The 101,639-nt window shown below is 48.9% G+C and carries 82 protein-coding genes, 2 tRNA genes and 1 pseudogene; 52 read left to right on the plus strand and 33 right to left on the minus strand.

Annotated features, from left to right (window positions below):
• The first annotated feature begins 116 nt into the window (after positions 1-116).
• The 4 genes from BGX12_RS05915 to BGX12_RS05930 are packed head-to-tail and all read left to right on the plus strand — an operon-like array spanning position 117 to position 4,207.
• Positions 117-1,997, plus strand: coding sequence for a secretin and TonB N-terminal domain-containing protein (locus BGX12_RS05915; protein ID WP_109735170.1), 1,881 nt, complete (start codon positions 117-119; stop codon positions 1,995-1,997).
• Entirely contained in the window at positions 1,997-3,196 is a 1,200-nt protein-coding gene (locus BGX12_RS05920) for a PilN domain-containing protein (protein ID WP_109735171.1), read from the plus strand. The genes BGX12_RS05915 and BGX12_RS05920 overlap by 1 nt, the downstream gene beginning before the upstream one ends.
• Entirely contained in the window at positions 3,193-3,729 is a 537-nt protein-coding gene (gene pilO, locus BGX12_RS05925) for a type 4a pilus biogenesis protein PilO (protein ID WP_109735172.1), read from the plus strand. The genes BGX12_RS05920 and pilO overlap by 4 nt, the downstream gene beginning before the upstream one ends.
• Positions 3,722-4,207, plus strand: a complete 486-nt coding sequence (locus BGX12_RS05930; protein ID WP_109735173.1) for a hypothetical protein — start codon at positions 3,722-3,724, stop codon at positions 4,205-4,207. Before pilO ends, BGX12_RS05930 begins: the two co-directional genes overlap by 8 nt.
• Here the strand turns inward: BGX12_RS05930 and BGX12_RS05935 are convergent.
• Both BGX12_RS05935 and BGX12_RS16020 read right to left on the minus strand, forming a co-directional pair.
• Complete coding sequence (locus BGX12_RS05935; RefSeq protein ID WP_109735174.1) at positions 4,188-5,348, minus strand: tRNA-dihydrouridine synthase family protein; 1,161 nt, start codon at positions 5,346-5,348, stop codon at positions 4,188-4,190. The two genes, BGX12_RS05930 and BGX12_RS05935, sit on opposite strands and share 20 nt — an antisense overlap.
• An 11-nt stretch (positions 5,349-5,359) precedes the next feature.
• Complete coding sequence (locus tag BGX12_RS16020) at positions 5,360-6,340, minus strand: peptidoglycan DD-metalloendopeptidase family protein (RefSeq protein WP_109735175.1); 981 nt, start codon at positions 6,338-6,340, stop codon at positions 5,360-5,362.
• A gap of 204 nt (positions 6,341-6,544) precedes the next feature.
• Here BGX12_RS16020 and BGX12_RS05950 point away from each other — a divergent pair, with 204 nt between their 5' ends.
• The 16 genes from BGX12_RS05950 to BGX12_RS06025 all read left to right on the plus strand — a co-directional run bounded on the left by BGX12_RS05950 (position 6,545) and on the right by BGX12_RS06025 (position 26,571).
• Complete coding sequence (locus tag BGX12_RS05950; RefSeq protein ID WP_073284325.1) at positions 6,545-7,957, plus strand: glycine--tRNA ligase; 1,413 nt, start codon at positions 6,545-6,547, stop codon at positions 7,955-7,957.
• Positions 7,958-8,363: 406 nt separating this feature from the next.
• A complete protein-coding gene (locus BGX12_RS05955; protein WP_109735177.1) occupies positions 8,364-8,642 on the plus strand; it encodes a DUF2614 family zinc ribbon-containing protein in 279 nt (92 codons plus the stop codon).
• A 98-nt stretch (positions 8,643-8,740) separates the two neighbouring features.
• Positions 8,741-9,217 carry a C25 family cysteine peptidase gene (locus tag BGX12_RS05960; protein ID WP_158278179.1) on the plus strand — a complete coding sequence of 159 codons (477 nt, stop codon included), beginning with the start codon at positions 8,741-8,743 and terminating at the stop codon, positions 9,215-9,217.
• Positions 9,218-9,224: 7 nt separating this feature from the next.
• Positions 9,225-10,472 (plus strand): PA14 domain-containing protein, encoded by a 1,248-nt coding sequence (locus tag BGX12_RS05965; protein ID WP_158278180.1) that lies wholly within the window; start codon positions 9,225-9,227, stop codon positions 10,470-10,472.
• Between the two features lie 71 nt (positions 10,473-10,543).
• Positions 10,544-10,918: a PAS domain-containing protein gene (locus tag BGX12_RS05970; protein ID WP_109735180.1), complete on the plus strand. Its 375-nt coding sequence runs from the start codon at positions 10,544-10,546 to the stop codon at positions 10,916-10,918.
• A gap of 73 nt (positions 10,919-10,991) precedes the next feature.
• Positions 10,992-12,497: a lysine--tRNA ligase gene (lysS, locus tag BGX12_RS05975; RefSeq protein ID WP_109735181.1), complete on the plus strand. Its 1,506-nt coding sequence runs from the start codon at positions 10,992-10,994 to the stop codon at positions 12,495-12,497.
• A 67-nt stretch (positions 12,498-12,564) separates the two neighbouring features.
• On the plus strand, positions 12,565-12,981 hold the full coding sequence (locus tag BGX12_RS05980) for a four helix bundle protein (RefSeq protein WP_109735182.1): 417 nt from the start codon (positions 12,565-12,567) through the stop codon (positions 12,979-12,981).
• Positions 12,982-13,009: 28 nt separating this feature from the next.
• Positions 13,010-14,257, plus strand: coding sequence for an ABC transporter permease (locus BGX12_RS05985; protein ID WP_109735183.1), 1,248 nt, complete (start codon positions 13,010-13,012; stop codon positions 14,255-14,257).
• Entirely contained in the window at positions 14,250-14,933 is a 684-nt protein-coding gene (locus BGX12_RS05990; RefSeq protein ID WP_109735184.1) for an ABC transporter ATP-binding protein, read from the plus strand. Before BGX12_RS05985 ends, BGX12_RS05990 begins: the two co-directional genes overlap by 8 nt.
• A gap of 53 nt (positions 14,934-14,986) precedes the next feature.
• The gene (locus tag BGX12_RS05995) at positions 14,987-17,521 is read left to right on the plus strand and encodes an ATP-dependent Clp protease ATP-binding subunit (RefSeq protein ID WP_109735185.1); all 2,535 of its coding nucleotides are present in this window, start codon (positions 14,987-14,989) and stop codon (positions 17,519-17,521) included.
• A gap of 116 nt (positions 17,522-17,637) precedes the next feature.
• Positions 17,638-18,288, plus strand: a complete 651-nt coding sequence (locus tag BGX12_RS06000; RefSeq protein WP_109735186.1) for a nucleoside monophosphate kinase — start codon at positions 17,638-17,640, stop codon at positions 18,286-18,288.
• Positions 18,289-18,440: 152 nt separating this feature from the next.
• Positions 18,441-20,606, plus strand: a complete 2,166-nt coding sequence (locus tag BGX12_RS06005) for a polysaccharide biosynthesis tyrosine autokinase (protein ID WP_109735187.1) — start codon at positions 18,441-18,443, stop codon at positions 20,604-20,606.
• Between the two features lie 397 nt (positions 20,607-21,003).
• The gene (cimA, locus tag BGX12_RS06010) at positions 21,004-22,578 is read left to right on the plus strand and encodes a citramalate synthase (RefSeq protein WP_109735188.1); all 1,575 of its coding nucleotides are present in this window, start codon (positions 21,004-21,006) and stop codon (positions 22,576-22,578) included.
• A complete protein-coding gene (gene hisD, locus BGX12_RS06015; RefSeq protein ID WP_109735189.1) occupies positions 22,569-23,858 on the plus strand; it encodes a histidinol dehydrogenase in 1,290 nt (429 codons plus the stop codon). The genes cimA and hisD overlap by 10 nt, the downstream gene beginning before the upstream one ends.
• A gap of 161 nt (positions 23,859-24,019) precedes the next feature.
• The gene (locus BGX12_RS06020) at positions 24,020-25,318 is read left to right on the plus strand and encodes a hypothetical protein (protein ID WP_109735190.1); all 1,299 of its coding nucleotides are present in this window, start codon (positions 24,020-24,022) and stop codon (positions 25,316-25,318) included.
• A gap of 8 nt (positions 25,319-25,326) precedes the next feature.
• Positions 25,327-26,571, plus strand: a complete 1,245-nt coding sequence (locus BGX12_RS06025) for a VWA-like domain-containing protein (protein ID WP_109735191.1) — start codon at positions 25,327-25,329, stop codon at positions 26,569-26,571.
• Here the strand turns inward: BGX12_RS06025 and BGX12_RS06030 are convergent.
• On the minus strand, positions 26,568-27,563 hold the full coding sequence (locus tag BGX12_RS06030) for a GGDEF domain-containing protein (protein WP_109735192.1): 996 nt from the start codon (positions 27,561-27,563) through the stop codon (positions 26,568-26,570). The genes BGX12_RS06025 and BGX12_RS06030 overlap by 4 nt on opposite strands.
• A 104-nt stretch (positions 27,564-27,667) precedes the next feature.
• Here BGX12_RS06030 and BGX12_RS06040 point away from each other — a divergent pair, with 104 nt between their 5' ends.
• A complete protein-coding gene (locus tag BGX12_RS06040; protein ID WP_233246281.1) occupies positions 27,668-28,912 on the plus strand; it encodes an amidohydrolase in 1,245 nt (414 codons plus the stop codon).
• Positions 28,913-28,977: 65 nt separating this feature from the next.
• Here the strand turns inward: BGX12_RS06040 and BGX12_RS06045 are convergent, their stop codons facing one another.
• The 3 genes from BGX12_RS06045 to nadB are packed head-to-tail and all read right to left on the minus strand — an operon-like array spanning position 28,978 to position 32,362.
• Entirely contained in the window at positions 28,978-29,667 is a 690-nt protein-coding gene (locus BGX12_RS06045; RefSeq protein WP_109735195.1) for a CvpA family protein, read from the minus strand.
• Positions 29,668-29,677: 10 nt separating this feature from the next.
• Complete coding sequence (locus BGX12_RS06050; RefSeq protein WP_109735196.1) at positions 29,678-30,739, minus strand: serine/threonine-protein kinase; 1,062 nt, start codon at positions 30,737-30,739, stop codon at positions 29,678-29,680.
• Positions 30,740-30,778: 39 nt separating this feature from the next.
• Positions 30,779-32,362 (minus strand): L-aspartate oxidase, encoded by a 1,584-nt coding sequence (gene nadB / locus BGX12_RS06055; protein WP_109735197.1) that lies wholly within the window; start codon positions 32,360-32,362, stop codon positions 30,779-30,781.
• A gap of 146 nt (positions 32,363-32,508) precedes the next feature.
• On the opposite strand from nadB, the gene BGX12_RS06060 reads away from it, so the two are divergent.
• From BGX12_RS06060 to BGX12_RS06070, 3 genes are all read left to right on the plus strand, one after another.
• The gene (locus BGX12_RS06060; protein WP_109735198.1) at positions 32,509-34,434 is read left to right on the plus strand and encodes a peptidylprolyl isomerase; all 1,926 of its coding nucleotides are present in this window, start codon (positions 32,509-32,511) and stop codon (positions 34,432-34,434) included.
• Between the two features lie 55 nt (positions 34,435-34,489).
• Positions 34,490-34,562: transfer RNA gene (locus BGX12_RS06065), tRNA-Glu, on the plus strand.
• 121 nt (positions 34,563-34,683) lie between these two features.
• Complete coding sequence (locus BGX12_RS06070; RefSeq protein WP_109735199.1) at positions 34,684-36,657, plus strand: bifunctional diguanylate cyclase/phosphodiesterase; 1,974 nt, start codon at positions 34,684-34,686, stop codon at positions 36,655-36,657.
• A 176-nt stretch (positions 36,658-36,833) separates the two neighbouring features.
• On the opposite strand, the gene BGX12_RS06075 is transcribed toward BGX12_RS06070, so the two are convergent.
• On the minus strand, positions 36,834-37,712 hold the full coding sequence (locus tag BGX12_RS06075; RefSeq protein ID WP_109735200.1) for a TatD family hydrolase: 879 nt from the start codon (positions 37,710-37,712) through the stop codon (positions 36,834-36,836).
• A gap of 212 nt (positions 37,713-37,924) precedes the next feature.
• The gene (gene greA, locus BGX12_RS06080; protein WP_109735201.1) at positions 37,925-38,392 is read right to left on the minus strand and encodes a transcription elongation factor GreA; all 468 of its coding nucleotides are present in this window, start codon (positions 38,390-38,392) and stop codon (positions 37,925-37,927) included.
• 112 nt (positions 38,393-38,504) lie between these two features.
• On the opposite strand from greA, the gene BGX12_RS06085 reads away from it, so the two are divergent.
• On the plus strand, positions 38,505-40,301 hold the full coding sequence (locus BGX12_RS06085; RefSeq protein WP_233246282.1) for a DUF1015 family protein: 1,797 nt from the start codon (positions 38,505-38,507) through the stop codon (positions 40,299-40,301).
• Positions 40,302-40,436: 135 nt separating this feature from the next.
• On the opposite strand, the gene BGX12_RS06090 is transcribed toward BGX12_RS06085, so the two are convergent.
• On the minus strand, positions 40,437-41,621 hold the full coding sequence (locus tag BGX12_RS06090) for a S26 family signal peptidase (protein ID WP_109735203.1): 1,185 nt from the start codon (positions 41,619-41,621) through the stop codon (positions 40,437-40,439).
• A 32-nt stretch (positions 41,622-41,653) separates the two neighbouring features.
• Entirely contained in the window at positions 41,654-43,477 is a 1,824-nt protein-coding gene (lepA, locus tag BGX12_RS06095; protein WP_109735204.1) for a translation elongation factor 4, read from the minus strand.
• A gap of 157 nt (positions 43,478-43,634) precedes the next feature.
• Between lepA and BGX12_RS06100 the strand changes: the two genes are divergently transcribed.
• Together BGX12_RS06100 and BGX12_RS06105 are read left to right on the plus strand one after the other, a co-directional pair.
• Positions 43,635-44,168, plus strand: a complete 534-nt coding sequence (locus BGX12_RS06100) for a peptidylprolyl isomerase (RefSeq protein WP_109735205.1) — start codon at positions 43,635-43,637, stop codon at positions 44,166-44,168.
• A gap of 3 nt (positions 44,169-44,171) precedes the next feature.
• Entirely contained in the window at positions 44,172-45,314 is a 1,143-nt protein-coding gene (locus tag BGX12_RS06105) for a hypothetical protein (protein WP_109735206.1), read from the plus strand.
• A 259-nt stretch (positions 45,315-45,573) separates the two neighbouring features.
• On the opposite strand, the gene lexA is transcribed toward BGX12_RS06105, so the two are convergent.
• A complete protein-coding gene (gene lexA, locus BGX12_RS06110) occupies positions 45,574-46,284 on the minus strand; it encodes a transcriptional repressor LexA (RefSeq protein ID WP_109735207.1) in 711 nt (236 codons plus the stop codon).
• Between the two features lie 135 nt (positions 46,285-46,419).
• Here lexA and mfd point away from each other — a divergent pair, with 135 nt between their 5' ends.
• Positions 46,420-49,812: a transcription-repair coupling factor gene (gene mfd, locus BGX12_RS06115; RefSeq protein ID WP_109735208.1), complete on the plus strand. Its 3,393-nt coding sequence runs from the start codon at positions 46,420-46,422 to the stop codon at positions 49,810-49,812.
• Positions 49,813-49,884: 72 nt separating this feature from the next.
• Here mfd and BGX12_RS06120 read toward each other — a convergent pair whose 3' ends face one another.
• Positions 49,885-50,604 (minus strand): TatD family hydrolase, encoded by a 720-nt coding sequence (locus tag BGX12_RS06120; RefSeq protein ID WP_109735209.1) that lies wholly within the window; start codon positions 50,602-50,604, stop codon positions 49,885-49,887.
• A gap of 127 nt (positions 50,605-50,731) precedes the next feature.
• Between BGX12_RS06120 and BGX12_RS06125 the strand changes: the two genes are divergently transcribed.
• Positions 50,732-50,929, plus strand: a complete 198-nt coding sequence (locus BGX12_RS06125; protein WP_109735210.1) for a hypothetical protein — start codon at positions 50,732-50,734, stop codon at positions 50,927-50,929.
• 262 nt (positions 50,930-51,191) lie between these two features.
• Here BGX12_RS06125 and BGX12_RS15625 read toward each other — a convergent pair whose 3' ends face one another.
• The gene (locus tag BGX12_RS15625; protein ID WP_199220734.1) at positions 51,192-52,562 is read right to left on the minus strand and encodes a hypothetical protein; all 1,371 of its coding nucleotides are present in this window, start codon (positions 52,560-52,562) and stop codon (positions 51,192-51,194) included.
• A 109-nt stretch (positions 52,563-52,671) separates the two neighbouring features.
• Here BGX12_RS15625 and BGX12_RS06135 point away from each other — a divergent pair, with 109 nt between their 5' ends.
• The 5 genes from BGX12_RS06135 (at position 52,672) to BGX12_RS06155 (ending at position 56,980) form a co-directional block, all read left to right on the plus strand.
• Positions 52,672-53,748 carry a hypothetical protein gene (locus BGX12_RS06135; RefSeq protein WP_109735247.1) on the plus strand — a complete coding sequence of 359 codons (1,077 nt, stop codon included), beginning with the start codon at positions 52,672-52,674 and terminating at the stop codon, positions 53,746-53,748.
• Between the two features lie 31 nt (positions 53,749-53,779).
• Positions 53,780-54,229, plus strand: coding sequence for a PIN domain-containing protein (locus BGX12_RS06140; RefSeq protein WP_109735211.1), 450 nt, complete (start codon positions 53,780-53,782; stop codon positions 54,227-54,229).
• A gap of 43 nt (positions 54,230-54,272) precedes the next feature.
• The gene (gene gatB, locus BGX12_RS06145) at positions 54,273-55,727 is read left to right on the plus strand and encodes an Asp-tRNA(Asn)/Glu-tRNA(Gln) amidotransferase subunit GatB (protein ID WP_109735212.1); all 1,455 of its coding nucleotides are present in this window, start codon (positions 54,273-54,275) and stop codon (positions 55,725-55,727) included.
• 98 nt (positions 55,728-55,825) lie between these two features.
• Positions 55,826-56,089: a hypothetical protein gene (locus tag BGX12_RS06150; protein WP_233246283.1), complete on the plus strand. Its 264-nt coding sequence runs from the start codon at positions 55,826-55,828 to the stop codon at positions 56,087-56,089.
• 156 nt (positions 56,090-56,245) lie between these two features.
• Complete coding sequence (locus BGX12_RS06155; RefSeq protein WP_109735213.1) at positions 56,246-56,980, plus strand: IMP cyclohydrolase; 735 nt, start codon at positions 56,246-56,248, stop codon at positions 56,978-56,980.
• 467 nt (positions 56,981-57,447) lie between these two features.
• Here BGX12_RS06155 and BGX12_RS06165 read toward each other — a convergent pair whose 3' ends face one another.
• From BGX12_RS06165 to BGX12_RS06175, 3 genes are all read right to left on the minus strand, one after another.
• The gene (locus tag BGX12_RS06165; RefSeq protein ID WP_109735215.1) at positions 57,448-58,809 is read right to left on the minus strand and encodes a GntR family transcriptional regulator; all 1,362 of its coding nucleotides are present in this window, start codon (positions 58,807-58,809) and stop codon (positions 57,448-57,450) included.
• A gap of 92 nt (positions 58,810-58,901) precedes the next feature.
• Positions 58,902-59,966: a family 16 glycosylhydrolase gene (locus BGX12_RS06170; RefSeq protein ID WP_109735216.1), complete on the minus strand. Its 1,065-nt coding sequence runs from the start codon at positions 59,964-59,966 to the stop codon at positions 58,902-58,904.
• A 251-nt stretch (positions 59,967-60,217) separates the two neighbouring features.
• A complete protein-coding gene (locus BGX12_RS06175) occupies positions 60,218-61,276 on the minus strand; it encodes a LuxR C-terminal-related transcriptional regulator (RefSeq protein WP_109735217.1) in 1,059 nt (352 codons plus the stop codon).
• A 164-nt stretch (positions 61,277-61,440) separates the two neighbouring features.
• On the opposite strand from BGX12_RS06175, the gene BGX12_RS06180 reads away from it, so the two are divergent.
• The 6 genes from BGX12_RS06180 to BGX12_RS06205 all read left to right on the plus strand — a co-directional run bounded on the left by BGX12_RS06180 (position 61,441) and on the right by BGX12_RS06205 (position 68,332).
• Positions 61,441-62,700, plus strand: a complete 1,260-nt coding sequence (locus BGX12_RS06180; RefSeq protein WP_109735218.1) for a putative DNA modification/repair radical SAM protein — start codon at positions 61,441-61,443, stop codon at positions 62,698-62,700.
• A gap of 2 nt (positions 62,701-62,702) precedes the next feature.
• The gene (locus BGX12_RS06185) at positions 62,703-63,572 is read left to right on the plus strand and encodes a TIGR03915 family putative DNA repair protein (protein WP_233246284.1); all 870 of its coding nucleotides are present in this window, start codon (positions 62,703-62,705) and stop codon (positions 63,570-63,572) included.
• A gap of 122 nt (positions 63,573-63,694) precedes the next feature.
• Entirely contained in the window at positions 63,695-65,305 is a 1,611-nt protein-coding gene (locus BGX12_RS06190) for a cellulase family glycosylhydrolase (protein ID WP_233246285.1), read from the plus strand.
• A 306-nt stretch (positions 65,306-65,611) separates the two neighbouring features.
• Positions 65,612-66,451 (plus strand): TIGR02147 family protein, encoded by an 840-nt coding sequence (locus BGX12_RS06195; protein WP_109735221.1) that lies wholly within the window; start codon positions 65,612-65,614, stop codon positions 66,449-66,451.
• Positions 66,444-67,838 (plus strand): LamG-like jellyroll fold domain-containing protein, encoded by a 1,395-nt coding sequence (locus tag BGX12_RS06200; RefSeq protein ID WP_158278182.1) that lies wholly within the window; start codon positions 66,444-66,446, stop codon positions 67,836-67,838. Before BGX12_RS06195 ends, BGX12_RS06200 begins: the two co-directional genes overlap by 8 nt.
• The gene (locus BGX12_RS06205) at positions 67,835-68,332 is read left to right on the plus strand and encodes a PAS domain-containing protein (RefSeq protein ID WP_109735223.1); all 498 of its coding nucleotides are present in this window, start codon (positions 67,835-67,837) and stop codon (positions 68,330-68,332) included. The genes BGX12_RS06200 and BGX12_RS06205 overlap by 4 nt, the downstream gene beginning before the upstream one ends.
• A 155-nt stretch (positions 68,333-68,487) precedes the next feature.
• On the opposite strand, the gene BGX12_RS06210 is transcribed toward BGX12_RS06205, so the two are convergent.
• From BGX12_RS06210 to BGX12_RS06230, 5 genes are all read right to left on the minus strand, one after another.
• The gene (locus BGX12_RS06210; RefSeq protein WP_109735224.1) at positions 68,488-68,802 is read right to left on the minus strand and encodes a hypothetical protein; all 315 of its coding nucleotides are present in this window, start codon (positions 68,800-68,802) and stop codon (positions 68,488-68,490) included.
• Positions 68,803-68,886: 84 nt separating this feature from the next.
• Positions 68,887-68,971 (minus strand) — tRNA-Ser (locus BGX12_RS06215).
• A gap of 115 nt (positions 68,972-69,086) precedes the next feature.
• Entirely contained in the window at positions 69,087-70,775 is a 1,689-nt protein-coding gene (locus BGX12_RS06220; protein WP_109735225.1) for a M3 family oligoendopeptidase, read from the minus strand.
• Positions 70,776-70,808: 33 nt separating this feature from the next.
• The gene (locus tag BGX12_RS06225; protein WP_109735226.1) at positions 70,809-71,486 is read right to left on the minus strand and encodes a hypothetical protein; all 678 of its coding nucleotides are present in this window, start codon (positions 71,484-71,486) and stop codon (positions 70,809-70,811) included.
• A gap of 146 nt (positions 71,487-71,632) precedes the next feature.
• Positions 71,633-73,093 (minus strand): amidophosphoribosyltransferase, encoded by a 1,461-nt coding sequence (locus BGX12_RS06230; RefSeq protein WP_109735227.1) that lies wholly within the window; start codon positions 73,091-73,093, stop codon positions 71,633-71,635.
• Positions 73,094-73,384: 291 nt separating this feature from the next.
• On the opposite strand from BGX12_RS06230, the gene BGX12_RS06235 reads away from it, so the two are divergent.
• A complete protein-coding gene (locus tag BGX12_RS06235) occupies positions 73,385-74,692 on the plus strand; it encodes an ATP-binding protein (RefSeq protein ID WP_199220735.1) in 1,308 nt (435 codons plus the stop codon).
• A gap of 13 nt (positions 74,693-74,705) precedes the next feature.
• On the opposite strand, the gene BGX12_RS06240 is transcribed toward BGX12_RS06235, so the two are convergent.
• A complete protein-coding gene (locus BGX12_RS06240) occupies positions 74,706-75,638 on the minus strand; it encodes an alpha/beta hydrolase (RefSeq protein ID WP_109735229.1) in 933 nt (310 codons plus the stop codon).
• Between the two features lie 578 nt (positions 75,639-76,216).
• Here BGX12_RS06240 and grpE point away from each other — a divergent pair.
• The 8 genes and pseudogenes from grpE to BGX12_RS06275 all read left to right on the plus strand — a co-directional run bounded on the left by grpE (position 76,217) and on the right by BGX12_RS06275 (position 85,172).
• Positions 76,217-76,861, plus strand: a complete 645-nt coding sequence (gene grpE / locus BGX12_RS06245; protein WP_109735230.1) for a nucleotide exchange factor GrpE — start codon at positions 76,217-76,219, stop codon at positions 76,859-76,861.
• A gap of 228 nt (positions 76,862-77,089) precedes the next feature.
• Positions 77,090-78,394 (plus strand): annotated as a pseudogene (locus BGX12_RS16085) (glycoside hydrolase family 43 protein); the annotation flags it as partial.
• A 165-nt stretch (positions 78,395-78,559) separates the two neighbouring features.
• A complete protein-coding gene (locus BGX12_RS16090) occupies positions 78,560-79,204 on the plus strand; it encodes a carbohydrate-binding protein (protein ID WP_370245490.1) in 645 nt (214 codons plus the stop codon).
• Between the two features lie 213 nt (positions 79,205-79,417).
• Positions 79,418-81,319, plus strand: a complete 1,902-nt coding sequence (dnaK, locus tag BGX12_RS06255; protein ID WP_109735232.1) for a molecular chaperone DnaK — start codon at positions 79,418-79,420, stop codon at positions 81,317-81,319.
• Positions 81,320-81,510: 191 nt separating this feature from the next.
• The gene (gene dnaJ / locus BGX12_RS06260; RefSeq protein ID WP_109735233.1) at positions 81,511-82,656 is read left to right on the plus strand and encodes a molecular chaperone DnaJ; all 1,146 of its coding nucleotides are present in this window, start codon (positions 81,511-81,513) and stop codon (positions 82,654-82,656) included.
• Between the two features lie 240 nt (positions 82,657-82,896).
• Positions 82,897-83,451 (plus strand): hypothetical protein, encoded by a 555-nt coding sequence (locus BGX12_RS06265; protein ID WP_109735234.1) that lies wholly within the window; start codon positions 82,897-82,899, stop codon positions 83,449-83,451.
• Entirely contained in the window at positions 83,448-84,551 is a 1,104-nt protein-coding gene (locus BGX12_RS06270; protein ID WP_109735235.1) for a radical SAM protein, read from the plus strand. The genes BGX12_RS06265 and BGX12_RS06270 overlap by 4 nt, the downstream gene beginning before the upstream one ends.
• 48 nt (positions 84,552-84,599) lie before the next feature.
• Positions 84,600-85,172: a flavodoxin family protein gene (locus BGX12_RS06275; protein ID WP_109735236.1), complete on the plus strand. Its 573-nt coding sequence runs from the start codon at positions 84,600-84,602 to the stop codon at positions 85,170-85,172.
• On the opposite strand, the gene BGX12_RS06280 is transcribed toward BGX12_RS06275, so the two are convergent.
• The gene (locus BGX12_RS06280) at positions 85,155-87,200 is read right to left on the minus strand and encodes a glycoside hydrolase (protein ID WP_233246286.1); all 2,046 of its coding nucleotides are present in this window, start codon (positions 87,198-87,200) and stop codon (positions 85,155-85,157) included. The genes BGX12_RS06275 and BGX12_RS06280 overlap by 18 nt on opposite strands.
• 196 nt (positions 87,201-87,396) lie before the next feature.
• Here BGX12_RS06280 and BGX12_RS06285 point away from each other — a divergent pair, with 196 nt between their 5' ends.
• Complete coding sequence (locus BGX12_RS06285) at positions 87,397-89,298, plus strand: glycoside hydrolase family 43 protein (RefSeq protein ID WP_233246287.1); 1,902 nt, start codon at positions 87,397-87,399, stop codon at positions 89,296-89,298.
• Between the two features lie 75 nt (positions 89,299-89,373).
• On the opposite strand, the gene BGX12_RS15490 is transcribed toward BGX12_RS06285, so the two are convergent.
• Entirely contained in the window at positions 89,374-89,544 is a 171-nt protein-coding gene (locus tag BGX12_RS15490; RefSeq protein ID WP_158278183.1) for a hypothetical protein, read from the minus strand.
• A gap of 163 nt (positions 89,545-89,707) precedes the next feature.
• On the opposite strand from BGX12_RS15490, the gene BGX12_RS06290 reads away from it, so the two are divergent.
• Entirely contained in the window at positions 89,708-89,983 is a 276-nt protein-coding gene (locus BGX12_RS06290) for a zinc ribbon domain-containing protein (protein WP_109735238.1), read from the plus strand.
• Between the two features lie 17 nt (positions 89,984-90,000).
• On the opposite strand, the gene tgt is transcribed toward BGX12_RS06290, so the two are convergent.
• From tgt to BGX12_RS06325, 7 genes are all read right to left on the minus strand, one after another.
• Entirely contained in the window at positions 90,001-91,140 is a 1,140-nt protein-coding gene (gene tgt, locus BGX12_RS06295) for a tRNA guanosine(34) transglycosylase Tgt (protein ID WP_109735239.1), read from the minus strand.
• Positions 91,141-91,161: 21 nt separating this feature from the next.
• On the minus strand, positions 91,162-91,539 hold the full coding sequence (locus BGX12_RS15760) for a DUF6169 family protein (RefSeq protein ID WP_109735240.1): 378 nt from the start codon (positions 91,537-91,539) through the stop codon (positions 91,162-91,164).
• Between the two features lie 358 nt (positions 91,540-91,897).
• Entirely contained in the window at positions 91,898-93,571 is a 1,674-nt protein-coding gene (locus BGX12_RS06305) for a right-handed parallel beta-helix repeat-containing protein (RefSeq protein WP_109735241.1), read from the minus strand.
• 118 nt (positions 93,572-93,689) lie between these two features.
• The gene (locus tag BGX12_RS06310) at positions 93,690-93,896 is read right to left on the minus strand and encodes a hypothetical protein (RefSeq protein WP_109735242.1); all 207 of its coding nucleotides are present in this window, start codon (positions 93,894-93,896) and stop codon (positions 93,690-93,692) included.
• Positions 93,889-94,242, minus strand: a complete 354-nt coding sequence (locus BGX12_RS06315) for a hypothetical protein (RefSeq protein WP_109735243.1) — start codon at positions 94,240-94,242, stop codon at positions 93,889-93,891. The genes BGX12_RS06310 and BGX12_RS06315 overlap by 8 nt, the downstream gene beginning before the upstream one ends.
• Positions 94,243-94,352: 110 nt before the next feature.
• Positions 94,353-95,174: a DNA damage-inducible protein D gene (gene dinD, locus BGX12_RS06320; protein ID WP_109735249.1), complete on the minus strand. Its 822-nt coding sequence runs from the start codon at positions 95,172-95,174 to the stop codon at positions 94,353-94,355.
• Positions 95,175-95,539: 365 nt separating this feature from the next.
• Positions 95,540-96,427 carry a PDDEXK nuclease domain-containing protein gene (locus BGX12_RS06325; protein WP_109735244.1) on the minus strand — a complete coding sequence of 296 codons (888 nt, stop codon included), beginning with the start codon at positions 96,425-96,427 and terminating at the stop codon, positions 95,540-95,542.
• Positions 96,428-97,014: 587 nt separating this feature from the next.
• Between BGX12_RS06325 and BGX12_RS06330 the strand changes: the two genes are divergently transcribed.
• On the plus strand, positions 97,015-97,257 hold the full coding sequence (locus tag BGX12_RS06330; protein WP_109735250.1) for a hypothetical protein: 243 nt from the start codon (positions 97,015-97,017) through the stop codon (positions 97,255-97,257).
• 123 nt (positions 97,258-97,380) lie between these two features.
• Here the strand turns inward: BGX12_RS06330 and BGX12_RS06335 are convergent, their stop codons facing one another.
• Both BGX12_RS06335 and BGX12_RS06340 read right to left on the minus strand, forming a co-directional pair.
• On the minus strand, positions 97,381-100,401 hold the full coding sequence (locus BGX12_RS06335; protein WP_109735245.1) for an AAA domain-containing protein: 3,021 nt from the start codon (positions 100,399-100,401) through the stop codon (positions 97,381-97,383).
• A gap of 61 nt (positions 100,402-100,462) precedes the next feature.
• Positions 100,463-101,572 (minus strand): McrC family protein, encoded by a 1,110-nt coding sequence (locus BGX12_RS06340; protein ID WP_109735246.1) that lies wholly within the window; start codon positions 101,570-101,572, stop codon positions 100,463-100,465.
• Positions 101,573-101,639: the final 67 nt, after the last annotated feature.

Here is a 101,639-nt window from a genome sequence, read left to right on the forward strand (position 1 = left end):
ATTAAATTTTAGAAAATAGCCCATTTTTTGTTTAATTTAGGCGAAAGTCAACAAAAAAGGGTGGCGAAGCCACCCACACATGTTGATGAAGAGCCAAATTATTTCTATTCGTTGTTATGATGTGCCTGTGGGCTACAGGGGCTTTTGCTCAGCTTCCGGAATTGCCCATTGCGGATTCCGTCGTAGTCAAGAAACTGAATGTGAAGAATACGGAAATCAGGGATTTGCTTCAAGGAATGGCTGTACAGTATGGCTTGAATCTGTTCCTAGCTCCGGAAGTGAATGGCCCTGTGACCGTGAACTTCAATAACCAGCCTCTGAAGGATGCCTTGCGCGTGCTGTTGACGGGCAATGGCTATGAGTACGCCTTGGAACGTGGGGTCATTTATGTGCGAAAACCTGCTCCTGTTGTCCCCGAAAAGCCGAAGGCTCCCGAAAAACGCTTTGTCGTGGAATGGAATGCAGAAAAGTTAAGTGTTGATGTGGATGCTGCCGACCTTGCAAATTTGATCCGCAAGATTACTGAGTCTACGGGTAAGAATATTTTTATCAATGATGTTGCTCCTACACAGAATGTGACTTTATTCTTTAAGGATTTGCCTTTTGAAAAGGCTATGAATTTCATTGCGGGTAAGGTGGATTTGGAATATGGGGAAGAGGATGGTGTGGCAACCTTCAAGAAGCCTACATGGAATCTTTCCGGTAATAATGCTAGCAATGGTAAGTACAAGGTTCGCTATGGTAAGGATTCTCTGCTCAGTGTAGAAGCTGTTGATGCGCCTCTCGCAAATATCGTTAGTGAAATTTTGGCTCAGACTAAGATGAACGCTATGGTTTACGGAAAACTAGATGGAAACATTACTGCCCATATCTCTAATGTTTCTTTGCAGAATGCTTTGAAATATTTATTTCAGGGAACGTCCTACACCTTCTGGGAGCGTGATGGTGTTTACTTTATCGGTCCCCATGAAATGCAGACTGCGGATAACTCCCTGTTGATTAAGTTGAAACATTTGAAGGCAGAAACTGTTATTGGACTTCTGCCCTCTAGCCTTACCAAGAGCACTCAAATTCAGGTGGTAAAATCACAGAACGCATTGATTGCGGTTGGTTCTTATGATGTTCTTGACGCAATTTCCCAGTACATTGAAAAAATGGATTTGCCGGTGGCTCAGATTCTAATTGAAGTCCTCGTGGTGGATATGGATATTGAAAAGGGACATAGCCATGGTCTGAATTTGTTTTTTGGCAAGGCTTCCAAGAACATGGGGTCCGAAGCCTTGTTCCCCAATATTGACCAGACGCTGAATGCAAAACAGACGCAGAGTATTTTCAACGGACTTGGTCTTGGAGAAATAATTTCTGTACCCAAGGATATGGTTGCAAAAATTCAGGCTATGGAACAAGAAAAGATTCTGGATGTGAAGGCTCGTTCTCAGATTGCTACCTTGAATGGCGAAACTGCTGTGCTTACCATCGGCCAAACTCAGTACTATATGCTTACCTCCGAAGTGGACTACAACCAGGGGGATGCGGTTACTAATAAGACCACTCAGCGATTTGAACAGATTGCGGCGAATTCCAACATTACGGTTACGCCTTATGTGACTGGCGAAGGTGAAATTACTTGTGAAATCGTACCGGATTTTTCTGAACCCGAAGGATCCTTTAACTCCAGTGTTCCTCCTACACTTAACAAACGATACGTGAAGTCTTCTGTTCGTTTGCGCAATGGAGAGACGATTGTCCTTGGTGGCATGGTGAAGGAAAGTATGCACGATGTGTATAACCAGGTGCCGTTCCTTGGATCCTTGCCGGTGATTGGATGGTTGTTCAAAAACGTGGAACGTGTTAAAAGTAAGAGCCAGCTCTTGATTTTTGTGACACCCCATATTTATTATGGTGCCGATGCTAGTGTGGATGTTGCTGATGAACTGGAAAAGGCTCAGGGTCCGATTATTCCTAAAAAAGACAAGAAAAAGGATGCCAAGAAGTAATGTCCTTTGGTTCTGAAATTACAGTATTTCTTGGACGTTATGTCTGGTGCCTGGAATTAGGCTATGATTTTGCCCGTATTTCAAGAGTGTTTCGCAAAAGGGGGAGAGGCCTTGTGGACATTAGCTTTGAAGGCCCTCTGGAAGAATGTCGTCAGTTTCAGCTGAAAAATGGTGGTGCTTCTGATGGCATTATATTGGTTGATGGATTAACCAATATCAAAGTTCTTGGCGAAGCGGATAGCGTTACTATTCCTGGTTATAAGGAAAGCTTTTTTGAAAATGTGGATTCCATTGATGGAATAAGTAAGATTGGTGCTTCCAGGGATTCCGTGGAAAATGCTGCTGATAAGGTCTGTAAAATCGGTTTCAGTATTCTAAAACATGTCCCTGCGGCTTTTTATGTGGCCGATTCCGTTCAAAAGGATAATCAGGGAAGTACCCTATTTTGTTTTGCAGAGAGCGACTGTGCAGACTTCTACTTTGTGCAGGACCGTTCCCTTGTTGCCTATTACCGCCTGACGGGTGGCGAGATTGAAAAGAAGGCCCAGGAGGTGGCTGGATACATCCGTGAGAATTTCCTTGTCAAGGAATTGTCCGTAGATGTTCGGGATAGGGCGTGTGTCGCCTGTGCCGCTGCTGAAGATCTCTGGCTGTTCCATACTGACAAGATGAGTGGCTTTACGTCGCCGACTTCTGGTGATGCCCTTGCCCAAATAAAGCAGTCCGCTCTTTTCCGCAGGTCACTGAAGGCATGCGCAGTCATCCTGGTAATGTCCTTGCTGATGGTTGCATTTTTCCGTTGCGGGGTGGTCTATTATGGCCGTTCCAACGAGGGCAAGATCCTGGAGTACGCCGAGATGCTTGAAAAGCGCAAGCAGCTGGCGGAGCTTGAGGCTAAACTAGAGAAGGACAGGGCCGAGACCGAGGTGTTCCTGGCGCATCGCAGCCGCTACGCCACGTCCATGAAAGATGTGGTGGCAGCCGTTCCTGCGGACCTGTGGATTACCAAATGGAGTATGCATGAGCATACCCATATAATCCAGGGGCTGGCTTCAACGTCCGGGGATGTCTCCTTGATGTTGCAGACCCTGGAACGTACGCCCGGCTTTTTCAACGCCCGCCTGAGAAGTACCGAAAAAACGACCTACCGCAGGAACCCTGTGGTCAAGTTTGAAATTCTGGTGGAGGATAACCGATGAGCCTCTTTTTCCAGAAAAATCGATTTGTGATTTATTCCATCTTGACGATCGTCATGGTTTTTGCCGTTATTGCCAAGTTCCTAGTACCCGAGGGGATAACCGCGGTGAGCGAGTTCACGGCGATTCGCGCCGAAGCTCAGAAGACCACCCTTTTGCAGGATGATGCGAAGTCTCCCGACGAATTGATTGCAGAATACAGGAAAATCAGTAGCCAGATTGAATCCAGGATCAATGTGGAGGTCTCTGCCTCTGGAATCCTCAGGAGCATCCTGGAAACCGCAGCTGCCGACAGCATTCAGCTTCTGGACCTTACGACCGCCGAGCGCCATCTCCAGGGAAACCGCGCAGAGTACCCGGTGAATTTCAAAGCCAGCGGGCGCTACCACGATTTCCACGACTTCGTGACGGATCTGGAAAACGGGATCTATTGCCTGAAGATTTCCTCCATCGACGTGCTGCCGGGAAAGGGCAACCTGGTGACTGCGTCCGTAAGGATGTCCATCCTTGGCAAGGCAGGAGGCAGCAATGAATAAGTTTATCGTCCTGCTTGTTACCGCGACCATGCTTGTTTGGGGTGTGTTCCTCTACCGCATGGCTGACAACGTAAACGGAAACAAGGGTACAGGTTCCGAGGTAGCAGAAGTCCGTACCCTGGATTTCAAGAGCCTGCTCAAAAATCTGGATGCCCAGACCAAGATAGAGCGGGGAAGTCGCGACCCATTCGCGCTTCCACAATCATACGCCCCCAAGGTCCCTGCTCCTGTAAGGGTCGTGAAGAAGGAAGATGTGGTTGTAGCTCCCGTAGAACCAGTCCGCAAGGCTCTGCCACCCTCCATCACGCTGGATGCGATCCTGCCCGGTTCCAATCCTGTCGCAATCCTTAAGTTCCGCGGCGAAAGCGCTGTTGTGAGCGTTGGTCAGGAAATCTGGGGTGTAACCGTAAAGACGATTGATGCAGCGAGTGTGACTCTCGTATACAGTGATGGCGAGTTCACTTTGATGGGAAACTGATTTCATTCACTGCGTCTAGATAATCGCTGAGTTTTCGGGCCTTGGCGATTTTCTTTATGGTGCGCTTTTCCAAAACAGCGTAGGTCCAGAAGGGGCGAATCTTGTCTAGAATTTGAGCGTCACCTTGGAGGCGCTTGCGGTAATCGGCTAGAAGGGCATCGTGGATTTTGATGAGCGCGGGAATGGGATTGCCCGTATTTTTTGAACCGTCCTGATATTGCGTCGCTAATGCGGGATTGGCCAGCAGGCCGCGGCCGATCATGATTCCCTTGAGGTTCGGGAAGCGGCAAGCGATGGCCTGAATGTCCTTAATGCTGGTGATGTCGCCGTTAAAGATTATGGGATGTTTGCATCCTTCGTAGAACTTTTCAAATGCAGTGAAGTCTAACGCACCCTTATACTGCTGGATGCCTGTTCGCGGGTGCATGGTGATGTGGGCGAGGGGCGCTTCGTTCAACAGCGGCAACAGGGCTAGACATTCGTCGGGGGAGGTGTAGCCCAGACGCATCTTGACGCTGAACCTTAAGTCATGCTGATGAACGTCCATGCTGTCATGCTGAGGACGCTCAGCATCGGATATTTTGGGACTGGATTCTGCTCCTTTGAACCTAAGAATTGTAGGGCAACAAGTTGCCGACAATTCTATATCACTACGTTCAGAATGACGTTTAACTTCCTGGAGAATTTCCTTAACGGCGTCGGTTCGCGGGAGGATGCCTGAACCGCGGCCAGATTTCGCCTGCATGGGGAAGGGGCATCCCATGTTGATGTCTATTTGCGGGAATACTTCGTCGGGGGCAAATCCGCAGTCCTGTTTCAACTTCTGGATAGCGTCTACAAGAATGCGAAACTCATGAACGTCGCGGCAGATGACCTGTGGAATGACGTTGTAAAAGTGATTGGTTTCATCATCACAGGACTGGTATCCCTGATTTTCACAATGACAGACGTTGGATTGCCTGCTTCTAATGAATTCCAGATCCTGCTGCAGATCCCGCAGTTCCTTGGCTCGGGCTTCCCCTTTTTCCACTCGGAGGAAGGGGGTGTAGTACGCGTCCACTCCGCCTACATAAGAAAAATGCGCTTGGCGGTAAGCGCATTCGGTAAAACCTTGTAAGGGAGCGAAGTAAATGGGCTTCATGTCCAGCTAATTTAGGAACATTTCAGCACTTGGCCCGGGCGGATGCTGTCGCTGCGGAGGCCATTGAGGCGCTTCAGTTTGCCCACGGTGGTTCCGTACTTGCGGGCGATTTTACCCAGGCAGTCACCGCGGCGAACCTTATAGTAGCGATGCTTGGAAAGTTCCTTCTGGTATTCGTCCTCTACAGCCTGGATTTTACTCTGTTCAATTTCTGCAGTTGCGGTAACGTAGGTGCCTTCCTGGAAATTGAAGACGGTAGTGGGGTCGATATAGACGCCATTGTATTTCATTTCGAAATGGAGGTGGGCGCCGAAGGAACGGCCTGTGTTGCCGCCAACGCCTACAGTGTCTCCGGCCTGAAGTTCGTCACCGACTTTTACCTTCCAGCTGGCCAAGTGGGCGTAGAGAGTGGTAAGGCCGTTGCCGTGGTCGATAATCACATACTTGCCGTAGCCTTTACGTCGGCCCTGATTGCGGACCAGTTTTACCTTGCCGGGGAATGCGGCCACAATGGTTCGGTCTTCGCCATGACAAAGGCCCAGGTCAACGCCGCGATGCATGCGGTAGGTTCGTAAGCCGTAGGGGCCAGCGATGCGGCGACTTTCGGTGGGAATTGCAGCCTTGGACATGTCCAGTGTTAAGGTTGTGCTTCCGCTAACGGTGGAATCGCTACCCATGGCGGCGGCCAGTTCGGCATCCGCTTCTTCCTGGGACATTTCCTTTTCGTCGTCGGCTTCCTGACTGTCCGTTGAGTCCGCGGCATTTTCTGTATCGGCTGCGGCTACTGCTGCTTCGGATTCCTTGGAATCTACGATAGCGGATGCAGGCGCATCAATATTGCCTGCGTCAGCGGAATCGATGGAGGTGTTGCCGGAAAATTCGCTTTCGGTAACTGCCACATTTTTTGCGGCTTCATTGGGCGCTGTGTTTGCGTCCTGGGCAAAAACAGCCAGAGGCAGGGCACAGAGGGTAATGATTGTCTTGAAATTCATGGTAGTGGAGGCAAAGATACCTTTTTTTTACCCGAATGTCATAATTGTAAGTATTTTAGTTGCTGAACCTATAAATTTCTGTTCTATAAATGTTCCCATTTTTACTATCTTTGCCCCCGTCAGGGCCTATCATCCAGGTAGGTTCCTAGTCCGGCCAAAGGATATGCCTGCAAAGTTCAGGTTCGGCCGAAAAAGGATATAAAAATGGCAAAGAAAGTTCAGGATGCCCTCAAAGACATCATTTCCCTCTGCAAGCGCCGCGGTTTCATTTTCCCGGGTTCCGAAATTTATGACGGCCTGGCCAACACCTGGGACTACGGTCCGTACGGTGTAGAACTGAAGCGCAACATCAAGAACCTCTGGTGGAAGAAGTTTGTGACCAGCCGTAAGGACGTGCTGGGTCTTGATAGCTCTATTCTCTTGAACCCCCGCGTTTGGAAGGCTTCTGGCCACGTGGGTAACTTCTCTGACCCCCTGGTTGACTGCCTCGCTTGCCACGAACGTTTCCGCGCCGACCATCTGCTGGAAGAAAAGCTGGGTGACGGCTGCTGCGCCGGCAAGAACTTTGACCAGATCGCCGAAATGATGGTGGAAAACAAGATCGAATGCCCGAGCTGCGGCAAGACCGAATTCACCAAGCCCCGCGCATTTAACCTCATGTTCCAGACCGAAATCGGCGTGATCGAAGGCGAAGGCAACAAGGTTTATCTTCGTCCGGAAACCGCTCAGGGTATCTTCGTTGACTTCAAGAACATTGTGGACAACGTTCGCCCCCGCATTCCGTTTGGCGTAGGTCAGATCGGTAAGTCTTTCCGTAACGAAATTACCCCGGGTAACTTCATCTTCCGTACCCGCGAATTCGAACAGATGGAACTGGAATTCTTCTGCGAACCGGGCACCGAACTTGACTGGTACAACTTCTGGCGTAAGTACTGCTTCAACTGGCTCATCAAGGACCTGGGCGTGAACGAATCCAAGCTCCGCCTCCGCGAACATGCCAAGGAAGAACTTTCCCACTACTCTAACGGTACCACCGACGTGGAATACGAATTCCCGTTCGGTTGGGGCGAACTGTGGGGTATCGCAAGCCGTACCAACTTCGACTTGACTGCTCACCAGAACGAATCCAAGGTCAAGCAGGAATACAATGACCAGGTGAACAACAAGCGCTATGTGCCTTACGTTGTGGAACCGTCCCTCGGTGTGGAACGCTTGCTCCTGGTTCTCCTCTGCGACGCTTACGAAGTCCAGAAGCTCGAAAACGACGAACGTACCGTTCTCCATTTCGACCCGAAGGTTGCTCCGGTTAAGGTTGCTGTTCTGCCTCTCGTCAAGAAGGGCCAGGTCAAGGCAAAGGCCGAAGAACTTTACGAACAGCTGCTCCAGCGCTGGAACGTGGAATACGACGAAACTCAGTCCATCGGTAAGCGTTACCGCCGTCAGGACGAACTGGGCACTCCGTTCTGCGTCACTGTCGACTTCGACACCGTTGGCGAAGGCGAATCTGATCCGGCAAAGCTTGGCTACGTCACCGTCCGTGAACGTGACTCCATGCAGCAGGAACTGGTAAAGATCGACGAACTGGAAGCATACCTGGCTGCAAAGCTGGGCTGCTAGTTTAGTGATTAGTGGTTGGTGGTTAGTGGTTAGGAATGTAATTTAACTACTGTTTACTAACCACTGTTTACTAACCACTTATTAGGTCACTCCCGATGTTTTTACGGGGTGGCCTTTTTGCTTGATTGTCGATTTTTCTACAAAAATGGACTCCAAAATGAGTAAAATACCCTATTTGGAGCCTATGTTTACGGATAAATTAATCTTTTTTGGCTGATTTTTTTTGTTTTGAAAACAACATTTGGACTCCAAATGCGGTAGAATAGCTGTTTTGGAGTCCATGAAGTCAATGATTATGACTGAAAAATTCAGTACAAAGTAGCGTTTTGGGCTCCATAACTGCAAAAAAGAAAAATTTGGAGCCCATTTTATATAATTTCCGCCACTTGATAGTATATTAAGCTCCATGAACAACCCGAAAATTAATCGCCTTATAGGCTACATCATTTTGTTCATTGGCTTTTTCCTTTTTTATAAGGGTTTTAAGCCTGTGGGTGTGTCGGACAATATTGCCGACGCGGATTTTATTCTGCTTGCTTTGGCTATCGGCTTCCTCATTGGTTCGATGGTGTGGATGATCAAGAAGGTTCGCTGCCCGCACTGCAACAAGCTTTTGCACTTGAAATTGTATAACATTGACGTTTGCCCTCATTGCGGCAAATCTACAGACCCGGATGAAAAATGACAAATCTTAATAAACTCTTTACGACTTCGGTGTCAAAACTGATTTTTGTATTTTTCTGTTGCTTTGCCTTTATTCCGTCTTTTGCGCAAATTTTGCGAGTGGGACAGAGGGTAGATATTATTGTCGATAGCGTTCTTTACGCAGATTCCCAGGTTGTTGCTGCAGTAAATCAATACGCCTCTGCAGTCCATGATTTCTATGGAATTGAAATCAACACTTACGCTTTTAAGCCTGCTGCTTATGGTTCAACAGCCCAAGAACTGAAATCCGAAATAAAAAAATCATGGGAAAATTCTGACCGAGGTCATTTGGAGGGCGTCATCCTTATGGGAGACCTTCCGCGTCCCATGATGGAATACCCCCAGTGGAACAATGACGGTTTTCGTTACCAGCGTTGGGTTACTGACTATTACTATATGGATATGGACGGCGACTGGCTAGACACTGCAAGTGGTTGGCAGTATAATGCCGGTGGCAAAATTAAGGATACCCTATTAAAATCCCCTCAGTTTAATATTAATAGCAGAGCTCCCTTTGTTGGAGCTCCTACGGATTCCTTTTTCCATTCGATTTGAGGGGTTTGTGAAAGCTTCTCAAACTGGACTTTGTTCCTTGAAAGTTGTTTCGGATAACCATCGTCGAATTTTCGTTGGCGATACTGCGGTTATAGATGCCTGGATTGACGATTACGATAAACCTTACTATGGTGCTGTTGAATTGAAGGCTGGCAAAGTATATCCTGTAAAAATTGAATATGCGGAATCGTACGGTGGAGCTAATTTCGCCTTGTATAAGAAATACGAATCTGAAACTGAATGGACTTCTGTGCATGATTCCGTATGGTTCCTTGACGAGGAATGCAAAAACAATGGAATTAAGGCAACCTATTTCGCCAACATGTTCTTGCAGGATTCTTTAGACCATGCTGGGGAAAAGGCGGGATGGAAGAGAGGTGTCCCAAATGGAGTATTTGATGGACATTATTCCAAGAAAGGGGCTGTCTCGGATTCTTTTGAAATATGGGTTTCCCGTGTAGATCCCAATACAGCAACCCTCTATGGAACTCCAAAAACATTGTTGTTGCAATGGCTGAAAAAGGCGACACAGGAACATCAGGGAAAAACTCATTCAAATAAGTCTGGCTTCTTTATTACAGAAGATGCAGACACGACCTCTGCCAGTGAAAAAAAGTTTCTCAATGGCTTGCGCTATATTTATCCCGACGAAAATCCTGAAGTCATGAAAGTGAATGGGAAAACCTACGTTGAAACAATTGCTGGAGACTATGACTGGATCACCTACGTTGGACATGGGAATGAACTTGGACTTGCCAACGGCTTTTACGTTTCCCAGTTAAAGTATCCCTATGCAGTGAAGGCGAGGGTGTTCCATTTTGCCTCTTGCAGCCCTCTGTATAATTATGATTATGTTGGCAATCATTATAGCATATCAGTAGGTAGCGCTCATGTATTTGGCACAACGGGCGGAGGACTTGCGGCAGTGGGAGCAACAAAAACAAGCGGAGATAATCAGCTTGATGACTTTATGTACTACGCTGCACGAGACAGTCTGCTAGGCGAAGCCTATCTCAGCTGGATTAATCAGCGCATTAAAAGGAACCGCTACCCAGGAAACGGCATTTATGATTGGTTCTATGTGGAATCCCTTGTAGGAGATCCATTTGTTTCAATGAGTACTGATAAAGTATCTGCTGTTGTAAGAAAGAATCTGCCTGCTGGTGAACGCCACTTTATTGAAAAACAAAATTTTGACGTAAAAGGTCGCTCCAGAATGCGGAATACGACTCCGTTTTATTACATAATTCGCTAAGGATGCATTTCTTATACAAATCTGAACAATTTTCTTTTTTTATTAACAAGTACTACAGATCCGGATGAAAAATGACAAATCTTAATCCTTTCTTCAAATCAATCCTTGACCAGGATGATACCGCTATTGTCATCTGCAATTTGAATCATGAAATCATTTATATGAACCCGAAGGCTTGCGAAGCCCAGGCGAAGCGTGGGGGAGCCGCCCTCATCGGCCGTTGTCTTCTGGATTGCCACAGTCCGGAATCCCGTGAAAAAATCCATAAAGTGATGGATTGGTTCCTGGCGGATAAATCTCACAATTGGGTTCACACGTTCTTTAATGAAAAGCAGAATAAGGACGGTTACATGATCGCCCTTAGGGATGAAAATGGGGAACTCATTGGTTACTATGAAAAACATGAGTTCCGCACCAAGGATGAGACGCCTTTCTACCAGCTCTAATTCCAAATACGTGCTAAAATTTCTATCTTGTAGCCGTTCAAAATTTAAACGTGTCTATCACGAGGTAACTTAAATGGCAATGCAAGATATGAATGACCAGGTCGTCGCTCGCCTGGCTAAGCTGGACAAGTTCAAGGAAATGGGTGTTGAGGCCTATCCTCATAAGTTTAATCGCACCCATGATTCCAAGGTCCTTAAGGAAAACAAGGACGCTCTCATCGCTTCCCAGGAAGAAGTGGCTTTTGCTGGCCGAGTTGTCCGTTTCAATCGCAAGGGCAAGATGTGCTTTATGCACCTGAAGGACCGTTTCGGCCGCCTGCAGGTGGTTTGCGCCCGCGACGAAGTGGGTGAAGAAAACTACGAAATCGTGAAGATGACCGACCTTGGCGACTTCATCGGTGTCAACGGTACTATGTTCGAAACTCAGAGTGGCGAATACTCCGTCCGCGTGAAGAAGGTGACCATGCTTTCCAAGGCTGTGCGCCCGCTCCCCGTTGCCAAGGAAAAGATTGACGAAAACGGCAACAAGGTGGTGTTCAACGAATTTGCAGACGTGGATACCCGCTACCGTCAGCGCTATATCGACATGGCTATGAACGACGATGTGAAGGAAGTCTTCATCAAGCGTTCCAAGATCATGCAGTCCATTCGTGAATACCTCATCGAAAAGGGCTTCATCGAAGTGGAAACCCCGACCTTGCAGCCCATTTACGGTGGTGCAAACGCCCGCCCGTTCACTACCCACCACAACGCTTGCGACATGACCCTCTACATGCGCGTGGCTCCGGAACTTTACCTGAAGCGCTGCATCGTGGGCGGTATGGAAAAGGTTTTCGAATTCTCCAAGAACTTCCGTAACGAAGGCATGGACCGTACCCATAGCCCGGAATTCACCGGTCTGGAATTCTACGAAGCCTACGCCGACTACAACGACATGATGGTTCATTTCGAAAACATCTACGAACGCGCCTGTATCGCTGCAAACGGCACCACCAAGATCATGACCCAGGGCAAGGAAATCGACTTCAAGGCTCCGTGGCCCCGCTACACCATGAAGGGTGCTATCGAAAAGTTCGGCGGCATCAAGGTGGACGATTTGTCTGACGACCAGATTAAGGCCAAGATTGACGAACTGGGTGGCCATCTGGATGGCGAATTCAGCCGTGGCCGTGGCATTCTGGAACTGTTCGAACTGACTGTCGAAGAACAGCTGATCCAGCCCACCTTCATCATGGACATGCCCACCGAATCTACTCCGCTTTGTAAGAAGCATCGTACTCAGGAAGGCCTCATCGAACAGTTCGAACCCTATGCCAACGGCTGGGAACTGGGTAATGCCTATACCGAATTGAACGATCCTCTGCGTCAGCGCGAACTTCTGGAAGACCAGGTCCGTCGTGGCCGCGGTGGTGAAGGCGAAACTCACCCCATGGACGAAAACTTCCTGCACGCAATCGAATCCGGCCTGCCTCCTACCGGCGGTGTGGGCTTCGGTATCGACCGTATGGTGATGCTCCTGACCAACCAGGAAACCATCCGCGACGTGCAGCTCTTCCCGCTGATGAAACCTGAGGTTTAGCAAGCGGAGCTTGCTAGGTCGCTACGCTCTCGGGTATGAGGTCGCTACGCTTTGAGGTTTGAGTAAAATGCGTGATTTTCATTCGCTTGATATTTGGAAAAAGAGCCACGAGCTGACTCTTGATGTTTATCGCGTGACGGAAACTTTTCCAAAGAACGAAATCTTTGCTCTTACCTCACAAGTCCGTAGGGCCGCGTACTCAATCCCCATGAATATTGCAGAGGGATGTGGTAGAAAGTCTGAAGCTGAATTCTGTCAGTTTCTGAATATATCTTCAGGCTCTGCATCTGAATTGGAATATCAGATGCTGTTAGCTCGCGATTTGGGATATTTAGATTCTATTGCTTTTAATCAGTTGAGTGAAAAAGTTGTGACTGTTCGAAAAATGATTTGCTCGTTTGCATCATATGCTTCTTCCCTCACAGCGCCGAAGGCGCGACCTCGTACCTCAAAGCCTGCTGAAAGCAGGCGTCCTCATACCTAAAAGTCTCGTCTATCGTCTTTTTACCTCTATGTCCAAACTTGAATTTCTCATTGCCTGGCGATACTTGGGGGCTCAGCGTAAGAGCCTCTTTGTTTCTCTTATTGGCATTTTCAGTATGCTGGGTGTGTCCATCGGTGTTTTTGCTCTGGTGGTGGCTCTTGCTGCTGTAAATGGTTTCGAAGAGGAAGTCACTGCCCAGATGATTGGCAAGGACGCCCACTTCGACATTATGTCCTACAATGGCGAAGCCATTGCTCCTTACGACAGTCTGATGAAGGAAGTCCGCTCCCGTGAACCTCGTGTGACGGGTGCATCTCCCTTCCTGGTCTACAAGGTGGGGATCAGTTCCAAGAAGGTAAACGACGGCATTGTCATTTATGGTATTGAAACTGAATCAGCCAAGACGGTGACGGATATCTACAAGTACATCAAGTGGGGAAATTATTCCGTGGACAGTCTGGAAGACTTGAGCGGAAAACTGCGACCCGGTATTATCCTGGGGTCCGGCCTTGCCAACAGGCTGCGTGTGGTGGTCGGCGATAAGCTGGTTCTCCAGACCTTCCAGAGTCCCGATGCTGTGGTTGCTGGTGGCGGTCCCAAGATGATGATGTGCGTCGTGAGCGGCATTTTTGAAACAGGTACTTACGAGTACGATGGAAACCTTGCGTACATAGGTATTCCTGAATTGCAAAAATTACTGGGCCTTGGTGACGCAGTCACTGGCGTTCAGTTCCGTTTGACCGATCACTGGATCGCAGGTGAAGTGGTGGACAGCCTTGGTTCATGGTTAGGTTATCCTTACTACGCCACGGACTGGAAAACCAAGAACTCCACATTGCTCAAGTGGATGAACTACGAAAAGTTCATTGTTGCGGCTGTGATTTGCCTGATAATCCTGGTTGCAGCCTTCAATATCATCAGTTCCCTGATTATGGTGGTCATCGATAAGACTAAGGAAATTGGTATCCTCCGCAGTATGGGCTTTAGCAAGGCGGGTATCATGCGTGTGTTCATGCTCATGGGAAGTTTCATTGGCGTGGGCGGTACCATTGTTGGTGGCTCCATCGGTTTGATTCTGTGCAAACTGCAGGAGGCTTACCACTTCATCAAACTTCCTGGGGATGTATACGTGATTCCTTATTTCCCCATTTCCGTGCACCTGATGGATGTTGTTCTCGTGTTTGTCATCGGCATTGCATTGTGTGTTGCAGCCACCATTCTGCCTGCCTGGAAAGCCAGCAGACTTGATCCTGTGGGGGCAATCCGCCATGAGTAATGTGATTTTGGAAACTCGTGATCTTCGTCGTGTATTCAGCGAAACTGGTGAAAAGCTGGAGATCCTGAAGGGTGTTAATTTTTCCATGAAGGACGGGGAACTGGTGGCTTTGACTGGTTCTTCTGGTTCCGGTAAGTCTACCTTCCTGAATCTTGTTGGAATGTTGGATACTCCGTCTTCTGGAGAAATCCTCTTTAAGGGAAAGCCTCTTTCTAAGTTCAGCAGTCTGGAAAAGGACTTGTACCATCGTGTACAGGTGGGCTTTGTGTTCCAGTTCCATCATTTGCTTAGTGAATTTACTGCCTTGGAAAATGTTTGCGTTCCTGGTCGAATTCTTGGAACTAGCGATAAGGAATGTCGCGAACGTGCGGAAATGCTTTTGGAAACGGTTGGTCTGAAGGACCGCCTGAAGCATTTGCCCAGAGAGCTTTCCGGTGGAGAACGCCAACGTATTGCCATTGCCCGCGCCTTGATGAACAAGCCGGACCTAGTTCTTGCGGATGAACCCAGTGGTAACCTGGATGAAGAAAATTCTGAAAAGTTGAACGAACTTTTCGGTGAACTGAACGAAAAATTCAATCAGGCGTTCCTCATTGTGACTCACGATGAAAAACTGGCTAGCTTTGCCAAGCGTCGAGTGGTGATGCATGGCGGTGTCATCCAATCCATCGAATAGATTTTAACTTTTTTGATTTTTGTTGCGATAAGATTGAAAAGATAAGGTAAACGATGTCCGATATTAACGGTATTTTTTCAAAGAAGGCGAAAGCTGTTTTGCAGGCGGCCCGTATGGCTGCCCGCAACTTAGGTAGCGACAGTATTAGCACGGAACATTTGCTTCTAGGGCTGGTCCGTGAAGATTCCGGTTTTGCTGCGGAAACCTTGAAGTATCTGAAGGTGAACCTGAACGATTTGGGCGAAACGGTCCAGCGTTCTCTTTCTTCCAATGGCGGCATTATGACGGTGGGGGATGCTCACGGTTCTCTCCTGTCCTTTACTGCAACTTGTAAGTCTGCGCTTTTCAATGCCGCAAAGATTGCTAAGGATGAAGACGACCAGTATATTGGTCCCGAACACCTGATGCTTGCAATTCTTCAGAAGAGCGAAACACCTGCTGCTGGGACCTTGTCTACTTTCGGTGTGACTTTTGAAAATTTCCAGCAGGCACTTGCCATGATTAAGCGCGAAGTAACCGATGAACAGGTTCCTGGTGAAGCTGGGGAAGGTGCTGAACGTATGGGAGAGGCTGCTCCCCGCATGGGTGAAACCCGCCAGCAGGCTCGAGCTCAGTCCCGTTCCAAGACTCCGATCCTGGAACATTTCGGTCGTGATTTGACTGCTATGGCTCGCCAGGGCAAGCTTGACCCGATTATCGGTCGTGAACAGGAAATTGAGCGACTCATCCAGATTCTTTGCCGACGCAAGAAGAATAATCCTGCATTGATTGGTGAACCGGGCGTGGGTAAGACCGCTATTATCGAAGGTCTTGCCCTTAAGATTGCCCAGAAGAAAATTCCCGAATTGCTGGCCAACAAGCGTGTGGTAAGTCTGGATGTGGCTGCCATGGTTGCTGGTACCAAGTATCGCGGCCAGTTTGAAGAACGTGTGAAGGGCCTCATTATGGAACTTCAGCGTGTAGATAATTCCGTAATCCTCTTTATCGATGAACTTCACACCATCGTCGGTGCTGGAGGTTCTGAAGGTAGCCTGGATGCTTCTAATATTTTTAAGCCAGCTCTTGCCCGCGGTGAGTTGCAGTGCATTGGCGCTACCACTCTGGATGAATACCGCAAGTACATCGAGAAGGATGCCGCTCTGGATCGCCGTTTCCAGACCATCGTGGTGAACCCGCCTTCTTCCGAAGAATCTATCCGCATTCTCGAAGGTTTGCGTGCCAAGTACGAACAGCACCATAAGGTACGTTATACTCCGGAAGCAATCCGCGCTTCCGTCAATTTGGCTGAACGCTACATTTCTGAACGTTTCCTCCCGGATAAGGCCATTGATGTGCTGGATGAAGCAGGCGCTCGTGTCCGACTGAATTCCATCCGTACTCCAGAAGACTTGAAGGCGATGGAAGACGAATTGGCTCAGGCCATGCAGCAGAAGGAAGAAGCTATTGCTGAACAGCAGTACGAATCCGCTGCCGCCCTTCGTGACAAGATTGAAGCTCTTACTGCACAGATTGCAGAACGACGTGAAGCCCTCAATAAGGAAGATGCCGCAGAACTTCCAGTGGTTGACGAAAATGAAATCCGTGACTGCATTAGCAAGATGACGGGTATTCCTGTGAGCCGCCTTGCGGGTGAAGAAGCCCAGAAACTTTTGAAGCTGGGTAATGAAATTAAGGAGCGTGTCATTGGACAGGACCAGGCCGTGGATGCTGTGGTGAAGGCTATTCGCCGTACCCGTGCAGGCATCCGCGATACCAAGCGTCCTATGGGTAGCTTCCTGTTCCTGGGCCCCACAGGCGTGGGTAAGACCGAACTTGCCAAGGTTTTGAGCCTCTCCCTATTTGGTAGCGAAGATTCCATGATCCGTATCGATATGAGCGAATACATGGAAAAGCATAGCATTAGCCGCCTGATCGGAGCGCCTCCGGGATACGTAGGCTTTGAAGATAGCGGTGGACAGCTTTCCGAAAAGGTCCGCAAGCGTCCCTATTGCGTGGTCCTTCTGGATGAAATCGAGAAGGCTCACCCTGACGTGTACAATCTGCTCCTGCAGATTCTGGATGACGGTATCCTTACGGATAGTTATGGCCGTAAGATCAACTTCAAGAACACCATCATTATTATGACTAGTAATGCGGGGGCTCGTGAAGTTCGCCATAGTTCCGGCATGGGCTTCACCAAGATGGGGGAGACCGACGATTACGAACGTATGGAAACTGCTATCCGTGAAGAAACCAAGCGCGTATTCTCGCCGGAATTCTTGAACCGTATTGACGAACAGATCGTGTTCCGTCCGCTGTCCAGATCTGACCTGAATTCTGTGGTGGATATCCAGCTGACCTTCCTTCAGAAGAATCTTTCTGAAAGAGGTATCCTCCTGGAAGTGTCCCAGTCTGCTAAGGAATTTGTGGTGAATCATAACTACGATTCCGCACTGGGAGCTCGTCCCATCCGCCGCTCTATCCAGCAGCTGATTGAAGATGAAATCGCTGAAGGCCTTCTTCTTGGAATATACAAGGACTTCTCTACTATTTCCCTGGACGTGGTGGATAACAAACTGAAGTTCACTTCCGAGGCATTGCCAAATTAGAGGCTAGTAGGCAGTAGACAGTAGACAGGGAACTTCCTACTTCCTACTTCCTACTATTTACTATTTACTATCTTTTGACTGCAAATAATTCAAACAATCAAACAAAGGACAATATCATGGCAAAGATTTCTGCCGTTCTTATCTTTGGTGCACCGGGTTCCGGTAAGGGCACTGTGGGCGCTAAGCTCGCTGCTACCACTTCTCTGAAGCACCTCTCCACTGGTGACATCTTCCGCGGCATCGCTCCTTCCAGCGAATCCGGCAAGCTCCTCGCTTCCTATTCCAGCAAGGGCCTCCTGGTTCCTAACGAAGCTACCGTTGAAATCTTCGGCCGCTATGTTGAAGGTCTGGTTAACACCAACAAGCTGAACCCGGAAAAGGACACCCTCCTTCTGGATGGTATTCCTCGTACTGTTGAACAGGTGAAGCTTATCGAATCCATCGTCGACGTGAAGCACATCTTCGTGTTGGACATCAAGGACGAAGCAACCATCGTTGCTCGCCTCCTGAACCGCGCTAAGATCGAAGGCCGTAAGGATGACGCTGACGAAGCTGTTATCAAGAACCGTCTCAAGGTTTACAAGGAATCTACCGCCAAGGTCCTTTCCAAGTACAACAAGAAGATCATCTCCCATATCGTTGGCGACAACACTCCGGATGAAGTGTTCTGCGACGTGCTGAAGGCTTACGTTGACTTCTGCAAGGCTTCCGCTAAGGCTGCTAAGCCCGCTAAGAAGGCTGCAAAAAAGCCGGCTAAGAAGAAGTAAAAATTAATGCGAGCAGGTTTTCCTGCCTTGTATTAGGAATGGTTGCGTTGTTTTCAACGTAACCTTCTCTTTTTTATATATGGATGTTACAAAAAACTTTTTTGAAAAATGGTTTTTGCTATCTTTTGCGCGAATGATTGTAAAGGTTGACAATGGATTTGAATTCTCAGAATAATCTTCAGAGCGTGAATCAAGTGAGCGTAGTCCCTACTAAGGATGACGAAATCGATCTTCTTGAAGTACTGGGTATTCTCCTGAAGCATAAGGTCTTTTTGATTTTATGTGTTATCGTCGGTTGCGGTATTGGATTTTTAGCTTCCAATTGGGCTCGTCCCCAATATACTAGCGATGCCCTTTTGCAAATTGACGTAAAGGGAAACAAGGCTGGCAAGGCGATGGGCGAAATGGGTGCGCTACTTGATGTGGCCAATCCTGCCGAGGCGGAAATTGAGTTGTTGAAGAGCCGCATGGTCCTGAGTTATGTGGTTCAGAAGGAAAATCTTTGTTTTAACGCCTATCCCAAGGATCCGATTAAGCGACTGACTCATACGGAAGGCCGTATGGATCTTGAAAACCTTCATATTCCCGAAATTGCCATTACTGAAAAATGGATGGCAAGGACTATTGACGATTCCACCTACGCGATTATTACTCCCGAAGAAACGGAACTTGCTCGCGGTGTGCTTGGCAAGGAATTGGTCGCTCCTTATGGGGGAGACTCTTTGGTCATCCTGGTGAAGAGGATGCGTGCTGAACCGGACCAAATGTTCGTGCTTGTTGAATCGGATCCTCTGGATGCAGTCCGCTCATTAGTCAAGCAGCTGAATGTCGCCGAAAAGGGCAAGCAGACTGGCATTATCGGAGTGTCCTTTACGCATCAGTATCCGGATCGTGCAGCTGCGATTCTGAACTCTATTGCCAATGTCTATCTGCGTCAAAATGTGGAAATGCGCAGTGCTGAAGCTGAAAAGACTTTGGAATTCCTGGAACAGCAACTTCCGGGCGTTAAGGCTAAACTAGACTCTGCTGAAAAGAACTTGGCCGATTATCGCCATAAGATTGGTTCTGTGGATATGACGGGTGAAACCCGCGCCCATCTTGAAAAGGACGCTGCCTTGCAACGTCAGATTCTGGAACTTGAACAGCAGCGCCAGGAAGCTACTCGTCTTTTCAAGGAAGAACATCCCTCCGTCCAGACCATCGTCAAACAGCAAAATCGCCTTCGTGCCGAACTTTCCAAGTTGAAGAATTCTGCAGAAAAGATGCCTTTGACTCAGCAGGAAGTACTTCGTCTCCAGGAAGAGGTTGCTGTTCAAAATGCTCAGTATACATCCATGTTGAATAATATCCAGCAGCTTCGCGTGGTTCGTGCAGGTGAAGTGGGTAATGTTCGTGTTGTTGACTATGCCCAGATTGAACGCAAACCGTCTAAGCCTAACAAGAAGATGATTTTCCTGGGTTGTGTGGCTGGCGCGTTCCTCCTTGGAGCACTGCTGATTTACTTGCTCCAGATGACCAAGCGTGGTGTCCGCAGTTCTCTTGAAATTGAACGTGCAACCGGTGTTAGCGTTTATGCCAAGATTCCTGAATCTGACAACAACATCCTGCATCATCGCAAGAAGGGGAAGAATACTTTGCCCCTGGTTGAACAGTCTCCGGACGATCCTGCAAGTGAAGCTTTCCGTTCTCTTTATACTGCAATTGACTTTAGTATTGCCAATCAGAAGGTTGTCATGGTTACCGGTATGGTGCCGGGCGTGGGTAAGTCCTTTGTTTCCAAGAACCTTGCTGCACTGTATGCTACGAACGGCAAGCGAGTCCTCCTGATTGACGCAGACATGCGTCGTGGTGTTGTTTATAGTAAGCATCGTCAGGGCTTGGGTGACGTCCTATCGGGTAAGGTTCCTTTGGACAATGTCATATCCGAAACTCTTGTCAAGAACATGTTTGCCCTTGGTGCAGGCAACTCCGAAGTTGCTCCTAGTGAACTTCTCCGTGGAGAAAACTTCAAGAGACTTCTTGAAGATGCTAAGTCACAGTTTGACATGATCGTGGTGGATACTCCTCCTCTGAATCTTGTAACTGATTCGGAACTTATTTACCCTGTGGTGGATTTCGCTCTGTTTGTTCTCCACTATGGTCGCCATTCCATGGAACAGATAAAGGAATCCATGATCAAGGTGGAACGCTGTGGAGACAAGCCTCATGCCTTTGTGATGAATCATGTGGAACATGATGGCCGTGGCTATGGGTACGGCTATGGTGGTTATGGCTACGGTAAGTACGGCTACTACAGCAATCGAAAAAAGAAGAAATAAACAAAAAAGAGAGCAAGGTTCGTCCTGCTCTTTTTTTTTACCTGAAAGAAATTAGAGACTAGAAATTAGAGATTAGGGATGTCGGGAATATTTCGTATGAAAATTTAAAGTTGTAACTATCCCGAAATCGCAAGCATATACATCTAGAAGCCCTAACCCCTAGCCCCTAGATCCTAGTAGAGATTAGAAACTAGAGACTAGAGATTAGGGATGTTGGGAATACTCCATATGAAAATTTAAAGACGAACCTATCCAGAAATCAAAAGCATATACATCTAGAAGCCCTAACCCCTAGCCCCTAGACCCTACCCCCTAAAATCCCCTAGATTCTAAATCCTAGCCCCTAAATCCTAATCACAAACCACGAATCACTAATCACTTTTCTATCTTTGCGCCCATGAAATGTTTTATCTATGACACCACGCTGCGCGACGGCAATCAAGATCGCAAGATTAGTCTCTCTCTGGCCGATAAAATCCAGATTACTCGAATTCTTGACTCTTTCGGTATTGATTACATTGAAGGCGGCTGGCCCAACCCGAGCAACCCCACCGACGAAGAATACTTCCGCGAAGTGAAGAAGCTGAAGCTGAAGCACGCCAAGATCGCTGCTTTCGGTAGCACACGCCGCCCGAAGATTCTTCCCGAGAAGGATCCGTTGCTCCAGGCATTGGTGAAGTCTGAAGCTCCAGTAAAGACCATCTTCGGTAAGAGCTGGGACCTTCACGTTACGGATGTCATTCATACCACACTGGAAGAAAACCTGGACATGATCCAGTCTTCCATCGAATTCCTGAAGGAACATTCCAAGGAAGTTATTTACGACGCTGAACATTTCTTCGACGGTTATAAGGCCAATCCTGAATATGCCATCGAAACTTTGAAGGCTGCCGCTCTCGGTGGTGCGGACTTTATCGTTCTGTGCGATACCAACGGCGGTACCATGCCTTGGGAACTGGAAGAAATTTTTGAAGCCGTCAAGGAACATGTAGACGTACCTCTGGGCATCCATGTTCACAACGACTCCGGCCTTGCTGTGGCTAACAGCATCTACGCCGTGAAGTCCGGCGCATCCATGATTCAGGGTGTCATCAACGGTTATGGTGAACGTTGCGGTAACGCAAACCTTACCACCATCATGGCTGACCTCAACTTCAAGATGGGCGTAAAGTTCTTTGCCGCCAAGAAGATGGCTGGACTCCGCAAGCTGTTCTTGAGCATTGATCAGATCGTGAACATTCCTAGCGACGTTCGCGCACCGTATGTGGGCGAGGCCGCTTTCGCTCATAAGGGCGGTGCCCATATCGATGGCGTCATGAAGGTTTCCCGCAGCTTTGAACATGTGGACCCCCACTCCGTGGGCAACGACCGCGTGTTCGTCACCAGCGATCAGGCTGGCGGTTCTCTGGTTGTAGAAAAGCTGAAGGCTATCAAGCCGGGCATCGACAAGAAGGACCCCATGGTGGCAAAGCTCCTCCTTGCCATCAAGGAAAAGGAAAACGCTGGCTGGCACTTCGACTCTGCCGAAGCCAGCTTCAAGATGCTGGTGTATCGCCAGCTGGGCATGTTCACCGCGCCCTTTGAATTCATGAACTACCGCGTCACCGAAGACAAGACCCCTCAGGGAGTCTCTGTTTCCCAGGCGAGTGTCAAGCTGAAGATTGGCGACAAGATCAGCCATCAGGTCAGCGAAGGTGACGGTCCGGTGAACGCTCTGGACGCAGCCCTCCGCAAGGCTCTGCTCCCGTTCTTCCCGTACATGGCCAAGGTCCGACTGGACGACTTTAAGGTCCGCGTTCTGGGTTCTTCCGTTGGCTCCGACGCTCTCGTTCGCGTATGGACAACCTTCGGCGATGAAAAGGAACACTGGAATGTGGCAGGCGTCAGCACCAACATCATCGAAGCCAGCTGGCTTGCCTTGATGGACGGTCTGTGCTACAAGATTTTGAAGGAAACTAAGAAATGCAAATAGTTAAGGCTACTCCCTCCTCTAAGGAGATTGAACGCATCTGCGGTCGCGAAGTCGCACCCAGCCGCGAGATTTATAACAAGGTTGTAGATATCCTTGCTGACATCAAGAAGGGCGGCTACGCAAAGGCTGTGGAATACGCCCAGAAGTTCGATGGCCTGAAGGGCAAGAACATCCGCGTTTCCGAAAAGGAAATTGCGAAGTCTGCCGCCAAGTGCCCCGCTGATTTGCAGAAGGCTCTGAAGCAGGCCATCAAGAACGTTCGCGACTTCCACCAGAATCAGATGGAAGAATCCTGGCTCATGGAAGGCAAGGATGGTGTTGTCCTTGGTCAGCGTATCCGCCCCATGAAGCGCGTGGGCCTCTACGTTCCGGGTGGTGCCGGCATTTACCCCAGCACCGTTATTATGAACGCAGTGCCCGCACTGGTTGCTGGCGTTGAAGACATCGTGGTGGTGACCCCCATCAAGGGTGAAATCAACCGCGCCGTGGCCTTCGTGCTGCAGCAGCTGGGCATTACCGAAGTCTACCACATTGGCGGCGCTCAGGCTATTGGCCTATTGGCTTACGGTGCCAAGGATGCCAAGGGCAAGACTGTCGTAGAACGCGTCGACAAGATTGTGGGCCCGGGTAACGTATTTGCCGCCGTCGCCAAGAAGGAAGTCTTCGGTGTTGTTGATATCGATATGGTGGCTGGTCCTTCCGAAGTTCTCGTCATGGCCGACAAGACCGCTGATCCTGACTTCGTTGCTGCAGACCTGCTTTCCCAGGCTGAACACGGTTCCGGTTTCGAAGCTGCCATCTGTATCACTGATGACATGCAGACCGCCCAGATGATTTCTGCCTGCGTGGATGTCCAGGTGGAAAACAGCCCCAAGAAGGAACTGCTCCAGAAGGTGCTGGACAACTTCGGCCGTATTCTCGTGGTGAAGGACTGGTTCGATGGCGTTGCCATTGCAAACAAGATTGCTCCGGAACATCTCGAGGTCATGACCGACGAGGCCGAGTCTATGGCTGCACAGATTGAAAATGCCGGCGCCGTGTTTATCGGTCATTGGTCTTCTGAACCGGTGGGCGACTACTTCGCAGGTCCCAACCATGTGCTGCCCACTAACGGCACTGGCCGCTTCTTCAGCCCCCTGGGCGTGTACGACTTCCTGAAGCGTATGTCCATCATCCGCTACAGCGAAAAGGCCATCAAGAAGAACGCCAAGGCAATTGCTGCCGTTGCAATGGAAGAAGGTTTCTACCATCACGCACAGGCTGTGCTTAAGCGTTTGTAATGAATGGAGAGGCATTGCCTCCATCTGTAATTCTCTTATGTTTTAATGATCGGTTCACCTCGAGGTGGACCGGTCTTTTTTTTTCTCATAATCTATTTGACATTTCCTTTGCTAAAGTCGATAAAAGATATGTAAAGCAAAAGAGGTGAATCAAAAAAAATATGGATATTAATTCTATCAATCGCTTCGTGAAGAATGGCCTGTTGCCTTCTCACACCTTGGGTCTTATGGGTAACCATGGTATTGGTAAGACCTCCTACGTCCACAATACGTTCCGCCAGCTGATTGCGGAAAAGCACAACATCCCTGTGGAACGTGTCCACGTCATCAGCCGCTGCGTGTCCATCATGGATCCGGCAGATCTCATCGGTAACTTCCAGGAATTCGGTGGTCGTACTTATAACTGCCCTCCCAGCTGGATTCCGACCTGTAAGGAATACGATGACGAAATGGCTCAGCTCTATGCCGAAAATGGCAAGCAGTATAGCCGTCTTACCAAGTACGATGATATTTATGTCCTCTTCCTGGATGAATGCAAGCGTGGTAACGCTGTCATTCAGGATGGTATCATGGAACTCCTGCTGGAACATCGCCTCTTCGGTGTAAATCTGAAGGAAAACACCTATGTGGTATGTGCAGATAACGATAATGCCAAGATCTATAACGGCACCCGTCGTGACCCGGCTCAGGAAAGCCGTATCAAGAACTTCATCTTTGCTCCTACCAATAAGGAGTATCTGGAAGACTTCAGTCGCCGTGTGGAAAATGGTTCCATCCATAAGGTCATCCATAGCTTCCTTCATAAGTATCCGGACTTCATTGTCCTTCCCACCAAGACCATCGAAGAACTGTCTGTTCAGGGCAAGAAGGGCCCCTGTCCTCGAGACTGGACTCAGTTGGGGGAATGTCTTAAGAAATTCGAAGACAGCCGTGATGACATTACCAGCGGTAATCAGGCCTTCCTGGCAGACATTGCCGCTAGCTATGTGGGCTTCAGCTATGGTCTTAAGTTTGCAGAATTCTGCGAACTGGAATGCAAGCACGAAATTGATCTGAACGAAGTGCTGAACAACTTCACTGAAAAGTTGGGCAAGCACCTGACTGCAGAATTCAAGGTGAATCCCAAGGCAGCTGTGCCCGCCGCTCATGGCCTGCTGGATATGGTCCAGAAGGCTACGCTTACGGAAAAGCAGTCCAAGAATATCCTTGGTTTCCTGGAATGTTGTCCCAGTGAAGCTGTAGCTGCTTTCCTTAAGGGGTGGCAGAAGGAATGTAAGGATCAGTTCATGGAATGGCGCAGTACTCCACGCCGTCACAAGGTCTTTAACGGCTGCATGATGAACAAGGAACGCAAGGGTGGCAAACCCTCCGCTTACGAAAATTGGGTGGCTGCATTCACTAAGCAGCATAACCTGACGGAAGCGGATATGGACCGTGACGATATCAGGATCGCCGCTTAAGGAGCCTTATGACAGAAGTTGAACAAACTTTCCAAAGTACCCTGTGTCGACTTCTGCTCTATAGCCCGTTCAGCTTTAACATGCTGGTGGGCATGGTGCAGATGCCTACCGAATCTATTGAAACTCTCGGTGTCAAGGTCCAGAATGGCCGAATCACTTTGTGCTATAACCCGAAGTTCTTCTCTTCCCTGGAAGAGTCAGAAAGAACTTTCGTTCTGATTCACGAAATGATGCATGTGCTTCTGCATCATTGCACCCATCGAACCTCCGGTGACTTGCGCCGTGCCCGTAAGGAAAACGTGGCCATGGACCTCGCCATCAATTGCATGATTCCTGAAGAAGTTGGCGTCAAGATGCCTCGCTTCAAGGAAGATGTGGGGGAGAAGAAGAAGGGTGAAATCATTGGTCTTCTTCCCAGCATGTTCGGATTTAAGGATGGTCTTAGTTACGAACAGTACATGGAATTGCTGGACAAGAAATTCCCGGATGATACTATTGTCCTAGTCCCTATTCCTGGTGCCGGAAACGAATTTGGAGATGGGGGCATGGAAATCAGTGAAAAATGCCCCTTTGGTAAGATCGTTAAGCACCGCATTGATGAAAAGCATGGTGAGGGATATGATGAAGACGCCTTCATTGATGACTACGTCCGTAATGTGGTAGAGAACATCGAACGTAACCATTCCTGGGGACATCTGGGAGTCAATGCCATTGAAATGGTCAAGAAGGCTCAGGAACAGCCTTTGAACTGGGGAGATATCCTTAGGCTAAAGATGGGGCCTTTCCTGAGCTATCAGAAGCTGCCTTCCCGCCGCCGCTGGAATAAACACTATGGTAAGCCTTTCCTGGGAAGTACTACTAAAAGTGTAGAACCTGTGGCTGTATACGCCGATACTTCGGGTAGTGTGGGGTCTGCAGATCTTTCCCGCTTCATTGTGGAAATCGAACGTATTGCAAACTATACAGGGGTATACCTCTGGAGTTTCGATACGGATGTAAAGGATCCCGATGAAAATGTTCTCTTTACCCGCCGAACCATTGATGCAATTGAATTCAAGGGTAGGGGAGGTACCTGTTTTGCACCGGTGTTTGAACATGCTAAGTCCAAGGGAATCTCCCAGGTGGTTGTCCTTACCGATGGATTTGCCGACAATATCTCGCCGGAGCAAATCGAGGGCCTAGAGGTAATCTGGGTGATCACCAAGGGCGGCTGTAAAGAAGGGAAAGCCGGTACGGTAATTGAAATGAACTAGAACAGGAACATGTCATCACCGTCAAGGGTCAGACAGACGCGGTTACGTCCGTTTTCCTTGGCGTGATAGAGAGCCTTGTCTGCGCGCTGGATGATGGAGCTGACGGTATCGTTTTCAACACGTTCCGTGAAGCCTACGCTGATTGTAGCATGGATAATTTCTCCGGAGGGGAGCGTAATTTCCTTGCGTTCCACACTGGCGCGCAGACGTTCGGCTATAACCTTTGCGTTTTCGGTAGATGTACCCGGTAAGAACACCGTGAATTCTTCACCGCCATAACGGACGGGCATATCGGACGGTCTTAGACACTGCACGATTGTCTGTGCTACGGAAATGAGCACCTGGTCCCCTGCAAGGTGGCCGTAGGTATCGTTTACGTGCTTGAAATGGTCGATGTCCATCATGAATGCGGACAACTTGAAATTACCTGCGTTACTGCGATTGATTTCGCGAGTGTACATATCTTCGAGCCAACGACGATTGTGGAGGCCTGTAAGGGCGTCCACTTTTGCGTTTTCCTCAATGCAGCGAATATGGTATTCTTCTTCGCAGACAACCTGGGTGTTGTTGCGGAGGCGCTGGCTAAGCAAGTGCAGGAAGTTCAAACATAGATCATGGGAAGCGTTGATCATTGCAAGAGCCATATTCGGTTCAATAATCAGAAGACGGCTACGCACTTTTGCATATACATTGGCGCTGGGCTTGATGTTATCGAAGATGGACATTTCACCTGCGCAGTGACCTGCTTCAATGTGAGTGGAAAAGTTTCCGCCTTTGGCTTCCACTTTCGCTTCGAGGACGCCTTCAAGAATAATAATGAGACGGCGTTGTGGATGTTCCGGGTCAATCAGAAGTTCACCGGCTTCAGCAACAACCGTCTTACAACCTAGCAGATAGCCTGCCAGGCTTTCAAAAGTCACATTCTTGAAAATTTCCAGCTTCTGGAATTCTGCTCTGGAAATAGGAAGGGTTTCTAACAGACACTCACTCATGCTGATATTATATACAAAATTCGTCGAAAAAGCCAAAAAACGTCATTTTTTTGTTGTAAAAGAGCTATTTTCTGTACATAATTCTCCAAAATCATGAGGCTTACGTGGCTAAAACCATCTTGAAATCCGTACTCCATCAGGGCAATCTTTGCGATATCCTTATTTCTAACAAACGATTTGCCAAAATAGGTGGGCTCACACCTAAGGATTTCGAAAAGGCGAAGGTGGTGGATTGCTCTGGCCTTGCCATTCTTCCGCCTTTCTATAATGGACATTGCCATGCTGCTATGACTCTTTTGAGAGGATATGCCGATGACATGCCTCTTCAGGAATGGCTTCAGAATCACATTTGGCCTTTTGAAGGCAAGATGAAACCCAAGGACATCGAGATTGGGAGCCGCTTGGCCGTTTTAGAAATGATCAAGTCCGGAACGGTCTTTTTTGCGGATATGTACTGGCATCGCGAACAGACCATGAAGGTGGTGAAGGAGATGGGCATCAGGGCTACTATCGGGGTGACATTTGCGGAGGGCCTTGTTTCCGAAGAGGCGATTGATGCTAATTTCAAATTTGTTCAGGATCATCGATTTGAATCTGATCGTGTCAAACTGGCTGTGATGCCCCATTCGCCTTACATGGTTGGGGAAAAACTTTTTAAGCGCTGTGTGAAGGTTGCCCGTCAGGAAGAAATGATTCTCCATACCCATCTGGCGGAAACGAAGAAGGAAGTCTTGGACTGTAAGAAGGCAAACGGATGCACTCCCGTGGAACTGATGGACCGCTATGGTGTTCTTGGTGGGGATTTTGTGGCTGCTCACTGCGTGCATCTTTCCAAGTCCGACATGGAACTGATGGCTGACTCCAGTTCCGCCATTATCCTGAATCCCTGCTCTAATCTTAAATTGAATAGCGGCATTCCCAAGATCCCGCAGCTACTGGATGCGGGTATCCTGCTGGGCATTGGAACTGATGGCGCTTCCTCCAATAACAATCTGGACATGCATGAGGATATGAAGTTTGCGGCCCTATTGGCGAAGGCTTCCGGCCGTGCGGATACGCTGCCTGCGGATGAAGTTCTGAAGATGGCATCCTTCAATACTGCAGTTGCCTATGGAGTAGAAGGCGGCCTTGTGAAGGAAGGTTTCCTTGCGGATGCTATCCTGGTGGACTTGAAAAACGAACGCCTGAATCCCTGCCACAACCTGGTCAGCAACTGGGTCTATGGGGCTGATTCCAGTGCGATTCATTCCGTGATTTGTAATGGTGAATTCGTGATGGAAAATCGCCATGTAGATGGTGAGGAAGATATCGTTCGTGAAGCGGAACTTTGCGCGAAGCGCCTAGCGTAAGTTTAAATTACGAGCATAAAAAAGTCCTGCTTTTTAGCAGGACTTTTTCATTGGATTCGCTAGTATTATTTTGTAATTGCGGTTGCCTTTTCGACAACAGCATCCTTTGCTTCTTTTGCGGCCTGGGTTGTTTCGTCTGCAACTTTCTTTGCCGCATCCAGGGCTGCGCCCTTTGCGGCATCCTTTACATCCTTGGCGGCTTCGGTTGCTTTATCGGTTGCCTTTTCAACAGCCTTCTGGGTTATTTCGGAAGCCTTCTTTTCGGCGACACCAACCAGGTCGATGGGGTCGGAAGAGAATCCCATGATTTCAAGACAAGTCTTGTATACGCTGTAGCCTACGGATGCATCGCGAGTTGCCAGGAGAGATTCTCCAAAGGGCATGATGTGGAGAATGGAAAAAAGGGCAAAGCAAATCAGGAAGGATTTGATAAATCCAAGAGCGCCACCTAGAACTCGATCTATAGTACCGAAGCTTGTGTCTGCAATGGCTTTCTTCAGTAGGTGTCCGATCAGGAGTAGGAACAGGAAGGGAATCAGGAAGCCTAATGCAATGCAGACGACGGTTGTGGAGAATTGGCTGAAACCAAGGTTTTCCATGATAAATTCGGACATGTAGTCGTTTGCGTAATAGGCTCCCACAATTGCTGCAATCCAGGCCATCAGGCGGAAGATGCCGCGGAGGAAACCGTGCCAGATTCCAAGTAAGGTGAGAATCAGAATAAAGACGAGTGCTGCTATATCGAGAGCGTTCATAGAGTCAAATTTACATGATGTGAGTGACGATGGCGTAGGCAATGGCTGCGAACAGGGCGCCCAGGCCAAATCCCTTTAGGAGGGGAAGTACCTGGCTATCCTGGTACAGCGGGGGCGTGCTGTAGTCGTTTTCGTTGATGTTGCCATCTTCGCTATGCTTTACTGCAGAAAGCCACATGCCCATATAGGGAGAAAGATCCCTAGGCAGTTCCTTCATCATGGAGGATAACTTTTCAGCAGCGTCATTGGCTGTCAGGGGACGGTCCTTAGGTTTCTTGCTTAACAGCTTGACGATGAATTTTGCAAGTTCTGGCGGAACCTTGTCCTTGGGGAAAGCCTTGGTTGTCACGCGAAGTCGCTGGATTCGCTGTGCGGTTTCCCTGAAGTTCGCTCCGCGGAAAACGTTTTCGCCAAGCAGCATTTCGCTGGCGATAATACCTACGGAGAATAAATCGGAAGAAGGAGAAGCTTCGGCCCCCATGGTCTGTTCAGGACTCATGTAGGTGACCGTACCGATAATGACGTTTTCGCCAGTGATTCTCAGGTCGGTAGAGTCATCCTTCAGAAGCTTGATTGCTTTGTCGTTATGGGCGATGCCGAAATCCAGCAGGCGTACGCGACCATCCCTGTCGATCATGATGTTGGACGGTTTCAGGTCTCGGTGGACGATTCCACTGCGATGGGCGTGGCCCAATGCACTCAGCACCTCATAAATGACGGTAAGCACAACCCACAGAGGCGGGGTAGGGCACTTGTCCAGAATTTCGCGTAGGGTCTTCCCGTGGACGAATTCCATGGAGATGGAATACTTGCCGTCCTTTTCTTTCCAGAGGGCATGGGGGGCAATAATGGCAGGATGGTTCAAGTGTGCCAGGATGTAGGCTTCCTGAAGGAATCGACGGACGTTTCCTTCGTTCTGTTCCAGATCGTCTTGCATCTGCTTGACCACCACCATGCGGTCCATGGAGGGGTCGTGACACAGCCATAGGTTCCCCATGGCTCCGTGTCCCAATTCCTGGGTGGGCTTGTACCCGCCAATCTTGGAAGGCTTTTCGCTTTTACTTTCCGCCAACTTTCTACTACCTACTACCTACTTCCTACTTCCTACTTCCTACTCATCTTCCCCCAGATAGATGCTCTGGTGCTTGCTCTTGGGATCGGGATTGGGATAGTCCAAAATGTAGTGGAGACCGCGAGATTCCTTACGACGAAGAGCTGCAATGAGGATCATCTTGGATACCTGAAGTGCGTTCAGGAATTCCAGGAAGTAGAAGTTTTCTGTTTCCTTATTCTTGATTGCGGTCTGCACGTCAGCTTCCAGGCCGGCAATGACCTTGAGGCCCTGGTTGAGACCCGCGACCGTACGGACGATACTGCAATAGGTCCACATCATGTCCTGCAGGACCTTGCGGCGCTTGCGCCAGTAGGCGGACTTGGTGTAGGAAACCTTTTCCTGCTTCTTGGAATGGGAGGTGCTGATCTTGTCTTTCAGAAGGCCGGATTCAGCAATGTTATCTACGGCACGGAGGGCGTAGACGACACTTTCCAGAAGGGAGTTGGAGGCCAGACGGTTTGCGCCGTGGACGCCGGTTGCAGCGACTTCGCCACATGCGTACAGGCCCTTGATTTCGGTGCGGGACCAGGTATCTACCAGGACGCCGCCACACATGTAGTGGGCTGCGGGAACCACGGGAATCCATTCCTTGGTCATATCCACGCCAACTTCCTTGCACTTTGCGTAAATGTTGGGGAAGTGGCTCTTGATGTCCTTGGGGGTGTGACCCGTCAAGTCAATAAACATGTTGGTCTGACCCAGGCGCTGCATTTCCTTGTGGATGGCACGAGCGACAATATCACGAGGTGCGAGAGAATGCAGGGGATGGACCTGGTTCATGAATTCTTCGCCCTTGTAGTTTTTCAGGATGCCGCCAAAGCCACGGACCGCTTCGGAAATGAGGAAGGGCTTCTTGAGACTGGGTGCATACAAACTAGTGGGGTGGAATTGCATGAATTCAATGTCCTGCAGAGCGGCACCTGCGCGTGCTGCAATTGCCATGCCGTCGCCACAGCTATCCGGCGGACAGACGGTGTACTGCCAAATTCGGCCTGCGCCACCTGTAGAAAGGATGGTCGCCTTGGCGTAAATGTTTTCTACGATGCCAGTCTTCTGGTGAATAATCTTTGCACCGACACAACGCTTGTTCTTGCCTTCGCCCTGGCAAATCAGATCCTTGATGTAGCAGTTTTCCAGGTAGTCAATTTTCTTTTGCTGGTGGAGTGTGCACAGCAGGGCGCGCATGATTTCCTTGCCAGTAAGGTCTGCTGCATGGAGAATTCGGTGATGGCTGTGACCACCTTCCAGGTGAAGGTCGAATTCTGCGTGGTTTGCGGGATTGGGGGTAAACTGGACGCCCCACTTGACGAGCTGCTTAATGGTATCGGGACCACTCTTGGTGAGAATGTTTACCGGTTCCTTCTTGCATAGGCCTGCACCTGCTTCCAGGGTGTCGTCGATATGGAACTTGAATTTGTCTGTCTTTTCGGTGACAGTTGCGATACCGCCCTGAGCGTAGTTGGATGAACCATCCGGTTTTGCTCCCTTTGTAAGGATGACCACTGACAGACCCTTTTCTGCTGCGTGGAGGGCTGCGCTCAAACCGGAAATGCCTGCTCCCAGGACCAAAATATCGTACATATTCGAACTCCGTTAAGTAACTTCGACTTTGGATATCCAATAAATAGAAAAAAAGCCGTATTTCGGCATTATCTAGAAGTAAAATAAAATATAAAGGAAAATTTTACTACATTTTGCGCCGACAAAATTTTAATGGAGTCATCTCTATGTTAACGTGGATTAATGAAAAAGCCAAGTGGATTGTTGTAATCTTCGCTGCAGGTATTGCAGTTGGCCTTCTGGCCATGGACCGTGTGCCCAAGACCGCACAGAGCCATCCGGTAGGCGTGGTCAACGACGAATCCATCCCTTATGGCGAATTTGAAACTCAGGTCAAGAGAGTCACTTCCCAGGCTCAGGCTCAGGAACAGCGTCTTGAAGACGAACAGTACTCTCAGATCCGCAACAGCGTTTTCAATGAATTCGTCCGCAAGACCGTTCTTGAAAAGCTCTATGCAGGTGCTGGTATCCAGGCTTCCGATCCTGAAGTGGTGAACGAATTCGTTCGCAACCCCAACGCTGTGGCAAGCTACATGTCCCAGGAAGTCAATGCTCGTATCAGCATGATGCAGCAGCAGGCTACTTCCCAGGAAGACTTCATGCAGCGCTACCAGGCTTACGTTGCCTCTCTTCCCAGCTTCCTTACTGACTCCAACTTCAACCAGGAAGCATACGAAGCTTGGGTGAAGCCCAATGCTGGCAAGTGGCCTTCTCTCCGCGAACTTGAAGAACAGTTCGTTCAGAATACCATTCCTATGCGTCAGCTCCAGATTTTCGTTGGTGCAGGCGCTCACTCCACCAGCCTGGAAGCCAAGTGGGCTGCAAACCGTCGTCTGACGGACTACGAACTGCAGGTGGCGGTCGCCTCTTCCGCAGACTTCTCCGCTGACGAAAAGACCGTTGACGAAGCTGCTGTCGCTGCTTACTACAACGCTCACGCAGACAGCTTCTATGTAAAGAAGGATGTGGCTAAGTTCGTTTATGCAATGCTCCCCATCAAGCCCACCGATGGTGACATCGCTCAGATCCTTGATTATGCCAAGACCAATATCTACGACGTTCTCGTTGACACCAACAGCTCTACCACCTTCGAAGAAATGGCTCGCATCTCTTCCGAAGATCCGGGTACTGCTAAGAATGATGGCAAACTGGATCAGCCCGCCGGTCTCGGTCTCTACGTTCCTGAATTTGAACAGGCTGCTCTCGCTCTGGATTCCGGTGCAATTTCCGCTCCCATTGCAACTCAGTATGGCTTCCACATCATCAAGTGCTACAGCAAGTCCACTGACTCCACTGGCAAGACTCTTGCTGACGTGGGTCACATTCTCCTCCGCATCAACGCTTCCTCTCAGACCATCGATAGCCTGAAGAGCGTTCTTAACGGTGTGAAGCAGGATGTAGACGCTGGTAAGTCCTTCGAAGAAGCTGCTGCAGCTCGTAACCTCCAGGTTGCTACTTCCAACTGGATTTCCCGCGGCGAAAACATTGCCGGTGTTGGTTTCCTGAAGGGCCTCAGCTCCTATGCATGGCCCAACGAAATCCTCCCGGAAGAACCCAGCAAGGTTTCCCCGATTATGGAAAACGCAAACTTCGCAGTTGTCGCTATGAAGGTTGCTGACCTGGAAGCTGGCGCTCGTAGCCAGGACTACTATGCAGAAAGCATCAAGAACGTTCTTCTCCAGCAGGCTTCCGCTAAGGCTGCCGCTGCTTATCTGACTTCCGTTGCTGCCCAGGTGAAGGCTGCTAAGTTCGACTCCACTGACGTTGCAATCGAAAAGGTCAAGCTGGACAAGAAGAACGCTTCTGTTGAAGGCTATGTTCCTGGTTTCGGCTACGGCAGTGTTGTGATTGCCAAGGCTCTCAAGAATGCCAAGGAAGGTGAATGGTCCGATGTGATCACCACCGAAAATGGTGCTGTGATGCTGAAGGTCGTTGCTAAGAAGGCTCCTGCAGAAGATGCAGTCGCTGCGGAAATCGCTTCTCAGCAGAACACCCGTAACATGAACCAGTCTATGATGTTCAATGACTTCACCTCTAACCTGGTGAACTCTGCCAAGGTTGTGAACAACATGGATCTGTTCTATAAGGACTAATGACAAAACGCTTTAATGTTGCTATATTACGCCCCGCTTAATGAAGCAACATTCCGGTGCCATCGTCTAGTGGTCTAGGACACTGGCCTCTCACGCCGGCAACGAGGGTTCGAGTCCCTCTGGCACTATATAAAAAAGAGCGATTCTTCAAGGAATCGCTCTTTTTATTTGCTTAAAAACGCCTTTTTGATAATTTATTTTAACATATTCCAAAATAAAGTGTTATCTTTAGGGTAGGATTGGTGTGCTATGAGACTGTTTGACGGAAAAATTGCGTTAAGACTGCTGCTGATTGTTGCATGCGTCTTTTTCGCGGGCTTTTTGCCGGAGGTGATTTTCCTCTCGGTAAGTCCGGTTTTCGTTGCTGCCTACGTTGTTTCCATTGTCATTGTTCTTGCTGTCGCACTTGCTTATCGCTTCCCTATGATTGGAAGTACCAAGAAGATGCGTACAGATGTAAAGATCGAAGAACATGCTACAGGTGCATTCCATGTAAGAGACCTCCAGAAGGACTTGCTTGAAAAGGATGAACTTTTCAAGATGATGGTAGACGTTTCTTCCAGTGGTTTCTGGACATTTGACGTTGTTACGGGAAAGGTTTACTGGTCCCAGAAAGCAGCAAAGCTCTTGCTTGCGGATACCTTTACGGTGGGAGATTCCTTCGACATTCTCCATGACCGCATTGTGGAAACGGACTGGGATAACTTCAAGAAGGTGATGAATATCGCTCTTGAAACTGGGGAAAGTTTCTCTCTTAAGGTGTCTGTCCTGAACACGGACTCCGTGGAACAGTTCCTCCAGATTTCTGGCAATATCCAGAAGAACGAGGACGGTCGTCCTATCCGCATTATTGGTGCGATCAATGAATATTCCGATCGTATTGCTACTGAAAAGCAGAACTATTTCTACGCTTACCAGGATGCCTTGACGGGTGTATATAACCGTAAGTTTTTCCTGGAAAAACTGAAGATTGACGTGGATATTGCCCATCAGCGTCCCGACTATATTTTTGCTGTTGCCTTGCTGGATATTGATAGCTTTGGCGCAATTAATACTTCCTATTCTACCGATGTGGGTGATCGCGTTCTTCGCATCGTGTCTGAACGAATCAAGGCGCAGTGCCGAAACAATGATACCATCGCCCGTATTGGTCCTGATGTCTTCGCCATTGTGCTTCATGGTATTCATGATAATAATGATGACGTCCTGACGGTGGTCCGCAGAATTCATAACGCCGTGAAAATGCCCATGCAAATGGAGGGCCGTTCCCTCTATATCAGTTCCTCCATGTCTGTGGTCCTGAATCACGACGTGGACTGCGTGGAAGACATCCTTGCCAATGCTACGGCAAGTCTTCGCGAAATCAAGAAGAGCGTGAACCATGGTGGAATCCAGTTCTACAGTGGTGGCATTCGTGAAAAGGTGATGAAGCTTTATAAACTGGAATTCGAAATTCGCAGGGCAATACAGGCCCAGGAATTCGTATTGCTGTACCAGCCTATTGTGGATATTTCCAATGGAAATCGTGTTGCTGGTTTTGAAGCTCTGGTTCGCTGGAATCAGGCTGAACGTGGTGTGATTTCTCCGGCAGAATTTATCCCTATTGCAGAAGAGACTGGCTTGATTATTCCTATGGGTGCCTTGATCCTCCGTATGGCTTGCATGCAGGCTAAGAAGTGGGTGGACATGGGCTACAAGGATATTCAGGTGGCCGTAAACTTCTCTGCCAAACAGTTTGCTCTGGACAACATGGTGGAAGATGTAAAGCAGGTCCTCCAGGAAACTGAAATTAATCCCCGTAATTTGAAATTGGAAATTACGGAATACACCGCCATGTGCGAAGCGGAAAAGACCATTGAAATCATGAAGGCTCTTTCCGGTATGGGACTCCAGATTTCCATTGACGACTTCGGTACGGGTTACAGTAGCCTTTCTTACCTGAAGCGTTATCCGATTCATACCTTGAAGATGGATAAGTCCTTCATCGATCATGTGGCGGATGACGAAGAAGATGCTTCCTTCGCACGCATGGTGGTGGGTATCGCTAAGAGTATGGACCTGGACCTTATTGCGGAAGGCGTTGAAACGGAAGAACAGCTTGAATTTTTAAGAAACGAAGGCTGCCGCCTGATTCAAGGTTTCTACTTCAGCAGGCCCTTGACGCCCGACGACGCTCTGGAGTATATGAAGGAACATTATACTCCCGCTACAGTAAATGCTTAAAACAAAAGGGCTCGCTATCGCGAGCCTTTTTCCATAAGCAATTAGGTTGAATATATTAACATCGTTTGAGTAGGGAGTTTACTCCCACCCAAACATAAAAGACAAGCTGAATAGGCTTATGCCTATAAAGGCGCAGTCTTTTGTTGGGGTTCCAAGGGGTGAAACCCCTTGCGTCTTTATACTCCGTAACACTTCCTAGTGTTCTCCCTGCATTGCCTGTAGAGTTCTTCTATAGGAATCTTTTTAATATCCGCAAGCATTTGCGCGGTATAGGGTATAAATCCGGAATGGCACGTTTTCCCGCGGTGTGGAACTGGGGCCATATAGGGGGAGTCCGTTTCCAGAAGGATCTGGTTGTAGGGTACCAGCATGGCGGCGTCTCGAACGTTCTGTGCGCTCTTGAAGGTCACGATGCCAGTAAATCCGATGAACACGTTGGCGTCTAGTGCCAGAAGTTCTTCTACAAATTCGGGAGTGCCTGTAAAGCAGTGTACGTGGATATTGCAGTCGTGTAAATCGGCGTTCCGTAAAATCGCAAGAGCGTCTTCATCTGCTTCTCTCAAGTGGAAAACTAGGGGCTTTCCTGACTCGATACCAATCGTCAGCTGCCTCTCGAAAAGTTTGCGCTGGTCCGCCTTCTTGTCGGCTCCGTAGTGGTAATCCAGGCCAATTTCCCCGCAGGCCACGCACTTGGGGTGCTTGAGAAGTCCGGAAATTCGGGCTTCGTCTTCCGGGGTGGTTACGCTTACGTATTCGGGATGGATTCCAAAGGCTCCATAGACGAAGTTGTATTTCTCGATCAGTTCCACACCGCGGTCCAGGTCCTTGGGGTCGCAGGCCACATGGATAAATGCCTCCGGCATTCTCACATTGGGGTCCGGTGCGTCGGACTTGGAACTGCTCCAGCTCTTTTGGCTGCTTAGGTCGGGGATAGGGTAGGATGCGTCCACTCGGGCGGCATCCGTTGCGGCCTGCAGGCGTGCAAACAAATCGTCTAGTTTTTCGCCAGAGTATTCCTCGTAGGCATCCAGATGGCAATGGGAATCGATAAACATAATTTTTAGGGGTTAGGGGATTTTAGAGGCTAGGGTCTAGGGTCTAGGGGATTTTAGGGGTTAGGGGCTAGGTTCTAGGGGTTAGGGCGTCTGGATGTGAGTGTTTGTGATTTCTAGATAGTTTCATCTTTAATTGTTCTTACGGAGTATTCTCGACATCCCTAGTTTCTAGTCTCTCTACCCTTTAATCTCTAGCCTCTAATTTCTAATCTCTAGTAACTCACTTCCACGATTTCGTAGGTGATGGTGCCGCGGGGGGCCTGGACTTGAACCTGTTCACCCTGTTTTTTGCCCATAAGGGCTTCTCCCACGGGGGATTTCATGCTGATTTTGCCCTGGAGAGGGTCGATTTCCTTGTCACCCACAATCTGGTAGGTCTTTTCGCGCTTGGTCTTGATGTCTTTCAGCTTGATGGTTGCGCCAAAGCGGATGGAACCGTCGTCGGATGCCATGCTTTCCACGACTTGCGCACCGTCCAGAATGCGGTCCAGCTCGCGGAGGCGGCGGTCAATTTCACGGACTCTCATGCGGCCGTAGGTATAGGCGGCGTTTTCACTGCGGTCCCCTTCGGCAGCGGCTGCCTGGACCTGGTTGATCATGGCGGGGCGCTCCACATACTTGAGCTGTTCCCACTCGGCCTTGAACTTCTCGAAGCCTTCTTTTGAAATAAGGTGTTTCATACCCTAAATGTAGAAAAATACACTGTCCCTTGTAAATTTTTGCTATCTTTGGCTTTGTATGAGCGTATTGGATAAGCTACCTAAAAGAAGGCGGGAATCGAAGTATAAGCGATTGAGTCGCATTTACTACAATCGCATGTTCCCAAAGAATCAGGACGCTATCCGTGTAGCCTGGTCTGTCTTTGCAGGCGTTTTTATCGGAATTTGGCCTACCATCGGCGTAGCGATTATTCTGACGGTAGCATTCTGTGCTCTTTTCAAGTTGCCTAAGGTTCCTGGGGTGGTATCCTCCTTTGTGGCCAACCCCTTTACCCAGTTTGGCATTTTTTACCCGTCCGGATATTTTATCGGCTGCAAGATTGTTAATCCCGATAAGATTAATTTTGACTTCCTGTCGGAAATGGAAGGGCTTTCTTTCAAGAACTGCGTAACGGTCGTCAAGAACTTGGCGCTGAATGCTCCGGACCATTTAATCGCCTTCCTTATTGGCATTACCATCGTGGCTGCCATTGGTGGCGTTATCTTTTTCTTTCTAGCTTATTTCGTTGTGAGTCACCGTCGAAGAAAGTGGATCGCCAAGAAGAACGGTTTTATTCACAACCTGATTTCAGAAGACGAAGTTTTAATCAAAGAATCACGCAACAAAGGAAAACCTATGATGCACATCTACCCGTTCAAGGCCCTTCGCCCGGTTGATCCCGCCGAAGCCAAGAACATCTCCGCTCTCCCGTACGACGTGATGAACCGCGCTGAAGCCAAGGAAATGGCTCAGGGCCTTCCTCACTCCTACCTCCGCGTTACCCGTTCCGAACTGGAACTGGACGACAACCTGGATGCATATGATCCCAAGGTTTATGCACACGCTCGTGCAAACCTGGACAAGATGATTGCTGATGGCGTTATCGCTTACGACAAGAAGGATTGCCTCTACATTTATCGCCAGACCATGAATGGTCGTGAACAGTACGGTCTCGTTTGCTGCGTTCCGGCTGCTGACTATTTCGATGGCACCATCAAGAAGCACGAACTTACCCGCGCCGACAAGGAAGAAGACCGTCTCCGCCACGTTCTCGGCACCAACGCCAACACCGGTCCGGTGTTCCTGACCTACCGCGACGAAGGTCAGTTCGCATTGCTGGCTGACGTGATCAAGACTGCTCCCACCTATGACTTCGTTACCGAAGCTGATGGCTTTGGCCACACCGTGTGGGTTATCGAAGACGACGCTAAGATTGCCGCTATCCGCAAGGCTTTCGAAGCTGTTCCCGTTAGCTACATCGCGGACGGTCACCACCGTAGTGCTGCAGGCGCTCGCGCTGCAAGCTTCCGCGCTGAAGAAGCCAAGAAGGCTGGCACCTACACTGGTGAAGAAGAATTCAACCGCTATCTCGCAATCCTGTTCCCCAGCACCCAGCTGAAGATCCTGGACTACAACCGCGTTCTCAAGTCTCTGAACGGCCGTACTCCGGAACAGCTCATGGCTGAAATGGAAAAGGTTTTCGACATTGCTCCTCTCGCAGAAATGCAGAGCCCGGCAAAGCAGAACCAGGTCAACTTCTACATGGGCGGCAAGTGGTATGCTTGCACCTTCAAGGCTCAGTACTTGAAGAATCTCGGCCCGGTAGACAGCCTCGACGTGGCTCTCCTCCAGAAGCTCATCCTCAAGCCGCTCTTTGATGTGGACGATCCTCGTACCTCCAAGAACATCGACTTCGTCGGTGGTATCCGTGGTCTCGGCGAACTGGTAAAGCGCGTCGATAGCGGCGAATGCACTTGCGCATTTGCTATGTACCCGACCACCTTGGATCAGCTCATGAACATCGCCGACGCTGGCGAAATCATGCCGCCCAAGAGCACCTGGTTCGAACCCAAGCTCCGCGACGGTCTCCTGGTTCATACCTTGGATTAATGCAGAAATAGAATCTGCTGAAGCTACCTTAAAACAGTAGCTATGCAAATAGGGAAGGCGTCTAGATTTCTAGACGCCTTTCTTGTATTCTTTAAGATAATCTGCGGGACTGATCCGCTAGTGACTGGAAGAACCTTATTTTTGATTGGATTCTTTTTTCATCACAGGCTTAGGTAATTTTGCGGGCTTAGTTTCTTTGGAAGTTTCTTCCTCGGGCTCTTCGCTGGAATTAAACCATTCCGTCACTGCATTTATGGCCTGGCTGAATGTTTCCGAAGCCAGTCTTGCTGCGGTCTGGATCTTTCTGATGGCAGGAACGATGACTCCGTTCTGGATTTTGGTGGGTGTTTCCATAATGCTTCCAGAGATTTTGTCCGCTGTCACATAACCGGACTCACGAGAGTCGGGGCAGTGGTCTCCTTTACTGCACACCAGATAGTAGCAGTCGTCCTCGATGACGATGGTGGTGATGGGCTCGATGATTTCTTCCACCACTTGAGTTTTTGTCGTGTCTACAGATTCCTGGGCTATGGAATCCTGTTTGGCGATTGAATCCTTGTGAAGAGAGTCTTGAGTCAGGGTGTCCTTGGAAATTGAAGGTGCCTGGGGAATGATTTTCTTGGTTCCGCGGAAAATCTTGCGTCTTAGGGAAATGGGGGCGTTTCCAGGTTCATCTTGACGAATCTGGGTTTCGATGAGGAAACGATCCTGCCAGGGAAGGAAATCTATTTCGTTCAAGCTGACCTGTCGATTGGCTATTTTTGTTGCGCCTACACGATCCAGGCCGATTTCATGTTCGCCTTGCCAAAGGGTTGTTTTTACGACAATATGCTGGCCTTTATCGCGGAGGTAGGCGATAACGTAGTCCTGTTCCACATCGTTTAAATCCTGGAATTGAAGGGTGTCACCGGCCTTCGGTACGTAAAAAGATCTACTCTGGATAAATGAATCTTCATTTTTCCATTTGAATTTTTTTCGTGGTGTCGTTACCTGACCTTTGTCGTTAATCTGGATTGTATCTCCGGGCTGGCCTAGGATTTTCCGGATCAAGTTTTCGTTGCCCGGCCTGCTTTCCAGTACGACATCGCCTTCTTTGAAGTTGATAAGGCAATTGGGAAGTTTGCACATCCAGATGACAGAACGCTCCTTGAAATCTGGAGCCATGGAGGTGTCCATGAGGCGCAGGGGAACAAAGGCGTAATAGCGAGCGACGCAGGATACTCCCAGAAAGACGAGAAGCACAAAGAACAGCGCAAAAACGTGCCGCTTGGAGTTTTTGCGGTGAAGTCTCTTCAGCTTCTGCTTCAGGGAGAATGCCATATGCCTTGTTCTTTCTGCTAACCCGATAGCGATTAGTCTTCGCCACCGCCAGAGGAATTATCAGAGAGGCTGAGCACAGCGAGGAATGCCTTCTGGGGCACTTCCACGGAGCCGATGCTCTTCATGCGCTTCTTACCTTCCTTCTGCTTTTCCAGGAGCTTGCGCTTACGGGTGATGTCACCGCCATAGCACTTGGCAAGCACGTCCTTACGGACAGCCTTTACGGTGCTTCTGCTGATGATCTTTCCGCCGATGGCACCCTGGATGGCCACGTCGAACTGCTGACGGGGAATGAGGTCCTTCAGCTTCACGCAGATGGCGTTGGCGTAGGTATGGGCCTTTTCGCGATGAATAATCACGGAGAATGCGTCCACCGGATCACCGTTCAAAAGAATGTCCAGCTTCACCAGGTTGTTCTGGCGGTAGCCCATGGGGGCGTAATCCAGACCTGCGTAACCGCGGCTCACGGACTTGAGACGGTCATAGAAGTCGAACATGATTTCTGCCAGGGGCAGGTTGTATTTCAAGATGCACTTGGTTTCGTCCAGGTATTCCATGGTCTCGAATTCGCCACGCTTTTCGTCGCAGAGAGTCATGAGGGCGCCCACGAATTCTTTGGGCGTAAAGATTTGAGCCTTTACATAGGGTTCTTCAATGTGGTCGTAGCGGCTGGCGTCGGGAAGCTTGCTGGGGCTTTCAATCTTGATCATTTCGCCATCGCTCATGTAGACGTGGTATTCCACGTTGGGAACGGTAGTGATGATGTCCACGTTAAATTCGCGGTCCAGGCGTTCCTGCACGATTTCCATGTGCAGAAGTCCCAAGAAGCCTGTACGGAAACCAAAGCCAAGTGCTTCGGAAGTTTCCGGTTCCCAGGTGAGGGCGGAGTCGTTCAGGCGCAGCTTTTCGAGGGCTTCGCGCAAATCCTTGTAATCTTCCGGATTGATGGGGTAGATACCGGAGTAGATCATGGGGAGGATATCCTTGTAGCCGGGCAGCGGTTCTGCGGCAGGATTTGCAGCATCGGTCAAGGTATCGCCGATCTTTACGTCGCTAATGGTCTTCACGTTGGCAAGCACATAGCCTACCATGCCTGCGGTCAGTTCCGGCTTGGGATCACGACGCATGCTGAAAGTACCCACTTCGGTGACCATGTATTCACCGCCGGTCTTCATCATGCGGATTTTCATGCCGGGCTTCAGGGTGCCTTCTACAATACGGATGTAGTTGATCACGCCGCGGTAGGAATCGTAGACAGAGTCGAAAATCAAAGCCTTCAGAGGCTTGTCGGATTCGCCCTGGGGGGCGGGGATTTCGTCTACGATCTTGTCCAGAACCTGTTCCACGTTCAGGCCGGTCTTTGCAGAAATGCGGGGAATCTTATCCGGGTCGTAACCCAGCAGGTCGCCAATCATCTGGGCGAAATGGTCGGGCTGAGCGCCCGGCAAATCTACTTTGTTCAAAACGGGAATGACTTCCAGGTTGTTTTCGATAGCCAGATACAAGTTAGAGAGAGTCTGGGCTTCGATGCCCTGGCTTGCGTCCACCACCAGGATGGCACCTTCGCATGCGGCCAGGGAACGGCTCACTTCGTATGTAAAGTCCACATGCCCCGGGGTGTCGATCATGTTCAGGATGTATTCCTTGCCGTCCCGTTCGTACACCATACGGATGGCATGTGCCTTGATGGTAATGCCGCGTTCGCGCTCCAGGTCCATGTCGTCCAGGAGCTGGTTCATCATTTCGTTCTTAGAAACTGTCTTGGTAAGCTCAATCATACGGTCTGCCAGGGTAGATTTACCGTGGTCGATGTGAGCGATAATGCTAAAGTTTCTGATATTGTCGTTTTGAGCCATATTGTCCCGTTATAATTTTTGCGGTAAATATAGAAAATGGTGCAAGAATGTTGGAAAAATGCGCTCTAATTGGGGGAGGGTTGACAATAGAACGTTTCTAAAAAATCTATATTCTGTTTACAAATTGAATCTTAAATACGATTACATAATAGGATCTATGAAAATCGTTAAAAAACTATTGTTTGCGGCTTTATTAAGCGGCCTTGTTTCCGTAAGCTGTGCAAAGGTCAAGACCTTTGATAAGGATTATTCCGGCATTAAGGAAATCGAAGCCACTATTCAAACCCACGAAGGAGAGATTGTCCTTTCCCTGGATTTCAAGTCCGCTCCCAACACAGTTGCGAATTTTGTAGAACTTGCGAATAGCGGGTTCTATGATGGCCTGACTTTCCATCGCGTCATTCCCGGTTTCATGATTCAGGGGGGTGACCCTAAAGGGAATGGACAAGGTGGCCCTGATTACACCTTCAAGGATGAATTCAGCAAGCTGACCCACGAGGAAGGTGTTATCTCCATGGCGAACCGTGGACCTAACACTAATGGCTCCCAGTTTTTCATCACCCAGACGCCGCAACACCACCTGGACGGAAAGCACTCTGTCTTTGGTAAGGTCATTAAGGGTCTGGATGTGGTCTGCCGTATCGAGCAGAACGATCCCATTATAAACATCAAAATTGTGGAAAAGAAGTAACCTATGAGTTCTAAGAAAGCATCGACAAAGGAAACCAAGACTGCTGCTAAGAAGCCTGCTGCAAAGCCCGCTTCCAAGGCCGCAGCAAAGCCTGCAAAGGCAGCTGAAAAGAAGCCTGCCGCAAAGGCTAAGGCTCCTGAAAAGAAGCCCGCAGCAAAGACTGCCACCGCTAGTGCAGCCAAGAAGCCTGCACCTAAGGCTGCTGCAAAGGAAACCAAGGTTACCGCAAAGGCAAAAACTGCTGCAAAGGTTGTTGCAAAGCCTGCACCTAAGGCTGCTGCAAAACCTGCCAAGAAGGAAGCTCCTGCAAAGGCTGCACCTAAGGCCGCCGCAAAGCCTGCACCTAAGGCTGCAGCAAAGCCTGTCAAGAAGGATGCTCCTGTAAAGGAAGCTCCCAAGGCCACAAAGTCCGTTAAGGAAGTGGAAGCCAAGGCTAAGGCCAAGGCTGTAAAGGCTGCAGAGAAGCCTGTAGAGAAACCGGTTGAAAAGGCTTCTGCAAAGGCTTCCAAGGCTAAGGCTCCCAAGCAGGATGTCGCCACTGAAGTTGAAAAGGTTGTTGAAGCCGCTCCTGTAGAAACTGCTGCAAAGAGTAAAAAGGTAAACGACGCTGAAACTAAGGTTGCAAAGGAAGGGAAGCCTGCTAACGATTACGATTATGCAGTCCTCCTGGAAGGCGTAAAGAAACTGTCCAAGTCTATCATGTTCGTCGAAGTGGATGAACAGGAAGACCGTTCCAACAAGAAGAAGATGTCTTCTGAAATGAAGAATCTGGAAATGAAGCCCACCGCTTCTATCCGTCGTAAGAGTTCTCTTGCTGAAGAAACTCAGGAAGAATTGACCGAACGTATCTTGAAGGAACTGGAAGAACAGAATCTTGCCTTCGAACGCGAAGCTGCGACCCAGATGTGTACTCGTTGTAACCGTAACCTTGTGTCCCCGGAATTCTGGGTGGACAAGCACCTGGGCTACTGCGAAGAATGCGCTATGATCCTTAAGCTTGGCCAGTCCAAGGAAGCCCGTAAGGTGGAATACCAGCTGGGCGCCCTGGGCGGTGACTCCCTGGACGAAGAAGATGATGAAATCATGGGTCCGGATGCAGACGATCTGAAGGAAGCTGAAGAAGATCTCGCCGATATGGATGATTAAGGACTCGCTTTGCGAGTCTACTAATGAAGCTGCGCTTACGCTCGCTTAAAGGCGGGCGGGGCCCAAGCTCGGAGTTGCGAAGGCCGCACGGGCCCCTCCCGCACCCTCCCCATCCTAGGCCGACGCGCAAGCAGGTTAGAACATTATCGCAGAAAAAACTTCTTTTTAAAAAGATTGTTTCTGCAAAAAAAAAGAAAGACGGGTTTTGGCCCGTCTTCTTTTGTTTTAAATGGTACAAGTTTTTTAGATAAACTAGAAACTAGTTGATCTTGCGCATGACGCCGATGACGCGACCTGCGATGGAGAAATCCTTATCCTTTTTGACGATGATGGGACTGTAGGTCGGGTTGGCGGGGCGCAGTTCCACATGGGTGGGGGCCGGATGGTAATACTTGACGGTTGCTTCGTTATCCACCTGGGCAACGATGATTTCACCGCGATCAGCAGTCTTCTGCTGACGGGCAAATACCAGGTCGCCATCAAAGATTCCTGCGTTGATCATGGAGTCGCCCTTCACGCGGAGGGCGAACACGTCGGTACGGCAAGCCAGGAAGTCGCGGTCAATGGTGACGGTGCCTTCCAGGTTCTGAACTGCCAGGATGGGAGTACCTGCGGCAACGCGACCGACGATAGGAATTTCGATAGTGTTGCTGGGGGCGATATCCTTGACTTCTTCGTTACCGTTGGCCACAATTTCGATACCGCGGCTCAGGCGGGGAGAACGGTTGATGTAACCCTTCTTGATGAGGGCTGCAAGAATGGAGCGAACGCCATTGGTGGAGGAAATTTCGAAATGGTTGCCGATTTCGCGGACGGTAGGCGGCATACGATTTTCCTTGGAATACTTCTTGATGTATTCCAGGATTTCTTCCTGACGCTTGGTCAGTTCCTTGCGGGGGCTTGCGTCGCTATAAGTATCGTTTTCAACTTCGCGATCGAAAGCGGGACTGATAATATTCGGTTTTTCCATCTTGTACCTCGTTAATTTTTTACGATAATAAATATAGTGCACTCTTGGGCAATTGTCAATACTTTCACTGCACAAAAAGTAACTTTTTTGTTTTTGTCGACTTGACTTCAATTTTATGTTTCTATCTTTGCTTTTATGGATTCACTTTCTGAATTTTTAACTTTTACCCATTCTCCGTCTCTGTCCCTGTTCAAGAATGTCCAGGGCGAATCCATTCACGTCAATGGGACTACCATTCCGGTGGCAGCCATGATGGTGGCTGTCCGTTTCCAGCAGAAACCGGAACACATCCTGATTATTGCAAAAGATTACAAGAGTGGGGAATCCTGGGTCGAAAATTTGGAAAGCATGGTAGGGGAGGACTTTGTACGATTCCTGCCCTCCATCGGTCTTAAGCCTTACGAAAAGAAGGTCCCTTTCGAAGGTGTCCTGGAAGAACGCCTGAAATTCTTTAGGGATCTGGAACGTAACGAATCTCCCTTCATTACGGTTTGTCCTTTGGACGCATTCCTCATGAGGCTGCCTGCTCCGGGATCCGTCATGAAGAATTCCCGCACCCTGAAAGTGGGTGACGTGTTTGAACCTTCCACATTGCGCCCCTGGCTGATGGACCATGGCTTTGTGGAGCAGCCTGTGGTCAGCGGTGTCGGGGAATTCTCCATCCGCGGCTGTATCGTTGACGTCAACTGCCTTCTGTACCCGCATCCCATCCGAATTGAATTCTTCGGTGACGAAATTGAATCTATCCGAAGCTTTGATATTTTCAGCCAGCGTTCCGTGGAAAAGATGAATTCCGTACAGCTTTTCCCTATGGGAGAATTTGTAATCCCGGAAAGGGAACTGGCGACCTATAATGGCGAAAACGCAGGACTTTGGTGGAAGCGCGGTAAGTACGAAAAACTGGACTATACGCTGCTGGACTATTTGCCTAAGGCCCCGATTGTTTTTGAAGAGCTTTCCGTACTTTCCGAGACGGCAACCAAGTACTTCTTCAAATGCGAAAATGACTTTCAGGAATTGCGTCAGATCGAAAGCGATACGATCCCTCCTAACGAAATCTGGCTGAAGATGGGGGAGGTTTCCAAGGGCTTTATGGGCCGCGCATCCATGGACTTGACCCGAGTCAACGTGGAAGATGGAAACTGGCATGACTTACATTGCAGGGTCCAGGATTTTTCTTCCAACGGCACGGATGCTGTTGCGAAGCAGATTGAAGAATTTACGGCAGCGGGTGGCTCCGTCTATGTGGTCGCTCCTACGCCGGGCGGTATCAACCGACTGAAGCAGGTCTTTAGCGACCTTCCCATCGAAGAATATATTCAGGGAAATCTTTCCGAAGGTTTCTGGCTGGAAGAGGACAATGTCGCCTTCCTGACGGAAACGAGAATCTTTAACCGTCATTCCAATAAGACCCGCAAGAGAAAGGTGTCCGGCTCTGTTTCCGGAGCCTTGATGATCGAGTCCCTCAATCGCGGGGACTTTGTGGCCCATGAAGATCATGGCGTAGGTAAGTACCTGGGCCTTGTCCGTGTGGAAGTGAATGGCGGTATGGTGGACTGTGCCCTCCTGGAATACGAAGGTGGCGACCGCCTGAAATTCCCGGTAGCGGATCTCCAGAAGATTGAACGTCTGGACCACGGAGAGGAACCTCCTAAGCTTGACAAGCTAGGCGGCAAGAGTTGGGAAAACCTGAAGAAGCGTGTGAAGCAGAAGGTTATCCAGATCGCCCGCGACCTGGTGGAACTGTATGCTAAGCGCGAAATGATCGAAGGTTTTGCGTTCCCTCACGATGGTAAGCTTCAGGTAGAATTCGAGGAAGCTTTTGAATACGAACCGACGCCGGACCAGGTAAAGGCTACTGCGGAAATCAAGCAGGATATGGAAAGCCGTCGTCCTATGGACCGTCTGGTCTGTGGCGATGTGGGGTTCGGCAAGACGGAAGTGGCAATGCGTGCTGCCTTCAAGTGCGTGGTCAGCAAGAAGCAAGTGGCCCTTCTGGTACCTACCACCATTTTGGCCGCCCAGCATTACGAGAACTTCATGGACCGCTTCGCAGGTTTTGGCGTGAATATCGCACTTGTGAATCGATACAAGACTGCCAAGGAAAAGAAGGATATTTTCAAGCAGGCGGAAGAAGGTAAAATCGATATCCTCATAGGAACTCACGCACTGCTTTCCGAAAAGAACAAGTTCAAGGACTTGGGCCTTCTCATCATCGATGAAGAACAGAAGTTTGGCGTGAAGCAGAAGGAAAAACTCCGGGAGTTGCGCCTTACGGTGGACTCCCTCAGCATGAGTGCTACGCCTATCCCTCGTTCCCTCCATTTGAGTATGACAGGTGTCCGCGACATCTCCCTCATAAACACTCCGCCTATTAACCGCCTCCCGGTGGAAACCACCCTCATGAAACGTGATGATGAGGTCATCAAGAATGCCATTCTGGATGAACTTGCCCGTGGCGGCCAGGTGTTTATCGTCAACGATCGCGTTCATAGCATTTACACTCTGGCAGACGAAATCGAGGCACTGGTTCCTAACGCCACCATCGGCGTGGCTCATGGCCAGATGGATGACCGCGATCTTGAAAACGCCATGGACGCTTTCCTGTCCAAGAAGTTTGATATCCTGATCAGTACCAGCATTATTGAATCCGGTTTGGATGTTCCCAATGCGAACACCATCATTATCATGAATGCCCATCACTTTGGCATAAGCCAACTGTACCAGATGCGCGGTCGTGTGGGGCGCAGTAGTGTTCTGGCGAAGGCCCTCCTTGTGGTTCCTGCGAAGCACGAAATTTCTGCGGAATCCATGCGTCGCTTAAAAGCTCTGGAACAGTTTACGGATTTGGGTAGCGGCTACCAGCTGGCCATGCGGGACCTGGAAATCCGTGGCGCAGGTAACCTGCTGGGACAGGAACAGCATGGTTTCATTGCGGAAGTGGGATTTGAAACCTATGTCCGTCTGGTGAAGGAAGCGGTGGAAATGCTTCGTGGCGGTCCTGTGGAAAAGCCAATCCAGACTCGTGTGGAATTGGGCGTGGACGCCTACCTGCCGGAAGACTACATTCAGGATGGTCTTACCCGTATCGATATGTACCAGCGCATTGCACGCATTACCCATACGGATGAAATCCAGAGTATTGCCCAGGAACTGGAGGACCGTTTCGGTCCTGTTCCCGATGCCGCAAAGATGCTCCTGCTGGTAACGGAAGTGGGGCTCCTTGCAGGTCGTCTGCGTATTCAAGGCCTTGTGCAGCGTAAGGGAATGCTGGCGGCCACCTTCGTGGAATTCCCGCCTCCCGATGTTCGCATCATCAGTGAGATGTATGGCTTGGCTTTGTTCCCCATGCGCATCCTTGCCGGATCTCCCATGCAGGTCATTATCGAACTGGGGAAGGGTACCCCGAAGACTCTGGCGGAAAACGCCCTCAAGCAGTTCCGTTCCTTCGCCGTCATCAAGGCTCAGGCGGCAACCATCCAGCCGAAGAATCCCCTGCTGGCTGGCATTGGCGAGAAGAAGAACTAACCGGAAATGTCATGCTGGCGAATGTCTTTCAAACCGCCGTCATGCTGACGAATGTCAGCATCAGCTTTTCTATTAGGTGTTTTTCGGGTTTATGGCTTTGTAATTGTTTTGAACCGCTTCAAGTTGCTTGATGATTTCATCAGGCGAGTTGCCGAACTTTTCTGCAAAGCTTTCGTCGGCGTCGGTTTCGAAACGTACCTGTTGGGCGGGGATTTCCTGGATCGCTGCCACCGTAGATTTCTTGCGGAAGGAGTCTGCGTGTAGGCTGAACAGGACTTGCGGCCCAAGCGCTTTCAGTGCAGACTTGACTACGGAAACGTCTCCGCCAAAGCGATGGAGGACAACCGGACGGTCATGCTGCTTGGCATTGGAGGTGCAATTCTGGAGGATACGCAGGATTCTTGAGTAATCCCCGACGCAATGAACGTGCAGGGGACGGTTCAGTTCCTGCGCCAGTAGGACTTGCCTTTTAAATACTTGCTCCTGGGTGCCTGCGGGTTCATACCCTTCAAAGCGCTTGTCCAGTCCGCATTCTCCCACATCCGTGTCTGGATTGGCTCGGAGGATTTCTTCCAGTTGCGAGAAGTTCCGATCTGTCATTTTCGATGCCACCATGGGGTGGATGCCGAATGCATAATGGGCGTCCTGCCCCTCGTCCATCAGTTCAAGGGTCTTTTCCCATTCCCAGGGTTCACAGGCGATGGTGTTAAAATTCACTCCGGCGTCCAAAAGTCCCTTTGCCAAGGCTCGGGAGGATTCAAAACGGGCGAGATGGAGGTGAAAATCGAACATGGGTTACAATATAGCCATGAAAAATTCAATAAATCAGGCGAAAAATCAATTTTCATCTTGTTTTTCCAAGTAAAAAAGCCTAATTTAAGGACATCAATTTTATTTTCACCAGAAAGGAGTTTTTCTAATGCGCGATCTTTTGGAAAAGGTTTTGAACAAGGGTCTTAACGTGTCTTTCTCTCAGGAAGCTGGCTTCGCCATCATCCGCATCACCAAGGGTGAAGAAGTTGTAGCAAGCTGCAGCGTTGGCTCCTCCGACTTCCGTTCCAGTGTCGAAGACTCCCTCCAGTCCCTTATCATGGAACTGGACCGCAAGGGCTTCTAATACCTACGAGAATGATGCCGCTAGCCCCAAGCGCTAGTGATTAAAGAAGCGAGATCGCAAAAGCGACCTCGCTCTTTTTATCCAGAAAAATTCCTTCAAGTACGTACTTTCATCCACAGAAAATCGCGAGCAAATGCTGATACTCTAGAGATGAACTGCGAACGGTCTGTGAATAAAAAGTCCTCGGTAAAAACCGAGGACTTTTTATGAGAGTGAGCGTAAATCGTAGGTTCTATACCTGACGTACTACGCGAACGGTCTCTTAGTTGATGCGGCCAACCAGGTTGCCGGAGAGCATGTAGTCTCTGGTGGAACCGAAGTTGTGGAAGCCAGCAGACAGGCTGAAGCGGTCGGTGAAGGCCTTTTCGATGTAGAATGCACCGAGAACGTCCTTAACGTGCTTCTGCTTAGCGCTTACGCCGTAACCGCATTCTGCACGGTCCTTAACGTATTCAGCTTCGAGAATGATACGGTCCACAACCTTGGTGAAGATTGCGATACCACCGGTCACCGGCAGGTTCATTTCGTTAGAAGCGTCCATCAAGGCTGCTTCAGCAAAGATGCCGAAGTTTGCATTGAGGGGGAGGTTGAACTTGGCGGAGATGTTGTGCTTGATTTCTGCATCGGCGTCATAGATGGCGTCGAACAGGTTTGCACGGTATGCCAACTGAACCTTCAGGCCTTCCAGACCTTCCAGACCGTGGAAGTTGAATGCTGCACGGAGGTCACCCTTGTTCAGGTTAGAAGAACCGCTGATTAAGGAGAGGTACATGTCCAGGTTGTCAGAGGGGGTGAAACCGAACTGCAACTGGTTTTCAGACTTCTGGGTGGAGAGGAAGCCGTTCAGGTAACCATCGATGTAGCCACCGAAGTAGTCACCGCTCTTGTCGGTGTTGTCCCAACGACCCACCTTGAAGGTGAAGTATTCGGTACCCTGCTGGGCCCATGCTTCATCCAGGGAGAAGTAGTCGGCTACATCGTTGGAGTTGGTGCGGATAGCTTCGCGCTTTGCCTTCTTGGTGTCGTAGTCGCCGGTAGAGAGGTCGCCAGGATAGAATGCGATGCCGATCTTACCCTTGAAGTCGTCGGTTTCGGCGAGGACAGCGAAGTTTGCTTCGCCGTTCCACACTTCGAAGTTGTCGCCCAGGTCGTCATTTTCGCTGGTCCAGAAAGTCTTGCCTGCTTCCAATTCGAAGTCAGCGTTGATGTCGAAGTTAATCTGGTTAACAGACATCACAGCGTTTTCGATCATCTTCTTTTTCTTGCGACGCTTCTTCTTCTTGGGCTGGTCGTTGGTAGTAGCTGCTGCAACTTCTTCGGTTGCTGCGGGAGCTGCTTCTACTGCCGGTGCTGCTTCAGCTGCGGGAGCTGCTTCTGCAACCGGTGCTTCAGCTGCGGGGGCTGCTTCTGCGACAGGTTCGGCTGCAGGTGCGGATTCAGCAACCGGTGCCGGTGCTGCGGCTTCTGCTGCCGGGGCAGGTGCAGCTGCTTCAGCTACGGGTGCCGGTGCGGCTGCGTTAGCGGCGGGAGCTGCTTCGGGTGCTGCTGCCGGTGCAGCTTCTGCTGCGGGGGCTGCATTCTGAGCATAAACTGCTGCTGCCAGAACGCAAGATGCGAGGAACATTTTTTTCATATTAAGGAACTCCTTTCACTAATTCCACAATCAAATTGTAGTAAAAAAATATTCACGAAGGGAAAAAACATCATTAAAAAGCTAATTTTAGGCCCAAGTGAGGTTGATTTTGAGAAAAGTTCTTATTTGTGCCCTGTTTATTTTGTCCACATTCGCTTTCGGACAGGAAACTCTTACTGTTTTTCGTAAATACCAGAACGTTGTTGATGAATCCAATCCGGCAGGATCCCTGATCGTTTCCGACTGGATCAAGGAATTGCCTCCTCCTCAGGATTCCGTCAAGAAGTCTAGAATCGTAAAAGATACCGTCTATGTCATGAAGAAGGGCAAGAAGGTTTACGACAAGAAGGGCAAGCCTAAATTCAAACTCAAGAAGAAGAAGGTATACTACTGGGAACCTGTGGAATCCGCTGAACCTCCCAAGTATCTTCCCATCCAGTGTAAGCTGGGCGACGAACTCTGGGTCAAGCGTGCTGATCTCGCCCGTTTCAAGCAGGCCTCCCAGGACCTGAGTGGTGTTTATGCTTCCACTACTGGTACCGTGACTTTGAAGAAGTCTCCTACAAACCCTCGTCTCTTTACAATTGTCATCCAGAACGGTCCTTTCGGCAACCGTGCTGAATTTGAAGCTAGTAACGTGGAAGCCCGTGAATCCAATGGCAACATCCGCCTTTCCTATACCGAAGAAGATTGCACCGTGGACATTGCCCTGGTGAACCGTAAGGTGAAGGTGGCACAGCGTGGCTGTAACGACTATAACGTAGGCTCCTACACCCTGGAAGGCGATTACAATACCTTCAAGGGCAACCGCCGCGTTACAGAGACCTTTAATTTCCCGGAACAGTCCTTCACTTACAAGAAGTTCAAGTGGTGCGACAGTGGCTTTGATTCCTGCAAGGAAGAGAAGGATGAAAACGGCAAGGTGACCATCACCTGGAGTAAGGGCGGTAATGGTTTCATCGAACGTAAGGCTGGCGACGAAGTTCATACCTATCGTCCCTTCGAAAATGTCATTCCTCACAAGCGTGACTTCTACAAGGGTGAAAAACCCCAGGTTATCAAGACGAAGCGTACCGACATTAGCGGTGAATGGTGGCTGTGGTATTTCTATCCCAAGGCTGAACGCTTCAGGATGGTCCGTGCTGGCATGCGTGAAGACATTGCCCAGATGGAAATTTACGAGTAATTGAATCCGCTGGATCCCTAGTCCCGTATTTATGAACAAGGCCATAGAAAAGTCCCGTATTTTATTCCTGGATACAAGCGCTGTGGTGCGTCTCCTGCAGATGCATCCGGACTACTATCCCGTGGTGTCCGAAGTGCTGGACTATGCCTACGAAAAGAACATTACCCTGCTGGCATCTTCCGTTACCTTGTTCGAACTCTCCCAGAAAGCCTGTGTTGCGGGGGAGGGGGTTCTTGCCCGCCAGTACCGCGAGTTCTTCGAGCATTCTTCCAACGTTAAGTTGTGTGATGTAAATGGCGAAATCGCCGTGAAGGCTGCGGAACTTTTTGCAGCCGCTAACCGTACCAACCACAAGCTGACCGAAGCGGAATCCATCCGTCTAGCCACCGCATTTATAAACGGCGCAGACTGCATTCTGACTGAAAATGAAAACTTCGCCAATGCCACGGATATTCCTGTGGTGACGTTGGACGAAGTGTAAATACTTTTTCTACATTTAGCTCCGTAAATTTATTGGAGCTAATATGCCTAACTATTCTACCGTTATTGGTCTCGAAATCCATTGCCAGCTCGCTACCAAGACAAAGATGTTCTGCGGTTGCGAAATTGAAGTGAACACCAGCCCCAACAAGCACGTTTGCCCGGTTTGCCTCGGTATGCCCGGTGCCATGCCTGTTCCCAACAAGAAGGCTGTGGAATATGCTATCCGCCTGGGTCTCGCTCTCAACTGCGAAATCGACCTGAACGCCATGTGGACCCGTAAGAACTATTTCTACCCGGACCTTCCCAAGGGTTATCAGATCACCCAGACTGGTGGTCTTCCGGTATACGACCATCCCATCTGCAAGAACGGCTGGCTGGAAATCATCAAGGCTGACGGCACCAAGAAGCGCGTGGGCATTACCCGTATCCACATGGAAGAAGATGCCGGTAAGCTCATTCACGACATGAGCCCCACCGATTCTCACTTCGACGCAAACCGCTGCGGTACGCCCCTTTGCGAAATCGTCACGGAACCGGATATCCGTAGCCCGGAAGAAGCGGTTCTCGTTCTCAAGAAGATCAAGCAGACTCTGGAATACACCCGCGTTTCCAATGCAAACATGGAAAACGGCAACATGCGCTGCGACGGTAACATTTCGCTGCGCGCTTCCGAAGACGCTCCCTTCGGCACCCGTGCAGAAATCAAGAACTTGAATAGCTTCACCAACCTGGAAAAGGCCTTGAACGCTGAATACTACCTGCAGTCCGCCACTCTGGACGCTGGCAAGGAAGTGGAGCAGTGCACCAAGCGTTACGACCCCAACGCCGACAAGACCATCGTCATCCGTAGTAAGGAAGACGCTCACGACTATAAGTACTTCCCGGAACCGGACATGGTACGCCTCGTGACTGATCCTGCCTTCGTGGAAGAAATCCGTCGCACTCTTCCGGAACTGCCGGACGCACGTCGCGCACGCTTTATGAGTGAACTTGGCGTTTCCGAATACGACGCACAGGTGCTGACTGACGATCGCGACATCAGCGAATGGTTTGATGCCGCTTCCAAGAACTGCAAGAACGGCAAGGTTCTGGCCAACTGGGTCATTACCGAACTTCTGGCCAAGATGAAGGATCTGGAAGGTGGCCTCGAAGCTCTCAAGATCAAGCCGGAACAGCTCTGCGCTCTGGTGAACCTCATCGAAGACAAGACCATCAACGGTAAGATTGCAAAGACCGTCTTCGCCGAAATGTTCGAAACCGGCGACGATCCTGCAAAGATCGTGAAGGACAAGGGCCTGGTCCAGGTGGCTGACACTGGCGCTATCGAAGCTATCGTCCGCGAAGTCTGTGCTGCAAACGCTGCCCAGTTCGCTGAATTCAAGGCCGGTAAGGTTGCGCTGAAGGGCTTCCTGGTGGGTATGACCATGCGCAAGTCCGGCGGTAAGGCAAACCCCGCCATGGTGAACGAAATCCTCGACAAGCTGGCCGCCGAATAATCGTTTTTCGCAGAAGAAGAACGTTGCGCAAGGCTCTCGGCATTCTCGCTTTTGCAATCGCCTGCGTCGCACTGACGCCGGCGGTTTCATTTGCAGCAGTGACATCCAACACGACAGCAAGTCGCTGCGATTCCTTAAACATCAACACCGTGAATATGAGTGATGAGGAAATCGCGGAAGTGTGTGGACTCGACTCGGCAAAGCTTGCTCAAGGTCCTAGCCTGCAGGAATTGAATGAAGAGAACCCCAGCTACATCAAGCGCGAGTATAACCATAAACAGCAGGTGGTAGTTGGAAGTGTGGTGATGCTATGCGTTGCGCTAGCGATGGTGCTGATGAACAATTATAACCCGAAAAGGTAGTGAGGTATGAGGTCGCACCTTGCGGTGCTTTGAGGTGTGAGGTCTAGTTATTTTTGAGCGTAGTTATGTTGTGTAATAGCCTCATACCTGAAAGGGAACGGTAGTGACCGACCTCAAAGCGAAGCGACCTGAAAATTTTTTAACAAGAGGTACAATATGTCTTATACAGATGAAGCAAAAGAAAATTTCAAGGCTCTCGCCAAGAACCCGTATCCTGGTCGTGGCATCGTCCTCGGCACTAGCCCCGATGGCAAGTCCTTCGTGCAGGTCTACTGGATCATGGGCCGCAGCGTCAACAGCCGCAACCGCGTGTTCGAAATGGAACCGAAGACTGGCTTCATGAAGACCAAGGCTTTCGATGAATCCAAGCTCACCGACCCGCACCTCATCATCTACTATCCGGCTCGCCACACTGCAGATGTGCAGATCATTACCAACGGTGACCAGACCGATACCATCTACGACGCCATCAAGCTGGGCGGCACCTTCGAAAGCGCTCTTGCTACCCGTCAGTACGAAGATGACGCACCCAACTTCACTCCCCGTATTTCCGGTATCCACTACAAGAACGCTCAGCCGGCTTTGTACAAATTAAGCATTCTCAAGTCCCGCAACAACTGCGAAGACGCTGGCTGCGAACGTGCTACTTTCGAATTCGAAAAGGCTCTTCCGGGTCTCGGCCACTTCATCAGCACTTACGTGACTGATGGCAAGCCCATTCCTTCCTTCGAAGGCTCTCCGAAGCTCATGCCCATCTTCGACACAGCCGAAGAAAATCTGAAGAAGTACTGGAATGCCCTGGATAAGGACAACAAGGTTTCCCTGATGGTTAAGGTCATCGACCGCAAGACCTTCAAGGCAAAGACCCTGATCGTTAACAAAAATGCGTAAGCCGAGCGTCGCGGAAATGAGCTTGCTCATTTCCATGACCGAGGCTAGCATTTAGCCCGCGCAGCGGGCCAAAATAAGTAAGCCGAATGCTGCAAAATCATGCTTGCATGATTTTATGCCGAGGCTAGCATTTAGCCCGCGCAGCGGGCCAAAATAAGTAAGCCGAGCGTCGCGGGCCAAAATAAGTAAGTGATTTCTGAAAGTCATGCTGACGCAGGTCAGCATCGGATGTGCTCACTTTTGCTCGCTACGCGAGCCTAAGTTCGTCGGCTCGGAAATGCGAATGCAAGCATTCGCGCTTCTCTCGCCTCCTCATTGGCCCTCTTCGAGGGCATTCGCTTGCTTCGGTCATAGAAAATGTAAACATTTTCTGCGACACTCAGCTCACTATTTGCACTCGAAGAGTGCAATTCATTTGTCTCGGCAATAAGAGTAAGCAAGCTTACTCTTGCTGCACTCGACTTCATTCATTTTTCCACCACGTTTCCTAGAATGTGGTGGATTTTCTTTTTTCCGAAGAATGCGTCGGGGTTGCTTAGGTAATAGAAAATATGCTCCACCAGGGCTTCTGTGTTGAAGTCATAAGAGGGAAGGCGCAGCAAATAGCTTTCTGCGGAGTTGTCGAAAGCGAAAAATCGGATTTCTTCCGGAGTGTCCAGTTCCAGGAAGAGGCCTGCGATTTCGTCATTGACACAGACCCAGGGGATGGCTTCTGCAACACAGTTGGACTTCTTTGCCTGCTGAATCAGGTCCTTCAGCTTTTCCTTTTCCATATTGCGGGCACAGATTTCCACGTTGTGTTTTTCAACGGTCTTTCGGGCGATTTCCTTAAAATCCCAGGGGCTTGCATACTGGCTGTCCACAAAGGGATGGACCATCAAGCCGGATTCCGCAAGTCCTTCCATACGGTCTAAGGACCAGGAACTATTGTGGTAGGGGGAGAAGTAGTTCACTTCCGCATACCCTCTGGATTTGAGGAAACGGCCTAGTTCAAGTCCGGGCTTCTTCCCGAAGGTGGAGTTGAAGAACACCCAGTTATCCTTCTTGATAAACTGCTTGGGCACGGTTTCTTCGGGATGTTCCCACCACACGGCTACGGGAATCTTCGTGTTGGTGAAGTATTCCAGCAGGGGCTTAAACTTCTGCACCAGCAGGGTAGAGATGATAATGCCCACTGCGTTAGGGAAGTCCTGTATCCTGCAGGGGTTGCCGCTGCGGTCGAACAGTGCGGATGTTTCCTCGTTATAGCCCAACAGGATCAGCTTGTAATGGTTGTTACCTGCGGTCTTGTAGACAAATCGCAGGAAGTCCAATTCGCGTTCGCTTTCTGCTGTAAAACCGCCCCAGCTGTTACAGCGGGTCACGAATACGACCTGGCTTAGACATTGGCTCTGTTTCCCTTCGTCCTTCCGTTTGAAACTGTAGTGACGTCCAGATTTTGTCAGCACCCCGCTTTCCACCTTCTCGTTTAGGAACTTTCGTAAGGTATTCTGGGATACATCATAACGGATGGACAATTCCTTGCTTTGGGGGAGAGGTTGGGATAACTTGATATTTCCGCTTTCCAGGTCGCGATCGAACTTCTGGCTCAGCTTTTCCATGGTGGAAAGCCTGACCGTCGGGATATTGCTTGGCATAGGAATATTGCCCCAGAAGCAGCCTTTACCCTGTACCTTGCAAATGACATTATCCTGTGCTAGCTGACCTAAAGCGGATTGAACCGTACCGGAAGAGACGCCATAGGTCTTCATGATGGTACGGACGGAGGGGAGTCTGTCCCCATCCTTGTGATTTGTCTTTAACAGTGCCTGGACAATTATTTCTTTCACGAGTCCTAAGATAATAAAATGTCCCGAAATCAACAAAAAACCTGTACGGCTTACACCGTACAGGTTGGGTTGTTTGGGGTTGGAGTATCTTTTTACTTCAGGTCAAAGTCTACGCGGTAGTTGGCTGCACCAGCCTTGTTTACGCGTTCGCCCTTGGCGTTAAAGGTTCCACGGCTCTTCTTGTTCAGCTGGACTTCGTGCAGGTTCTTGATGGCGTCCGGGAGGACCTGCTGGCTGCTGGAGCTAGCGGGCTGCCAGGGGTTTTGCTGCTGGCTGCTGGAGCTAGCGGGCTGCCAGGGGTTCTGCTGCTGGCTGCTGGAACTTGCCGGCTGAGGCTGAGAATTTTCTTCGTTATCTACAGGAACCTGGCCGTTGAACATTTCCTGACCCTTTCTGGTAAGGGCGAGGATCAGCATGCCTTCCTTGGAATAAATATTGTTCTTGGTGAGGTCGACGCGGTTGCCATCAAAAGTCCAGTCGCCCTTGCCCCAGCGGGAGGCGTTAAAGGTGTCGAAGTTGTCGGTCCAATCCAAGGTGAAATCGGATCCATCGGGGCCCTTGCCCGGAGTGTATTCGTAACGCTTCACCCAGTTGATAAACTGGAAGACGGGGAGCTTGCTGTCGTCCCATGGGCCGACCCAGCCTGCATCTTCATGAGACCACAGGTTAAAACGGATGCCCTGCGGTTTGTTGAGTGCGGCAACCTGGTCCTGACCGTTCACGATCTGACTTCCCTTGACGGCCTTGCGAACTTCCTTGCCGTCCAAGGTCCAGCGGACATAGTCCGGAGTCCATTCCAGGCCATAAGTGTGGAATCCTGCGTTGGCTGCGGGACTTACAGTATGGTGTTTTTCGCTGGTGTTCTGGGCGCCGGCTTTGCCGGTGATGATATTGGACTGGAAACTGCCCGGATTCTTGCCCAAAACTTCGATGTCGATTTCCACCCAGGGACGACCGTCGGCAATTTCGGAACCATTGTTGTAGAGGAACATGGAACTCACTGTTCCAGAGATTGCTCCCATGTACATACGGGCTTCATACTTACCGTACAACCACTCTTCGTTGGAGTAAAGTTCTGCGCCGGAATATTGTTTGTTCTGAGCCATAACGGATACTGTTGCTACTGCGAGAAACGCTAGTGCTTTCTTGAGATTCATCTGTTCTCCTTTCTCGTACACCGGTATTAATTTATATACGCTTTTTTGGCTATACAATATTACTGGACGGAATAGTGTAATTACTGTATCGAATGAATCCGTGCTTTTTATTTACTATATTCGAAGCTCGATAAAAAAGCCTGAAAAAAAAGAAGACGTCTTAAAAAAGACGTCTTCCTCCTTACCCCTAATCTTATGCCTCAAATATACCTATGCTATGGGTTAATTGCCATAGCCCATATGGGCTATACTTAACTAGTTCTTGTGGGAATGGAATAGCCCGTGAAGCGTTCCAGCTCTTTTAATTCCCTTGCAGCTTTGTCTTTCTGACCCATTTGCTGATAGACCTGTGCCAGAACCTTTCGAGTGTTGATGCAAAGAGGATTGACCGTCAGGATGCCCTCCAGATAATCGATGGCCTCGTTCTTTTTTTCGATGAGGATGTTGTAGAGGGCGATGGTAAACATGGAATTTGTGGAATTAGGCGTTTCCCGCATAGTGGCACAGGCAATTTCCCCAATTCTCCGGGTGAATTCCTCAGGGGCCACCCAAAGTTTCTCAATGGCCAAGTAATAGGTGGAGGCCAGGATGCAGGATATATAGTCCTTATTGATTTCCGTCTGCAGCAGGATTTCCAGGATGTTCCTGTAGGTCTCGAAATCTTCCTTGCAAAGGTTTTCCATCTTTATGGAAGCATAGCTGGAGGCGTACCACCAGGCTGGAGAAACTTTCGGATGACGGATATATACTTCCGTTGCGGAAAGCTGCATGTGGCGGTAAAGCTGGATTGCGATTCTTGTGGCTAGAAGCGGTAATTGGTCGCTACTCTCAATTTTTTGCAGGGTGGACCAGAGCAAAGAGGAGTCATCCGCCTGGTGCAAAGTGATATGAAGGGACTGTTCTTCTTTCTGGGGTACCGAAAGCTTGATTTGATAAATGCAGTCATCCGTTACTTCGTTCATCTGGCAAAGCTTGATCTGAAACAGGCGATAGCCATGGAGCGCTTCGATGATGGAGAGGAACAGATTGTGGGCTAGGGGGAAATTCTTGATATCGTCATTATGGCCGATGATGACGCGAACTTCCTGTTTTTTGACCGGATTGGAAAAAAAATCCTTGGAGGCAGATACTGCTTCAGTCCTATTGGTCACATCCATGATCTTGTAAATATTGGCCAGATGTACCTTGACTGTGTTTTCGGAGATGTTGAGAGTTCGGCAGATCTCGCCGTTTGTAAGGCCTTTGTGCAAAAGCCTCAAAATTTCGAATTGACGGTTAGTCAATTCTTGCTTCCTTGTTCTCTCTAACATGGAGACAAATTTAGCTTTTGTCTACACTTTTTTTGGATTAAATGTCTACAAAATTATGTTATAAAAAAACTACAGGGTACACTTGCTTTTATGGGCACTAATACTTATATTATTAGTGCTCAAAAGAATAAATGCACAAAAGTGTAAAAAGCTGGAGGATACTTATGGATGTAAGGGAAAAATTGAATATTCTGGCAGATGCTGCCAAATATGACGTATCCTGTTCTTCTAGCGGGTCAAATCGTTCTACTCCCAAAGGTGGATTGGGAAATGGATGTCAGGCTGGAGTTTGCCATACTTGGGCTGCCGATGGACGTTGTATTTCCCTATTAAAGGTCCTCATGAGCAATGCCTGCAAGTATGACTGCGCCTATTGTGTCAATCGCCGCAGTAACGATATTCCTAGGGCGACTTTCACTCCCAAGGAACTGATTGACCTGACTCTGGAATTTTACCGCCGCAATTATATCGAGGGGCTGTTTTTAAGTTCCGCTGTGGTGGGGAGCCCTGACGCAACCATGGAACGTCTCGTAAGAGTGGCCAAGGAACTACGTACTGTCCATAAGTTTGGGGGTTACATCCATCTGAAATCAATTCCCGGCGCGTCTGCTAGCCTGCTTCACGAAGCGGGACTTTATGCGGATCGCAGCAGCGTGAACATTGAAATTCCTTCGGATCAGGCTCTGCAGTATCTAGCTCCCGAAAAGAATCACGCTAGCATCTATAAGCCTATGAACTATCTGGCGGAACGCAAGCTGGAATACAATGCGGGGGGTAATTTTTCCAGATATTCCCCCAGGTTTCTGCCTGCAGGTCAAAGCACCCAGATGATTGTAGGCGCATCGGGGGAGACTGATTACCAGATATTGACTCTGTCAAATGGTTTCTATAAGCAACAGCAGATGAAACGAGTCTACTTTTCCGGCTATGTGCCCATCAATGCGGACAAGCGCCTTCCCGTCATTACCACAAAGCCCCCGCTGGTCCGTGAGCACAGGCTTTATCAGGCGGATTGGCTAATGCGGTATTACAAGTTCGAGTATAACGAAATTCTGGATGAGCAACATCCCAATCTGGATTTGGAACTGGATCCGAAAGTGGGGTGGGCATTGCGACATCCTGAGTTTTTCCCCATTGATATCCAGACGGCGGACTACGAAATGCTGTTACGTGTCCCGGGGATTGGCGTCAAGTCGGCAAAGCTGATCGCCTCCGGACGTCGCTACGGAAAAATCCGGCTGGATAGCCTCAAGAAGATGGGTGTCGTCCTGAAACGTGCAAAATACTTCATCTACCATCCGGATACACCCGCGAGTCTCCGCAGGCTCTATCCCGAGATGGTCCGCCCTCTCCTGATACAGCAGGCGAAACCTGTTCAGCTGGACTTGTTTAACGATCAACCTTTACTTCTTTCGGCTTCTTAATCATGTTATCCATCAGTTATGATTCTACATTCGACGGCTTTCTCAGTGTCGTCTTTGAAATTTACCGTCAACGTCTGAGTGTTGGCGATATCCGTCCGGATCGTCTTGAAGGAACTTCCGAAGATCTGTTCATGCAGCCTTTCTGGGTGGAAACAAATCCGGATTCCGCCCGACGTCTGAAACGGGCTATCGTGAATGCCGCCAGCGAAGATGTCCTTTACCTGCTGGATACGGTTTTCCGTTCCGAGGAGTCTGGCGTCGAAATGAAAATGCTGGCTTTTCTCCGGAAGCTTTTTTCCGGTATAGATAAGAACTACGGGAAGAATCCCACCTCCGAGGAAATGCTTCCGCTCTATATGATCGCCCAGTCTGTCCGTCGCGAAGCGGGGGATATGCGGGGGATGGTCCGTTTTACGAAGTTGGAGGATGGAACGTATTTTGCGGAAATTGAACCGAAGTACGATATTGTGACTCTCCTGGCCGGCCATTTCCGTAGCCGTTTTGCCAATGAACGCTGGGCTATTTACGATTCTAGACGTAATTACGGGATTTATTATGACGGTTGCGGGGTCATGGAAGTTTCTGTTCCCGACATCAAGGAAGTTACGGCAGGGTTGCCTCCTGATTCCATCAAAGAGATGTGGAAAGACTTCTATAAAGCGATTTCCATCAAGGAACGTGAAAATCCCAAACTTCTTAAAAGGTGTTTGCCTGTACGCTACTGGAAACATCTTCCCGAAAGGGAGGCTTCTCCTGCAACCTGGCTGGAGTCGGACTGGATTAACCCGAAATTTACCCGAAGTAGCCCTTCTACTTTGCTTCCTTCGGATGTTGCAAAAGCGAATTCGAGAGCTCAAGTATTGCTTCGGTAATGCCTGTGTAAAATTGAAGCGATTTTCCCCTATAAGATTGGATAATTTTATCATGCTATGCCATTCATTCTTAAATAATTGTATCTTTATTTTTGAAAATTGGAGAAAATTTTTATATGAACATGGCATCGGTCAAACCTGGCTTTTTCGTACAGGACCGTTTTCTGTATAGTAAGGATAATGAACGGACGATTCTTCGTGGTGTCAACCATATGTTTATCTGGACGGACCGCGAAGGAAAGACTATTCCCGAAATCGCCAAGACTGGCGCAAACTGTGTTCGAATTGTCTGGAACACCCGTGGTCGTGTAAGTGACCTGGATAATATCATCAGCCTTTGCATTGCAAATGGCATGATTCCTATTCCCGAAATCCACGATACCACAGGTAACTGGGATAAGTTGCCGGACGCCTTGTCTTTCTGGCTTCGTGATGAAACCCTGCAGATGATCAGCAATCATCAGCAGTACTTGATTATTAACGTGGGTAACGAACCAGGCGCAAAGGTGCAGGATTCGGAAGAATTCTTCTTTGCCTATAACCTGATTGTGACCAAGATGCGTGCCGCTGGCATCCGCGTTCCCATCATGATCGATGCGGATATGTGGGGCCAGAGCGAAAAGAATATTCTGGAAGTGGGTCCCCGCATTCTGCAGGCTGACCCGGAACACAATGTGCTGTTCTCCATCCACATGTGGTGGCCCTCGGAACATCATGATGCCGATGCTACCGGTTATGCGACTGTGGAAGATCGCGTCAAGGGAGTCCTGAAGGCTTCTGTTGATAAGAAGTTGCCCTTGATCGTGGGTGAATTCGCCCCTGTGGCCGTAGGCGGTGCCAAGGACATTCCTTACAAGCTGATTATGGCGGAAGCGGAACGTCTGAACATCGGCTGGATGGCATGGAGCTGGGGACCGGGTAACTTTGATAGCCCCGAAATGGACATGACTATCCATGGTTCCGTAAATACTCTGGTTCCCTGGGGTAAGGAAATCTGTCTGGATAGTCCCAATGGCATCCTGAATACTAGCGTCATTCCTAGCTTTATCCAGAACAAGGATTACGTCATAGAATCTCAGGTTCCTTCTTCCAACTTGATCAAGAATGGAAATTTTTCTGCCGAGGAACCTCTTTCCGATTGGACGGTGGACTTCTGGGGAGGAAAGGCTAACGTCAAGACCAAGGAAGGGGTTGCCCGCTTTGAAATCAAGAATGGCGGTAAGGATTCCTGGAATCTTCAGTTCAAGCAGAAGTTGGACCTCCGTAACGGTGTGACTTACATTTTCAGTATGCGCGCTAAGGCGGATAAGCCCCGTACTTTGAACGTGAACATCAAGAAGGATTCCGATAGTTATACGCCCTATGCAAACGGTCGTATCCTTGACTTGTCCACCAGCTGGCAGAACTTTAGCTGGAAGTTTACCATGAAGGAGGATTCCGACCCCGAAGCACTTCTGATTTTCGACATGGGCGGAGTTCCTATCTCCTGGGAACTTTCAGAAATTTCCCTAGTCCAGGCCCGTAGTGTGGCTGACCGTCTGAATAGAACATTCCAGCGCAATGTGCAGAAGAACTCCGGTTACTTCAATGCGCCAAACGGCCCATGGGAACTTCATCTGTACTCTAAGACAGGCGAACTGCTTGAAGTGCTGGATAAAGGCAAGGGTGGTGAAGGAATGCGCCAGTATCCGAAGATGGAGCTAGGCGGCATTCTGGTCGTTAAGGATCTTTAGTTCAAAGAATACTTTCTAGTAGACTTCTGGACAATCCATTGCCTCCGTCGTTTGATGACGGGGGCTTTTCGATTGCCGTCCATCCCTTTATTTCTTTATGGTACATCTTGTATTATGGATAAACCGCTTTTGTATCATATAGGGGGTCTAGTATGACCCGTATCATGCTTTTTTGCATGTCTGTATCTTGATTTTGTGAAAAATACGGAACTTCTTGTATAAAAACGTCAAAAATTTAATAAAAAGTAAGTTTTTGTATCATAGACTTATTGACTAGGACCAAAATGGAATTTATATTTGAAATGTATGAAACCCGTGATGGAATACAACAATTATCGCCTTTATATCCGCGACTACTATGCGGAACGTAAGGACCGTTCTGGTTTTACGTGGCGTGATTTTGCCCGCGACGCAGGCTATTCCTCTCCGGTGTTCTTGAAACTTGTCTGCGATAGCAAGGCAAACCTTAGCGAAGTCGGCGTAGAACGTGTCGCTTCCGCCATGGGCCTTGTGGGTGTGGATCTGCAGTATTTCCGTGTTCTGGTTGCTTTTAACCAGGAAAAGGATCTGGACAAGCAGAAGTCCTACTTCGCAGAGATGCGCAAGCTGGCTAGGGAAAATTCTGTGACCCTGGTAGGCGAGGAACAGTACGACTATTTCGAAAACTGGCTGAACCCGGTGATTCGCGAACTGGCTCCCGCTTCCAAGGCGCCTTCTGCCGCCAAGCTTGCCGGTCAGTGTGTTTTTGATACAGATGCTTCCCAGGTGAAAAAGTCCCTGAAGCTTCTGGAAAAGTCCGGCCTGCTGAAGAAGAATGAAGATGGCTCCTACGTTCAGGGTGCAAAGTCCATCTCCACGGGCGACCTGAATGTGGCTTCCATGGCGATTCGCGAAATGCATCGCCAGATGGGGGAGCTTGCGATCAAGGCTTTGGATCAGGTGCCGCTGAACGAACGTGACGTTTCTGGTCTTACCATGGGCATTTCCGAATCCGCCTATCATAAGATCGTAAAGGAAATTGCGGATTTCCGCCGCCGTATTACCGCTATTGCTGTGGAATCTACCGGCGAAGAGCGCGTATACCGCTTGAACATGCAGTTGTTCCCTCTGTCAAAGGCCTATGGCCAGGAGGATAACGATGTTTAAGTGGAATCATGTTTTAGGATTTGGAGTCCTCTTTGCTTCCGCTTCCCTCCTGGGAATTGCAGCTTGCTCCACGGATGTGGCTGGCGGCGTTAGCGAAGAGACTAACACTCTGGCCGGTATTCTGGTGAATTCCAAGGGGCAGTCCATGCCTGGTGTTGCTGTGGTAGCACGCCATATGAATGTGGATACCTTGGTCTATACGGATACGACGGATGGCTCCGGAAAGTTCGCCTTCCCGCTGTATCGTCAGGGCGTTTATGGACTTTCCGCAAAGTCCGATTCGATGGCTCTTTACAGGACCGTTCGTTTTTCTGGTCAGAAGCAGGAAGGCCTCTCCCTGGAAATGGCGGAACTTACCTCCCTGAAGGGCCGTGTGGTTCTGGATTCCAGCCTGATGGGGAAGGGGATTGTGGTTTCCCTGCCGGGTACTTCCTGGTCTACCGAAACGGATTCTGCCGGCCTGTTTGAATTTAAGGGTATTCCCGTGGGTTCCTACGCGGTGATGGTGGAATCTCCGGATCCCATTCGCTATGTGGATGCTGTCTATCAGCTGGATGCAACCCGGGATGATGCAACCTTGTCTGGACCGCTGCCTGCCAGCGATGAACGTGTATTTGTGAATGAGGGCGATACCGTCAGGTTTAATTTCGGTACCGCAGACGCCGAAAAGAACGTGGTTCAGTTGCCTCTGTCTACGGAATACGGCCTGTTCAGCTGGTGGTCTATGGACTATGCCTCTGTGGATGCTAGCCAGCGCACCCTCCGTGACGCCCGTGGTCATGCGGATGGCATCCTGCTTTATGGCGACGCGGAACTTGTGGATGGTGTATTCGGAAAGGCTCTGGCTCTCCGTGGTGCAGACCAGTTCGGTGTGGTTGAAAATGATAATGGTGCCCTGGATAGTGCAGACCAGTTTACTGTAGAGCTCTTGCTCAAGCTGGATTCCGCAAAGTCCGGCTCTGGTTACCGCAAGAATATTATGGGTAAGCTGGGCTTCGGTGCCGAAGGCGATCATGACGTGTTTAGCCTGGCTCTTGTTGAGGGTGGCTGCGGTGCGGAAGGCGCCCGACTGGCATTCTTCCTGGCAGACGGCTCCGGCGATAGCCTCTCTTGCGAAAATGCTGCAGTATCTAGCAAGAATGTTGAATTTGATTCCTGGTTCCACTTGGTCGTGGTATTCGAAGCTGGAACTATAAGAATGTATGAAAACGGAAATCTGGTGGCAGAAAAGGAGACTCAGATTGAGCTGCTGGAAAGTTCCGACGAACCGATTTTCTTTGGTAAGGAAAACTTGAACCTTATGCTGGATGATGTGCGATTGGGTAAAAAAGCAATAACTTCAGCCGATGTACTTTACAGGTACAATCTCAAGGGAGGTGCACTATGACTACCAATGAAATGAATACCATAGACCTGGCCACTTTTGAGGTTAACGCTCAGGGCCGTCTCCTAAGTGGTAACAAGCGTTTCTGCCGCATGTTCGGGTTCGAGGAATCCGAGGTCCAGTGGCATTACGTTACTGACCTGTACCGTCACGTCAAGGACTGGGACGAATTCAGGAATGCCGCCGAAGGGGATCGTTTCGAGGCTCGTCTCAAAAACCGTAAAGGCCGTAGCTTTGACTGCATGATCGTTCGTGAAGTGTTCCAGAACGATGCCGGCGAAATGTGTTTCCGCAATGTGGTTTTACGTAAGGGTGAATCTGTTGCCGCTCCTGTTGGTGAAAACAAGCTTGCCATGGTTTATCTGGCTCGCTGCTCTCATTGCGGTTGCAGTGTCCGTGTGTCCAACATGGGGGAGACCCGTCTTCGCATGCTTTGCGATGGATGCGCTGCGGTTGCCTATCCTGAGGCTTATCACCTGAAGGAAGCCGTAAAGTAATCCTGTATTAGAAAAGATCTTTCAATCACAGAACAAAAGAAAGCCGTCGGCACTGCTACGCCGACGGCTTTTCCTATTTGCGGAGTTATAGATGTTTGCGTAAAACAAGAAAGGCGACCCGAAGGTCGCCTTTCTTAAACTGTTTTCTTGTAGGATTAGTCGCCGAATGCATCGTCTGCTGCAGCGGTAACCTGCTGAGCGTTTTCTGCAGTCATTTCGCGTTCTTCGACAACTTCTTCTGCGTTAGCAAAATCGTTTGCCTTCTTGTCGGAAATGGAGAGCTTGCCTTCCTTGAACTTGTACATGGCGATGGTGGTGGGCTTCTTGGTCAGCTGAATGTAACCTTGGCCAGCCTGCTTGTTGATGAAGCGAGCTTCCTGAGCCATCATAACAACAGCGCGGAAGACGGAACCCTGACATTCTTCACTTGCGTAAATATCGTCAAGATAAACTCTCTGATCGTCAGCCATCTTAGTACCTCAAGTTAAGGTTTTGTGTTCCTACAAAAAATTCTGAAATGCTTTGTCCAAAACATTTCAGAAGTTTTGTTTTAGAAGAGGGAGAGGGATTCGAACCCTCGTTACCGCGAGGTAAACACGCTTTCCAAGCGTGCGCCTTCAACCACTCGGCCATCCCTCCAAGGATGTGCGCCAAATATATAATTATATTCGACGCTTGTCAAGGCGTTTTGCGCATTTTTCTTGATTTTTTTGAAAAAAAACTTCATTTTTATCAAAAAAGTTTCGCTAAGTCCTTAAAATTTGCTCAGTTCGTCCCAGACGGTCTGCATCAAGGGTTCAATGGTCTTGGCTGTAAAGTCAAAATTGATGTTTGCAGCCTTGAACATGTCCGGAACAGACACGCTGTAGCCCAAACTTTCTGCCTTGAACAGGTCGTTAATGGCCTTCTGGGGATCCTTCTTGAAATTTGCCCACACCTGGAGCGCTCCCAGCTGGGCAATGCCGTATTCTATATAGTAGAAGGGGCATTCGAACAGGTGGAGCTGCTTCTGCCACATGTTGTCGCGGTACATTTCAAGTCCGGAATAGTCCACGCCGGCGTCGTATCGGTCCATGATGCCCTTCCAGATCGCTTCGCGGTCGGCTGCATTGTGGTTGGGACGGCTATAAAGTTCGTGCTGGAAGCTGTCGATGCTTGCCACCCAGGGGAACAACCAGATGACGTCTTCCAGTTCGTTTTCCGCACTGCGCTTCAGGGATTCCTGGTCGTTACCGTAGAACGGCTTCAGGTTGCTCATGCCGATCAGTTCCATACTCATGCTGGCCACTTCCGCAAATTCGGAAGGGACGTCGCGGTAGGCGAGGATAGGTTGGTTGGCCAGGGCGAACTGATGGAAGGAATGTCCGGATTCGTGGAGCAGCGTATAGATGTCACGGTCCGTCTTGGCGGAATTCATGAAAATGAAGGGGAGGCGGGATTCGTCAAAGCCAATCTGGTAGCCGCCGGGTGCCTTACCCAGGCGAGAATCCGGGTCGATCAACTTCTGGGCCTGCATCTGGCGGGCCCACTTGCCTGCCTGCGGGTGAATGCTTTCAAAAATCTGGTCCACCTTTTCGATCAGCTCGTCGCCGGAGTTATAAGGCGTAAGGGGAGCGCGGTTCAGCGGGTCCACGTTCAAGTCCCAAGGACGAAGTGCTGCAAGACCCATCTTGGCAGCGCGCTTCTTGTAGATTTCCTTCAGCAGGGGGAGCACCAGCTTTTCCACACTTTCGTGGAAGTCCTTGCAATGCTTGGGCGTGTAGTCGCGGCGCTTGGCCATGTAGATAAAGTCGATGTAGTCCTTGCAGTGAGCGTTCTTTGCGATCTTGTTACGGATGGCGAACAGCTCGTCGAAGGATTTGTCCAGAGCTTCCTTGTCCTGCATGCGGCGTTCCCAGGTGACGCGCCATGCCTTTTCGCGAAGGTCACGGTCCGTACGTTCCAGGTAGGCGCCCAACTGCTGCAGGGTCTGAACCTTTCCGTCAAATTCCACGCTCATGCCGCCAGTGATCTTCTGGTAAGCCTGGACTGCCTTCACTTCTTCCGTTTCCAGAGGAATGTTTTCGGGGCTGAACAGGTCCAGGGATACCTGGATGCTCTTGAACCACACGCCGAATTCATCTTTCAGCAAATCCTTTGCGGGATGTGCCATCAATTTCTTGTTCAGCTTGTCGTCGTATTCGCTGGTAATGGGATCCACATTTTCGACGAAGGATTCGTAGGCCTTTGCGGCTTCTTCGTCTGCAGTATTGCAAGTCATGGCCACATAGCGGCGGCAGCTTACTTCCTGTAATACGGAACCTAGCTCGCTCCATTTCATAATCCAGTTGCGGAGGGCTGCGGGGGAGTTTTCGATTTCTTCGTCCAGCAAAGATGCGAATAAAGAATCCACCTGCTTTACGTCATCTACATTAAAATTCTCGGGTACAAAAAAACGACTCATATGATCCTTTTTGCTAATAAACTATTTTCGAGATTACGATTTCTTGAATTGGCCTAGCCAGCGGTTGACAACCGTATCTACGATATACTTCATGGCCTGTTCCTTTAGGCTTTTCTTTTCTTCTTCGGAAACGAAACGGCTCATGGAAAATTCAAGGGGGATGACTTCTCCGCCACTCTGGAGGGATACGTCCAGCTGCCCCGCGAAATGCAGTGTGTCCACTTCCATCAAATGGAAAAGGCTTCCGTCAATAGGCATGATTGCCTGCACCTGAATCTGGTTCTGTCCGGGTACCAGCAGAACGGAATCCTTAAGGTCCACTGGCAGAGTGACGATGGTATCCAGCTTGATCACCGCCTTTAAGCCTTTGAGCCATAAGGTGTCCTTGTGGCTACTTTGTGCGGAAAGATTTCCTGTCAGGAAAATACGTCCGATTTCTTCCTTGATAACGCCCTGGGTCAAGTCCTTTACGAATTCCAGGACTTTAGGGTTGGGGAGGAATCCGTTACTTTTGGGGAACAAGTTGGGATAGATCATCACGGAATCCAATGCAACGCCCTGGAAGTCCAGCTTTGTATGCTGGAGAATGTCCGCTGCTGAAAGCTTGCGCATGACCGCACAACTGCATAACGAAACTGCCAGGATTGCAAGCAGTGCAACAGCGGTAAATTTCCTGATCTTATTTTTTATTACAGAACGATTATATCCCATGGTATATCTTATATCGTACGTTCCAACCAATTTGCAAATATAAAAAATTCCGCAAATAAAAATCCGACCTTCACCATGGCGGTAAAAGGCCGGATTTTTTACACGACGTCAGTTAACCATTTTGTGGAAACGTGACGATCCTTGCTTTACTTGTCTTCTTCAGCGTGGCAGGGGCAGTGATAGCAGTCGCCCGTTTCTGCGTAGTCCTTGCCGGTCCAGCAGAAGGTGCAGAGCTGATCTTCCGGCAGGCCGATAGCCTGGATCAGATCGTCGATGCGCTGGAAGGCCAAGGTGGTCAGGTTCAGGTTGCGACGGATGTAGTCCACCATGTCCTTGTATTCCTGGGAATCCGGATTGGTGTACTTGTCCAGATCGGCGTTCTCGCCTTCCTTTTCGCGGATGTAGCGGCGGGTAATCAAGTCGTACACGCTCTTGGAACGGGAGAAGTTGATGAACTTACAGGGGTAGACCAGGGGAGGGCATGCAATACGCATGTGGGTTTCCTTACACCCCATGGAGTAAAGCTTTTCGGCCTGCTTACCCAGCTGGGTGCCGCGGACAATGGAGTCGTCGCAGAACACCAGGCGCTTGTTGTCGATAAGACCCGGAATAGGAATCAGCTTCATGGAAGCGACGTGTTCACGCTGACGCTGGTCCTGGGGCATGAAGGAACGTGCCCAAGTCGGGGTATACTTTACGAACGGGCGGGCGAACTTGATGCCTGCTTCATGGGCGTAGCCAAGGGCGTGGGAAGTGCCGGAGTCGGGAATACCGCAGGCGGCATCGGCTTCAGTCGGAGTACGCTTTGCAAGGGCAGAACCGCAGCGATAGCGGGTCATTTCCACATTGCGGCCTTCGTAGGCAGATGCCGGGTAGCCGTAGTAAACCCACAGGAAGGAGCAGATAGCCATCTTCTTGCCCGGTTCAACCAAGGTGTTGATTCCATCGGGGGTGAGTTCGGCGATTTCGCCGGGGCCCAGGTCGCGGAGGTGGTCGTAGCCCAAGTTGGGGAGGGCGCAGCTTTCCTGCACGGCGATGACGGAACCATCCTTCTTACCGATGATAATGGGAGTACGGCCCCACTTGTCGCGGGAGGCGTAGAACTTGCCGTTGCTGTCCATCACGAGAACAGAACAGCTACCCTTGATCTTCTGCTGCACGTAGTTGAGACCTGCAACAATGGAATCCTGGGTGGCGATCAAAGCGGAAACTACTTCGGTAGGGCCAACCATACCGCTGGTGGTGGAATACTGCAACTGCATGCAGTTGTTCTGGAACAATTCGTTCTTAAGATCTTCGATGTTGGAGATAAGGCCCACAGTAACCAGGGCGAAAGTGCCATGCTTGCAGGTCATGACCAGGGGCTGCGGGTCCGTATCGGAAATGACACCCAGGCCGATATTGCCGGCGAACTTTGCCAGGTCGTTTTCGAACTTGCTGCGGAAGGGGGTGTTCTGGATGTTGTGGATAGAACGATGGAAGTTTCCATCGGACTTTAGCACAGCCAGACCGCCGCGGTGAGTGCCTAGGTGAGAATGATAGTCAGTACCAAAGAACAGATCGGTAACGCAATCGTTCTTGGAAATAACGCCACAAAAGCCGCCCATATGTACTCCTTGGAATGGGAATTTTTACGGGCGTAAAGATAGAAATCTTGTAAAATTTTCAAGATTTGTATAAGGAGATTAAGAAAAAAATAAGGGGGAAAAGGGTTGGCAAGATAAAGTGAGGAAAGGTATTTTTTTGAAATGTTGGAAAAGCGTGTGAATGTATTTCTTTGTGTATATCTATCACTTTTTCTACAGAAAATTTTGGTTAAAAATCACATTTTCTACAAAAATTTATATATTGACTCTTGAACGAGATGTCTTATGAAACGAAAAATTCTTGACGAACTTTTGCAATGGAAGAATCGCAAAGACCGGAAACCGCTCATATTGCGGGGTGTTCGCCAATGCGGAAAAACGTGGGCACTAAAGGAATTTGGCCGCACCAGCTTTGAAAATGTGGCCTATTTCAACTTCGATTTTGACCAAAGCCTCGCTTCTGTTTTCGAAAGCACAAAGGATCCCAAGCGTTTGATTCCACAACTTTCCCTGTTGAGTGGAGTCCCCATAGAACCGCAAAAAACGCTCATTGTATTTGATGAAATCCAGTGCTGCGGCAAGGCGCTGAACAGCCTCAAGTATTTTTGCGAAGACGCTCCAGAATATGCAGTGGCAAGCGCGGGCTCCTTGCTCGGAGTCTCGCTTTCGAAGGACGGCTTCCCTGTAGGGAAGGTCCAGTTCCTGAATGTCTATCCCATGGATTTTGAAGAGTATCTGGCCGCCTCGGGAGCAGAGAACTTTGCTAATTACATGCAGTCCATTGACTCGCTAGAAAATATTCCGCTTGCGTTTGCTTCTCCTCTCGAAGAAAAACTCAAGCAGTATTTTGTGAGCGGGGGAATGCCTGGTTTAGTCAAGAATTTTGTTCAAAATTACGATTCCACCCAAGTGGATTTCGGGCTCGATGAACTGAACGATTCTTACGAGCGTGATTTTGCCCGCCATGCCGATCGCGGTGATTTTCCAAGAATATCCCTGATTTGGAAATCCGTGCCGTCGCAGCTTGCGCGTGAAAACAAAAAGTTCATGTACAGCGCGGCAAAACCCGGAGCTCGTGCCCGTGAATACGAAGATGCGCTAATGTGGTTGGCAAATGCAGGTCTTACGTACAAAGTAGCGCGTATCAAGAAGCCGGGAATACCCTTGTTGGCGTATGAAGATTTGTCCGCCTTCAAAATCTACTTGGCCGATGTAGGCCTTTTGCGCAGACTTTCGAGAGTGACTCCGCAAACGGTCATCCAGGGCGATGCTCTCTATACGGAATTTCGTGGAGCGTTTGCCGAAAACTATGTGCTGCAGGCGCTGCGTAAGCAATATGGCAAAAATATATTCTACTGGACCGATGAAAATTCAAGATACGAAGTGGACTTCATCGTCCAGCATGAAAGTTTCATTATTCCAGTAGAAGTGAAGTCCGGTAAAAACATTATTTCGACCAGCATGAAAAACTACGCGAGCCGTTTTGACGACACCACAAAACTTCGCGTCCGTTTCTCCATGAAAAATCTGTCCCTCGACGAGAACGTTTTGAACATACCGCTCTATCTCGCCGACCAGGCGAAGCGCCTCATTGCGCTTGCCGTAGATAAAATGGGTTGAAGCGTAAGTTCGCTTAAAGTTTCCCCTTAAAAAACTCGCATTCCTCGTCATTGCAAAGGTGGGCGAGGGGGAGTTTCATGTTCACGTGAAAAACGTGGGAAATTTCCTTATTTTCGGTGTTCCCGTAGGATTTAAAGATGTGGGGGAGGTTTTGTTTTGAAAGAGCCCAGTCCATGTGGCGGTTCTGCAATTTCAAGAAGTCATACTCTCCCGTCATCACGAATGCTGGCGGAAAATCGACCGTCAGGTAATCCATCACGTTCAGGTATTCGCAGCATTCCTTGAGATGCTCGCCGAACAAGTCCACCATGATGTCGGCGTGATTGTCACGATCGTTGGTCACGTCGTAAAGACCGCAGTTCAAGGCAATTGCCCGGGGCTTGAAAGCTAGGGGAGGATTGATCCTCGCCTGTTTCCCGTACCAGGAATTTGCGGCATCCTGCACTTTACGGGCATACTCAGTATTCACGCAATAAATGGCGTAAAGAGCCGCATAATTAGCACCCGCAGAATCGCCCACCATAAAGATGTTTTTTGCGTCCAGATTGTACTTGCTTGCGTTATCCATAACCCAATGGACCACGGCATCGGTATCTTCCAACGCTGCCGGAAACTTGAATTCGGGAGCCAGCCTGTAGTTGAAATTTACCACGGCGAATCCTCGGGCGGCCAGGCTCATGAGATAAAACTTGTACGTTTCCTTCTGTCCGTAAACGAATGCGCCACCGTGAATGCTGATAATCACCGGGAGCTTTTGCGATGTTTCAAGTGCGGTATTTCTGTCCGCGGCCTTGGGCACATACAAATCCAGCAGATTCCAGTCGCCAAATTCGCCGTAGGGAATATCCTTGAATGCCACAACATCTGCAGGCTCTACAAGCCCTGCGTCACGGGCCTGGTCAGCCGCAAGCCATTCAACTCTGTATTTTTCGCTGGTTTGTGACATGGGAATCTCCAATCAATTGAAAAACAGCTGATTAATCAACCAAATTAGGAATTTGATAACTAGTAGTATAATTCGTATCATTTTAAGGCTCATATAAAATTTCCGTTTTTTAGATTTTTTTCATATGCATCCTCCCCTAAACGGTTTCATCTAATATTGCCGATAATGCGGATTATGTAAACTAGACAATCTAGAAAAAAACGACAAGTATTAAAAAAGAACCCCGCCGCGTCCGACGAGGTTCCTTACTGAAAGTAGCTATCTATTTTATATAGATAAAACCGACGTTCGCCGGTGCGGGCTTCAATTTAGAATCCTGGAAGTTCATTTCTCATTACTGGAGGTTCCTTTGCAAACTACGGGTTGCAAAATTATCCAGATTGACAATAGTTGTTTGCAAAATCCCGGAATCTGCAAAAAACTCATAAAAAGACACGTTCATCCCATTATCTTTCAAAATGAAACGTTTTTTAGTGAAAATTCCTATATTTGCCCTTGGCACGTATTTTGCATACAATCTGGCGAAATTTAAACTGAAATGGGATTATTCCCTATATATTACACAAGGAAATTAAGAAATGGCTGACGAAAATTTGCAGGAACCTACCGCTGAAGAACGCGCAAAGTTTGAACAGGATCTCGAAAACGTGATGAAGGAAGCTGCTGAAGCAGAAAAAGCTGAACAGGCCGAAGCTGCCCAGGACTCCCCCGCCGAAAATTCTGCTGAACAGCCGGCTGAAGGTGCTGCCGAAGAACCGCAGCCCACGGAATCTGCCGAAGATATCCTGAAGGCTGAGCTGGCCGCCGCCAACGACCGCAATCTTCGCCTTATGGCTGAATTTGACAACTTCCGTCGTCGTAGTGCCCGTGAACAGTTGGACATTATCGAAACTGCCAACGGCAAGCTCCTGGAAAAGCTTTCTGAAGTGCTGGATAACTTCGAACGCGCCTTTGCCGCCGAAAACAAGGCCAAGGACCTGGATACCTTCGAAAAGGGCATGCAGATGATCCACGACCAGTTTGCCAAGGTTCTCACCGACGCAGGTCTCGAACAGCTGGACCCCACCGGCCAGGAATTCGACCCCAACTGCCACGAAGCCCTGATGCAGCAACCTAGCGAAACCGTTCCCGAAAATCACGTGGTAACCGTGTTCATGAAGGGCTACAAGCTCAAGAACAAGATCCTGAAGCCTGCCAAGGTTATCGTTTCTTCCGGCAAGTAGTTTTTGCGACCGGATCGTTACCGCGGTTCAAGCATTTCGCGAACATCACTCCCCTATTGAATTTTGGCCGTTTTATACGAAAGTATAAGGCGGCTTTTTTCATACAAATCTGGATTCGTAAACAAAAAGTTATTGTAAAAGTTGCAAAGTTGTTTGCAAAAGCAGGGGTATTTTGCCCTGTTTTACAGGGTATCTTTATTTCCGGTGTATAACAATCTGGAGATTAAGATGTTTGGAAAATTCTTATCCGTTACTTCTGTATTGGCTTTGGCTGGAGTGGCCTTTGCCCAGCAACCAATCATTACAACCAACTACACGTGTGACCCGGCTCCCATGGTGCATGGGGACACGGTGTACCTTTACACGACCCACGACGAAGATAACGCCGAAGGGTTCGTGATGTACGATTGGCTGTTGCATACTTCCACGGACATGGTCAACTGGACTAGCCACGGGGCTGTGGCCTCCCTGAACGATATCAAGTGGAGTACCAAGACCAATGGCGCTTGGGCCGAGCAGGTTGTGTTTCGCAATGGCAAATGGTACATGTACGTCCCCATTCATGGTAACGGAATTTCTGTCCTGGTGGCAGATAGTCCCTACGGCCCCTTCAAGGAACCTTTGAACAAGGCCTTGGTTTGGCAGCGGCAACATTGGAACGACATCGACCCCACCGTATGGGTGGATGATGACGGCCAGGCCTACATGTACTGGGGTAATCCGGATTTGTACATGATCAAGCTTAACGAAGATATGATCAGCACTTCCGGCAATATTGTTACCTATCCCAAGATCAAGGATTACCAGGAAGGCCCTTGGTTCTACAAGCACGGCAGCCATTACTACATGGCCTTTGCTTCCACCTGCTGTGCCGAAGGTATCGGCTACGCCATGAGCGACTCCCCCACGGGCCCCTGGACCTACAAGGGCGACATTATGCCTCATTCCTCCCGCAGTAACGGAAACCACCCGGGGATTATTGACTATAAGGGAAAATCCTACGTTTTCGGCCATCATTACCAGCTTTGGCACCAGAAATCCGATAAAATGGGTCTTAAGTTCCAGCACAAGGAACGCCGTTCTGTTGGCGTTGCCGAGATGAAGTATAATGCCGACGGAACCATCCAGAAGATTGACTGGTGGCCGGATAATGGTGTGGCCCAGCTGGAAGATTTTAATCCCTACAAGCGCGTAGAGGCAGAAACCATGTCCTGGGGCGAAGAAGTGAGGGTCCGTAAGAGCGGTGCCGCCGGCAATACAGTTCTCACCAACCTTACCGAAGGCAAGTACACCAAGATTAGCGGCGTGGAATTCGGTGACGCCGGCGCGGAATCCTTCTCAGCCTCTGTCTTGAGCGTTAAGAGGGCTTCTTCCGTGACGGTTCGCCTGGACAAGGTGGATGGCCCCGTTGTTGCAAAGGCAGAATTCAGTAAGGACGGTCTGGTGACCGTGCCTGCCGAAGGTGCAGTTGGCAAGCATGATGTATTCTTCGTGTTCGCAGGTGATTTTGAAGCCGACTACTGGGAATTTGAAGACAGCAAGACTGCCGTTCCTCAGGGCCCCTTCTGCGAAGCAATGCTGAAGGATCCCGAAGCCAAGTGCGAACTGCCGGTTATCGGTGCCAAGGTTGAAGGACTGGGCAACTTCATTGAATTTGAGAACTACGACGTAGGCGGTGCCGGCAAGGCCTACTACGACATGGATTCCAAGAACCAGGGTGGCGAATATCGCGAAGACCGCGTTGACATCGTGAAGAACGGCGACGGCTATGCCATTGGCTACACCCAGAAGGGCGAATGGCTGGAATATACCGTGAACGTGGAAGCTGGTGGTACCCTCCCCTACGAACTTTCCTATGCTACCGGCATGGAAAAAGCCGGCATCCAGCTCTTTATGGATGGCGAAGCCATTACCGACGAACTGGAACTGAAGGGAACTGGCGATTTCGATGAATACACCACTTTCAAGGGTAAGACAACCAAGGAATTGACCAAGGGTGAACATGTGCTCAAAGTCCAGATAACTACCGACTACGTGAACTTGGATTGGATTGCCTTTGGTGCAAGTGATAAGTCCGCCGAAGAAATCCGTAACGGATCTTCCGAAACTCCGGAAGACACCATTCCTGCATTCGTAATGTCCACACCGGCCATCGACGCAAGGATTTCTGATGAATACAAGGTATTTGACCTGATGGGCCATCAGTTGGGCAAGGTTCGCCTGGAAGGTGTGACAACCTCCGCAGACATCAAGATCGGTCTCAGGAACGCCGGCTATCGCAACGGAGCCTATGTCATCCGTAATTCCGCAGGCCGTGCATTCAGGATTGATGCCTGCAAATAATGATTTATTGCCCTAAATAGCGATTTAAATACAAATCATTAAGCCCTGTTCTAAAATGAAACGGGGCTTTCTTTTTGTCTTTCCAGAGGGTCTGCAGTGTTTCAGAACGAAACAGATTGGCCTTATTTAGGGCTTGGCACGGCTTTTGCTGTATGTTCGGCGAAACAAAAAAAGGCTTAAAAAAGCCGCAAGAATTTAAATAGGAGACTCATTATGAGCAAGATTATTGGTATTGACCTCGGTACAACTAACAGCTGCGTTTCCGTTATGGAAGGTGGCAAGCCGGTAGTGATCGCTAACGCAGAAGGCTTCCGCACTACCCCGTCTATCGTCGCATTCGGCAAGACTGGCGAACGTCTCGTTGGTCACGTTGCTAAGCGTCAGGCAATCACCAACCCCGAAAAGACCATTTACTCCATCAAGCGCTTTATGGGCCGTTCCGCTGGCGAATGCTCCGCTGTGGAAAAGAACATGCCGTACAAGCTCGTTGGTACCGGTTCCGATCCGATCCGCGTGCAGATTGACGACAAGCAGTTCGCTCCTCCTGAAATTTCCGCAGCAGTTCTTCAGACCATGAAGAAGATTGCTGAAGACTACCTGGGCGAAACCGTTTCCCAGGCTGTGATTACTGTTCCGGCATACTTCAACGACGCTCAGCGCCAGGCTACTAAGGACGCTGGTAAGATCGCTGGTCTCGAAGTTCTCCGTATCGTGAACGAACCCACCGCTGCTGCCCTCGCCTACGGCCTGGACTCCAAGAAGAGCGAAAAGGTTGCCGTGTACGACCTCGGTGGTGGTACCTTCGATATCTCCATTTTGGAAATTGATGACGGTATGTTCTCCGTGAAGTCCACCAACGGTGACACCATGCTCGGTGGTGACAACTTCGACGAAGTGATCATCGACTGGATCAACGACGAATTCAAGAAGGAAAATCCCTCTATCGACCTGAAGAAGGACAAGATGGCTCTCCAGCGTTTGAAGGATGCTGCTGAAAAGGCCAAGATCGACCTTTCTGCAACCACTTCTACCAACATCAACCTCCCCTTCATTACCGCTGACGCTACTGGCCCGAAGCACTTGGACCTCACCCTCAGCCGTGCAAAGTTTGACCAGCTGACCGCTCACCTGGTTGAACGTTCTATGGAACCCTGCCGTAAGGCAATTGCAGACTCTGGCCTGTCCCTGTCTGAAATTGACGAAGTGATCCTGGTTGGTGGTTCTACCCGTATCCCGGCCGTTCAGGAAGCTGTGAAGAAGTACTTCGGCAAGGAACCCAACAAGACTGTGAACCCCGACGAAGTTGTGGCAATTGGTGCTGCTGTTCAGGGTGCAGTTCTTAGCGGCGACTCCGCTGTGAAGGACGTTCTCCTCCTCGACGTGACCCCGCTTTCTCTGGGTATCGAAACTCTCGGTGGCGTCATGACCAAGCTCATCGACCGTAACACCACCATCCCCACCAAGAAGAGCCAGGTGTTCTCCACCGCCGAAGACAACCAGCCGGCAGTGACCATCCATGTTCTCCAGGGTGAACGTGAATTTGCTCGCGACAACCGTACCCTCGGTAAGTTCGACCTCACCGACCTTCCGAAGAAGCCCCGCGGCGTTCCTCAGATCGAAGTGACCTTCGACATCGACGCCAACGGCATCGTCCACGTTTCCGCTAAGGACAAGGAAACCGGTAAGGAACAGTCCATCAAGATTACTTCCTCCAGTGGCCTCTCCGAAGACGAAATCAACAAGATGGTGAAGGACGCCGAAGCTAACGCTGCCAAGGATAAGGAACAGCGTGAACTGGTCGACATCAAGAACCAGGCCGAACAGATGGCTTACCAGGCTGAAGGCCAGATCAAGGAATTCGGCGACAAGCTGCCTGCCGACACTAAGGCTCAGCTCGAAGCTGCAATCCAGGAAATCAAGGACAAGAAGGACAACGGCACCAAGGAAGAAATCAAGGCCGCTATGGACAAGCTCCAGGGCATGATCAGTTCCATGGCTCAGGCTGCTGGTGCAAACCAGGCTCAGCCGGGTCCTCAGCCGGGCGCTTCTGAACAGCCGAAGTCCGACAAGAAGAACGACGGTCCGGAAGTTGTCGACGCAGAAGTCGTTGACTAAATAGTAGGAAGTAGGAAGTAGTTAGTAGACAGTTCGCATTACACAAACTTTTACGAATTGCTTTCTACCCAAAAGGATTTGCCTGATTGAGCAGGCAATCCTTTTTCCATAAAGAGAGAATTCAAACGACAGTACAAGGTATACTGACTACTGTCTACCAATAACTGTCTACTAAAGCCGAAGGCTAAATTATGGCAGATAAAAGAGATTATTACGAAGTATTAGGCGTTGGTAAGGACGCAAGTGCTGACGAAATCAAGCACGCCTATAAGAAGCTTGCCATTAAGTATCATCCGGATAAGAACCCGGGCGATAAGGAAGCCGAAGAAAAGTTCAAGGAAGCTGCTGAAGCATACGACGTGCTTTCCAATCCGGAAAAGCGCAAGAACTACGACCAGTTTGGCTTTAACGCTCCTGGTGGTGGTTTCGGCGGCGGCGGATTTGGCGGCGGTGGCTTCGGAAGCTTCGAAGACATTTTCAGCCAGTTCGGCGACATCTTTGGCGGTGGCTTTGGTTTTGGCGGTGGCCGTGGCGGTCGTAGCCGTAAGGCAGGCCCTCCCCGCGGAAACGATTTGCAGATCAAGGTGGCTCTTAGCTATAAGGAAATCTTCGAAGGTTGCACCAAGAAGGTTCGCCTGAAGCGTTATACTCCCTGTACCGAATGTAACGGCAAGGGTGGCGAGAACGTTACCGAATGTAGCACTTGCCATGGCACCGGTCGCGTGCGCCGTGCGACGGGTGGCTTCTTCCAGATGATTTCTGAAAGCGCCTGCCCCACTTGTAACGGTATGGGCGAAGTCATTGCAAAGCCTTGCTCCAACTGCCGCGGCGAAGGCCGTGTGCAGGAAACCGAAGAAATTTCCATCAAGATTCCGGCTGGCGTTTCCGAAGGCCAGTACCTGAACCTCCGTGGCGAAGGTAACTGCGGTCCTCGTGGCGGTGCCTGCGGCGACCTGCTTGCCGTCGTAACCGAAAAGCCCGACGATTTCTATACCCGCGAAGGCGACGACCTGCACTGCGAAGTGAAGGTTCCCGTACATCGTCTGGTTCTTGGCGGCACCCAGCGCATTCCTACTCTGGAAGGCGATGAAGTGCAGATCAAGATTGCCGCAGGAACACAGGCTGGTAGCATCCTGCGTCTCCGTGAACAGGGCCTGTACCCGCTGAACAAGCGTGGTGACCGCGGTAGCCTCTACGTTGAAATCGGCGTGGAAATCCCGAAGGATCTTTCCAAGGAAGAGAAGGAACTCTACCAGAAGCTGGCCGAACTCCGCAAGGACAAGGAAACCGCTCAGGAAGAATCCTTCCTTGAGAAGATGAAGAACCTGTTCAAGTAAAGCCTTTAGACGTCATCCTGAGCGAAGCGAAGGATCCACAAGAAAAAGTCCCCGAGTAAACCTCGGGGGCTTTTCTTATACAATTTGTTCTATATAGCGACGTTTTGTTCTATATACGTCACGCTTTTTTGAAAAATTGAGAAAAATTCAAAAAATTGCTTTGAAATACACTATTTTTCGATTTGCAGCGAAATGTGAAAAATCTATTTTGATTGCAGGTAATGGTTAGGAGGTTCTTCCATGAAAATCGAAAAGAAGAAAATTGCTGAAGATTCCAAGTGGAATTCTGCAGTCAAGGCAAGCATTGCTGCACTGATGGGTGTTGCCGCAACAAGTATGGTGGCATGCTCTAGTGGTGATGTTGCTGGCCCTGAGGATGAGAATAATCGCGAGAATGTAACTCCGAATCCAGAAGAAATCATTGAACCTGAAGCAGGTGATCCGATTGTTGGTCCTGAACAATTAGGCGTTTCTTCTTCTAGCCAGGTTGAGGTGGATATTCCTAAGAGCTCCAGCTCCGTGGACACTCTGATTATAAGACCTATAGGACCCATTGTAGAACCCTCGGCTGGCGTTGTTAACATTAACATAGATCCTATTGTTGAACCGATTTTGGTTCCCGTTAGTTCTTCTTCCGAGGAATTGAATAGTTCTTCCTCCGAGGCTTGTCCCGACGGTTACAAACTTAATTGCCCCTGCGATAGCACTGTGCATATTTGTCCGGATCCCAACAATCCTGAAAACATGATTGTCAGCATGGTGACTACATTTGAGTCTACCGATATTGATGTATGAACTTAGTGCTTTGCCTTACGGAGCAGTGTAACCTACGCTGCTCTTATTGTTATTACAAGGATTCCCAGAGCGATCGGGCCACGGTGATGGACGATTCCACTATGGAAGCGGCCATCAGGCTTTGCCTGGAGCGTACGCTTTTCTTTAAACAGCAATACATGAATATCACCTTCTTTGGTGGTGAACCTTTGCTCCGTAAGGAGGCTATCTACAAGGGCGTGGATTTGGCAAAGGCCATGGTCGCCGAGGCCATGGACCGTGGCGCGGCTTCTGAAGATTTTGTTCTGCGTTTTGCTATCAATACCAACGGCACTCTGCTTGACGAAAAGATGCTGGACTATTGCGAAAAGGAAAGGTTCCGCATGTACATTTCTGTGGACGGGCCTGCCTACCAGCATAACATTTCCCGCCGTACGGTGGGTGACGCAGGAAGCTTTGAATCCATGTACAAGCACCTCCCCCGCCTCTCTAAAATGAATACGGTGGCACTTTGCACCGTGACCCGGGAGCATGTGCCCCATCTGGCCGAGGCTGTAAAATGGATTCACCAGCAGGGCTTCAACAACATGACCACCAGCATCGACTTTGATGGAAAATGGACTGGTGAAGATTTTGACAAGTTGGCTCTGGAATATCAGAAGATGGCCATGTACTGGCTGGAATGCCGCAAGGCCGGTAACAAGTTTTTCCTGGGGACTATCCAGGACAAGATTAAGCTCCGTTTGCAGGATTTGAGATTCCGTCAGTATTCCTGCCACGTTTATAATGGAGCCATGGGCGTATCCACCAACGGAAACATTTTCCCCTGCACCCGCTTTATTACTTCCAAGGAAAATGCGCCCTACGTTCAGGGCAATGTTTTTACGGGCTTTGACGAAGCAGAGTGCAACAAGATTCGCGACTTCCTGGATTATGACAAGCAGGAATGCGAAGGCTGTGCCATCAAGCACCGCTGTGTGGCTCATGAATGCGCCTGCACTTCATTCTATACCACAGGAACCATCGAAGGTGTTTCCGCGGAAGTCTGCACCCACGAACGCATGCTTACGGAGATTTGCGACGAAATCGTCTGCAAGATTGACAACGATGATATTAAGTAACACTTTTTGCTTCCCTCGGTGTTTAACAATTGTTAAACTTGAGGTAATATGAAAGTTGTTGTTTTAAATGCTAGTCCCCGCCCTAAGGGCAACATCAGCCAGATGCTCTGCGCTATGCAAGAGGAATTGCTGGCCCGTGGCGACCAGGTGGAATTTATTGATGTTTGCAAATTGCAGGTTCGCCCTTGCATCGGCTGCATGAAATGCCGCAGCGCCAAGAAGTGCGTGTTGGCAGAAGACGATTCTCAACGGGTGATGAAATTGCTTCAGGAGTGCGACGGCCTGATTGTGGGCTCTCCCTGCTATTGGGGCAACATGACGGGCCAGCTGAAAGTGCTGTTCGACAGGATGGCTTATGGAATGCTGGACGATAGCGGCCACGGATTCCCGAAACCCCTGCTGAAAGGCAAGAGGGCGATTATCGTGAGCACTTCCACCACCCCATGGCCTTTCAATATTCTCTTTAAACAGTCGGCGGGTGCAGTCCGTGCCATCAAGGAAGTAATCGGCTGGAGCGGTTTCAAAATTGTGGGCGTGATGCAAAAAGGCGGTACCCATATGAAACAAGGGGTAACCGCCCGAGAGTTTGCCAGGTGCAAAAAATTAGCGCATCAGCTTTAAGTACTGAGTCTTTCCGCTAGAATCTGCGAGACGGACAATGTAACCCTTACGGGAGAGTGCGTTTACGGAAACTGTTGCGGAGCCGTTGATCTGACGGCGCATCAGGAGAATGCCTTGCATATCGTGAATGGTCAGCGTCAATGTTTTTGACGGGGCGACGATCTGCAGGTCTCCTCCAGAACGGCTGACAGAGATTCCTGCCATCGAGAGGAAGTTACGACTTGCGACAAACAGATTGGAGTCTGCGGCGGAAGTATCCACCTTGGAGGTATCTGCGATGGTTGTATCCGCGATGGAGGTATCGGGCTCGACAGGTTCAACGTAAGGATGATCCGGATCGTTGACAACCACCTTGATGCTTACAGAACTTTCGCAGCCGGCGCCGTTGTTGAATGTTGCCTTATAGATTCCGCTGGACTGCCACTGCATATTCTTGAAGCGGACTTCGCGCCCGACCTGATAGAAATCGTTGGGACCGCGCCATACCCAGCGGCCACCATCCCACGGATGAGGGCCAATCACCAGAGAATCGCCCGGATTGACGGTGACGTCTGTGGTTTCGTTCCAGCCGCCATCTTGAATCTTTACGTAGGGAACGATAGTCTCGGTGGTGCAGGAACCTTCGCCCTTGACGTTCTCCACCACCATGGTGACCATGGAGCGTGCGCCAACATTGACGTCGAAACTCTTGCCTGAAATCGCGATGTCGGCGTCGGCGTTCAGGGCGGCGGGCAGCGTAAAGCGGTGAACCTTTACCTTGCTGCCAACAGCGTCAAACTTGCTCAAGTCAAAACTGTATTTGGCGGCGGACCCGCTGGTATTCAGCACGACCAGTACCAGGGAGCCGTCCTCGCGGATGGCTGCCAATGTGTTGTCCTTATCGGAATCAATAAAGCGGGAACCCGGACGGATAAACCTGCTGAATGCGGCATGCATATAGAATCGCGGAGCCTTGGTAAAACTCTGGCTCTTGTGATTTGCGGCGAAAGTTCTCCAGTTCTCGGCAGGATCAGCCAGCTGCCAGTCCACCCAGGCGTTTGCCTTCATATCGCGAAGGTCGTGGAGGATCACATCTGCCATCCAGAGGGTAATATCCAAATCGCCGCTACGATGGAGGGGGCCGGATTCAGACTGCCAAATTCTCTTGTCGGCACCGAAGGCGGCATTGTAAAGTTTGCCGCGGGAATCGTATCCAGAATAGCTGTGGGTGTTCACCTGGAACATGTAGGACTTGGCTTCGGCGCTGTATTTATTAAACTGGTTCAGGGCGTCACCGATGTTGGATTCGTCGGCTGCACTGACTGATGTTTCCGGGAAAAGACCTTTCTTCTTGAGAGCCTTGCCCAGTTCCTCGATCATGCCGGACTGATTATTCTTGAATCCGCAACCTTCCTGGTCCTTGTTTTCGGCCCACCAGCCAGCACTAGGTTCGTTGAAGGGTTCCACCGTGCGGAAGGTAATGCCCCATTCCTTCTTGAAATGGAGTGCTACTTCGGAAAGGTAGTCGGCGAAATCGTCAAAGTAGTCGGACTTCAGGTTGTCGGCACCGTTCTTGCCACCGGCAACGCAACCGCTGTTGGTCATCCACCACGGGGGTGAATTGGAAAATGCTTCGTAGATGGGATTCTTGACTTTCTTGTTCAATGCGAACAGAATGTTACGCTGGCTCTGGTCTGCAGTCCAGTCGTAGGCGCCGTTTTCCGTAGGCTTGTAGCCGGGAACGGCACCGCCCCCGTCGCCCTTGGTCAAGTGATTATGGCCGGGCTGGTCTCCCCCACCGATATTGTAGCGGAAAATGTTGTAACCTAGGCCCGAATCCGGGTCCGCAATGGCATCCAACAACTTGAGATAGTTGGATTCGCTCCACTTGCCGGCAAGAACGGCCCACCAGCAAAGGCTGGTACCCCAACCTTCGAAAACCTGATACTTTTTGCCCGGATCAACGGTCACTTTTGTCTGCGCATTGGCAGTTCCACAAGCTAATGCCGCCATCGCAGCGGCCACCACAAACTTTTTACCCATCTTCATACCCTAAAAATCGCTTTTTTTTAGGAAAATGGGTAGAAAAAATGCACTCCCCCATGGACGATTTGTCCTTTTTTTAACGTTCTTTCGTATTACGGGCGGGCCTATCATAACTTATATTCATAAAAAACGGATTCCGTTGATTATAGGTTGGGTTTTTATGAGTCTGAAAGGTTCGTCTCGAGTTATTTTGTCCATTTTGGCTGGTTTTGGGGTTTCTGCATCTTTTGCGGCAGGCCTAAGCGACTGCGCCAACAGCATCAAATTTGATGGTCATCTGAACAACCTCTACAAGGACTTGACCCTCCCCTCCACCGGCGCGGGAATTTCCGGCTGCGAAAATGTGCGTTTTTACTGGACCTCCAGCGACACCACATTCTTGAAAAACGACGGTACCATTGCCGCCCGCCTGGTGAACCAGAATAAGGCGGTGCAGTTGTCTGTAAACGTAACCGACGGCACCCAGATTGAAACCAAGAAGTTCGACGTGAGCATTCACGGTTACGAACCTTACACCAACTACCTGTTCATCTACTTCCCAGCCAACAACAACGAGAACATTTACTACGCCATCAGTAACGATGGCTACAACTTTACTGCCATGAACGGCGGTAACCGCGTTGTGGCCGCAGATTCCGTTAGCCTGAAGAAGGGCCTTCGCGACCCCCACATTTTGCGGGCTCCCGACGGATACTTCTACATGGTGAATACCGACATGAAGAGCGCCGAGGGCTGGGCTAGCAACCGCGGCATGGTGCTGATGCGCTCCAAGGATCTGGTGAGCTGGACTCACAGCACGGTCCATTTCCCGGACAAGTACAAGGGAACCAACTTCGCCAACGTAACCCGCGTGTGGGCTCCCGAAACCATCTGGGACAAGGACTATGTGAATTCCGACGGCAGCAAGGGACGCCTGATGATTTACTTCTCCCTGCTTACAAACGACGGAACCATTCCCTACGACAAGGTTTACTACCTGTACGCCAACGACGACTTTACCGATGTGATTGGCAAGCCCACCTACTTCTTTGACCGCGGCTCCGCCACCATCGATATGGACATTGTCTATAACGAAAACGACAGCCTGTACCACGCCTTCTTCAAGAACGAAGGTGATGGCGGCATCTGTAAGACTACTGCCAAGAAATTGACGGCTCCTGCAGGCAAGGAAGGCTCCCAGTGGAGCAAGCCTAGTGGAACACTGCAGCAAACCAAGGAAGCGGTGGAAGGAGCTGGCGTTTTCAAGCTGATCAATCAGGATTCCTGGATTCTGATGTACGACTGCTACATGAATGGTCATTATCAGTTTACTAGCAGCCCGGACCTCACCAACTTCAAGTTCGTGCAGGATACTAAAATGGCGGGAGCATTTACTCCCCGTCATGGAACCGTATTGCCTATTACTGCGGAAGAAACTCAGCGCTTGATGAAGGTCTTCCCCACGGAAGATTTTTCGCCACGCCAATTCAACGAACCTGATACCTTGAAGACGCTGGCTGGCGGCGAGGCGGTGGTTGGCCCCTGCGCAGGCTCCAAGATCGTGCCCTATTCAAAGGTCAATGATGGCGGCTGGAATCCGACTACAGACCTGCTGGTAGAACCGGGTAGTAACATTACCTTTGGCCCGCATCCGTGGGATGGAAAAATTTGGAAGTGGACGGGTCCGGACTCCTTCGGGACGACCTCCCGCGAAGTGACCCTGAAGGATTTGCAGTGGCAGAACAGCGGCATCTACACGGTGGAATACACCAACGAAACCGGCTGCAAGTCCTATGAAAAGATCAAGCTGGTGGTGAACGATCCGGAACACCCTTATGTGGAACCGGTGGTCTGCAAGGATGACGAAATCCTGAATGACCAGGGCAAGTGCGTTGCCGACACTTCGATGCAGGATTCCCTGCCGGAAGCCATTGGACCTGGCATTGGCCCCGACGTTGGCAATCCGACGGACGTTCATTTCTCGGCGGTTCCGGTGCGTGTCCAGTATTTCAGTATGACGGGCGTACTGCTCCAGGGCAAGCCCAAGCTGGCCGGCGTCTACCTCCGTAGGGAAACTCTGAACAACGGCCTTGTGCGCACATCGAAGTTCCGCATTCGTTAATAATGATAATACCTTAAAACAGCTCGCAGTAATCTGCGGGCTTTTTCTTGCCTCCTGAAGGCTTCAATACGAATCCTACTTCTTTTTGTGGGCACGAGGAACGTTATGACGCCTGATGGGCGAAGTTCCCGCGTGAGTTGGCAAAATCTTGGATTTTACGCCATCGTTTGCCGTTGTAGTGTTCGTGACGTGGGCTTCACCCACGGATTCGCATTGACCGGTAAATAGGTGGTGGTTCATTGCCATACTATTCAAGATACTAAAGAATTTTTATTTGTCAACTTTCATAGTGAAATTTTGGAGAACACCTTAAAAACTAACGAACGTTAACTAAATTAATGCTGACGATTGTTAATTACCAAGTGCATCAAAGCGCACCTGAAACATACGGAATAAAAGGAAAATTAAAATGGACCAGAATCAGAAATTTTGTCAAAGCTGCGGCATGCCTTTGACCGCAGAAGTGATGGGCACGAATGCCGACGGAAGCAAGAACGAAGATTTCTGTGTGTACTGCTACAAGGACGGCGCTTTCGTACAGGATTGCACCATGGAAGAAATGGTGGAACATTGCTCCCAGTTCGTAGATGAAGTGAACAAGCACATGCCCAAGCCCATGACCAAGGAAGAATACAAGCAGATGATGATGGACTACTTCCCCATGCTGAAGCGCTGGAAGAAGTAAGAGAGGCCGCGCAACCTTTATAGGTTCTGCTGCAGCTTGGGGATCATTTCATCTGCCCATTCCTCGAAGGTGTCGTCGGCGATGTGAGCCTTGGCCTGCTGCATCAGCTTGATGTAGAAACGCAGATTATGAATTACAGAAAGAGTCCATCCCAGGGGCTCTTTTGCTTTATGCAGGTGACGCATGTAGCCGCGGCTGTAATTGCGGCAGCAGTAGCAGTCGCAGTTGGGGTCCAGCGGGGTGTCGAAATCGTGGGCGAACTTCTGATTCTTGTAGCGGAGAACGCCCTGGCTTGTATAGACCAGGCCGTCCTGGGCGTTTTTATTGGGCAGGATGCAGTCGCACATATCTACCCCACGGCGGATCAGTTCCAGCAGGTTCCAGGGCGTGCCCACCCCCATCACGTAGCGGGCGCGGTCTTCTGGCAGCAGGTTTGTGCAGAAGTCTGCAATTTCGTACATGGTTTCCACTGGCTCCCCCACAGAAAGCCCGCCCATGGCGTAACCATCGGGACCGATTTCCTTAAGGGCCTCGATGGACTTCTGTCGCAGTTCCTTGTGCATGCCGCCCTGTACAATCCCAAAGAAATACTGCGGGTAGCCGTGAATGGGCGGATTCGCTTCCAGCCATTCCTTGGCCTCGCGGGTCCACTTCAGCGTCAGACGCAGCGATTCGTCGGCCTCTTCCAACGTGCTGGGGTACGGCGTGCATTCGTCAAAAGCCATGATGATATCCGCACCGATTTCCCGCTGTGCCTGCATGACGCTTGCCGGCGTGAACATGTGCATGGAACCATCCAGCAGGCTCTTGAATCGGACGCCCTCTTCCGTAATCTTGCGGAACTGCTTGAGACTCCAAACCTGGAATCCGCCGCTGTCCGTAAGCATGGGGCCGTTAAAGTTCATGAACTTCTGAACGCCGCCAGCCTCCGCCACGGTCTTTGTTCCCGGACGCAGGTACAGGTGGTAAGTGTTGGCCAGGATGATTTCCGCCTCCAGCTCCTTGATATCGCGGCTGGTAATCCCCTTGACCGTGGCGTTGGTGCCCACCGGCATAAAGATCGGCGTAGTCACATCGCCATGTGCCGTGTGAATCACCCCAAGGCGTGCCTTGGACTTTTTGGACGTCTTCTTCAGTTCAAAGGGATTGGAATTCATTGAGGAGAAAGGTAGAAAAATCTACCCGAACGATTCTTTGATATAGCTCGTCATCTCTTGTAATATACCTACCTTATTTTCAAATCCTTTTGGAAACATTATGTAGGTAATGACATTTATGGAATCAATTTTTATTACAGGTAGTGGTTCCATATCACACACATCTTGACCGAATTGAAGATACCAGTTCCTATAAAACAAACGTTCACGCGCTTTTTCTCGTTGGTCACTGGAATCAAGAACCATGAATAAGACTATTCTCTGGTTATTAGTAAAAAATTCATGTAGGATTAATAGGATTGTATTTCTAGTCTTATTATCTGAATCTGTTATGAAATAATATTCGAATTCTTCGGATTGCCAGTTATAATGGTTTAACGAGCTTAACTTCGGGATCATTGAAACCCCTCAGTGAACCGTTTTCCTTGAGGTACATGGACACAGTCTTTTTGTCCCGCAAGATCTTGCGGAAAGCTTCTTTTGCCGACATCTGTGTATTGTTTGTTTTTTCCATTAACGACCCTCGCTTCTAAATATAACAAAAAACCTCCAAAAAAAAGATCGCCCCTGCGTAAGGTTTCCCTAGACAGGTAAGCGATCTAATTAAATATTTTTTATAAAATATAAATCTAATTCTTCATGGACAAGTCTATGCGGCTTCGTTATTGCATTTTGCAAACAACTGTTGACAAAATACACCAGATTATGATCAGATGTTTGGGATTGAATTTATCAAAATGATTGGGAACCTTTGCATCTACTTCACGTTGACTTTCTGCAGATGGTTTCCTTGGCGGATCAGGTAGATGCCGGGAGTTTTGATTTTTTCCAATTGCATTTTCCCAAAGTAGCGGCCTTGCAAGTCGAATACGGTTGCTTCGCCAGAGATCACCTTGAATGTTGCGACGTTCGTGATGATAGAAGCAGAGCCTTCGGAACTGCTAGATTCCGCGACGGAACTACTAGATGCAATAGAGCTGCTGGACTTGATGATTCCGAATTCATAAGCGCCCAGGTCCGGGGCCTCCCCCACAAAGAACTGACCAATGTCTTCGCCCTTGTCGATGGCGCGGCTGCCTTCCTTCAGCTTCAAGAAACCCACATCAGGAACACTACCATCAGGATTTCGCGGGCCCAAAATTCCAGGAATCTTGGAAAGGTCCTCGCCCGTTACCATCAAGCTGGGATCGTCGAGACTCATGAAGTCGTCTTCCGTCAAATCCAGTTTCAAGTTCCAGGTGTTGTTTTCGCCGGCAGGGCAATCCACATACACATCGTGAGTAGCATCCTTCATCCAGCAAGATCCAATCTGGGAATTCTTATTCGGGATGGCGATGTTGTTCTTCAGCACGTGGGCGTTGTCGCCAAACAAGGGCATCACATCTGCCGTGCGATTCAGATCCGCATCATAGGTAGTGGAGGCCATACCAAATGAACGGTCTCCATTTTTATAAGCGGTGTTGTTGATCCAAGTGCTACCAGCATTGGTATAATTGGAATAGAAACCGTTAGCTACGTTATTCCAGGCCACACAATTTTTAATGATATGATGACCGGCACCTGTGCGACTGTAACCCATCTTAAAGCCGTGGCCATTTACTCCCGGCGGCGTTGCGGTTCCATACTTGATATAACCATTGCCCATGGCATAGCTGTTTTCTACAATGACAGGGAATTCCTGCGCAAGAACATCGTAGCCATCGTCGCTGTTCCACCAGGAACGGCATCCCACAAATCTTGTAGTATCGCCATCGTGCTGATAATGTACGCCAAAGCCATCGGCATTTTCGCCATCGCCCTGCCAACCTGTGGGGTCGTAATTGTCGTGGGCGTCGCAGTTCAACACAAGATGGCCACCGCCTCCAGAGGCTCCGTCATGAATGAAAATTCCCGGACCAGCGTTATGATGGCTGTCGATTTGTTCCAGAATAATATGCTTACTGGCGTAAAGGAAAATTCCGGAATTGGAGTTGCACTTCATGGGGGTGTTGCGGACTTCGAAACCCTTCAAATGCAGGTATTTTGCCGCCACCACAATGGGAGACGTCGTCATGACGCTGTCGATGGTCCCCTTGTTCCTGCAGGCTTGACCGATAGGGAGATTCGTGCCGTCAAAAATCGGGCGCTCCCCAGGGTATGCGAAATAATAAATGCGCTTGTCGTCACTTTCGCCGCTGGCGGTCAAAAGAATGCCCGCCGTCATCTCGTAGCGCTTGTAGTAAACCGTGTCGTTCAGGTCGTAGACTCCCCCACGGATCCACACCGTATCGCCAGGCTGCACAACGGCGTTGGCCTTGTTGAGGGATGCAAAAGGCTTTTCCTTGGAACCGACGGCCCCATCGTTACCATCGACCGCGACATAATAAGTCGCGCCAAATGCCTGGGCTGCCAACAGGGCAAACCCTAACGAATAAAAGAACTTCTTGTCCATAAACACCTCTTGCATTCATTTATAGTAAATAAATGAAAAATCATCAACGGGGCAATTATGAATGCACTGCGTTCACAATTAGGTAAAGCGAATCATTTTGTCGACGCCAACAAAATGATCAAAATTCAAAGAATATTGACGGGTCGCATTCAAAAACCTTGCCAAGTTTCTCTGCCAGTGCAGCTTGAGACCAGCCGCGCATATCACGACTGGCGAAAATCATTTCACCGGGAGTTGATTCCGTGAAACGTTTTTTAAACAAGTCCGTATCTTCCCAGGAATCAGACTCATCGTCCTTAATTACAACATTTTCTGGCTTATACATATATAACCAACGCCTTATCAATAAACTTGTCCAAAGCCTCATGCATATACTTTCGGTCGCTTTGGGCGACAATCAATCCACGATATCCATTCCACAATGCATCACGACCTTGCCCATCTTTAATACATTCGACTTTAGCCGTTTCATAGCGCCAAAGGAATGCGATACACGGCTCTTCAACGCCTTCAACCTCAACAACACTTATTCCCATAGGCGGAACAATCCCCGCCTGAACAAGGCAAAGGTCTGTTCCAAATTTTTCCTCCAACATTCCGTGAAGGTACACGAACTGCAGCGAAAGATATTCCGGCAAGTCATACTGATCTGTAGCTGGTGCAATTTTCATTTTTCCTCCATAACTGACTACTATAGGTTTTGTTTTGCACAAATACTTAGTCCGATTCAATTGTGAACACACTGTATTCGCAATTAGGTAAAACGCATAAAAATACGACCTTATTTCTTTAATCTTTTCAATTGTTTTGCACTTTTCTCTGGTGTGGGCAGGTTTTCGGGCATAACTCCGCCAAGTTCCTTGATCGTTTGACGGACTTTTTGACCAACGGCAAAGTGCGTTTCGTTCGCGTTCTCCTTGCCCTTGATATTCTCGCGACGCAGCTTATCATCTGTTTGTGTGATGCGGAAAAGATTTGCTGCAAGTTCTGTAGCGCCCATGTGATCCAGAATCTGTTGACTTTTCTTCAGCCCTTTGCGCTTATGAATATCCTGCATGCTTAAACCATTGTACAAGCCTTGATAACCACGATTCTGAAATACGGCGTAGTCCACTGGAGTCTCGACTCCGGCAGCCTTTGCTGCGCTAGCCAGGAACTTATTGCGGATAGTAACTTCGTCACGAATCGCCAAGCGTTTCTCATCTTCAGACAACTGTTCAATGTTTTCTGCAATCTCCTGCTGACGAGTCTTTACCGCAAAATAGGTCTGCCCCAAGGCAATTACCTCTTTACGAGGGTCTCCGTTCATTACGATCAAATAACAAGCATAGCGAGAAAGCTTGACATCACTGATTTCACGTTGTGCACCTTTGGCGAGATTTATCATTTTGCCAACGCCGGCAAAATGATCTGCCACTTCAATTCCACTAGCTTCACACGCTACTTTCGCTCTATCAATAGATTCTTCGAAACGCCGCCATTGTGCGTATTCCAACGCTGTCTGCAATTCCCTCGCGTACCAGAATTCGATACCGTTTTCGTCTACATGCTTGATGCTTTCAAAAGTTTGCTGAGAATAAGTTGAGATTTCTTTTTTAGTCATATAGCCTCCATAAGCCATCCCTTTCGCAGGGAAAGCGACTTCAGATTTTAGTTGTTTTGAGAGATGTTCCCTACGTTGCGTAGAGATTGGAGGTTCTAGCGCTGCTGTTGGCGGAGGTATTCTCCGGCGTTACTTGGCGCGATTTCACCTTGCGGCGAACTTACGCTCTCGAGCAGGCTGCGTCTCCTGCCAGCTATCCAACAACATCAACCAGATGGTTAATGAACCTTGCCGCGAATGCACGTACGGGCTTTTGCAAGCCTATGTCGACTGTCTCAAGGATTGATGAATTACATGGATAGATATATGCAAAAGAGTAAAGAATGTCAATATAGTAACCATTTTGCCAACATCGGCAAAATGGTCTACTTACGCATTGCCTCCAGGAGCAGTTTTTCGTCGGGCAGGACCAATTTGAGTTTTTCAGGCATCGCCTTGTAGGTTGCAACGCCCATGGGCTGGTTATAATCCTGAAGCAAGTATTCCACAAAGGGCTTGTCGGCATTTTGACAAAGTATTATACCAATTACGGGATTCTCAGAAGGCTTGCGTTCATCATCATTCAACACACGCATATATGCGGCCAACTGGCCTAAATATGACGGCTTAAACTCGCCCGTCTTAAGTTCGACAACGACAAGGCTGCGCAATTCGCGATTGAAAAAGAGCAGGTCCACCCACATGTCGTGTTCAAATTTTTCGATATGAACCTGATGGCCCACATACGTAAAATCCTTGCCGAAGGTCAAAATGAAGTTCTTGACATTCTGGACAATGGCTTTTTCAACCACGCGTTCGTCAATATCTTGCGGGTTGCGCTCCCCCAATTCCTCCACATTGATAAAATCCAGGAGGTACTCGTCCTTGAACATCGAAATGGCCTTTTGCGTATGGAGCGTTTTCGGGAGTGTCAACGCGAAATTGTTGGACATCTGCCCTTGGTGATGAAACAGGTCTACCTTAAGGTATTCCCGCAGGGTGTACTTGTCCCAATGATTCAAAACGGCCTGGTGGATGTAAAACGCTCGTTCCTCTACAGAATCCGTTTTCTCTAAAATCTCCATATGATGTGAAAAACTGAGTGCAAGGAAATCGGAGAAGTTCAAAACTTCCGCCATTGGCGAACGATTTAAGTTTATTAGAGCGTGAATGGGTATAATTGGCGTTTTTATGTCAAATTCAGCCTTTTCCAATTCGCCCGCCATTGGCGGGCGATTTAAAAACTCTTCCCATTTCTCGTAAAATTGACGCATTTTCTTAATGCTTGTCGCTGAAAATCCCCTCAGTCCGGGTCTCAAGAATAGCAGACTTGATCTGCTGAACAATGTTATTGTAAATCGAACTGACCTTATCCATCTTGCCCTCCTCGCTAATGACTCCAAGTCAATTTGTGAGACTGCGTTTCACATTTTGGAAAAACAGCGCTGCCCACGCCAACAACCTTTTTTACCATAATAATCTCCTATGTCGTGATTCTGCAAAACCACAACGGCAAAGAACATCATTTTCCCCACGCCGGGAAGATGATCGATAGCATACTTTTGATTATGAAGATGTTCTAGTTTTGTTGTTGGCGGGGGCCTTCCCCGGCGTTACTTGCCAGCCTTTCGGCTTGGCTCGAGCAGGCTGCGTCTCCTGCCAGCTATCCAACAACATCAACCAGATGGTTAATGAACCTTGCCGCGAATGCACGTACGGGCTTTTGCAAGCCTATGTCGACTGTCTCAAGGATTGATGAATTACGAGATGAAATATATGCAAATATACGAGAAATTTCAAGTACTTTGATTGTCAAAAAATGATCCACTTACAAGATGCAAAAATAACTATATTACTTTACATGAATTTTGATGAACTTCATAAGCTCAGCATTAGGAACAGGGGCGTATTGTCCACAGCAACTCAATGCGGATGTTTCTATTGCAAACGATTATTCGCCCCGTCTGAAATCACAGAATGGACTGATGACGATGGCGAAAAAACTGCACTTTGCCCCTATTGTTCCATTGACAGCGTGATTCCCAATTTAGACAATACTCTTAACGCGGAATTACTTGAAACGATGAATCAAAAGTTTTTCTAAGACCATTTTGCCAACGTCGGCAAAATGGTTGTATGAGAAGCGTTTGTGGACGAAAGTTTCAACTGCAATTAATTGTGCAATATTAAATTGCACTAAAATTGGGAAAAATTTGCACTCTAAAAATTATCGTTTAAAATAATCTATCAATATTTCCTTGATATGATTGTAACGTCTCGCATAGGAATTTGGAATGCGAAGAAGTTCAAAATAATGGTCTTTGCAAATTCGTTCTTTTGCTTTGTCACATCTTATACGATTTTCATTGGTACGATGCTCTTCCCCATCTAACTCAATAGCGAGTAAAGGAACTTCTGAACGACCATCTTTTTCATAAAGAACAAAGTCAAAACTGCCTGTAAAGAAAATGCTTTCTCCACAGGTATTCTGTTGAAAAACTTGTGAGACAGGAACTTGTGTTTTTACAGAATAACGCTTATGGGGGTCAACAACGCTCAAAGCATGATTTATATTTTCAAAGAAGTCGTCTTCCATCTTTGTGCTATATGTTTTTAATCCCAAAGCTCTTGAATGAGAATGTTTTGGCGTAACTTTGTACTCGCCTTTTGTCTTGACATATTGCACAAGTTCATAAAGATCATCATTATCCTTGTGCAATCGCTCTATCGTCGGTGTGTTAGAGAAAAGAACCAGTTCTTCCTTAGCTCTAGACACCGCAACATTAATCAGTTCCTTATTATCAGCAAACCAATTATAAGTTCCTTGTGCAGTTCTCTGCGTCAATGCCAAAGAAAACAGGATAATATCCTTTTCATCGCCTTGGAACGTGTGAACCGTACCACAGGTTGCCGACACACCACGATTTTTTAAGGCTTCATCAATCATTTCCTTTTGAGCTACAAAAGGTGTAATAATTCCAATTGACTTTTCCGGATGATTGGCTACAAATTCAGCTATGGCATCCGCCTCATTTGCAGAAGTATTACGAGTAAATGGCATTTCATTCGCTGTTTCCTGGAATATCAAAGGAGGCAATTCCTTTTTTGCCGTCATTACTCGAAGTTTATTGTTGTAATACTTCTTGTTATTGAAACTGATAATTTCCTTTGCGGAACGATAGTGATGACTCAATAAAACTTCATCACTAATGGAATCGGCAGCCAAATATGACTTGTATATGGAATTCTTTTTATAGTCATACTCATCGGCTATTCCGTACTTTTTTATTAGTCGCTTGTTGTCCAAATCGTCTAATGTAATGACCGGATTTAATTGCTGAGGATCGCCTACAAGCATTAAACTTTCGCTACGTAAAATCGGTAACAAAGCCATAGCCATATCGCATTGACTTGCTTCATCCAAAATGGTCAAGTCAAAATGAACTTTTGCAGAACCCAACTTTTTAGCAGATTGATTCGTTGTTGCTATAACAGGAAAAACCTTCAATAAATTTTCCAAATTCGCATCTTCTTTTAAATAACGATTGAATTTAGCAACAGCATCGTCTGCATTTTCACATTCAAGAATTTTCCAAAGTTCCCTATATTTGGGTTCTTTCAAACGTTGAATACATTTTGCCGACTTAAAACGAATGAAGAACAGGAATTTTTCATAGTCATTAGGCAAATAGCTCAATGCTTTTTCCGTATTAACTTCACCGATATCTGCCAATTTTGATCTAATGCGAGTTAACTGCTTGCTCTGTAAATTTATGCCGATATCAAAAGCGGTATTTTTTTCCAGAAAATCATTTACAGCATCTTCTCGTTCAAGTAAATCAAGCTTATCTTCGTAAGTTTCAAGATATTCAGCTAGTTTTGACGTATTTTCGGTTTTCTCGTTTGAGAATATAGTCAATGCTTCGTCTTTTACTGTCCAATTTTTTGTACGTTCAAAGAGTCCCTTAATATATCCTATGGACTTCTTGACTTCTTCATTATTGCCAAGACGTAAAATTGGGAAAGGAACATCTTTTCCATCTACTGTAATTGATATCAGTTGTTTAAAAGCCCCATCTACCGGTTGATTATTCTGTGACGAAAATAAAACGGTACGATCATTGAAAAATGCGCTTATGATGGTATTGACAATGGTCCTTGTTTTTCCAGTTCCTGGTGGTCCCTGAATATAAGCCATCGGGTACTTAAGCGTTTTATGAATTGCCAACAACTGATCTAGATTAACATTATTATCTAGCAGCGCAATGGGATAGTTCTTACGTTTGCGAGATCTGCTTAAAAATTCGCCAAAGAACGCACGGAGTGGCGTAGTCACACTTCCTGACTGCAATGATAATGCTATTGAATCGTATTCGTTCGTCAAATCATTAGAAGTTGTTTCCAAGGCGACGATATGAGGCATGTCATCTAACAATTCACCACGGGAAAGTCGTCCATTCTTTATAATCAAATCCTTGATTTGTTTTTCATTTGCATCAAAGTTTTCAAGTAAAAGGAATTCATCTTCGTGCAAATAGCGGGAGATTCTAATGACTTCGGTTGCAACATCATTTCTCAGAACAAATCTTGTCAAAATCTTTGGTTCTGGAGACTTTCTCAGTGCTTTATTTTCGATATCAAACAACAATTCATTATAGGCCAACACATAAAGACCTTTATCGGTCTTAATGCTCAGCTTATTCAACCCAAGTTGTTCTAATGCAATAAATTCAGAATTTGACTTTTTTGATTGTTTCTTTTGGAAATAATCAATTAGAGAATCGCATTCTTCCTGAGTAAGCTTATAGCATCCCTTAACAAATTGAGATTCATCAAGATGTTCTAGCAACCGAAATTTCTTTTCTCGGTTATCACATGAAAGTTTTTGGCATTCCTGGAGATAATTCAGTATCTTGACATTGTGAACATTGCTAAAAATGCAGGCATATCGAGATGGATTCGCATTTAAATCATGCAACAAAGTCGTATTGCGAAGCGCAAATGTTCCCTCGATAATTTCAGCATATTGGATTCCATCAAAATAAAGATAACGCTGGCTACATTTGTGGGTCATTAAATGAAGACCCATTGTATCTAATCGAGCCCTCTCTACCCCGTCTTTATTCTTGATTTCGATATTGTTTATGCTAATCCAATAATGCGTCGTCTTTTTTTCGGCATTGACATACTCAATAGAGAGCCAACGGCCCTCATGAATTGCTCTGAATATGTTTCTTGCGACGCTCATAACAGGAATATATACTGAAAATACGGGAAAAAAGCTGTATAAAGACTCTTTTAAAGCGAAATCAACATGATTTCTTTATTTCTTTACAAAAATCCCCTTCTTCCTTCTGCATTTTCTCTGAAAATTTTTGAAAAGAAATAGTCTCATCATATTCCGGCACATGGAACGGAATTGCCTTGATTACAATAGCAGATGAATCTTTGGGTTGAATTAGCGTGTATGATTTATCCTTTACACTTGGTTCTCCAGAAGGATACAGTAAATATCCTTTCTTTGAAGAGAATCGTAGCAGATAAGACAATATCTGGAAAGAAGCGTCTCTGTCCAAGCCATCATCTAAACGGCGATATTTGGCGTCTAGAACGGCTTCAGCAGTCAATATTTTCCCCTGTTTAGAATCTGCGCCAAACAGGAAATCCGGATAAATGCAACGGTTCTTAGTTCCGTCATCAAGTTCAAATAGATGCTGTCGTCTAAAGCCCGTTCTGTTATTCGGATGGACAAGCTTTTCGCCAATTTCTGAATCTCGCATGATTACGTTGAGATATTCTTCCCAAAGGGCAGCTCCATCAAAAAGGATACCATTGATGGAATCCGAGTTGTTTTCGCCATAGCTTAGCTTTTGATGACGTAAAATGGCCAGGCAGAGCTTACGCAAGGGTTCGTATGCTGTGTAATAGGGATGCGTAACAGGACGAAGATTCTTGGCAATAACAGACATGCGATTATGTCTTGAATATGTCGGTGTCGCTGCAACGATTTCTGACACATCGTCACGATTCTTGCCGTCCGAACCATTCAGAACAGCATCACCCATGCTTAAGGAACGAATATGTTCGATAGTATGGCGAATCAACTGTGTTACGCAATTATCCGTTGTATATTCGCGTGTGTGATAGGCAATTTTGCCGTTGAAAGGAACATTCTTACGAATATGACGGGCTACATCTATGGGACCACGAACATTAGCGTCGTTATATTCCCTGGTCACATAGGCTCGGTAAACGCCTTGATTGATCGCCTTTCGCAAATAGGCCGGGAACAAGAAATAAATGAAATCGTAGAACGAATCCTCCCCCACGCTGGTGCGAGGAGTAAACGCCACATTGCATACTTTTTGAAGCATGTAATGCAAAAAATAATGAGGCATCATCAACATGTGTGGAAGCATTTAGGCAGCCTTGCTAGATGATTCTCTCGATTCCGATTCCCATTCGTAGGCTATCTTTACATCTACA

The sequence above is a fragment of the Fibrobacter sp. UWR4 genome, from assembly GCF_003149045.1.
Classification (GTDB): Bacteria; Fibrobacterota; Fibrobacteria; order Fibrobacterales; family Fibrobacteraceae; genus Fibrobacter.

Excerpts from the sequence above, each read along its gene's own strand:
- BGX12_RS05915 (WP_109735170.1), top strand. The coding sequence starts at position 117 with ATGATGTGCCTGTGGGCTACAGGGGCTTTTGCTCAGCTTCCGGAATTG.
- BGX12_RS05920 (WP_109735171.1), top strand. The coding sequence starts at position 1,997 with ATGTCCTTTGGTTCTGAAATTACAGTATTTCTTGGACGTTATGTCTGG.
- pilO (WP_109735172.1), top strand. The coding sequence starts at position 3,193 with ATGAGCCTCTTTTTCCAGAAAAATCGATTTGTGATTTATTCCATCTTG.
- BGX12_RS05930 (WP_109735173.1), top strand. The coding sequence starts at position 3,722 with ATGAATAAGTTTATCGTCCTGCTTGTTACCGCGACCATGCTTGTTTGG.
- BGX12_RS05935 (WP_109735174.1), bottom strand. The coding sequence starts at position 5,348 with ATGAAGCCCATTTACTTCGCTCCCTTACAAGGTTTTACCGAATGCGCT.
- BGX12_RS16020 (WP_109735175.1), bottom strand. The coding sequence starts at position 6,340 with ATGAATTTCAAGACAATCATTACCCTCTGTGCCCTGCCTCTGGCTGTT.
- BGX12_RS05950 (WP_073284325.1), top strand. The coding sequence starts at position 6,545 with ATGGCAAAGAAAGTTCAGGATGCCCTCAAAGACATCATTTCCCTCTGC.
- BGX12_RS05955 (WP_109735177.1), top strand. The coding sequence starts at position 8,364 with ATGAACAACCCGAAAATTAATCGCCTTATAGGCTACATCATTTTGTTC.
- BGX12_RS05970 (WP_109735180.1), top strand. The coding sequence starts at position 10,544 with ATGACAAATCTTAATCCTTTCTTCAAATCAATCCTTGACCAGGATGAT.
- lysS (WP_109735181.1), top strand. The coding sequence starts at position 10,992 with ATGGCAATGCAAGATATGAATGACCAGGTCGTCGCTCGCCTGGCTAAG.
- BGX12_RS05980 (WP_109735182.1), top strand. The coding sequence starts at position 12,565 with ATGCGTGATTTTCATTCGCTTGATATTTGGAAAAAGAGCCACGAGCTG.
- BGX12_RS05985 (WP_109735183.1), top strand. The coding sequence starts at position 13,010 with ATGTCCAAACTTGAATTTCTCATTGCCTGGCGATACTTGGGGGCTCAG.
- BGX12_RS05990 (WP_109735184.1), top strand. The coding sequence starts at position 14,250 with ATGAGTAATGTGATTTTGGAAACTCGTGATCTTCGTCGTGTATTCAGC.
- BGX12_RS05995 (WP_109735185.1), top strand. The coding sequence starts at position 14,987 with ATGTCCGATATTAACGGTATTTTTTCAAAGAAGGCGAAAGCTGTTTTG.
- BGX12_RS06000 (WP_109735186.1), top strand. The coding sequence starts at position 17,638 with ATGGCAAAGATTTCTGCCGTTCTTATCTTTGGTGCACCGGGTTCCGGT.
- BGX12_RS06005 (WP_109735187.1), top strand. The coding sequence starts at position 18,441 with ATGGATTTGAATTCTCAGAATAATCTTCAGAGCGTGAATCAAGTGAGC.
- cimA (WP_109735188.1), top strand. The coding sequence starts at position 21,004 with ATGAAATGTTTTATCTATGACACCACGCTGCGCGACGGCAATCAAGAT.
- hisD (WP_109735189.1), top strand. The coding sequence starts at position 22,569 with ATGCAAATAGTTAAGGCTACTCCCTCCTCTAAGGAGATTGAACGCATC.
- BGX12_RS06020 (WP_109735190.1), top strand. The coding sequence starts at position 24,020 with ATGGATATTAATTCTATCAATCGCTTCGTGAAGAATGGCCTGTTGCCT.
- BGX12_RS06025 (WP_109735191.1), top strand. The coding sequence starts at position 25,327 with ATGACAGAAGTTGAACAAACTTTCCAAAGTACCCTGTGTCGACTTCTG.
- BGX12_RS06030 (WP_109735192.1), bottom strand. The coding sequence starts at position 27,563 with ATGAGTGAGTGTCTGTTAGAAACCCTTCCTATTTCCAGAGCAGAATTC.
- BGX12_RS06045 (WP_109735195.1), bottom strand. The coding sequence starts at position 29,667 with ATGAACGCTCTCGATATAGCAGCACTCGTCTTTATTCTGATTCTCACC.
- nadB (WP_109735197.1), bottom strand. The coding sequence starts at position 32,362 with ATGTACGATATTTTGGTCCTGGGAGCAGGCATTTCCGGTTTGAGCGCA.
- BGX12_RS06060 (WP_109735198.1), top strand. The coding sequence starts at position 32,509 with ATGTTAACGTGGATTAATGAAAAAGCCAAGTGGATTGTTGTAATCTTC.
- BGX12_RS06070 (WP_109735199.1), top strand. The coding sequence starts at position 34,684 with ATGAGACTGTTTGACGGAAAAATTGCGTTAAGACTGCTGCTGATTGTT.
- BGX12_RS06075 (WP_109735200.1), bottom strand. The coding sequence starts at position 37,712 with ATGTTTATCGATTCCCATTGCCATCTGGATGCCTACGAGGAATACTCT.
- greA (WP_109735201.1), bottom strand. The coding sequence starts at position 38,392 with ATGAAACACCTTATTTCAAAAGAAGGCTTCGAGAAGTTCAAGGCCGAG.
- BGX12_RS06090 (WP_109735203.1), bottom strand. The coding sequence starts at position 41,621 with ATGGCATTCTCCCTGAAGCAGAAGCTGAAGAGACTTCACCGCAAAAAC.
- lepA (WP_109735204.1), bottom strand. The coding sequence starts at position 43,477 with ATGGCTCAAAACGACAATATCAGAAACTTTAGCATTATCGCTCACATC.
- BGX12_RS06100 (WP_109735205.1), top strand. The coding sequence starts at position 43,635 with ATGAAAATCGTTAAAAAACTATTGTTTGCGGCTTTATTAAGCGGCCTT.
- BGX12_RS06105 (WP_109735206.1), top strand. The coding sequence starts at position 44,172 with ATGAGTTCTAAGAAAGCATCGACAAAGGAAACCAAGACTGCTGCTAAG.
- lexA (WP_109735207.1), bottom strand. The coding sequence starts at position 46,284 with ATGGAAAAACCGAATATTATCAGTCCCGCTTTCGATCGCGAAGTTGAA.
- mfd (WP_109735208.1), top strand. The coding sequence starts at position 46,420 with ATGGATTCACTTTCTGAATTTTTAACTTTTACCCATTCTCCGTCTCTG.
- BGX12_RS06120 (WP_109735209.1), bottom strand. The coding sequence starts at position 50,604 with ATGTTCGATTTTCACCTCCATCTCGCCCGTTTTGAATCCTCCCGAGCC.
- BGX12_RS06125 (WP_109735210.1), top strand. The coding sequence starts at position 50,732 with ATGCGCGATCTTTTGGAAAAGGTTTTGAACAAGGGTCTTAACGTGTCT.
- BGX12_RS15625 (WP_199220734.1), bottom strand. The coding sequence starts at position 52,562 with ATGAAAAAAATGTTCCTCGCATCTTGCGTTCTGGCAGCAGCAGTTTAT.
- BGX12_RS06140 (WP_109735211.1), top strand. The coding sequence starts at position 53,780 with ATGAACAAGGCCATAGAAAAGTCCCGTATTTTATTCCTGGATACAAGC.
- gatB (WP_109735212.1), top strand. The coding sequence starts at position 54,273 with ATGCCTAACTATTCTACCGTTATTGGTCTCGAAATCCATTGCCAGCTC.
- BGX12_RS06155 (WP_109735213.1), top strand. The coding sequence starts at position 56,246 with ATGTCTTATACAGATGAAGCAAAAGAAAATTTCAAGGCTCTCGCCAAG.
- BGX12_RS06170 (WP_109735216.1), bottom strand. The coding sequence starts at position 59,966 with ATGAATCTCAAGAAAGCACTAGCGTTTCTCGCAGTAGCAACAGTATCC.
- BGX12_RS06175 (WP_109735217.1), bottom strand. The coding sequence starts at position 61,276 with ATGTTAGAGAGAACAAGGAAGCAAGAATTGACTAACCGTCAATTCGAA.
- BGX12_RS06180 (WP_109735218.1), top strand. The coding sequence starts at position 61,441 with ATGGATGTAAGGGAAAAATTGAATATTCTGGCAGATGCTGCCAAATAT.
- BGX12_RS06185 (WP_233246284.1), top strand. The coding sequence starts at position 62,703 with ATGTTATCCATCAGTTATGATTCTACATTCGACGGCTTTCTCAGTGTC.
- BGX12_RS06190 (WP_233246285.1), top strand. The coding sequence starts at position 63,695 with ATGGCATCGGTCAAACCTGGCTTTTTCGTACAGGACCGTTTTCTGTAT.
- BGX12_RS06195 (WP_109735221.1), top strand. The coding sequence starts at position 65,612 with ATGAAACCCGTGATGGAATACAACAATTATCGCCTTTATATCCGCGAC.
- BGX12_RS06200 (WP_158278182.1), top strand. The coding sequence starts at position 66,444 with ATGTTTAAGTGGAATCATGTTTTAGGATTTGGAGTCCTCTTTGCTTCC.
- BGX12_RS06205 (WP_109735223.1), top strand. The coding sequence starts at position 67,835 with ATGACTACCAATGAAATGAATACCATAGACCTGGCCACTTTTGAGGTT.
- BGX12_RS06210 (WP_109735224.1), bottom strand. The coding sequence starts at position 68,802 with ATGGCTGACGATCAGAGAGTTTATCTTGACGATATTTACGCAAGTGAA.
- BGX12_RS06220 (WP_109735225.1), bottom strand. The coding sequence starts at position 70,775 with ATGAGTCGTTTTTTTGTACCCGAGAATTTTAATGTAGATGACGTAAAG.
- BGX12_RS06225 (WP_109735226.1), bottom strand. The coding sequence starts at position 71,486 with ATGGGATATAATCGTTCTGTAATAAAAAATAAGATCAGGAAATTTACC.
- BGX12_RS06230 (WP_109735227.1), bottom strand. The coding sequence starts at position 73,093 with ATGGGCGGCTTTTGTGGCGTTATTTCCAAGAACGATTGCGTTACCGAT.
- BGX12_RS06240 (WP_109735229.1), bottom strand. The coding sequence starts at position 75,638 with ATGTCACAAACCAGCGAAAAATACAGAGTTGAATGGCTTGCGGCTGAC.
- grpE (WP_109735230.1), top strand. The coding sequence starts at position 76,217 with ATGGCTGACGAAAATTTGCAGGAACCTACCGCTGAAGAACGCGCAAAG.
- BGX12_RS16090 (WP_370245490.1), top strand. The coding sequence starts at position 78,560 with ATGGATTCCAAGAACCAGGGTGGCGAATATCGCGAAGACCGCGTTGAC.
- dnaK (WP_109735232.1), top strand. The coding sequence starts at position 79,418 with ATGAGCAAGATTATTGGTATTGACCTCGGTACAACTAACAGCTGCGTT.
- dnaJ (WP_109735233.1), top strand. The coding sequence starts at position 81,511 with ATGGCAGATAAAAGAGATTATTACGAAGTATTAGGCGTTGGTAAGGAC.
- BGX12_RS06265 (WP_109735234.1), top strand. The coding sequence starts at position 82,897 with ATGAAAATCGAAAAGAAGAAAATTGCTGAAGATTCCAAGTGGAATTCT.
- BGX12_RS06270 (WP_109735235.1), top strand. The coding sequence starts at position 83,448 with ATGAACTTAGTGCTTTGCCTTACGGAGCAGTGTAACCTACGCTGCTCT.
- BGX12_RS06275 (WP_109735236.1), top strand. The coding sequence starts at position 84,600 with ATGAAAGTTGTTGTTTTAAATGCTAGTCCCCGCCCTAAGGGCAACATC.
- BGX12_RS06280 (WP_233246286.1), bottom strand. The coding sequence starts at position 87,200 with ATGAAGATGGGTAAAAAGTTTGTGGTGGCCGCTGCGATGGCGGCATTA.
- BGX12_RS15490 (WP_158278183.1), bottom strand. The coding sequence starts at position 89,544 with ATGGCAATGAACCACCACCTATTTACCGGTCAATGCGAATCCGTGGGT.
- BGX12_RS06290 (WP_109735238.1), top strand. The coding sequence starts at position 89,708 with ATGGACCAGAATCAGAAATTTTGTCAAAGCTGCGGCATGCCTTTGACC.
- tgt (WP_109735239.1), bottom strand. The coding sequence starts at position 91,140 with ATGAATTCCAATCCCTTTGAACTGAAGAAGACGTCCAAAAAGTCCAAG.
- BGX12_RS15760 (WP_109735240.1), bottom strand. The coding sequence starts at position 91,539 with ATGATCCCGAAGTTAAGCTCGTTAAACCATTATAACTGGCAATCCGAA.
- BGX12_RS06305 (WP_109735241.1), bottom strand. The coding sequence starts at position 93,571 with ATGGACAAGAAGTTCTTTTATTCGTTAGGGTTTGCCCTGTTGGCAGCC.
- BGX12_RS06310 (WP_109735242.1), bottom strand. The coding sequence starts at position 93,896 with ATGTATAAGCCAGAAAATGTTGTAATTAAGGACGATGAGTCTGATTCC.
- BGX12_RS06315 (WP_109735243.1), bottom strand. The coding sequence starts at position 94,242 with ATGAAAATTGCACCAGCTACAGATCAGTATGACTTGCCGGAATATCTT.
- dinD (WP_109735249.1), bottom strand. The coding sequence starts at position 95,174 with ATGACTAAAAAAGAAATCTCAACTTATTCTCAGCAAACTTTTGAAAGC.
- BGX12_RS06325 (WP_109735244.1), bottom strand. The coding sequence starts at position 96,427 with ATGCGTCAATTTTACGAGAAATGGGAAGAGTTTTTAAATCGCCCGCCA.
- BGX12_RS06330 (WP_109735250.1), top strand. The coding sequence starts at position 97,015 with ATGAATTTTGATGAACTTCATAAGCTCAGCATTAGGAACAGGGGCGTA.
- BGX12_RS06335 (WP_109735245.1), bottom strand. The coding sequence starts at position 100,401 with ATGAGCGTCGCAAGAAACATATTCAGAGCAATTCATGAGGGCCGTTGG.
- BGX12_RS06340 (WP_109735246.1), bottom strand. The coding sequence starts at position 101,572 with ATGCTTCCACACATGTTGATGATGCCTCATTATTTTTTGCATTACATG.